The sequence below is a fragment of the Pedobacter deserti genome (assembly GCF_024436415.1).
Taxonomy (GTDB): Bacteria; Bacteroidota; Bacteroidia; order Sphingobacteriales; family Sphingobacteriaceae; genus Pedobacter; species Pedobacter faecalis.
The window spans coordinates 2,072,751-2,188,093 of sequence record NZ_JAFMZQ010000001.1 but is presented as its reverse complement, the minus strand read 5'-3'; the positions used below and the strand labels follow the sequence as shown (position 1 = coordinate 2,188,093).

111 protein-coding genes and 1 tRNA gene (2 of these 112 cut by a window edge) are annotated in these 115,343 nt (G+C 46.4%); 52 read left to right on the top strand and 60 right to left on the bottom strand.

Annotated elements, in window-relative coordinates; all coding sequences use genetic code 11:
* The 3 genes from J3P40_RS09930 to J3P40_RS09920 all read right to left on the bottom strand — a co-directional run.
* Window positions 1-1,720 carry the 5' end (the start) of a TonB-dependent receptor gene (locus tag J3P40_RS09930; protein WP_256005021.1) on the bottom strand. It extends 1,736 nt beyond the left edge of the window, so the window shows 1,720 of its 3,456 coding nt (coding positions 1-1,720); it begins with the start codon at window positions 1,718-1,720; the stop codon falls past the left edge of the window.
* Window positions 1,721-1,930: 210 nt separating this feature from the next.
* Window positions 1,931-3,061: a FecR family protein gene (locus tag J3P40_RS09925; protein ID WP_256005018.1), complete on the bottom strand. Its 1,131-nt coding sequence runs from the start codon at window positions 3,059-3,061 to the stop codon at window positions 1,931-1,933.
* A gap of 66 nt (window positions 3,062-3,127) precedes the next feature.
* Window positions 3,128-3,706, bottom strand: coding sequence for an RNA polymerase sigma factor (locus J3P40_RS09920; protein WP_256005016.1), 579 nt, complete (start codon window positions 3,704-3,706; stop codon window positions 3,128-3,130).
* A gap of 110 nt (window positions 3,707-3,816) precedes the next feature.
* Between J3P40_RS09920 and J3P40_RS09915 the strand changes: the two genes are divergently transcribed.
* Window positions 3,817-4,482, top strand: a complete 666-nt coding sequence (locus J3P40_RS09915) for a Rossmann-fold NAD(P)-binding domain-containing protein (protein WP_256005014.1) — start codon at window positions 3,817-3,819, stop codon at window positions 4,480-4,482.
* Window positions 4,483-4,491: 9 nt separating this feature from the next.
* Here the strand turns inward: J3P40_RS09915 and J3P40_RS09910 are convergent, their stop codons facing one another.
* From J3P40_RS09910 to J3P40_RS09900, 3 genes are all read right to left on the bottom strand, one after another.
* A complete protein-coding gene (locus J3P40_RS09910; protein ID WP_256005010.1) occupies window positions 4,492-5,568 on the bottom strand; it encodes a calcium:cation antiporter in 1,077 nt (358 codons plus the stop codon).
* 56 nt (window positions 5,569-5,624) lie between these two features.
* Window positions 5,625-7,268 carry an FAD-dependent oxidoreductase gene (locus tag J3P40_RS09905; protein WP_256005008.1) on the bottom strand — a complete coding sequence of 548 codons (1,644 nt, stop codon included), beginning with the start codon at window positions 7,266-7,268 and terminating at the stop codon, window positions 5,625-5,627.
* Between the two features lie 66 nt (window positions 7,269-7,334).
* A complete protein-coding gene (locus tag J3P40_RS09900) occupies window positions 7,335-9,053 on the bottom strand; it encodes a TlpA family protein disulfide reductase (protein WP_256005006.1) in 1,719 nt (572 codons plus the stop codon).
* Between the two features lie 93 nt (window positions 9,054-9,146).
* Here J3P40_RS09900 and J3P40_RS09895 point away from each other — a divergent pair, with 93 nt between their 5' ends.
* Window positions 9,147-9,599, top strand: coding sequence for a DUF1810 domain-containing protein (locus J3P40_RS09895; protein WP_256005004.1), 453 nt, complete (start codon window positions 9,147-9,149; stop codon window positions 9,597-9,599).
* On the opposite strand, the gene J3P40_RS09890 is transcribed toward J3P40_RS09895, so the two are convergent.
* Window positions 9,562-12,558, bottom strand: coding sequence for an ATP-binding protein (locus J3P40_RS09890; protein ID WP_256005001.1), 2,997 nt, complete (start codon window positions 12,556-12,558; stop codon window positions 9,562-9,564). The two genes, J3P40_RS09895 and J3P40_RS09890, sit on opposite strands and share 38 nt — an antisense overlap.
* A 135-nt stretch (window positions 12,559-12,693) precedes the next feature.
* Here J3P40_RS09890 and J3P40_RS09885 point away from each other — a divergent pair, with 135 nt between their 5' ends.
* The 3 genes from J3P40_RS09885 (at window position 12,694) to J3P40_RS09875 (ending at window position 15,598) form a co-directional block, all read left to right on the top strand.
* A complete protein-coding gene (locus J3P40_RS09885) occupies window positions 12,694-13,410 on the top strand; it encodes a YqjF family protein (RefSeq protein WP_256004999.1) in 717 nt (238 codons plus the stop codon).
* 30 nt (window positions 13,411-13,440) lie between these two features.
* A complete protein-coding gene (locus J3P40_RS09880; RefSeq protein WP_256004998.1) occupies window positions 13,441-14,511 on the top strand; it encodes a PAS domain-containing sensor histidine kinase in 1,071 nt (356 codons plus the stop codon).
* Window positions 14,512-14,590: 79 nt separating this feature from the next.
* Complete coding sequence (locus tag J3P40_RS09875; RefSeq protein WP_256004996.1) at window positions 14,591-15,598, top strand: SDR family oxidoreductase; 1,008 nt, start codon at window positions 14,591-14,593, stop codon at window positions 15,596-15,598.
* Between the two features lie 30 nt (window positions 15,599-15,628).
* On the opposite strand, the gene J3P40_RS09870 is transcribed toward J3P40_RS09875, so the two are convergent.
* Together J3P40_RS09870 and rnhA are read right to left on the bottom strand one after the other, a co-directional pair.
* Window positions 15,629-16,132: a YdeI/OmpD-associated family protein gene (locus tag J3P40_RS09870; RefSeq protein WP_256004994.1), complete on the bottom strand. Its 504-nt coding sequence runs from the start codon at window positions 16,130-16,132 to the stop codon at window positions 15,629-15,631.
* An 11-nt stretch (window positions 16,133-16,143) separates the two neighbouring features.
* Entirely contained in the window at window positions 16,144-16,602 is a 459-nt protein-coding gene (gene rnhA / locus J3P40_RS09865; RefSeq protein WP_256004993.1) for a ribonuclease HI, read from the bottom strand.
* 215 nt (window positions 16,603-16,817) lie between these two features.
* On the opposite strand from rnhA, the gene J3P40_RS09860 reads away from it, so the two are divergent.
* Window positions 16,818-17,168 carry a hypothetical protein gene (locus J3P40_RS09860; protein WP_256004991.1) on the top strand — a complete coding sequence of 117 codons (351 nt, stop codon included), beginning with the start codon at window positions 16,818-16,820 and terminating at the stop codon, window positions 17,166-17,168.
* Between the two features lie 2 nt (window positions 17,169-17,170).
* On the opposite strand, the gene J3P40_RS09855 is transcribed toward J3P40_RS09860, so the two are convergent.
* The 5 genes from J3P40_RS09855 to J3P40_RS09835 form a co-directional block, all read right to left on the bottom strand.
* Window positions 17,171-17,626 (bottom strand): RES family NAD+ phosphorylase, encoded by a 456-nt coding sequence (locus tag J3P40_RS09855; protein WP_256004989.1) that lies wholly within the window; start codon window positions 17,624-17,626, stop codon window positions 17,171-17,173.
* A gap of 2 nt (window positions 17,627-17,628) precedes the next feature.
* Entirely contained in the window at window positions 17,629-18,078 is a 450-nt protein-coding gene (locus J3P40_RS09850; protein WP_256004987.1) for an Xre family toxin-antitoxin system antitoxin, read from the bottom strand.
* Between the two features lie 232 nt (window positions 18,079-18,310).
* Window positions 18,311-18,982, bottom strand: a complete 672-nt coding sequence (locus J3P40_RS09845; protein ID WP_256004983.1) for an energy transducer TonB — start codon at window positions 18,980-18,982, stop codon at window positions 18,311-18,313.
* A gap of 34 nt (window positions 18,983-19,016) precedes the next feature.
* On the bottom strand, window positions 19,017-19,418 hold the full coding sequence (locus tag J3P40_RS09840) for a DUF1398 domain-containing protein (RefSeq protein ID WP_256004982.1): 402 nt from the start codon (window positions 19,416-19,418) through the stop codon (window positions 19,017-19,019).
* Between the two features lie 66 nt (window positions 19,419-19,484).
* Window positions 19,485-20,249 (bottom strand): helix-turn-helix domain-containing protein, encoded by a 765-nt coding sequence (locus J3P40_RS09835; RefSeq protein ID WP_256004979.1) that lies wholly within the window; start codon window positions 20,247-20,249, stop codon window positions 19,485-19,487.
* Between the two features lie 184 nt (window positions 20,250-20,433).
* On the opposite strand from J3P40_RS09835, the gene J3P40_RS09830 reads away from it, so the two are divergent.
* The 3 genes from J3P40_RS09830 to J3P40_RS09820 all read left to right on the top strand — a co-directional run bounded on the left by J3P40_RS09830 (window position 20,434) and on the right by J3P40_RS09820 (window position 23,555).
* The gene (locus J3P40_RS09830; protein WP_256004977.1) at window positions 20,434-20,703 is read left to right on the top strand and encodes a hypothetical protein; all 270 of its coding nucleotides are present in this window, start codon (window positions 20,434-20,436) and stop codon (window positions 20,701-20,703) included.
* Between the two features lie 82 nt (window positions 20,704-20,785).
* Window positions 20,786-23,344, top strand: a complete 2,559-nt coding sequence (locus tag J3P40_RS09825; RefSeq protein WP_256004974.1) for a TlpA family protein disulfide reductase — start codon at window positions 20,786-20,788, stop codon at window positions 23,342-23,344.
* A gap of 134 nt (window positions 23,345-23,478) precedes the next feature.
* Window positions 23,479-23,555 (top strand) — tRNA-His (locus tag J3P40_RS09820).
* Between the two features lie 102 nt (window positions 23,556-23,657).
* Here the strand turns inward: J3P40_RS09820 and J3P40_RS09815 are convergent.
* Window positions 23,658-24,158, bottom strand: coding sequence for a hypothetical protein (locus J3P40_RS09815; protein WP_256004971.1), 501 nt, complete (start codon window positions 24,156-24,158; stop codon window positions 23,658-23,660).
* Here J3P40_RS09815 and traM point away from each other — a divergent pair.
* The 4 genes from traM to J3P40_RS09795 are packed head-to-tail and all read left to right on the top strand — an operon-like array spanning window position 24,153 to window position 26,176.
* Window positions 24,153-24,659 carry a conjugative transposon protein TraM gene (traM, locus tag J3P40_RS09810; RefSeq protein ID WP_370687726.1) on the top strand — a complete coding sequence of 169 codons (507 nt, stop codon included), beginning with the start codon at window positions 24,153-24,155 and terminating at the stop codon, window positions 24,657-24,659. The two genes, J3P40_RS09815 and traM, sit on opposite strands and share 6 nt — an antisense overlap.
* Complete coding sequence (locus tag J3P40_RS09805; protein WP_256004968.1) at window positions 24,656-25,792, top strand: hypothetical protein; 1,137 nt, start codon at window positions 24,656-24,658, stop codon at window positions 25,790-25,792. Before traM ends, J3P40_RS09805 begins: the two co-directional genes overlap by 4 nt.
* Window positions 25,767-25,940: a hypothetical protein gene (locus J3P40_RS09800; protein ID WP_256004967.1), complete on the top strand. Its 174-nt coding sequence runs from the start codon at window positions 25,767-25,769 to the stop codon at window positions 25,938-25,940. The genes J3P40_RS09805 and J3P40_RS09800 overlap by 26 nt, the downstream gene beginning before the upstream one ends.
* A gap of 53 nt (window positions 25,941-25,993) precedes the next feature.
* Window positions 25,994-26,176, top strand: coding sequence for a BF3379 family histone-like protein (locus tag J3P40_RS09795; RefSeq protein WP_256004965.1), 183 nt, complete (start codon window positions 25,994-25,996; stop codon window positions 26,174-26,176).
* Window positions 26,177-26,245: 69 nt separating this feature from the next.
* Here the strand turns inward: J3P40_RS09795 and J3P40_RS09790 are convergent, their stop codons facing one another.
* From J3P40_RS09790 to J3P40_RS09745, 10 genes are all read right to left on the bottom strand, one after another.
* Window positions 26,246-26,650: a hypothetical protein gene (locus J3P40_RS09790; RefSeq protein ID WP_256004964.1), complete on the bottom strand. Its 405-nt coding sequence runs from the start codon at window positions 26,648-26,650 to the stop codon at window positions 26,246-26,248.
* Window positions 26,651-27,075: 425 nt separating this feature from the next.
* Window positions 27,076-28,791 (bottom strand): hypothetical protein, encoded by a 1,716-nt coding sequence (locus J3P40_RS09785; protein ID WP_256004963.1) that lies wholly within the window; start codon window positions 28,789-28,791, stop codon window positions 27,076-27,078.
* Between the two features lie 110 nt (window positions 28,792-28,901).
* Window positions 28,902-29,522, bottom strand: a complete 621-nt coding sequence (locus J3P40_RS09780; protein WP_256004962.1) for a hypothetical protein — start codon at window positions 29,520-29,522, stop codon at window positions 28,902-28,904.
* Between the two features lie 139 nt (window positions 29,523-29,661).
* Window positions 29,662-30,384, bottom strand: a complete 723-nt coding sequence (locus J3P40_RS09775) for a hypothetical protein (protein WP_256004961.1) — start codon at window positions 30,382-30,384, stop codon at window positions 29,662-29,664.
* A 177-nt stretch (window positions 30,385-30,561) separates the two neighbouring features.
* Window positions 30,562-31,869 carry a nucleotide-binding domain-containing protein gene (locus tag J3P40_RS09770; RefSeq protein WP_256004960.1) on the bottom strand — a complete coding sequence of 436 codons (1,308 nt, stop codon included), beginning with the start codon at window positions 31,867-31,869 and terminating at the stop codon, window positions 30,562-30,564.
* Window positions 31,866-32,384, bottom strand: coding sequence for a Pycsar system effector family protein (locus J3P40_RS09765; protein WP_256004959.1), 519 nt, complete (start codon window positions 32,382-32,384; stop codon window positions 31,866-31,868). The genes J3P40_RS09770 and J3P40_RS09765 overlap by 4 nt, the downstream gene beginning before the upstream one ends.
* A 5-nt stretch (window positions 32,385-32,389) precedes the next feature.
* Complete coding sequence (locus J3P40_RS09760; protein WP_256004958.1) at window positions 32,390-33,637, bottom strand: hypothetical protein; 1,248 nt, start codon at window positions 33,635-33,637, stop codon at window positions 32,390-32,392.
* 285 nt (window positions 33,638-33,922) lie between these two features.
* On the bottom strand, window positions 33,923-34,516 hold the full coding sequence (locus J3P40_RS09755) for an RloB family protein (protein WP_256004957.1): 594 nt from the start codon (window positions 34,514-34,516) through the stop codon (window positions 33,923-33,925).
* Complete coding sequence (locus tag J3P40_RS09750; RefSeq protein WP_256004956.1) at window positions 34,500-35,801, bottom strand: AAA family ATPase; 1,302 nt, start codon at window positions 35,799-35,801, stop codon at window positions 34,500-34,502. Before J3P40_RS09750 ends, J3P40_RS09755 begins: the two co-directional genes overlap by 17 nt.
* 133 nt (window positions 35,802-35,934) lie before the next feature.
* On the bottom strand, window positions 35,935-36,345 hold the full coding sequence (locus tag J3P40_RS09745; protein ID WP_256004955.1) for a hypothetical protein: 411 nt from the start codon (window positions 36,343-36,345) through the stop codon (window positions 35,935-35,937).
* A gap of 551 nt (window positions 36,346-36,896) precedes the next feature.
* On the opposite strand from J3P40_RS09745, the gene J3P40_RS09740 reads away from it, so the two are divergent.
* From J3P40_RS09740 to J3P40_RS09690, 11 genes are all read left to right on the top strand, one after another.
* A complete protein-coding gene (locus J3P40_RS09740) occupies window positions 36,897-37,430 on the top strand; it encodes a hypothetical protein (protein ID WP_256004954.1) in 534 nt (177 codons plus the stop codon).
* A gap of 61 nt (window positions 37,431-37,491) precedes the next feature.
* Window positions 37,492-37,638, top strand: a complete 147-nt coding sequence (locus J3P40_RS09735) for a hypothetical protein (RefSeq protein ID WP_256004953.1) — start codon at window positions 37,492-37,494, stop codon at window positions 37,636-37,638.
* Window positions 37,635-37,916 (top strand): hypothetical protein, encoded by a 282-nt coding sequence (locus J3P40_RS09730; RefSeq protein WP_256004952.1) that lies wholly within the window; start codon window positions 37,635-37,637, stop codon window positions 37,914-37,916. The genes J3P40_RS09735 and J3P40_RS09730 overlap by 4 nt, the downstream gene beginning before the upstream one ends.
* A gap of 17 nt (window positions 37,917-37,933) precedes the next feature.
* Window positions 37,934-38,116, top strand: coding sequence for a hypothetical protein (locus J3P40_RS09725; protein ID WP_256004951.1), 183 nt, complete (start codon window positions 37,934-37,936; stop codon window positions 38,114-38,116).
* Window positions 38,117-38,158: 42 nt separating this feature from the next.
* Window positions 38,159-38,596, top strand: coding sequence for a DUF6908 domain-containing protein (locus J3P40_RS09720; protein WP_256004950.1), 438 nt, complete (start codon window positions 38,159-38,161; stop codon window positions 38,594-38,596).
* Entirely contained in the window at window positions 38,593-38,742 is a 150-nt protein-coding gene (locus J3P40_RS09715; protein ID WP_256004949.1) for a hypothetical protein, read from the top strand. The genes J3P40_RS09720 and J3P40_RS09715 overlap by 4 nt, the downstream gene beginning before the upstream one ends.
* 255 nt (window positions 38,743-38,997) lie before the next feature.
* Window positions 38,998-41,019, top strand: a complete 2,022-nt coding sequence (locus J3P40_RS09710; protein ID WP_256004948.1) for an AAA family ATPase — start codon at window positions 38,998-39,000, stop codon at window positions 41,017-41,019.
* Entirely contained in the window at window positions 41,016-41,531 is a 516-nt protein-coding gene (locus J3P40_RS09705; protein WP_256004947.1) for a hypothetical protein, read from the top strand. Before J3P40_RS09710 ends, J3P40_RS09705 begins: the two co-directional genes overlap by 4 nt.
* Window positions 41,528-42,022, top strand: coding sequence for a hypothetical protein (locus J3P40_RS09700; protein ID WP_256004946.1), 495 nt, complete (start codon window positions 41,528-41,530; stop codon window positions 42,020-42,022). Before J3P40_RS09705 ends, J3P40_RS09700 begins: the two co-directional genes overlap by 4 nt.
* On the top strand, window positions 42,022-42,876 hold the full coding sequence (locus J3P40_RS09695; protein WP_256004945.1) for a restriction endonuclease: 855 nt from the start codon (window positions 42,022-42,024) through the stop codon (window positions 42,874-42,876). Before J3P40_RS09700 ends, J3P40_RS09695 begins: the two co-directional genes overlap by 1 nt.
* Before the next feature lie 68 nt (window positions 42,877-42,944).
* Entirely contained in the window at window positions 42,945-43,397 is a 453-nt protein-coding gene (locus J3P40_RS09690) for a hypothetical protein (RefSeq protein WP_256004944.1), read from the top strand.
* Window positions 43,398-43,423: 26 nt separating this feature from the next.
* Here the strand turns inward: J3P40_RS09690 and J3P40_RS09685 are convergent, their stop codons facing one another.
* Window positions 43,424-44,659: an IS256 family transposase gene (locus tag J3P40_RS09685; RefSeq protein ID WP_256004943.1), complete on the bottom strand. Its 1,236-nt coding sequence runs from the start codon at window positions 44,657-44,659 to the stop codon at window positions 43,424-43,426.
* Between the two features lie 464 nt (window positions 44,660-45,123).
* On the opposite strand from J3P40_RS09685, the gene J3P40_RS09680 reads away from it, so the two are divergent.
* The 5 genes from J3P40_RS09680 to J3P40_RS09660 all read left to right on the top strand — a co-directional run bounded on the left by J3P40_RS09680 (window position 45,124) and on the right by J3P40_RS09660 (window position 52,935).
* Window positions 45,124-45,720 carry an RNA polymerase sigma-70 factor gene (locus tag J3P40_RS09680; protein ID WP_256004942.1) on the top strand — a complete coding sequence of 199 codons (597 nt, stop codon included), beginning with the start codon at window positions 45,124-45,126 and terminating at the stop codon, window positions 45,718-45,720.
* A gap of 83 nt (window positions 45,721-45,803) precedes the next feature.
* Complete coding sequence (locus J3P40_RS09675) at window positions 45,804-46,922, top strand: FecR family protein (protein WP_256004941.1); 1,119 nt, start codon at window positions 45,804-45,806, stop codon at window positions 46,920-46,922.
* A gap of 193 nt (window positions 46,923-47,115) precedes the next feature.
* Window positions 47,116-50,391: a SusC/RagA family TonB-linked outer membrane protein gene (locus tag J3P40_RS09670; RefSeq protein WP_256004940.1), complete on the top strand. Its 3,276-nt coding sequence runs from the start codon at window positions 47,116-47,118 to the stop codon at window positions 50,389-50,391.
* A gap of 10 nt (window positions 50,392-50,401) precedes the next feature.
* A complete protein-coding gene (locus J3P40_RS09665) occupies window positions 50,402-51,790 on the top strand; it encodes a RagB/SusD family nutrient uptake outer membrane protein (protein ID WP_256004939.1) in 1,389 nt (462 codons plus the stop codon).
* Window positions 51,791-51,801: 11 nt separating this feature from the next.
* Window positions 51,802-52,935 carry a TlpA disulfide reductase family protein gene (locus tag J3P40_RS09660; protein ID WP_256004938.1) on the top strand — a complete coding sequence of 378 codons (1,134 nt, stop codon included), beginning with the start codon at window positions 51,802-51,804 and terminating at the stop codon, window positions 52,933-52,935.
* A 357-nt stretch (window positions 52,936-53,292) separates the two neighbouring features.
* Here the strand turns inward: J3P40_RS09660 and J3P40_RS09655 are convergent, their stop codons facing one another.
* The 5 genes from J3P40_RS09655 to gloA2 all read right to left on the bottom strand — a co-directional run bounded on the left by J3P40_RS09655 (window position 53,293) and on the right by gloA2 (window position 56,182).
* Entirely contained in the window at window positions 53,293-53,454 is a 162-nt protein-coding gene (locus J3P40_RS09655) for a hypothetical protein (protein WP_256004937.1), read from the bottom strand.
* 67 nt (window positions 53,455-53,521) lie between these two features.
* A complete protein-coding gene (gene fbp, locus J3P40_RS09650; protein ID WP_256004936.1) occupies window positions 53,522-54,532 on the bottom strand; it encodes a class 1 fructose-bisphosphatase in 1,011 nt (336 codons plus the stop codon).
* A 21-nt stretch (window positions 54,533-54,553) separates the two neighbouring features.
* Entirely contained in the window at window positions 54,554-55,045 is a 492-nt protein-coding gene (locus J3P40_RS09645; RefSeq protein WP_256004935.1) for a metallophosphoesterase family protein, read from the bottom strand.
* 37 nt (window positions 55,046-55,082) lie between these two features.
* A complete protein-coding gene (locus J3P40_RS09640; RefSeq protein ID WP_256004934.1) occupies window positions 55,083-55,787 on the bottom strand; it encodes a tRNA1(Val) (adenine(37)-N6)-methyltransferase in 705 nt (234 codons plus the stop codon).
* 11 nt (window positions 55,788-55,798) lie between these two features.
* Window positions 55,799-56,182, bottom strand: coding sequence for an SMU1112c/YaeR family gloxylase I-like metalloprotein (gloA2, locus tag J3P40_RS09635; RefSeq protein WP_256004933.1), 384 nt, complete (start codon window positions 56,180-56,182; stop codon window positions 55,799-55,801).
* Window positions 56,183-56,238: 56 nt separating this feature from the next.
* On the opposite strand from gloA2, the gene purL reads away from it, so the two are divergent.
* The gene (gene purL, locus J3P40_RS09630) at window positions 56,239-59,916 is read left to right on the top strand and encodes a phosphoribosylformylglycinamidine synthase (protein WP_256004932.1); all 3,678 of its coding nucleotides are present in this window, start codon (window positions 56,239-56,241) and stop codon (window positions 59,914-59,916) included.
* Between the two features lie 7 nt (window positions 59,917-59,923).
* Here the strand turns inward: purL and J3P40_RS09625 are convergent, their stop codons facing one another.
* From J3P40_RS09625 to J3P40_RS09605, 5 genes are all read right to left on the bottom strand, one after another.
* The gene (locus J3P40_RS09625) at window positions 59,924-61,282 is read right to left on the bottom strand and encodes a RagB/SusD family nutrient uptake outer membrane protein (RefSeq protein WP_256004931.1); all 1,359 of its coding nucleotides are present in this window, start codon (window positions 61,280-61,282) and stop codon (window positions 59,924-59,926) included.
* A gap of 1 nt (window position 61,283) precedes the next feature.
* A complete protein-coding gene (locus J3P40_RS09620; RefSeq protein WP_256004930.1) occupies window positions 61,284-64,544 on the bottom strand; it encodes a SusC/RagA family TonB-linked outer membrane protein in 3,261 nt (1,086 codons plus the stop codon).
* Between the two features lie 64 nt (window positions 64,545-64,608).
* Window positions 64,609-65,733, bottom strand: a complete 1,125-nt coding sequence (locus J3P40_RS09615) for a FecR family protein (RefSeq protein WP_256004929.1) — start codon at window positions 65,731-65,733, stop codon at window positions 64,609-64,611.
* 66 nt (window positions 65,734-65,799) lie between these two features.
* A complete protein-coding gene (locus tag J3P40_RS09610; RefSeq protein ID WP_256004928.1) occupies window positions 65,800-66,396 on the bottom strand; it encodes an RNA polymerase sigma factor in 597 nt (198 codons plus the stop codon).
* 125 nt (window positions 66,397-66,521) lie between these two features.
* Complete coding sequence (locus J3P40_RS09605; RefSeq protein ID WP_256004927.1) at window positions 66,522-68,738, bottom strand: GH92 family glycosyl hydrolase; 2,217 nt, start codon at window positions 68,736-68,738, stop codon at window positions 66,522-66,524.
* Between the two features lie 292 nt (window positions 68,739-69,030).
* Here J3P40_RS09605 and J3P40_RS09600 point away from each other — a divergent pair, with 292 nt between their 5' ends.
* Both J3P40_RS09600 and J3P40_RS09595 read left to right on the top strand, forming a co-directional pair.
* The gene (locus J3P40_RS09600) at window positions 69,031-71,214 is read left to right on the top strand and encodes a glutamine synthetase III family protein (protein WP_256004926.1); all 2,184 of its coding nucleotides are present in this window, start codon (window positions 69,031-69,033) and stop codon (window positions 71,212-71,214) included.
* Between the two features lie 75 nt (window positions 71,215-71,289).
* On the top strand, window positions 71,290-72,471 hold the full coding sequence (locus J3P40_RS09595; protein ID WP_256004925.1) for an AIR synthase related protein: 1,182 nt from the start codon (window positions 71,290-71,292) through the stop codon (window positions 72,469-72,471).
* Here J3P40_RS09595 and J3P40_RS09590 read toward each other — a convergent pair.
* From J3P40_RS09590 to J3P40_RS09565, 6 genes are all read right to left on the bottom strand, one after another.
* Window positions 72,468-74,921, bottom strand: a complete 2,454-nt coding sequence (locus J3P40_RS09590) for a glycoside hydrolase family 95 protein (protein WP_256004924.1) — start codon at window positions 74,919-74,921, stop codon at window positions 72,468-72,470. The two genes, J3P40_RS09595 and J3P40_RS09590, sit on opposite strands and share 4 nt — an antisense overlap.
* Window positions 74,922-74,926: 5 nt before the next feature.
* Window positions 74,927-76,252: a xylose isomerase gene (gene xylA / locus J3P40_RS09585; protein WP_256004923.1), complete on the bottom strand. Its 1,326-nt coding sequence runs from the start codon at window positions 76,250-76,252 to the stop codon at window positions 74,927-74,929.
* A 28-nt stretch (window positions 76,253-76,280) separates the two neighbouring features.
* A complete protein-coding gene (locus J3P40_RS09580; protein WP_256004922.1) occupies window positions 76,281-77,756 on the bottom strand; it encodes a xylulokinase in 1,476 nt (491 codons plus the stop codon).
* Window positions 77,757-77,767: 11 nt separating this feature from the next.
* Window positions 77,768-79,987 (bottom strand): GH92 family glycosyl hydrolase, encoded by a 2,220-nt coding sequence (locus tag J3P40_RS09575; protein WP_256004921.1) that lies wholly within the window; start codon window positions 79,985-79,987, stop codon window positions 77,768-77,770.
* A gap of 72 nt (window positions 79,988-80,059) precedes the next feature.
* Window positions 80,060-81,058 carry an NAD-dependent epimerase/dehydratase family protein gene (locus J3P40_RS09570; protein ID WP_256004920.1) on the bottom strand — a complete coding sequence of 333 codons (999 nt, stop codon included), beginning with the start codon at window positions 81,056-81,058 and terminating at the stop codon, window positions 80,060-80,062.
* Window positions 81,055-81,852 carry an SDR family NAD(P)-dependent oxidoreductase gene (locus J3P40_RS09565; RefSeq protein ID WP_256004919.1) on the bottom strand — a complete coding sequence of 266 codons (798 nt, stop codon included), beginning with the start codon at window positions 81,850-81,852 and terminating at the stop codon, window positions 81,055-81,057. The genes J3P40_RS09570 and J3P40_RS09565 overlap by 4 nt, the downstream gene beginning before the upstream one ends.
* Window positions 81,853-82,021: 169 nt before the next feature.
* On the opposite strand from J3P40_RS09565, the gene lpdA reads away from it, so the two are divergent.
* The 4 genes from lpdA to J3P40_RS09545 all read left to right on the top strand — a co-directional run bounded on the left by lpdA (window position 82,022) and on the right by J3P40_RS09545 (window position 86,297).
* Entirely contained in the window at window positions 82,022-83,410 is a 1,389-nt protein-coding gene (lpdA, locus tag J3P40_RS09560) for a dihydrolipoyl dehydrogenase (RefSeq protein WP_256004918.1), read from the top strand.
* Window position 83,411: 1 nt separating this feature from the next.
* Window positions 83,412-84,251 (top strand): MBL fold metallo-hydrolase, encoded by an 840-nt coding sequence (locus J3P40_RS09555; protein WP_256004917.1) that lies wholly within the window; start codon window positions 83,412-83,414, stop codon window positions 84,249-84,251.
* 179 nt (window positions 84,252-84,430) lie between these two features.
* Window positions 84,431-85,291, top strand: a complete 861-nt coding sequence (locus tag J3P40_RS09550; RefSeq protein WP_008242129.1) for a sigma-70 family RNA polymerase sigma factor — start codon at window positions 84,431-84,433, stop codon at window positions 85,289-85,291.
* A 79-nt stretch (window positions 85,292-85,370) separates the two neighbouring features.
* Window positions 85,371-86,297, top strand: coding sequence for a M28 family peptidase (locus J3P40_RS09545; protein WP_256004916.1), 927 nt, complete (start codon window positions 85,371-85,373; stop codon window positions 86,295-86,297).
* Window positions 86,298-86,307: 10 nt separating this feature from the next.
* Here J3P40_RS09545 and J3P40_RS09540 read toward each other — a convergent pair whose 3' ends face one another.
* From J3P40_RS09540 to J3P40_RS09525, 4 genes are read right to left on the bottom strand one after another with little or no spacing between them, the layout of a single operon-like run.
* Window positions 86,308-87,951 carry a S41 family peptidase gene (locus tag J3P40_RS09540; RefSeq protein ID WP_256004915.1) on the bottom strand — a complete coding sequence of 548 codons (1,644 nt, stop codon included), beginning with the start codon at window positions 87,949-87,951 and terminating at the stop codon, window positions 86,308-86,310.
* A 59-nt stretch (window positions 87,952-88,010) separates the two neighbouring features.
* Window positions 88,011-88,628 (bottom strand): HAD family hydrolase, encoded by a 618-nt coding sequence (locus J3P40_RS09535; protein ID WP_256004914.1) that lies wholly within the window; start codon window positions 88,626-88,628, stop codon window positions 88,011-88,013.
* A gap of 9 nt (window positions 88,629-88,637) precedes the next feature.
* Window positions 88,638-88,940 carry an ATP-grasp domain-containing protein gene (locus J3P40_RS09530; RefSeq protein ID WP_256004913.1) on the bottom strand — a complete coding sequence of 101 codons (303 nt, stop codon included), beginning with the start codon at window positions 88,938-88,940 and terminating at the stop codon, window positions 88,638-88,640.
* Window positions 88,937-89,587: an ABC transporter ATP-binding protein gene (locus J3P40_RS09525; protein WP_256004912.1), complete on the bottom strand. Its 651-nt coding sequence runs from the start codon at window positions 89,585-89,587 to the stop codon at window positions 88,937-88,939. Before J3P40_RS09525 ends, J3P40_RS09530 begins: the two co-directional genes overlap by 4 nt.
* 99 nt (window positions 89,588-89,686) lie before the next feature.
* On the opposite strand from J3P40_RS09525, the gene J3P40_RS09520 reads away from it, so the two are divergent.
* The 5 genes from J3P40_RS09520 (at window position 89,687) to sucC (ending at window position 93,869) form a co-directional block, all read left to right on the top strand.
* A complete protein-coding gene (locus J3P40_RS09520; RefSeq protein ID WP_256004911.1) occupies window positions 89,687-90,322 on the top strand; it encodes a hypothetical protein in 636 nt (211 codons plus the stop codon).
* A gap of 10 nt (window positions 90,323-90,332) precedes the next feature.
* On the top strand, window positions 90,333-90,629 hold the full coding sequence (locus tag J3P40_RS09515; RefSeq protein WP_256004910.1) for a winged helix-turn-helix domain-containing protein: 297 nt from the start codon (window positions 90,333-90,335) through the stop codon (window positions 90,627-90,629).
* 38 nt (window positions 90,630-90,667) lie between these two features.
* Entirely contained in the window at window positions 90,668-90,982 is a 315-nt protein-coding gene (locus tag J3P40_RS09510) for a hypothetical protein (protein WP_256004908.1), read from the top strand.
* Window positions 90,983-90,991: 9 nt separating this feature from the next.
* Window positions 90,992-92,608, top strand: coding sequence for a DUF4153 domain-containing protein (locus tag J3P40_RS09505; RefSeq protein ID WP_256004907.1), 1,617 nt, complete (start codon window positions 90,992-90,994; stop codon window positions 92,606-92,608).
* 70 nt (window positions 92,609-92,678) lie between these two features.
* Complete coding sequence (gene sucC, locus J3P40_RS09500; RefSeq protein WP_256004906.1) at window positions 92,679-93,869, top strand: ADP-forming succinate--CoA ligase subunit beta; 1,191 nt, start codon at window positions 92,679-92,681, stop codon at window positions 93,867-93,869.
* A 161-nt stretch (window positions 93,870-94,030) separates the two neighbouring features.
* Here the strand turns inward: sucC and J3P40_RS09495 are convergent, their stop codons facing one another.
* Genes J3P40_RS09495 through J3P40_RS09485 form a run of 3 tightly spaced genes read right to left on the bottom strand, consistent with a single transcriptional unit; the run spans window position 94,031 to window position 95,476 of the window.
* Window positions 94,031-94,990 (bottom strand): glycoside hydrolase family 43 protein, encoded by a 960-nt coding sequence (locus J3P40_RS09495; protein ID WP_256004905.1) that lies wholly within the window; start codon window positions 94,988-94,990, stop codon window positions 94,031-94,033.
* An 11-nt stretch (window positions 94,991-95,001) separates the two neighbouring features.
* Window positions 95,002-95,334, bottom strand: a complete 333-nt coding sequence (locus J3P40_RS09490; protein WP_256004904.1) for an iron chaperone — start codon at window positions 95,332-95,334, stop codon at window positions 95,002-95,004.
* 10 nt (window positions 95,335-95,344) lie between these two features.
* A complete protein-coding gene (locus J3P40_RS09485; protein WP_256004903.1) occupies window positions 95,345-95,476 on the bottom strand; it encodes a hypothetical protein in 132 nt (43 codons plus the stop codon).
* Between the two features lie 138 nt (window positions 95,477-95,614).
* On the opposite strand from J3P40_RS09485, the gene J3P40_RS09480 reads away from it, so the two are divergent.
* On the top strand, window positions 95,615-96,082 hold the full coding sequence (locus J3P40_RS09480) for a hypothetical protein (RefSeq protein ID WP_256004902.1): 468 nt from the start codon (window positions 95,615-95,617) through the stop codon (window positions 96,080-96,082).
* On the top strand, window positions 96,079-96,471 hold the full coding sequence (locus J3P40_RS09475; protein WP_256004901.1) for a hypothetical protein: 393 nt from the start codon (window positions 96,079-96,081) through the stop codon (window positions 96,469-96,471). Before J3P40_RS09480 ends, J3P40_RS09475 begins: the two co-directional genes overlap by 4 nt.
* 61 nt (window positions 96,472-96,532) lie before the next feature.
* Here the strand turns inward: J3P40_RS09475 and J3P40_RS09470 are convergent, their stop codons facing one another.
* Window positions 96,533-96,955: a hypothetical protein gene (locus tag J3P40_RS09470; protein ID WP_256004900.1), complete on the bottom strand. Its 423-nt coding sequence runs from the start codon at window positions 96,953-96,955 to the stop codon at window positions 96,533-96,535.
* A 149-nt stretch (window positions 96,956-97,104) separates the two neighbouring features.
* On the opposite strand from J3P40_RS09470, the gene J3P40_RS09465 reads away from it, so the two are divergent.
* From J3P40_RS09465 to J3P40_RS09450, 4 genes are all read left to right on the top strand, one after another.
* Window positions 97,105-98,784 carry a serine hydrolase domain-containing protein gene (locus J3P40_RS09465; protein ID WP_256004899.1) on the top strand — a complete coding sequence of 560 codons (1,680 nt, stop codon included), beginning with the start codon at window positions 97,105-97,107 and terminating at the stop codon, window positions 98,782-98,784.
* Window positions 98,785-99,146: 362 nt separating this feature from the next.
* Window positions 99,147-99,800, top strand: a complete 654-nt coding sequence (locus J3P40_RS09460) for a DUF6266 family protein (RefSeq protein WP_256004898.1) — start codon at window positions 99,147-99,149, stop codon at window positions 99,798-99,800.
* Window positions 99,801-99,841: 41 nt separating this feature from the next.
* Entirely contained in the window at window positions 99,842-100,528 is a 687-nt protein-coding gene (locus tag J3P40_RS09455; RefSeq protein WP_256004897.1) for a DUF6266 family protein, read from the top strand.
* A gap of 29 nt (window positions 100,529-100,557) precedes the next feature.
* Window positions 100,558-101,070 carry a thioredoxin family protein gene (locus J3P40_RS09450; RefSeq protein ID WP_256004896.1) on the top strand — a complete coding sequence of 171 codons (513 nt, stop codon included), beginning with the start codon at window positions 100,558-100,560 and terminating at the stop codon, window positions 101,068-101,070.
* Here J3P40_RS09450 and J3P40_RS09445 read toward each other — a convergent pair.
* Window positions 101,067-102,308 (bottom strand): DegT/DnrJ/EryC1/StrS family aminotransferase, encoded by a 1,242-nt coding sequence (locus tag J3P40_RS09445; RefSeq protein WP_256004895.1) that lies wholly within the window; start codon window positions 102,306-102,308, stop codon window positions 101,067-101,069. The genes J3P40_RS09450 and J3P40_RS09445 overlap by 4 nt on opposite strands.
* A 76-nt stretch (window positions 102,309-102,384) precedes the next feature.
* Here J3P40_RS09445 and J3P40_RS09440 point away from each other — a divergent pair, with 76 nt between their 5' ends.
* Together J3P40_RS09440 and J3P40_RS09435 are read left to right on the top strand one after the other, a co-directional pair.
* Entirely contained in the window at window positions 102,385-102,762 is a 378-nt protein-coding gene (locus J3P40_RS09440; RefSeq protein WP_256004894.1) for an iron chaperone, read from the top strand.
* Window positions 102,763-102,798: 36 nt separating this feature from the next.
* Entirely contained in the window at window positions 102,799-104,085 is a 1,287-nt protein-coding gene (locus tag J3P40_RS09435) for a hypothetical protein (protein ID WP_256004893.1), read from the top strand.
* Window positions 104,086-104,287: 202 nt separating this feature from the next.
* On the opposite strand, the gene J3P40_RS09430 is transcribed toward J3P40_RS09435, so the two are convergent.
* From J3P40_RS09430 to J3P40_RS09410, 5 genes are all read right to left on the bottom strand, one after another.
* On the bottom strand, window positions 104,288-104,830 hold the full coding sequence (locus J3P40_RS09430; RefSeq protein ID WP_256004892.1) for a hypothetical protein: 543 nt from the start codon (window positions 104,828-104,830) through the stop codon (window positions 104,288-104,290).
* Window positions 104,805-105,302, bottom strand: coding sequence for an RNA polymerase sigma factor (locus J3P40_RS09425; RefSeq protein ID WP_256004891.1), 498 nt, complete (start codon window positions 105,300-105,302; stop codon window positions 104,805-104,807). The genes J3P40_RS09430 and J3P40_RS09425 overlap by 26 nt, the downstream gene beginning before the upstream one ends.
* Window positions 105,303-105,399: 97 nt before the next feature.
* Window positions 105,400-106,236 (bottom strand): HAEPLYID family protein, encoded by an 837-nt coding sequence (locus tag J3P40_RS09420; RefSeq protein ID WP_256004890.1) that lies wholly within the window; start codon window positions 106,234-106,236, stop codon window positions 105,400-105,402.
* An 85-nt stretch (window positions 106,237-106,321) separates the two neighbouring features.
* A complete protein-coding gene (locus J3P40_RS09415; RefSeq protein WP_256004889.1) occupies window positions 106,322-106,702 on the bottom strand; it encodes a hypothetical protein in 381 nt (126 codons plus the stop codon).
* A gap of 55 nt (window positions 106,703-106,757) precedes the next feature.
* Window positions 106,758-106,979: a hypothetical protein gene (locus tag J3P40_RS09410; protein ID WP_256004888.1), complete on the bottom strand. Its 222-nt coding sequence runs from the start codon at window positions 106,977-106,979 to the stop codon at window positions 106,758-106,760.
* Window positions 106,980-107,114: 135 nt separating this feature from the next.
* Here J3P40_RS09410 and J3P40_RS09405 point away from each other — a divergent pair, with 135 nt between their 5' ends.
* The 3 genes from J3P40_RS09405 to J3P40_RS09395 all read left to right on the top strand — a co-directional run bounded on the left by J3P40_RS09405 (window position 107,115) and on the right by J3P40_RS09395 (window position 111,821).
* Window positions 107,115-109,235, top strand: a complete 2,121-nt coding sequence (locus J3P40_RS09405; RefSeq protein ID WP_256004887.1) for an ATP-binding protein — start codon at window positions 107,115-107,117, stop codon at window positions 109,233-109,235.
* 466 nt (window positions 109,236-109,701) lie between these two features.
* Complete coding sequence (asnS, locus tag J3P40_RS09400) at window positions 109,702-111,150, top strand: asparagine--tRNA ligase (protein WP_305120559.1); 1,449 nt, start codon at window positions 109,702-109,704, stop codon at window positions 111,148-111,150.
* Between the two features lie 50 nt (window positions 111,151-111,200).
* Window positions 111,201-111,821, top strand: a complete 621-nt coding sequence (locus J3P40_RS09395; protein ID WP_256004886.1) for an L-threonylcarbamoyladenylate synthase — start codon at window positions 111,201-111,203, stop codon at window positions 111,819-111,821.
* On the opposite strand, the gene trpA is transcribed toward J3P40_RS09395, so the two are convergent.
* The 4 genes in view from trpA to trpD are tightly spaced (at most 5 nt apart) and all read right to left on the bottom strand, a layout consistent with a single transcriptional unit that may run on beyond the window.
* Window positions 111,814-112,578 carry a tryptophan synthase subunit alpha gene (trpA, locus tag J3P40_RS09390; RefSeq protein WP_256004885.1) on the bottom strand — a complete coding sequence of 255 codons (765 nt, stop codon included), beginning with the start codon at window positions 112,576-112,578 and terminating at the stop codon, window positions 111,814-111,816. The genes J3P40_RS09395 and trpA overlap by 8 nt on opposite strands.
* Window positions 112,575-113,759, bottom strand: coding sequence for a tryptophan synthase subunit beta (gene trpB / locus J3P40_RS09385; protein ID WP_256004884.1), 1,185 nt, complete (start codon window positions 113,757-113,759; stop codon window positions 112,575-112,577). Before trpB ends, trpA begins: the two co-directional genes overlap by 4 nt.
* Window positions 113,756-114,379, bottom strand: a complete 624-nt coding sequence (locus J3P40_RS09380; RefSeq protein ID WP_256004883.1) for a phosphoribosylanthranilate isomerase — start codon at window positions 114,377-114,379, stop codon at window positions 113,756-113,758. Before J3P40_RS09380 ends, trpB begins: the two co-directional genes overlap by 4 nt.
* Before the next feature lie 5 nt (window positions 114,380-114,384).
* Window positions 114,385-115,343, bottom strand: partial view of an anthranilate phosphoribosyltransferase gene (gene trpD, locus J3P40_RS09375; protein ID WP_256004882.1) — the 3' portion only. It continues 31 nt past the right edge of the window; only the last 959 of its 990 coding nucleotides appear in the window; its start codon lies beyond the right edge, outside the window; it ends in the stop codon at window positions 114,385-114,387.

Genomic DNA, 115,343 nt, shown 5'->3' with positions numbered 1-115,343 from the left:
CGACAATTTCGTACTCGCCGGCTATCGAGCCGATAAGCATGCTCATATTGCCTTTGTTGACACCCTTTGTAAGCAGAAGCGGGTTTTGGAAACCGCGGAAACTATCAGCGCCATTGTCGGCCACATCAAAAATCTTAACCGTTCCGTCGGCATTGTAGGGGTCGACCGTTGGAGGAGCAAAAAGCGCCTGCATGTACAGTCCGTTCGTGATGTTGTTGGTAGTAAACCCATAATCGAGATTGGTGGTAAACCGCAGCTTGCGGTTGATCTCGTTATCGAGATTGATCTTTCCGCCAATCCTTGTGAAATCGGTACCGATTACGGTTCCGTTATTCTTATTATAAGCAATTGAAGTATAGTAGCGGGAGCCGGTTCCTCCCCCTCGTACCGAGATATCAGCGTTCTGGGTAACGCCCGTGCGTGAAACAAGGTCGAGCCAATCCGTATTAGCGGTTCCGAAGTAATTCGGGTTGCTGAGGATATTCGTGGCGTCGGCATTTGGCGGTAAGGCTGGTGTACGGGCCGCGCGGAGATCGTTCAGGTTCTTAGCGGCTTCTTTAAGTACCATGATGTACTGATCGCGGTTTAACACTTTTTCGTTGACCGCCGTACTGAGCCCGGTATAGTAGTTTGCCTCAAAAACAGGCTTCTGGTTGAGTTTGCCGGTCTTGGTGGTAATGATAACCACACCATTCGCTGCCCGCGATCCATAAATGGCCGTCGCAGATGCGTCTTTGAGGATATCGATGGTTTCGATGTCGTTGATGTTCAAACCGCCCAGGCTGTTTAAACCCCGGGCAAAAGCGCCCGATACGGTATTGTTCCGGCTGTCGGCCCCAAAGCTTTCAATCGGACTTAATATGTCGGCCGCGCTCTGCAGGTAACGGTTCTGGATCTGGACCGGGATCCCGTCGATGATGTATAAAGGGTCGTTACCTCCTGAGAGCGAGGTTCCGCCCCGGATGCGGATTTTAGCTACACCGCCCGGCGAGCCGTCGGCCTGTACCACCTGTACACCCGGCGCTTTGCCCGCCAGGGCCTGGTCGACCGTTGCAAAGGGCACATTCCGGATTTCCCCGAGGTCTACAGACGCCACAGATCCGGTCAGGTCTTTGCGTCTTGCAGTACCATAGCCTACTACGACGGTTTCGTTGAGCTGACTCATCGCAGATTCCATGGCGACGGTCATGCCCTGTACAGCCTTTTGCTCTTTGGTAATATAGCCGATGGACGAGAAGATCAATGTGCCGCCCCCGTTCGGAACAACAATTTCAAAAGCACCACCCGAATCGGATACCGTAGCACGGTTGCTTGCTTTGAGCCGCACATTCACATTGGCAAGCGGCTTACCAAGCTCGTCGGTAACTTTTCCTTTAACGGTTTCCTGCTGTACACCAGGGTGGCTGCTCACAATGATATGCTTGCCTTCTATCTCGAAAGTATAGTTTGTTCCTTCAAAAACCTGACCGAGTACGGCCGATAAAGGTGTCTTATTAAAGTGCGCCTCTATGCTCCGGTTTTTATCGATCCGTGAATCGGGATAGAAGACACTGAAACCAGTTTGCCTGGTGATTTCGCGGAAAAGCTGCTCCAGTGTAGCTTTCCGTTTGATGTAGGTAACCTCCTGTGAGTACCCGCCTGCACTAACCTGCAGCAGGGTAACAAGAAGTAGTATTGCGGTAATGTTTATTCGCATTATCCATCGAGTATAAAATTTCATACTTTTACGTTGTTTAGGTTGAATTGTATTAGAATTGAAGATTGTATGCGAGGGTAACCTGAACATAAACCGGGGGTGTGACCAGCACTCCTGGTTCTTTTACCGGCAGCGCTTTGCTGCCGTCTTCAGGCTGGCCAAACTTAAGGGCCTGCTGATGGTAAGTTTCTTTTCATGTGGTTTGGTTTAGTTATCTGGCATATGCCGGTTAAATTATTTCAGAAGGACGGTGATGGTATTTTCACGGACCTGAAATTGCAGGTCTGCGTTTTGCTCAAGCAGTTTAAGTACGCCCGACAGGTTTTCGTATTGAGAGATGGTACCACTGTACGTTACCGGGGCGGTTTGCCGCCCTTTATAAATAACATTTACATTGTACCAGCGTCCTATCCGCTTCATTACGGATTCAATAGGTTCATTACTAAAGGTGAACAAGCCATCTTTCCAGTCGGTATAAATGGTGCCGTCGACCTCGCTAACCCTGATATTCTGGTTGTTGCTTGTGGCTTGCTGACCGGGCTTAAGGATAACTTGCCTGCCATTGGAATTGGCCACCTGCAGTGATCCCTCTAGAAGGGTGGTGATGATCGCCTCCCGGTAATCGTAGGCATTTACATTGAAATGGGTACCCAGGACGCTAAACCGCTGGCCTTCACTTTCCACAACAAATGGGTGTTGCGCATCTTTGGCGATTTCAAAGTATGCTTCACCGGTTAGTTTAACATGCCTGCTGCCGCCGCTTACCAAGGGAACAGTATAGGCAAGCGACGAACCTGCATTGAGTGCAACCAGGGAACCATCGGGCAGGCGTACCTGGTAAGTCTCCCCGTTGGAGGTCGACAAAACGTTACGCTGACCCGCTGCTCCTGAGCTTTCTGTAATTTCGTAAACCAGCTGGCCTCCGGATGTTTTAGTGATGGAGATGCCTGCCTGCTCAGCAAGGTGCCCGTCGGTTGCTTCACTCAACTGAATTTTCCTGCCGTCTGATAAGGTAAGCGTGGCCCCCTTTTTTCCGGGAGGTACGTCTTGCTGCGCAACCTGCAGGGCATGATCCGCCGATGGCTGTACCCTGAACCAGATGCCGGCCGAAATGATTATGGCCGCAACTGCCGCAGCTATGCCAAGGCGAAGCCACAAGCGTACCGTTTTAGTGCGCCCGGAAAGACGAACCAGATTGGCACGTACTTCGTCGAGGTCTTCCTGCCGCTCAGATTCCCCGAACAGTTCCCCGCCCTCGGGAGTACTGCTCAGTTGCCAGCTCTCCAAAAGCGCCACTTCTTCGGGCGTTGCGGTTCCCTGATTATACTTTTTCAATAAGTCGGACGCCTCGTGTTGTGTCTTCATCTTGGGTTGTTTAATGATATAGAGACACAAATAGGACCTTGAGGGTACAAGGCTGCAATATTTTTTTTAATAACCCGTGAGCAGGTAGATATAGACCAAAATGCCCAGTCGCCCCCGCAGCACACGTAAGGCTCTTTTTACCTGGGTACGTACGGTGTGTTCGGATATGCCGAGCTCACGGGCTATTTCATCGTGCGACATCTGTCGGGTACGGCTCATTTCGAATATCTGCCGCATTTTTTCCGGAAGCGCGCTTATTTCTTTTTCTATGATGGCCCTTAGCTGGGCTTCCCTTATTTTATGATCGGTGATGTTCTGGCCGGAGTCAATAAAGTGCTGTAAGGATGCGCTGTACTCGTCGGCCCGCTTCTCTTCACTGATCTTGCGAAGGATAGCATTCCGCACCGCAACGTAGAGGTATCCTGAAAGGTTCTGACTTACTGCCAGCGTTTCGCGCTTTGTCCACAACACGGTAAACAACTCCTGAATCACATCCTTGATCGTTTCCCTGTCTTTCAACCAGCGGTTGGCATACCTGTACAGGATACCGCTATACCGGTCGTATATCTCCGTAAAAGCCGCCTGATCTCCCGTCCTGATGAGATCCAGCAGTTGCTGATCGGTATATGTTGTGTATGCTGCCACCCGGCGATTGCTTGACTATGATTATCCCTCTGCAATGTAACAATATTCGGCTTCCGCTCAAACAAGTTTATATGCCGGCTGTTGTCAGTATTTGACCTATTCATTTTTCTATGCAGCCAATCAGCGTTATCATCACGGGAACCACAGGTATGGTTGGAGAAGGTGTACTGCTCGAATGCCTGGACAACCCAAAAGTTGACAGGGTTTTGGGCGTAAGCCGAAAGCCCTGTGGCGTGGCGCACCCTAAATTTACAGAGTACCTTGTGCCGGACTTCCTGGATTTGAAGGCGGGCGACCCGCAGCTAAAAGGCTATGATGCCTGCTTCTTTTGTGCGGGCATCAGCAGTCTGGGTATGAATGAGGCCGACTTTAAAAAAACAACGTATGATACGACCATGCATTTCGCTGAGGTCGTTTCTTCCGTAAATCCGGGCATGACCTTCACGTACGTAAGCGGGGCAGGCACAGACAGTACCGAAAAGGGCTTTTTGATGTGGGCAAGGGTAAAAGGCAAAACGGAAAACGACCTGCAAAAGCTTCCGTTTAAGAAAGTCCACAACTTCAGACCCATGTTTATGAAGGCGATGCCCGGTCAACGGCATACGCTTTCTTTATATAAGTATTTCGCCTGGCTGTACCCGGTTTTAAGAGAGCTTTCTCCGAATTCAGTAAGCACGCTTCAGCAGGTAGCCCGCTGTATGATTCTGTGTGCCACGACCGACATTCAGAAACCGGTGTTTGAGGTGAGCGATATTAACGCCTTGGTAAAAGCCTAATAACGCTTTCTAGGGAAAAATAGTCAGGAACAAATACACAAAGAAAAGTACCAGCAATACAACGCCCTGCATGATGGTCGTTTTGCCCGACTGAAAAGAAATCATCACGGTGATAAAAGACAGGGTGAGCAGAACGATCGACTTTGCATCTATACCCAGCGTTACGTTGATACCGGTAATGAGCGATGCAATGGCTACGGCAGGGATCGTGAGACCAATACTCGCCAGTGCCGAACCCAGCGCCAGATTAAGGCTGGTTTGCAGTCTGTTTTTTGCCGCTGCACGTACCGCTGCAATGCCTTCGGGCAACAGGATCACCAAGGCCACAATAATTCCGACAACCGCTTTAGGCGCACCCAGACTTACCACACCTGTTTCAATAACCGGCGCGAGTTTTTTGGCCAGCATCACTACGGCAACGAGGCAACCCAATAGCAGAACCAGACTGACGATAGCCGTTTTGGCTGTAGGCGGCGCTGCATGCTGCTCCTCATCATCGGCCCCGCTAGCCGGAAGGAAATAGTCGCGATGCCTTACCGTTTGCACGAGCACAAACGTACCGTACAGCACCAGTGAAATAACGGATACAAAGATCAGCTGACTTTTGCTGTAGGATGGTCCTAAAATGCTGGTGGTATAATTAGGCAGTATAAGGGTTAGTGTACAGATGGCTACCAGTCCGACAAGCGCTGCACTAACTGCATGCATGCCAAACTTTTGTTCCTTATGGTATAAACCGCCAAGAAGCAGACACATGCCAATAATGCCCGTGAGAATGATCATGACCGCCGCAAAAACCGTGTCCCTTGCGAGCGTAACTGCCTCTTCCCCACCGGCAAACATCAGGGAGACAATCAGCGAAACTTCAATGATGGTGATGGCCAGGGCAAGAATGAGTGTACCAAAAGGCTCCCCAACTTTATGCGCGATAATTTCGGCATGATGTACGGCAGACATCACAGCTATGATGAGGCCCGCGGCTGCCAAAGCAGCAAACAAAGGTTTTTGTACGTAAAGAAACAGGAAGACCAGGGCAAGTATCGGGGCGATGACCGTCCAGGCCGGTAGCGACAGGATTTTTCTCATTCTACCAAATATAAAAAAATCTGGCTAACCGGGCGAACATTCTTGCCCCTACCGACCTAAAAAGTCAACCGCTGTTTCTGATTTAACAACATTTGCTGCAGCTTACTATAATCGACATCCTGCACTGCGGTACCATGATCTATAGCCAGCGAAGCGGCAGTCGCGGCCGATTCTCCGAGAATCATAAACACTGGCTCCATACGTACCGAACCATAGGCTATATGGGAAATGGACAAACAAACTGGCACAAGCAGGTTGCTGCATTCTTTGCGCTTGGGTACCAGCGCATCGTAAGAAATGCTGTATGGTTTAGGTGCTTTTACGCCGATATCGCCCTCATTCTGCACATAGCCTTCCGGGGTAACATAACGCTGGGTATGATGGGAATCCAAAGCATAAGAACCCATGCCTACCGACTTCTGTACGGGCCGCTTACCCAAGACCTCGTGCTCGGTCATCACAAAATCGCTTACCATTCTTCTCGCTTCGCGGACATAAATCTGGTGCGGCCAGCCGCCGTTGTCTTTAAATTCATCCTTAGCCAGACCCCAGTTGCTCATCTTACTTCTCACATCGGCCGGAACCTTAGGATCGTTGGCCAGATAATACATCAGGCCTTTCTGATAATCCTCATGCTGCTTGATGATTTCCCTGCGCTGCTCATAAGATGCTTCAGGATAGGCGTAGTTCATCCCAATAAAATCTGTACTGAACGGGCCGTGGTTGTTCGTATCCGTTTTACGGTTGGGCACGGGATCAAACTTATCAAACACCTCGCGCCAGCCACTGGCAAACACCCGCGCCAGCAATTCGTAATTGGCTGGATTATAGTTGTCCGGCTTCGGAAAAGTAATGCGGTTGTCGGGATGATTGCTCAGGCACATCCGGAAGCAGTAAGCCTGAAGCTTCTTATCGCCCGCCCCCTTCTCACCGGGCTGCTCCGGCGAAATACCCGGCAGCAAACCACTACGTTTATCTCCGGACACCACATAAGGATCAATCTGACTGGTAAAATGATGTCTGTGCTGAAACACGCCCGTCTGCACCCCGTTCCATTGTTCCCCATAAGTCGCGTTCGATTCACGGCCCACATGGTAGCTAACCGCCGAGGCTGCCATCAGGTCGCCCTCATAGGTAGCATCAATAAATACCTTGCCGGTAAACACCTTTCCGCTTAGCGTAGTGATGCTAAGGATCTTCCCTGACTTCTTCTTTACCCCTTTCTCACGGTTGAGCCATTCATTGCGATATACCTGTATGCCGTGTTCCTTTACAAAATCTTCCATGATCTTCTCGGCCACATGCGGTTCAAAGATCCACATCGTACGCTCGTTCCCATCGATAGCCGGTGTGCCCTGTCCTTTATTGCCATACTCCTGACGCGTTTGCCACTTCCAGGCCGTATCTGTTTGATAATGCAGGTATACCCGGTGATAAAACTCGCGGGCAAGGCCGCCGATAACCTCCTTATTTCCCGTATCGGTAAAACCCAGCCCTCCGGCCGATAGCCCGCCCAAATGCTTGTCGGGCGACACCACCACTACTTTTTTACCCAGTTTGGCCGACTGCACCGCAGCGGTGATGGCTGCCGAAGTGCCGCCATAAATGACGATATCAGCGTTGTAAGTTTTCGGCTTGTCCTGAGCATGAAGGTTAACGGCGGAAAGGACAAAGGATAAGAGGATAAGGAATCGTTTCATAATAGTCTGTTTTACAATACTACAAAAACGAGCCAACTAAACAAGGCAAAAGCGGAAGTCAAGCGCTCACAAGAGATTCCTAAGCGTCTTCTCAAGACCTTCGTCCCCGGGCCTGGCTGCGTTCACGTGCATAATTTCGCCCTTTTTGTCAATAACCATGTACCGTGGGATACCTTTGATCTCAAACTTCCTGATCAAGGCGGCTGACTGCACATTGTCCAGAAAGTAGTTTTGCCCGTCCATCTCGTGCATAGCGATCTTCTCCTTGCAAAGATCTTCTCTTGGGGAGCTAATGCAGAGGTAGACAAACACAACACCTTCATTTTTAAATTTACTGCGAAGAAGTTTGGAATTGGGCATTTCTGCCAAACAGGGCTTGCACCAGGTTGCCCAGACGTCGACATAAATAACTTTGCCAGGGTTTCTTTTAATGATCTCAGACATCATGTCCGCTCCGGCAACATCTTTTACATCTTGCAGTCTGGCTGCTGGCGACTGCCTGGCGGCCGAGCGGTTAAGTGCATCGTACCGTGCAATAAGCTCTGCCTTTAAGGGGGCCGACTTGACCAGCGTTTTATAGTCGGCCATAAGAGGCCGGACTGCGCGCAGATCACCTGCTTCCAGTTTTTCTGTAAGGAAACGTGTAAGCAAAAGATCACGAAAAAAGGGATTCGGAATTTTTTTCAGATGGTCATAGACGGCTTTAGCATCCGAAATGCTGATGTATTCCTCGAAAAAAGGCTTCATGAGCTTTTCTGAAAAATAGCGGGCCTCTTCTGTAGTCGCCTTTATGCTGGTATCAGCCATTTTAGTCAGCAGCAACCTGTCTGCTTCGGGCAGCTCCGGTCGTTCACGTCTGAGGTATTGAGCCACCTCCGGAAAACTGACAAGCTTGTCACCCTTATCGATAAAAGGCTGTCGCTTTAAATACATATATGTATTGTTGACAAAGATCTTGTAAATGTCGTTCAATAGAGCATCGGGTTCATCCCATTTGATGCTGTTCGCTGCCATAAATGCCGGCAGCGTAGAATCGTAAAGATTTAACTTACTTAAAATCAACGCAAGTTGCGCTGCAACGCTGTAACTCATGTCGAACTCTGCCTGCTTTTTGACGAACGAGTCATTTGTACCCTTTTTGAAATACCCTTCGTTGAAGGCCCGTCCCGCTTTCAGCCGGTGCGCCAGATACCTTACAAATTCAGGCAGCGTTTCCTTTGTTACCGGATCGGATCTACGGTAGTCGATCAGGGAACTCAAATCGGTTCGACCAAGACTGTCCTGATATGCCGTATACTGATTGTTAATATCACCGAGTTGACCACCAAACTTAAGTATTCTTGTTTTAAAATCCTCCGACACATAATAATTAAGGTTCATTTCGTCGCCCGGTTTTGCATAGAAGAAAAACTCGATAAAGCCACCGTGACGGATCCGGCCGTCGCTTGTTTTACTTGAGTGATTTAGCTGAACCTTCTCCGCTCGTGTTAGTGGGACCTCGGTACTGAAATTGCCTGCGCTGTCCTTTTCGATAGGTATTATGACACTGCTGCCAGTTAGTGCATCATAATACTGAAAAGTAAAAGTATCGACTTGCAAGGGTCGGCGATAAATATGCTTGATATTACCCGTGATCCTGACAGATTTAGGTGCTTTCATCCCAGGCTTCACGATAGCCTTGGTGGCTACGTCCTTTTTTTGCGCGAATGCGCAGTTTCCGGCAACTGAGAAAAACACAGCCATGCCTAAGATCAATTGGGAAATTGGAGAAGTAGAGCGTTTCATATTTCAGGGATTTGGTTATATCCAAATATAAAAGATTGCAGCTAACAACGAACAAAAATGCACTGCAAATGTTTACAAATCAAAACGACAAATATGTCTGACCCTAACAACTTATCCCGATTTATCAGCGCACAGCAGGGCAGCTATGACACCGCACTGCGGGAAGTGCAGGATGGCCGTAAGCGAACGCACTGGATGTGGTATATCTTTCCGCAGGTACTCGGACTTGGCAAAACGGACACCTCCATCCATTATGCCATTCGTGATCTGGGAGAGGCTAAAGATTACCTTGAGCACCCTGTGCTTGGCATGCGCCTGCTTCAAATAAGCAGGGCATTGCTGGAACTTGATGCCAACAATGCCCATTCTGTATTCGGTTCGCCCGACGACCTGAAACTGCGCTCATCCATGACGCTTTTCTCGCTTGTAGAAGGCGCAGATCCTGTATTTCAACAGGTACTCGATAAGTTTTTTAACGGGCAGAAGGACGAAAAAACGATTGCACTTCTCACAAACTTTCAAGCCATTTTATCGCCTCCTCTGTAGAGGTAAAAAATTGTACCGTAGCAGCGCCTTCTTTTACGGCGACCGCCTTTTCTGCGGATAAGCGGCTAAATACACTGGGTGAGTATACCCAGGCAAAATAGCGCAACCCTGCCTCTGCCATCATCGGGAACCACTCCTCCCCGGCCCAGTCGGCCGCTTCCGACCAGGAACCCAGCACATGGGAATTATCGTTGACCACCTTTGCTACCCCATTCGCTTTCAGCATCTCCAGCATGCGCATGCCCCCTGCCTTCACGGTATCTACCGTTTGAAAGCCTGTCCAGTCGACCTCCAGATAATCTGAACCTTCTGTCCGCAAAATGGTGATATGCGGATCTTTATAATATTGATCGGTTTGTATCACCGGCTGATAATCAAGCTCAAGGCTTTCGAGCGGTAGTCTGAAATAAAATACCGAACCCTTCCCGGGCTCGCTTTCAATCCAGAAGGTACCCATATGTCGTTTCAGGATTTCCGAAGAGATAAACAAGCCAAGACCCAGTCCGTCAAAACGCATTCTGGTATTGTCGACCCGGTAATAACGGTCGAACAAGCGTTGTATATGCTGCGCTTCAATGCCGATACCAAAGTCCTGCACCGACACGATAAGACCCTGTCCTGAGATTTCGCTTTTCACGACCACCTTATCGGAATCCGGCGAGTACTTGGTAGCATTGCTCAGGAAGTTGTTGATGACCTGTTCCAGCCGCATGCGGTCGCCATTCACGATCACCTGAGCCGGCTGTGTTAGCACAATTTCGTGGCTGGACGTGGTAAGCTGGAAAGTTTCCACCGCCTCACGCAGCATCTCCGAGAAATTGAAGTTCTGCAGGTCGTAACTTAGTTTACCGGCATTAATCTTCGTAACGTCCAGCAGATCATTGATCAGCTTTTCAAGCCTTTGGATATTTTCTGCTGCCTTTTCGACATAGGAAGCGGCGCGTTCAGGGTTCGCCGCCTTGCGCAGCAACTGGTTGAAGGCCTTGATACCGGTAAGCGGCGTTTTTAACTCGTGACTGGCGATGGACAAAAATTCGTCCTTACGTTGCTCGTTCTGCTTCTGTATCTCTATATTGGTGTTGGTGCCCAGCCATAGCACAATCTCGTCCTTTTCCTTCAGGGGCACCGCTCTTGAAAGATGCCAGTAGTATTCCGCATCTGCAAAACGCAGGCGAAATTCTGCGGTGTACTCCTCGCCGGTAGTTAAGGCGCTTTGCCAGGCGAGCAGACACCCCGGCAGATCGTCGGGGTGAATAAAAGTTTGCCATCCGTTGCCTACAACCACATCTGCGGGGTAACCGAAATCCTCGGTGACCACCTGGTTTACGTAATTAAGCTGACCATCCGGAGTGGTTGTCCACACCTGCTGGGGTATGGCATTGAGCATAAACTGAAACTTCCGTTCGGTAGCTTCGGCACGATGACGTACCTGCACCTGCTCGGTTACGTCCTGGCAAAGCACAATGATGCCTGTAATACCCTCGCCCGCTTCTATGTATGGCTGGCAGATGATGTTCAAAAAACGCTCAACAGGCTTGTCATCCATCACTAAAGGATAGTACTGTTCGTAAAGATGTACCGGCTCATTGGTTTGTAACACCGACTCGACGATGGTGCGGAGACCGGCGCTATTTTCGGAGAGCACCTCGAACAGCGGCTTTTTCAGGAGCTCACCTTCCTCCTTCCCAATTAATCCGGCAAAAGCTTCATTCACCACGTCGACAAGCAGTTCTGGCCCGGTTAGCAACACAATGCCTGTAGAAGCCTCGCTGATCAGGTTGCTGAAACGATACTCGCTTTCGCTGAGCTTGTCGAGCGTTTGATGCAGTTCGGCTTGCGTTTCATTAAGCTCTTCGTTCGTGGCTGCCAGCTCTTCGTTCAGGGCAACAAGTTCCTCATTGGTGCTCGCGAGCTCTTCGTTGGAAGCGGTGATCTCTTCGTTTAAAGCCTGCTGCTCTTCGTAAAGCTCCGCGTTAAGCATCAGTTCTTTCTGATAAGCCACTGCAAGTTCGGCTGTATACGCATTGTTCAAAATACTGCCTGTATTGGCCGCCGTTGCTGCAAAGAACTGACGGTAATCCTCGTCGACCCGCTTACGTGCGGAAGCGCCAAGCACCATATATCCTTTTACAGAAGCTTCAGCAGTGTGTACCGGAAGCACCACCGCTTCGGCTACAGGTTCCGGCCAGTGAGAGATTACCGGTGTGGAGAGCGTGGTATCAAGATTTTCGAGATGGATTTCATTTGAACCATCGTAGCCAGACAACAGGCGACTAACTTGTGCCAGCTGAAGATCATTCAGGCGACTGCTTCCCGAGAGTTCATACGCTTCATTTACAGTGTCAAAGCTATAATATGCATAAAACGAGATGTCGAGCACAGCGCTTTCCAGAAGCTGAAAAATCGTTTGACGCGCCATTGCCAGAGACGTAGAACCGGTCAGCTGCGCTAAAAATGCGTTGCGGATGCCCGCCCTCCGCTCGTTGATCACCCGGTAGGATGTTTCAATAACCGCGTTGAAAACACCGCCGACAGTACCATCGGGCGCCATGATAGGCGAAAGCGAATAATCAAAATAACACTCCTCGGTGTAACCGTACCGATGCATATAAAGCGGGGCATCTGGTCGGCGGTAAGACTGACCCTGATGCAAAACGCTTTCAAACTCCTCTTTCAAACCTTCCCATATTTCTGGCCACACTTCTGCACCTGGCCTGCCTAGCGACCACGGATGCTTCTGCCCAGGTATACTGCTCCAGGCATCATTGTACAGCAAAGTAAACGCTGTGCCCCAATAAATGGCAATTGGAAATCCAGAATTTAAGGCAATGGCCACCGCCGAACGAAGGCTCTCGGGCCAGGTTTCGGGCGAGTTTAAGTTTGTGGCAGACCAGTCTTTGTTGCGGATTAATTCACCGAGCTGTCCGCCTCCCTGAAAAAATGGTAGGTGTTCGCGCATAATTATCCTCGGAACCATCAAATTTTATACCGTAAACGCGGAAAAGAAGTTTAATAAGGCTTAGCGGGCCAGTGTAAAACAAAACAGCTAGAGATGGGCTTATCTATTTGTGAATAAACCTAGGCGATTATAGCAATGAGTACAATTGCAGACATTCTAAGCACAACTTCCCACCGGCAGTACGACTTGCCTGAGGAGGCATGGAAGCATTACCAGGAATGGCACCAAAACCTCTTTCTGCACTGGAAGCTTCCCTTGCCCGCGCTTCGTCCGTTTGTGCCCGAAGGATTGACGATTGACACGATACATGGAGATGCCTGGATTTCCTTTGTGGCCTTCAGCGTAAAAAATCTGCGTCCGAGATTCCTGCCGCCTTTTCCGCTGATCTCTGATTTTCATGAGCTGAACCTGCGCACCTACGTGATTAAGGACGGCATTCCCGGCATCTATTTTTTATCTATCGAGGCTGAGAAACTGGTTCCCGCCCTAATGGCGCGGCTACTCCTTGGGCTTCCCTATTTCAAGTCGGCTATAAAAAGGGACCACGAAAAATATAGTTCCAGAAACTTAAAACGGAACCTGTCGTTTCTGTGTTCGTACAAAGTTGGCCCTCCGATTACCTCGAAAACTGCCCTCGACTACTGGCTTACGGAACGTCATGCGCTATTTGAGCAGCGGGCCGGCAGCCTTTACCGGCTCGACATACATCATAAACCCTGGCCAATTCGAAACGTTTCGCTCCATGCGCAGATCACCGGGTATCCACTGGTGGGCACCGACAAAACTGATGGCCCGCACTTGGTGCATTATGCAGATCGGGTAACGGTATTACTATGGGGTGTAAAACCATAACCCCATGTACTTGTTATTAGAAATAAAACGATGATACAGTCTCCTCATTTCAAATCCCTTACTGACGAATCGGGCATTGCTACTTTCATATTCGACATTGGGAACAAGGAAATCATTTATAAAAACCGCGCTTTCAGCATATTATTCCCAGGTTGTGAGGAGGCAGAAATACCGGGGAAGCTCTGGGACTTTGTGCATGCTGATGACCATGAATATGCTCGGAAGTGCTTTGACGACCTCCTGCAGGGCACGTTGAAAAAAGAGATACATCTTCGGATAGCTCACGAAAATGAAAGGCTGCAATGGGTGCGGGCTATGCCCTCCATGTATACGGACAGCGAGGGTCGAACTTTCATTCACTGCCATATCATAGACGTTACAGCCGAACTTATCAATGAGCATACCTTTGCCAAATACGCGAATAAAAAGAACTCCATTCTGAACATTCTTGCGCATGAACTTGCAGGTTCGTTGAGCATAGCCAGAACACTGAGCAGCAAACTGAAGTCGGACGTGCTGGGCGAAACCCACAACAAGCTGGTAGATCATGTGATGCAGATAAACCGGGAGGCCGTAGAACTGATCCGCGACTTAACCAGTCGCGAATTTCTGGAAACTGCCAATGTGGTACTTACTAAAAAACGGGTTGACGTAGCCCGTAAGGTTGCCGAGTATATTGAAGAAGCGAAGAACGCGGAGAGGAAGATCAAACGTACGATCACGTTCAATGCCTCGCCCAAAAGGGTACATCTCAGCATTGACGAATCCAAATTTATGCAGGTGATCAATAACCTGATGAGTAATGCCCTTAAGTTTACCACCGAAAACGGGATCATTGCCTTTAAGGTAGAAGACAAAGGGGATTCCGTGCTGTTTACGGTATCTGACAATGGCATAGGTATCCCTAAAAAACACCATGCGGTCTTATTCGATCAGTATACTTCGGCAGGACGGCCGGGACTTCAGGGAGAAGCTTCTACCGGACTGGGCATGAGCGTGGTTAAAAATATTGTGGAATGGCACAAGGGAACGATATGGTTTGAAAGTGAAGAAGGTAATGGCACCACTTTTTATATCGAAATTCCGCGGGAAGCCCCTTAACCTGAACAAAAACTAAACTTTCCTTTGTCGACCGATGTTGAGAGAGATACTTATGTAACATTGATCTTAACAGTGCGTTATGGAAAACACAGAGAACAAGATGAGCCGGCGCCAGGCTATCGGCGGTTTGGGATTGGGTATTGTTGCGGCCGCCTCGAGTCCCGTGCTGGGATCGGCTGCAAGTCTGGGTGCTTACTCGCTGGCACCGGCGATAGAAGACCCCTTATCGAAGTACCCGCGACCTCCATTTAAGGAACAGAAACAAGCATGGCCAGGATTAGCCTCTCAAATGGATCCCAGGCCTGATCATGGCGAAACGAGTTACAAAGGCTCGGGGCGACTTACTGGCAGAAAAGCATTGATTACGGGGGGCGACTCAGGGATGGGCCGCGCAGCCGCGATTGCCTATGCCAGGGAAGGTGCTGATGTAGCGATTAACTACCTGCCTGCGGAAGAACAGGATGCCCGCGAAGTAATCGCACTGATTAAGAAAGAAGGTCGCCGTGCGGTGGCCATTCCGGGCGACCTTAGAGATGAATCGTTTTGCAAACGGCTGGTAGATCAGGCGGTAAAGGAACTTGGGGGCTTGGATATTCTTGTGAATAATGCAGCCCGGCAACAAACGCGTGAATCGATCCTGGACATTTCTTCCGAAGATTTTGATGCAACAATGAAAACGAACGTTTATGCACCGTTTTGGGTCACTAAAGCTGCACTTCCACACCTAAAGCCGGGCTCGGTTATTATTGCCACGACCTCCGTGCAGGCTTCTGATCCCTCTGCAGAACTGTTCGACTATGCGCAAACCAAAGCAGCAAATACAGCCTATGTGCGGTCGCTCGCCAAACAATTAGGCCCCAAAGGGATACGTGTAAACGGCGTTGCGCCCGGCCCTATATGGACACCCTTGCAGGTAAGCGGCGGTGCTACGATGGAAAAGCTAAAGAATTTTGGAGGGGATACCCCGATGGGCAGACCGGGACAGCCGGCAGAGCTGGCTTCGATTTACGTGCAACTGGCGGCCACGGATGCAAGTTATGCTACCGGCCAGGTATACGGTGCCGCTGGCGGAGGTGGGCAACCTTAAAGTTATAGTCGTTTTGATCGGCCGCGGTTTTTAGCTTTTCGGATCGCGGCCGATAAACCTGCCTTTGCCGAGAAGAAAGTCGACAGCCTTCCGCGTATTTTCCTGGACCTTTTGCTCCGTTTTTAAGCCAGCGATGTACCTGATAATTTCCTTTTGTAATGAGGGGCTGAGCTGATTAAACGCGGCCGTTGCCGCGGCGTTCTCACTGAGCGCCCTGGCCAACTCCGGATGCATTGGCAGCGTCCGGTCGGCAGCATCATATGCAACACTTACCGCTATCCGCTCTCCTATCCTTTTAGGTGAATCAGGAAGCATGATGGTGTTAATGTACAGTCGCCATGCACCCTGGTACTTCATCAAAGTTTGGGTATATGGTTTGCCATTTACCGCCCCTCGTATCGGAATGGGACTTTTATCCCTGCCTGCATCGGCAAAAAGACTGGCTAAAATTTCTTCCGGTACGCTCACGTACGGATTGATGCCAATGATTTCGATAGAGGCTTTAAAAGAATATTCGTTTTGTCTGCCTGCCATCGCTTTTCGGATTATATTGCCATTGCCTCGAAAGCCGCGTCGACCCCCAGCGCGGCCTTGTTTTTTGACGCCGCAACGGCCAGCTGGTCGCAACGCTCGTTTTCCGGGTGATTGTTGTGTCCCTTAACCCACACGAACTTAACATCGTGCAGTTTATATACCGACAAAAACTTAAGCCAGAGGTCCCTGTTCTTTTTGCCTTTAAAATCTGTCTTGAGCCAGCCGAACACCCATTTCTTTTCGACAGAGTCGATCACATATTTGGAATCTGAATAGACGATAACCTGCTGACCCGGCTGTTTGAGTGCGCTGAGCCCAACAATAACCGCCAGAAGCTCCATCCTGTTGTTGGTTGTTAACCTGAAGCCGGCACTAAGTTCTTTGTAATGCTTGCCGGAACGCAGTATTACGCCATAACCTCCCGGACCCGGATTTCCGCTTGCCGCACCATCGGTATACAATTCAATCATATCCCAGCAAATCTAACATTTTAAAAAAATGGCCGCACACAAAAGTTTTGTATATTTGGATTAACCCGTAGTAACGCTATCAGCAAGGACTCTCTTAGGACTTACGTAGAGGCTTAGGCCCTAGTGAAATCCGACCGAAATCCTGAGTGGCTCCGAAAAATCGAAAGTAAATATGCTGCGATGGGAAATTAACGACATAACCAATCATTCTGAATATGAACCTGCATAAAATCTTTTTCTTTTTCGTGCCTTTAATACTCATTGTTACCTTAAGTGCCTGCGAAAAGGGCGTAATAGCGGTAAAATCTGACAAGATTTACCGCGAACGCCTTGAGCCACTGCCTGGGGGCTGGGGTAGTCTCGCGATGAGCATCGAGCTGAAGCCAAATGGCAAAGCAACACTCATTGAGGAAGGAGACATGGCCTCGGAAGGCACTTACAAGATCAAAGGCGATAAGCTGATCATGAAAAACTACAGCTACACCGAGCCCTTGACCTTCAAGATCATCTCTGAAGAAGAGATTCATTCGCCATCAGGCAAAAAGCTGTATTTGGCTGAAAGGTGACTCTATAGTTTAATGCGACTGTCAAACTTGAATCTGGATATGCCCCTTACTTTTACTCCATTGATCTTCTTGGACTCCGGATTGATCAGGTAATTGAATTCCTCAGGAACAACCACCGATGGTACACGCAGACATAGCACGCGCTGATCGCTAAAATATTTACTACCTAGATCTTTAGTTGACTGAGCAGTGGGAATAGCAGCCCAATCTTCAGGAAGTTGACTAGCCTTTAACACTTCCAAAAGATCATCGGGCACTTCGTAGGTTGTTATACTCAAATCTTCAGGTACATATTCAAGTTCCACATTAGACGCAAATTCCAAAACAGACAAAGCTCTGCTGGAAGAAGTATAGATGCAGGCTGTTCCTTTGTTATTCCAGCGCCCGCCGTACAGCTTGGCGCCAATGCCTTCGAGATCACCCGCAAATTCAGTCTTAGATAGACGATAAACCAGCATAATCAGGAATAAACGCCATGTTGGATTCTACCTATAATATTTTTTACTTCGTCGATCCCGAAAACGGTATCCATTACTTCAAGCGGAATCCGATTGTCGAGCGACCGGTTGGGCGCCGTCACCCATTTGTTGAACTTCTCGCGGTTGCTAAAAACCTGGTAACCGAAACGATAAACATCCATAAGAGCAATGACTTTCTCGCTTATCGACGCACTGAACGTTTCATTGCCCTGCTTTTTATGTAAGGTAGTTTTAGTTGTTCCTAACACCTGCGACAGGTGATCATAGTCCACATCGATAACCTGCTTAAACAACACCAAACTATCTTTGGTGATTCCCTTTTTGACGAAGTCCATCTTTTCAAAATTTGTAAACGAACCCTGAAGCCATTCTGGCGCCTCTGCATTAAATTTGCCTACCTTGTTGTGCTTACCTGTTGCTATTGCCGTCATAGTAATATTTTTTACTAAAATAAGTAAAATATCTTACTTTTTGTTTGAACGGATCACTGATCCTTAAAAACTAAATACTTAAAAGAAGCGAGGCTGCCAAAGCTATCTGTTCAGACACTACTCAGCTGCAGGAGAACCACTGAACAGCATCTAGATAGCGCGGACTGGTGAATAGCTTGTTGACACTAATGTAACAGCAGTGGTGTAGAGCCTACCTAATTCGAGGCATTGATTACGACAAATTAAATGCTAACAGCATTTCAACTTCGGCATCCACAGGCTTACCGTCGATGAATACAGGCAGCCAATCCTGGGGCATAAGACGAAACACGCGAAGAGCTTCGCCTTCCAGTCCGCTGCCTAAATTGGTCAAGGGAACTTCATCCCTCATTTTTCCGTCGGCACCCAAAACGAAGCGAATCCTGACCTTTCCTGTGATCCTCTTTTCCGCTGCCTCGGCCGGATACCGTACGCAGTTAACCACTACTTTCAGCATTTTGGTATCACCTCCCAAATAAATGTTTTGAACTGGCAGGTCTTTAGATTGGCCGGTGCCGGGATCCTTTATACTTATCCTGGTCACTAACTTTGAGGGCAAGCCTTGAATTTCCTTATGCTGATCAAAGTCGTATTTCTGCAAAACGATGCCCGTTGTTGAACAGGTCCACACGCCGGAGCGCTGACCTTGAGTATACTGTCCCTCTTCATCATAGCTCGAAATGCTCGCAAAATAGTAGCCATGCCTGATTTCCGGGTTCGATTGCAGTGCAGTATACTTTTCCTTCAAGACATAGCAATTTCTGTCAATTTTCTGGTTGACCTTATTCAGGTTTTGAGCTGTTGCAGCCATGCTTGTCAGGCCAAGCAATGCAGTTGGGAGACAGGCGTTAATGGTCCAATTCATTCCTTATCAATATTGCCTCTAAGCTAATAAAAAATTACTCAGGAATCTGTTCTACCAAAATTTCGTTTCCAGCCTTGTCGTAGTACGTACAAGTCATTTTATCCATACAAACCGACCATTTCTCAATACCGAAAGCTGCACACATATTTATGAAAGTGAGATAATCTGTTTTACCCTGCTGGTGCGCTTTCAGATCATTTTTGAACTGCGCGGCGCTGACTGTATCTGCGATAGCCAGTGGGGGATATTTGGCATTGCTGGTTGTTTTGTAACCGTCTGCCCCGTAATAATCGGTGTGCCCGTCGGTCACGAAGGTTTCGTAATAAGTTACTCCCAAAGCCTTTATTTCCTGGATGTAAGCCGGGAAGTCGGCGCCGGATTTTACTTTAGTGTGGGCGGCACTAATTTGTGCGGTGGTAAAAGTTGCTTGCTTCATTGTCTTATAATTTACAAGCCAAAGATGCGATGTCTGAAACCCGCCCTATTGTAAAAAATCGTTTTTTTAAAAGAAGTGCCTGAAGTTTTCAGGGGTAACGCCCGTAAAGCGTTTAAAATCCTTAATGAAATGAGCCTGGTCGAAGAAATTATTTTCATAGCAGAGCTCGGCCAGCGTTTTTGAGCCATTTAAATTGTTGAGCACTGTATTGAAACGGACAATAGAGGCAAATTTCTTGGGTGTGGTACCGACCACTTTCCTAAACCGCTTTTGGAAGGGGCTTTGGCTGATGAACAACTTTTCGTTCAGTTCTTTGATGCGCATTGTCCCGTTACTTTGATAAATGAGTTTAACGGCTTCAACGATCAGCTTATCGGCCTGCATGCCGTTGAGCTGAGATAACAGGAATCGCTCCATAATTTTTATCCGAAGCTGGTCTGTACCGGCAGCAGCCAACTTTTCTTCAACTTCCAAGATGAGGGTCTTGTCGAAAATATCCTGAAGTGACAGGCTTAATCCAAAAAGTTCATTAGCCGGATGTGAGGCAAAATGGGTAAAGCCAATTTCTGTAAAGTAAACCAGTATCGTTCCTATCCCGGCAGAATTCCTGAAGATGGTGTAACTGTCTGCAATCCCCGTGATCCCGGCCGAAGACAGCTTGGCTTCTGCGTCATTTTTGATGGTTGAAAGCTTTCCTTTGTATTGAAATCCGATAACTAGTCCGGGAGACGGGAAAACTTTGTATTCAGTTTCCAGTTCATTTTCCGACACTACGAAGTACTTGATGTAGGGCTTAAGCCGGTCGGTCGGAAAATGTTTGTCAAATCGCATAAAGAAAAGTGATACAAAGCTATACAAACTTTACATCCTTTCCCTTAGAAACTGCGCAATTCTGCTTTCGGGGGGCACGGCCAACATTGTGCGGCCTGCCTTATGGAAAAACAACCTTGTGCGTAGCTTGTTTTAAATGAAGCTGTGGAAGCTAAGAACCTGGTAATTGGATTTAAAATAAAAGATGATGAGTGTACTGAAAGAACCTCTGTTAAAAATTCTTGGAAAGACCTATGCGGCAAACGAGATGCTGGAATTGACGTTTGGGCGTTACGATCTGGCCATAAAGACCGATAACAAAGGTCGCGCAATTCTGCTCTTCCTCGGGCATAAAGATCCGCAGACTGGCAAGATCAAAGGCGAACGGTTTGCCCGACGGCTTGTTGAAGATGCGGAGGGAAATATATTAAAAGACCATTGGGACAATAAAGGAAAGGCAAGCGCGCAATTTTAATTTTGAAATACGTTTTTTATCACGTACTTGCAGGTATTATGATCATGGCTTAATGTGATCAAACTAACCTAAATATCCTGTGATGATGAAACGCTCCGTTAAACTATCTATTCTATTTGTTCTTTTATTTTGCGTTTATGCAAAGTCGGCCGACAAACTACCAGCAAAGCTTCGAGGACTTTGGCTCATCGAGTCGACCGCAAAGGGCAACTGGGATGCCTTTACCATTGTAGACAATCATGTAGAATATTTTTACGACTTGTACAGGGTTGACAGCGTCTCTGGTTCAGCTCCAAAATACCAGGTCTGGCTTTCAAGCAAAGCTAAAGGCAAAGTCTCGCTGCGTGTGGAACTGAGTTCTGATAGTACCGGGGCTTTCCAGTTTGGTGCATGGGATAAGCCGAGAACCTGCAAGCTTGTAGCAAAACATCCTGACATGACTTACTTTCCTGTAGAGCAGGCTCAGAAAAAGATTGCGGGCGAGTGGATATTTGCGGATAAACCTGCAAACGCTTTTTTCATAAAGGGCAAACAAGTTGTAATGGACGGGCAGAAATGGGATATCCAATGGTTTGGCGACTACCTAAACAGGGAGTATCGTGCGCTGTTAAAGAACAAGAATAGTTACAGGTTGGCCTATTTGACCCTTAAGGGGAAAAACCTCCGTGTTGCTGCGGAAGGGACATCGAGAAACTATAGCCCTAAAGCTAAAAATCCCGCTGTGTATGAACTGCTCGGAAATTGGTATGAGCCCAAAGCTAACACGTGGACGTTTGGCTTCTTCGAGGATTTTGCGATCTATAACAACGAATTCTGGGATTACCAAGGTCTTACCTTTTCACGAAATAAAGGCAAGGTAACATTAACGAAAGGCACAAAAATGATTAACCTTTCGATTGAAAAGAAAAGCGATAGTATAATGCTTTTACGCGCCGGCAACCATTTGGCACAGGAATACAAGCGGGTTGGTCGCACGCTGCCCGCTTATGCAAGTAATGACGACACGCCATTTAAAGACACGCATTTTCAGCAGATAGATACCGCTTACATTACCGGATACCTTCGCAACGCCCCGAACCTCGAGCCTTTCAGGATCTCCCGGATCAATGTGATCAAGGGCAATGAAGAAGACGTATACGCCGATGTTGACTCGCTGGGCCGTTTCCTGATCAAAGTACCGCTACTAAATTCCCAGCAGGTATTTTTAGACTGGGGAAGGACAGGAAAAATTGACGTACTTGAGCCGGGAGAGCATTATTTTCTGTACCACGATTTCGGGTCAGGACAATACCTTATGATGGGTGACAACGCGCGTTTGCATAATGAGCTGGCAAATTATCAGCCATATGATGCTTTTGCCCGTTCAAGAGAAGAGGACAAGCGAAGAGCGGAAGTGGACAAAATGCAGGGAATGGATTACCTGGAAGCTAAAACCGCAGAGCTGAAAAAAGCGAACGCCTTCTTTGCAGATCATCTGAAGCGCACTCCCCTGCTCTCCACCAAGACAAAGTATTTTGTCAGAAATTTTAACAGATACTATATCGCTTCTGATTTGATGCGACGTTTTGATCTCAATATGCAGCCAAGGGAACGTTTCCCAGCTAAGTACATGGCTTATGTAAAGGATTCATTATTTGCGAATCCGGTTAAACCTTACACTTTGGTACGGGACTTTACACTTTTTAGCAGAGCCTATGTGCAGTATCTTAAGGAGGACCTCAGCGTTTCCCATCTTGAAACCCTTCTGCGCCTGATCAACAACGGCAGCATACTGGCAAGTGAGGAGGAAAAAAAAGCAGTACAGCTTTCCTGGCAAATAGACAGCATCGGTGAAACCGACTCCGTAAGGGCAAAAAAGCTGGCAAAATCTTTAACCCCTGCGCAGTCAAAACTAGAGGGAAATCTTCGCACGAAATATCAACCCATGATCACAGATGCAGCAACAGAGATACTTTGGTCTAACATGTTAGAAGCTGATTTCACAATTCACCGGGAACTTATTCCGGACGAGGATATCAGAAACTCGTACAATGTACAGGCTATTATGAACTATTTAGAGAGCACAAGAAGGCCATTTGAAGGCGGGAAACTCGAAGCAGTATTAAGCGAAGTCAAATCTCCCGCGTTCCAAACAAGCATACGGGACTATCAAAGTTTTCTGCTCAAAAAGGCAAGCACGGATTTCGCCTATGCGGCGAGTTTGAAAAATACGGACCATTTGAAGTCTTCGAAAGATGCCGACTCGCTCTTTAAAGCGCTCCTGGCCCCTTACAAAGGAAAAGTAGTTTATGTTGATTTCTGGGGCACCTGGTGCGGCCCTTGCAGGGACGAAATGAAATATGTGGCTAAAGCTAAGGAAGTATTGAAGGGCAAAGACGTGATATTCATGTATTTTGCAAACTCGTCGCCCGAAATTACCTGGAAGAACATGATTAAAGAAATGGATTTGACTGGTGAAAATGTGGTCCACTACCGATTGCCTGAGGCTCAGCAATCTATGTTAGAGCGCCGTTTGTCGGTCCACTCTTTCCCAACGTATATGCTGGTTGATAAGGCTGGTAACATAAGTACCACCAAAGCACCGCGACCAAGTAATCCGGATGAGCTGGCAAACAAGGTAGATGACTTGTTGAAGGAATAGTTTACGGAATCCGCCTTGATCTTATTAAACGCAAACTTCTGAGATTGAAGCTTCTAAAAGATTTTTCTTCTCAAAAGCGAAATTTGTTTGTTAGAAATATTATAAATCGTACTTTTGTCACACTTAAAAACACGGTGGTTTTAGCTCAGTTGGTTAGAGCGCCTGATTGTGGTTCAGGAGGTCGTGGGTTCGAGCCCCATATTCCACCCCAGATAGTTTTAAGCCCCTTTAATTTAGTTTAGAGGGGCTTTTTTATGTTTAAAACTCTCACCATTCAGGGGTATTTGGCAGACATTTGGCAGACTTTTTTTGTTTAAAAATCGCCTTTTTTGTTGTTTTTAGCCTGTTTTTTAATTAAATCTAGATTATCCCTGTCAATCTTTGCTTGAATATCAAGGTTTCGTTGCTCTTTTTTAGATAGTTTTTTACCTGTATTAGATGGTGTAAGCACCTCTTTTAGTACTTTTTGGGATAATTGCTTCACACTGTCATTTAATGTCGGAACAAGACTAGATATAATATCACGAACTTTAACATAGCTTGGAATGTGATTAAGGTTGTTCACTAGTTTGTATTGCTCCAATATGCTTTGTAGGTCATCTATCCATTGTTTTACATCATTTGCATTGAAGTCAAAACCAACATGCATATCACTTGATGAATTTGTTACACTAATTAATAATTCATTAAGTTTTTCTTGATGATGACTAACGGTGTTACCTGCAAATCTTACATTATATTTTTCTTTAGCTGTATCCACAAAAGAGGTGGTATTAGTTTTGCTAATATTTTCTAGCTTTTGCCTTAAATTCATAAAACAATTTTAATTCTCAAGCTGGACAGCCAGTTCCGCGCCATCCCGGCCATCATTGACGGTGACCAGAAAGCGGTGCAGGGATCGGTCATTAAACTGAAGCTGCTGGATAGCATCATCGTCGCCGGACAGGTGATCCCTAAAGGACATAATATTTACGGGCTCGGCAGTTTCAGTAACCAGCGGCTCAACCTGGAGATCAAGAATATCCGCATGGGGAACCTGATTGTACCGGTGAACCTGACGGTGTTTGACCAGCAGGATGCCATGATCGGGATCAATGCGCCGGAGGCGGTATTGACCGATGCGGTGAATAACGGGGTGGTCAATGCGGCTGGCAGCGTGAGCCTGCCGGGCTTTGATTTGACCACGCAACTGGCCGGTGCCGGTATTGATGCGGCTAGGTCGCTGCTCAGTAAGAAGCTGAAGCGCATCAAGCAGCCGCTCAAATCGGGCTACCCGCTGCTCTTGCGGGACAACACGAGAAAACCTATAAAATGAACCTGCAGACCAAGCACGTCCCGCAGCTCATCAGGCCACTGGAGCAGGCGCAACAGCACGGTGAAGCGTATGTAGTTTTCGAAATGCGTCCGATGGATTTCGACTTGCAGCCCCATCAGCTTGATTTTTATGATAACCGGGACGATGCTTTAGATGCCTGGGAAGATAAAATGGGCTACGGTTACTTGCCGGGCGACAATCCCAACCCGGTATATTACATGCCTGTCGAACAAATGCTTTCGGAAGTCCGGCAGGCAGATAATCTATTAAACGACAATAGTATGAACAAAAATAATTTGGAAAACTTGCAGGGTGAAATGCGTGCCCTGAAGTTCGATGGCAAACTCATCGAACAAATGGAAAAGGAAATGGCCAAAGGCCAGCCCGGTTTCCAATTGAAAACGCAGGTGCCCGCCGATAACGGGCAGATGGACGTGACGCTGAACTTTAAGCGTTCCGGCTCCAGCGAGTATTATTTCCTGAACCGCTATGACCTGGCGCTATCCAAAGCCAAGCCATTGGAAGAAGGCAAACACTACCTGGTGATCAGTCCCAACCCGGATAAGCAGAAAGAAAACCTGGTCAAGAAGTTTGACAGTGCCATCCAGGCCATCGACTATTTCAAGTCGCAGAAGAACGTCAGCGAACTGGCTATGGGTAAAAACGCCGCCGATAAGATGACGCTGGCGACCATGGAAAAAGGCAAGGTCGACTATGTGAATAAGGAATTCCGCACGGCTTATTACAGCCCGGTCATTACCAATTCGCAGTATGTGGATCGTGGTCGTGGTTTCAATGTGATCCAGGCGGCCAATATGCTGCAAGGCCGGGCTGCTTACCGGGACGACCTGGTCAGCCGGGCGACGGGTGAAATGTACAAAGCCTGGAACGTCCACCAGTTTGACGAACCCAAAGACAAGTACGGCAACTATAAGGTGAAGCAATACAGCGAAGGATACGGCTTTGATGTACAGAAAGAGCTGGATAAATATACTATCAAGGAAATGTCAGACCCTAAAAAACGGGCGCAGCTCATTGAATCGCTGAAAGACGGCAACAAGCCGGTGGTCACCGTAGTCAGCCAGGACGGACAGGAACACAAGCTGCGTGGAAGCCATTCCCCGGTTCAGTAACCTGAACTTCTACCAACTGAACGGCCGGATCGAAAAACGGGAGCAGTTCCTCAAAGACCCGACACAGGATTTATCCAAAGGCCAGCAGAACATCTTTGATAAAAAGCTGGATAAAATGCAGCAGCAGGGACAAGGCCTCTCTGTCTGATTTGTACGCATGTGAATTAACCCATATATTCAAATCTTTAAAATTTAAAAACTATGAATTCATTTGAAAAATTAAAAGAACTGATCGCTGCCACTGAAGCAGACGCCACCGCTTTCTATGCTAAGGGCAACAAAGCTGCCGGGACCCGTTTACGCAAAGCCTATATGGAGATCAAAAACCTTGCATCTGCTGGGCGTAACGAAGTGACGGAGTTGAAAAACAAGGACAGCAAATAAACAATACTTATAACTGTTTTGGGAGAAGCCTGTCGGGAAACCGGCGGGCTTTTTCTTGCTATATTGGTGCTAAATTCTTGAAAACAGGGTGTTTGCATCAGTTAAATTAACACTGGCTTCCATTGCCGCAGAGGAAGCGTAGGTTTTTGTGACGTAATCAGATGTAAATCCTGAAAAAGAATTAATAGCAACATGGGTGCCGCCAAAAGTTCGGCAGGCACAAATAATATCGTCGCATTTTGCAGTTACCAAAGTGGTTATTCTCTGATGTACCAAATCGTAAGTGTCCCCAGCGCTTGTGATACCAAGTCTATATGTGCCTTTTGCATAGATTTCTAAAAAATCTTTTCCGTGACTTTCTCTACTGCCAGGGACGGCTGTATAACCGTTTGCGATCAAAATTTTTGGAAGCAGGCCTATTGTTGTCGATTTTCCGGATTCCGCTCTTCCTTTCAAAGCAATAATTTTGCCCATAGTGTTTAGGTTTAGTTAATGTGATTAAATGGCGGGATGGGAGAGGTTTCCCTCTCCACTACACAACCTTGAAATGTGCCATTGCACGTGCTGCGGACACTCCTGCTTACAATCAGCGTATTAGACACCCCGCGTGTAGCCCAATAGTGATTATACTTATTAAAAAATGCATACTCAGCCAGTGTTTCAATGTTTCGGTTCTTTTTTTCATGTCCTTAAAATTTGATATAAATAATATGGTTAATGCACACAATTCCGGAAAGCTCGGAATCAGGTGAAGGCCGCCCAATAAAGCGCTGATTGAAAGGACGAATCCAGGCAACAGAGGTACAAAGCAAGACAAGAAGTTAAAGAACTATATAAACCATGTCAAGCATGGGGATTATGATCAATACACAAAGATAAGGAATACTAATGGTTGCCACTTACCAGAATAACCATTTGCCACTTTTTTTTTCAGCCCAGTATTTTTCATTAGGGAAGCCAATGCCTTTCCGGTATTGTTGATCAAAAATATCACCAAGGTCAGGCGAAGTCAAGATCATTTCCCGCTTGTCGATCAGTTCTTGATTAATTGCACCGGTTAAGAATGCGCCGCAAAGCTGTAATTCATCATTACATATCAATTTCCCCTGAAGGGTTTCGCGCATTATTAAAAACTTCAGGAGCTGACTGATGCCTTTACCCTGAGCGAGCAGGGTTAGGACAAAAGTCTCAAGGTCATCTAGTTTTACGGCCCATGGGTATGAGCTATCATCTGGTACCTCTAACAGTGAAGAGAGATCAGTTTGTACCTGTCCGAATGTTTTCAGATTGACAACAATCGAAAATGCGTTATTTTCAAATGGGATAGTATCAACAACATCCAAAACATTTCCGTTTTTATCGCAAATCTCAAGAGGCTGCCCGCTGAGAAATTTACTTTCCACCCGGTAGCATTGATCATAACCATAGCCAATACAACCTTTAAAATCGTCTTTGATCCGAACAAAGGCTTTATCTGGGTCGCGCAGCGGTTCACGAAGATTATAACCCTTCGCTTCTATAATGAAAGCATAGTTCTTCCATAAGATCAGCAAATCCTGTTCGCAGCCATCTACATAATATCCCCGGTAGATTTTGAAATCTTTTTTTAATAATTGTTTAAACAATCCCTCAACCCGGTCTTCTAAAAGGTTTCCCTTCCTGGCAACTAGCACCGAAATGTTCGCTTTGTTGCCTGTACAAATTTTTTCCAACAGGCTTTCGATAGCGTGAATGACTTGTTTCACTTCAAAAATCTGATACATACCGTTTCCTAAGTAGGCAATCGGCTTTTCATATAAAGGATTTCCGGGTTTCATCGACGTATAATACAGAAAATCTGAAGCGGACCGTTCTTCAGAAAGCAACTGTAAAATGATTTCAACCTTCTCTTGAGCTAAATTGGCCGAAACAATTTCATGTGCATAAAAACGGTCGATTATGCCATGATCAGCCATGTAATACATGGAAGGCTCCATGTCCCCCATTTTTTTAGCCATTATGGCTTTAAGCGGCTCCGGTGCGGTATTGATCATTTGAACCTTGGCATATTCACGCCAGTTGGCACGGGGCGTGCCTTTTGGACTGACGCCCTGGAAGTTTCTTTGATGCAACACATCAACGTTTTCATAGAACTGTAAAAAATCACTTGTTTGAAGCCCTGTTTCCTTTGAAATGATGGCATTCAAGGGCGTATAAAGATCACTTACCCAATTAATAATCTGTTCCTCAAAATTTAGTGGTCCCTGGTTAAAATAATCGAGAAAAGATGGCATCGCGACCTGCCGTATTTTTTGCCAATGCTCATCTACTAGTTCTTCCTCCTTTGGGAAAAACATGAAAGTATATGCCTGCTCAATCTGATTCAGGAGATTAACGATTTTTTCCCATTTGTCAGGATCATACATGTTATCAATGCCGTTTGCCGGATCGGAGGTTATTAATAAACCGGCCAGGTAATACAACTGGCGTTGTGGTGAAGATAAGTCTCCAAGCTGATCGTGCCCCGTATTATTTCCTCCAGCATGCATCAATCCGGAAAGGTCACCTAATAGCCAACCGGTATCATAGGTCGCTATTACTTCTTTCAATTGTTTTGATAGATCTTCTAATGACATAGGTTAACTTTCTTCTCTGAATATAAAAGGGTAATCCACAAGAATATTTGCCAGTTTACGCAAATCGACGACCTTTTTTATAAGTAATATATTCGTAATTAAATGGTTAGCTAAATGCCGTAATATTTTTTTAAACACTCCGTTAATAGACCTCCCGCGGTTGCCAATCCAATTTCCCAGGTGCCTTCCATTGACAGGTCAAGCATTTTTCTAATCCAATTTTTAGAAATGGGTCCAAGTTCGTGATTAGCTGGTTCTTCTTGTTGTACAATTTCAACAATTTCAGCGATATCCGGCGCTGCAACTTTGTTGTCACTTAATGCCTGCTTAAGTGATTGTATGTCTCCTTCAGCGACAGCATGGTTAATATGAAAGATATTGTGATTTCCAGTGTTGATGATGTTGCGGTTACCAGATGATTTGATTGTGATACTAGAACCGGAAACATTTTTCAGGCGTTGTTGCTCCCGTTCATGTTCGGCCACGAAACCGCCGCCCTCTAAAAAAAGGGAACCAGAAGGATTAATAAATACTATGTAAGGAACGTCGCTTTCTTCAGTATTTATGGCTTTCACGAAACCTCTCGCCTCCAAAATCTTAACAAGGCCACTAATTCTCTTTTCATTTGAATCTATTTTTAAAAGATGCTCATTGCTTAAGGTGTCAGATGAGCCAAATGCGGCTAATATTTGATCTAATAGAATTGCCTGGCTTTTACTGTAGTAAGTCATGGTTAAATGTTATTGAATAGAAGTGGTCATTTGAATTGGGGGATAACCAAGAAACCGATAACAAAATGCTAACTTCAGGCATTGTGATGCTATTGATTGTTAATGCAGAAGGATAAATAGTCATTGAGATATCACTCTTTTATATCAAGTCCCAATTGTCACGAATTTCGCGGCTCGACTGGTCAATTGCTGTTTCAACATCCTGGACATCGCCCAGGCGATATACGCGCCAGGCAGCGACATCGATCAGTAAGCAGTTTTTGGATTCGAATTCCATTCCTTTTTCGGAATAGAAACGGTGCAATACCCACAGTTTGACTGCCGCTTCTTCTTTTTTTAGTTTTTCAGTAGAAAAGTTGAATTTTAAAAAGCCTACCTGATCACCTGCGATGTCTGATAAAAGCATATCTGCCATTGCGCCGATCCTTACGCCATTTTTTATAATTTTATTCCGTCTCCGGCTTAAATTATTGTCCAGCACATAGGTTTGCAAAATGGGTTTCAGCAATTGCTCCATAGCAATAATGCCATCCAATCCCTTTGCGGAATAAATCCGGTTTTTGTGATCGTCTTTATTTTCAGGGAAGCCCTTCGCTTCCTTCCGCAATCTTTCAGCATGACGCTTAAAATCGTCAAAATAAATCTCTTGCTGATCAATAAAATTGAGTGCAAAGGCTTCGCAGACCAGCTTTCGGGCTATTTCGTAAAAGCGGGGAATATACGTTGGTGGGTATTTACAACCCTTCAGTATGCTCTGTCTTCGCCTCTGGGAGGCCACGACATAACGGGAAATCATCGTAAGGGATATCTGTGGCTCCAGAACGATCTTCTGCTCTCTTATCTCAATTGTTTCTTCTGCCATTTTATTTAGTATTTTATTGGTCGACTGATTAGCGATGCAAACCGTTGACACTGAATTATTTTAACTATAAAATTACACAAAATACCGTTGATAATATTCTAGTGGGTTTATGTAATTACTAACATTTTTCGCATATTCCACATGCTTCTTTTTTAGTGACACTCAATCTGTCCGTTACTACTGGACAAACACATGGAAAGTGGAGGTGATCGTCGGACTATTCGGCCTAATGATCTTGCATTTTATATGATGGTGGCCAAGATATGCGGCGTTAAGTTCGCAGGTCGTATGGTTTTTAAACCCATTTCCGTAATCAGGTTCCAAATTGTTCGCTGTTTTCGCTTCAGCTCCCTGGTTAGTTACTTTCCACTCGATCGTTTCGTAATCTCGTTTATGGTAAAGGGAATTGCGGAACTTCAGGGTAAACCGGATTTGTTTCCCTTTGGCAATAGAACAGGAATTTTGGAAATAGGGCTCTGGCCCTTGTGTCGCGTCATAGACCTCACAGTACAAGCGATAGTCCGGCTCTGTGATTTCCAGGCTGCCATCTCCGGCGCGATTAACGAAATCATATGTTGGCAGATACTTCCGCCATAAGAACTCATATTGCTGGTAGGCAATGTCCCGGATAATGTAGCGGTCTATTTCTCGCTGCCCATTATTCATCTTGTAAACGTAGTCGTAATACAACTCAGGAACATCCAGTTCTTTAATTACATTGCCGCCTACAATAATGCTGTTGGATGATGCTTTTTGCTGAAGCTTTGCAGCCAGATCGGTATGCAGGCTGGTTGTGGTCAGTTCTGCACATCCAGGTACGCCATAGTGTGACCATAAGACTTCCTGGTCGGGGCCATAATCTATACCAATTCTGATCTTGATCGGTTCAAGTCCGTGTTTTCTAAAAATTGCACTCAGATTCTTTTCGACGAACTGGCACAGCACCGCAGCGGCATTAAGGGCATTGATTACTGAATCGTTCTTATACTGTCCCCGACGTGCGAACTGGACAAAGACGGCATCTCCCTGAAGCCGGTGAATATGTCCGCCAAAAAAATTGGCGACATGGATACATAGGGTTAGCAAGGAGTCTTTAATGAGCCGCACCCTTTCCAGAGGATACTTCAGCCGTAACCGGGATGATCCTTTGATATCCACGAACATGGAGGTACAATGGTGGTATTCCATTTCGTTATGGCCGATATGCTCAAAATCCGGATGGCTGCCGATAACAATATGTTCAAAAGAACTTTTATTGGGGCCGAATAATTTTTGTAATCCGTTGCGATCGAAACCCAGTAATGCCTTGTCGCCAGTCAGTTGCAGGCTTTCATTCTGGGCAGCAAAAAGCTTAACAGACGCATTGCCTTTCAATATATCATTGCGGACAGACCGTATACTTTCGATACCACCGTTAAAGCTGCTGTAGCTATCACTTGTCAGTAGTTTATCAATGTCTTGGGTATAATTTTCAAATAATCTCATTTGCTAAAAAGAATTAAGGAAAGAATTGCAAGCACCAAGGCCAGCTGAATAAATATCATCACCGTAGCCCAAGACAAATAATTGTACTTCTTACGCAGGCCGGTAGCGAGTTGAAATGCTTGTTTTGAAGCATCATCAATAAAGGATTGTTCATCGGCAGCCTGAAGGGCATCCTGGTATTTGCTGGCATTGTCAAACATGCTCACTGAACCAAAATAAATCAGGGAATGGTAGCGGTCCGGCGAGGAATTCCCGGATTTCAGGAAAGGAAAAATTGCCAATAATACGACTACCAAACTGCCGACGCCCAAGATAAATACACCTAAAACGGAAATTTTATAAGCCGTGAGCCAGTTTGCTTCGACAAAAGTGATCAGTGTTTTGTAGTTTGATAAAAGCCCACCGCAAAGAAAACTATTAAATGCCAGCAGGAATGCCCCCTTGGTGTTTGCACCTCCTATATAAGTATCATAGCGCTGTATGATAAACTTAATTTGATCTGTCGTTAATGCCATAGAGTCTATTTTTTACTCAAAATGATGTCTGAAATGATGTACCGCAGTTTATCCTTCAGGTCGTAGTCGATGTCCAGTTGTTCTGCTTTGTCACACATGTCGAGCAACTTAGCGAAGGCTTTAATTTCATTGTCGATCCTGGCTTTGAAAATGTCCCGCAGGGCTTTGATGTCTTTGAAAGCGCTCCGGGGATTGGTGAGTTTGTACTCAATACGCGCCCGGAGTTCGTCAGGGGTTTTGATGGTTTTGATGGCTAACAGGTCTTTGATAAAATCGTCGGTATCATTCAGGATGGTATCCAGTTCGACCAGACTTTCCAATGTTTTTTTCGGCCCGGTGCGGTGAGAAATGATCAGTTTACTGTTGTTGGCTTCCTCATTGCTGTTAAACAGGTAAACCCCGCCGTGCAGCCGTCCGCCAACCCGGATGATTTTATTGAAATTGAGCGAGCCCTGACCCAGGTCGTTGGTGGTGACGATGATTGCGGAAGATGCTTTGCCGAAGGGGCCTGCGTCTTTCAGGTGCTTGTCGGTAACGATGATTTCTACTTTGGATTCCGAAGCGGCGGCGCTGGTAATAGCGTATTGGTTGCCTTCGTTTCGCTGCATGTCCCGATGCAAAGAGAGCATGGTCACCACGAAGGTGAAATCTACGCCGTATTCGTAATAACGATCTACCGAGGTGATGCCGCGCAGGAAAAGCTGGTCATTATTAGCAACGAGGCGGTAGCTCCGATATCGGTTGTATTTGCGGTCATCTGAGGCAAGGTCTTTAAAATAGTCAAGGTTGTATTGCGCAAGTTTGCCCAATCCGCTTTTGTAAAGACGGTTAGCATACTTGGCCATGTCATAGGTATCAAAGTAGGTGTTCTTGGCATCGTAGATGGCATAACAGTCAAGGTTGTTTTTGACTTCATCAACCTCTGCGTATTCCTCAAAATTAAAGATCAGCGGATGGGGATTGTTCAAGTCTTCTACCGGGTCTTTGCTTTCTCGGATGGTGATGTGCTTGCTCTGGGCGTTGACGGAAAATCGCCGAAAGTGCTGGTTGATGTATTGGATACGCTTAAAAAGGGTATCGATGTGGTCCACCTGAATGTATTGTCCGGCAATTTCATCGGTGTTGAACGTGGCGGCTACTTCTTTCTGATAGGGGTGGTCATTCAATAAGGTCATCAACAGGCTTACTTTTAACCTGCCGGTACTATGGTCATCGTCGAGGATGACCGGTTTTTGTATAAAACGGTCTGTCATTTTTTTAATTCCTTAATTACGTTGGATATTCCTATTTGCCTGTAATGAGCCGTACAGGGCAGGCCGGATGGAGAATGACAGGTAACGCTGTTTTTACTTGCTTAAAAGGTAACATTTTCTACCTTTGTGCGTTTAAAACAAAGAGGGCGTGAAAAAACCTCGTTCGTTCGCTGCGATTCACTTCGGGCGTATGAACTACAACTTAAAAGCTCGGGAGGCTGCAATTTCCTGGGCTTTTTTCTTGACTGTACATACCTCAGCTTCTGGTGTTATCAGGTACTTATGTCATCTTTGTTCCTCCTTTAATTGTTCAAAAAAATCTACCAGGCGCTGTACCGTAAAATACGGGTTGCGCACATGCATGGGTGTGGCTTCATCGTGCTGGCGGTTTACTACTTCTGCGCGCTCCATAGCCAACGCCAGCCGCTCCTTCAGATGCTTATAGTGGTTAAGCTTGGTCTTGTGGTATTCCGGCCAAAGGCGTGTCAGGTGCTTTAATGCTTCCTGTCCGCTTTGGAACGCCCGCCCGCAATGCTCAAAATGTAAAATAAACCAGTGCTCGATTGCGATGGCAGAATAAGCCAGTGCAAAGCGGTCGCGTTCGATCTGGCGGAATGTTCCTTTCAGATCAGGCCACTGGTCTTTGTCAAAGAAAAGCCAGACGGTGTCATAGGGATTTCGTTCTTTGACGGCGGCTTTCAGCCGCCGGTGCGCTTCGGCTACCAGTTGTTTCGGATCATTTTTGGTTGAATAAAAGATTTCCACGGAGATGGCCTGCTGCAACGCACGCGGCAGCTCCCCCTGGAGGTTTTTAGCGTAGTAGTATTCGGTGACTCCTTCGCACAAAATCAGTATCCTTTTATTAACCTTCAACTTCATCCGACTGCATTTCAATTAAAAAATCCGTATCCTGAATGATAGGCGTGGCGCCAAATCTTCCTGACGCGTACCATTTATCCAGCGGGGTTCCCATGCGCACGCCGTCAATATCCGAGCAACGGTACAGGGAAGTGGCCCCGTACTCATTCTTCTGGGTGAACCAGACCTGGTCACGCCGGAAGCGGTCGTTGGACAACTGGGTGATATCGTGGGTGGCAAAGATCAGTTGCGCATTGTTCTTGTTGATGACCGGGTTGTGAAACAACTGGATCAAAAATCCGGTGATATTGGGATGCAGGTTTTTTTCAAACTCATCAATGATCAATACCCGCCCGTGGGTCAGCGCATCCAGTATGATTCCGCCAATGGCAAACAGGCTTTGGGTCCCGGCCGATTCCTGGCGGATATCGAAGGAGGCAAAGCCGATCTTTTCGGTTTTATCAAAAACGAAATGCTGGGTTTTGATATCGTATTTATAGTCTTCCTGAACCTGCTTTTTGATCTCGTCCGGCATATTTCCCGGAAACTTATAGTTGTTCCAGTCCACTTCCTCTACGGATACTGAACTGATACCGGTATCCAGTGCGCAGATCATGGCATTGAAGCGCTTGGTAAAAGTATCCTCTTTATCCTCTGCGATGCGCTTAGCATAAAACACGGTCAGGTTGTGCTCATGATAAGCTTCCATCAGCGGATACGCCCTAAGCTTGGAGGTAAAGAAGCGGAAAGCCATTAACAGAATGTCTTCGGCATTGTTCTCAGCAGCTTTGGATAACAGCAGCTGGTTCGGGGACAATAGTTTTTCCAGAGTTTTCTTAGGCCCTTTAAAATAATCACCAAACTTGATCTCTTTACCCAGGTGACGGGAATAGAGCAGGCTTTTGGTAGTGCCCGGGTAATAATACAACTCTTCCTGGACGATCTGATCCTCGTTGATCACCACGGTATAGTCATATTGCCACTTGTTGATGAAACTGATCTCGAAAGTAGTGGGCATTTCCGCGTAACTCTTTTCCAGCCGGTGCGGCTCGTAAGGGGCGATACCCTCATCAGCCTTGAAACTGGCCGATTCATGCACCAGATATTTTAAGGCGTTAAAGGCCATTAAAAAACCGGATTTACCCGATGCATTGGGCCCGTAAATCACTGCTGAGCGGAGCAATTGCTTTTTTCCAGGGCTTTTAAAGTAGTTGGAGACTAAGCCTTTTGCCCCTGTTTTAAACGTATTAATTTCCACCCGCTCACGAATAGATCTGAAATTGGTTACTGCGAATGATATTAACATGATGCAATTTTTCTAAAATGTAATGCAAATATAATTAATTGAATGATAAAAACACAAAAAATGTATGTTTTGTTCATTTTTTGTGTTTTTATCGTATATATGAATAAGGAACGGCAATCCGGATGACACCGGTTCAATGAAGGGTATCCATTAGTGATGCGACAAGGGCAGTCATTTCCTGATGCGTATGCGCTGTTCCATTCTTTTCTAATAAGTATTTCAATTTCGTTAACTGGCTGGATATGAACTGCTGCTGCCGGAAACGATCATGTTTTTCTTTGCGATGAATACTTAGTAATTCCTGGGTCAGGCGTGGAAGCGTTACTTTTCCGAGATATTTTCCACTTTCAAAGACGGGTAGCTCCAAGCAATCTTTTGCTTTGGAAAATAGGTTTATGGCCTGATAAACGGAATCTTCAGGATGCAGGCCCGGCCGGTGAGTTAGCGATGGCAGATAGCCGGGCTCGATGAATGGACGGATTTTCATAAACATACCAATGGCGCGGGCTAAACCTGTTTGTAGTGGAGGTACTGGTATACCCATGCACAGAACAAGCCAGCCACACGCCATTGGCATGGGCTACTCATTCCCCGTGCACTAAAAATTACCAGTTTTCCACTACGAGGATTGCGTAACGCAATATTTTTCAATAAATCTTTTTGCCGTTTGCCTAAAGCAATGGCACGGGTTAAAGTTAAGGTTTTTATAGGATAGTTGAAGACAGGCCGGACAGCCGCCTGGTCTGTTCGCTCCGCTGCACAGCCTGCGGCCGCTGTTTTCCGGCTGATGCAGCACTGTCTCCGGCAAAGCTGCTTTATTGACCTTTATCAGGTATTTCATTGAGATGTACAAGGCGGTTTTTCCAAGCTTTTTGAGCACAAATTTCTGATGGGCAGGTCTTCCTGGTCAAGACCATGCCCTTCGGGTTTGCTCGAAAAAAATCTCCACACCTGCGCTACGCTCCGGGTTGTATTTTTTTCGGCAAAGTCTTGCCCGTCGTCCCTGCCGATCAGGTGAGGGTGACTATCAAAAAGCCAGGAAGGCTTCCGTCGGAAAGGTAGTACGGCGGTTTAAACACTTAATTTTTTTCAATCATGGAAACAAAAGTTAAAGACAACGGGCAAGCAAAAACAAATGCGAACACCGAGAAGAATCACAAAACCCCGCAATTCGTAGCAGGCAACCCGGTAAATGCGGAATCTCAAAAAAAAGCGGAAGCGGTCAAGGCGCAGGAGCAACCTAAAACTGAAACGGAGAAAACGGAACCGCAACCGCAGGCGGAACCGAGCAAAAAGGAAATCAAAACCCAACTGGAGCAGGAAAAACCCGCTTTGAATTTGGAGCAGACGCTCAAAAAGATCAAGGATTTGAGCAGGCTGTCCAACCAAAGGGAAAAGCTGATCACCACCATTGATGAACTGGATGCCTTCGAGGTGAAGCAGTTGGATGATGCAGAGGAAACCAACCTGAACCATTTCCAGCGTTGTGAGCTGACCATTACCGATGATAACGGTAATACGTTCAGCACGAAAAATCCTTTTATCATTGACCGGGTAGCCAAAGACATTGCCGCCCTGTGTCAGGGTAAACTGGCCGAGGTGGAGGCGCAAATCTCCCTGACCCTGTAAGCTGTTCCGGCCTCCCGGTGCCTATCGGGAGGCTATTTATTCACTCAAAAATTTATGAATCATGGAACAGGTATTTATTGAACACCTTGATCAGTTGTACTGGCCGGGTTACGGGTTGCAGTTCCGGGACGATAACCCCGATGCTTTTTATCGCCAGTTGGCGGAGTTCCTCGAACTCTACAGCCTCAAAAGGAGGATAGCCGTATGAAATGGTTCTACGACTGTACCACGCTGGACGAGGTCAAAGCGAAGTACAAGAAACTGGCCAAGCAGTACCACCCGGATTTAGGGGGTGATACGGCGACCATGCAGGAAATCAACAAGGAATTTGCGTTTGCTTCGGCTAAAGCCATCAAAGGGGCGAACCTTTCTGAGGAAGAGACCGAGCATGAAATCTTATCCTCCGAAGCCTACCGCAAGGCGATTGAAGCGATTATCCATTTAGAAGGCATCACCATTGAACTGGTGGGCTGGTGGATTTGGTAACCGGTAGCACTCGCCCGGTGAAGGATACACTAAAACGAGCGGGCTTTTTTTTCGCCTCTAAAAAACAGGCGTGGTATTTCCGCACGGCGGAATACAAGGTCAGCAAAGGCGGTAAAAAATCACTGGACGAGATACGGGCGAAATATGGCAGCGAGGTACTGAACGAGGACAGGCCACGCCGTCCCTATCTCCATTATTAACCTAAGCGGAGGCGCAACCGCACAAAGGGCGCATTTTTTAACATGAAAACTTTAAATCAGCATAGCACATTAATTTTCTGCCAGTTGTTGGATAAACTCGGCGGCAGGCAGCACCTGAAAATTGAAAATGAACCTTTTATGCCGTTGACCATCGAGAAGACCGGCGAAGCCTATGGCGGAGAGGCGGATTTATACAGTCTTTGCCACTACTACGAGCAAAACGGCGACCTGATGCAGGACCCGGAAATGGGTTTTGTGGTGGTGGACGGGCGCACAGCGGAGAACCGAAGCCCGGAACAGGTGCAGGTAACGCCGTATTTTTTCCAGCAGGCGGATATGGGCATCTATCAGCAGAGCATCACCTTTCACAATGATATGCTGCAAAGTTGTGATGGTACCCTGCAGCACGAACACGCTGAATTTGCAGACCTGTGGTTAAGCAACATTGAGGCGCAGGGATTTTTAGGGCATGAAGTATGAATTATATCGTGATAGAAAAACATGGTGGCGCGGAATACGCCGCCATTGTTACCGATACCGATGGCAACAACAAAGTGTTTGACGTTTACGAAGAAGCGAAAGAAGAAGCCGCAGACTGCCAGGACGGTATCGTTATAGAACTTTAATCAGATAATAACAGTAAATGCCCTGCAAGGGGTCGCTTAAAAATCCGGGCGGCCCCTTGCGGGGCATAGGTGTTTTAAAGGTGATTTAAAATTTATTGTATTTGTGTTAACACATTGATGCAAAATCTCCAAATTAAAATTGTAAACGGACTGTCAAAATTTCCGATTTGTCCAAGCTTAGCGCAGTTGGCATAAGGTTGGACGTCTATCTGTCTGATATGCAATTATTTTTTAACCAATATAAACCGAACAACAATGAGATTAGCGAAAGCTCGAATTCAGAATTATAGGTCGATTAAAGATACAGGTGAATTTACGCTGGAAAACCTAAAAACAATATTAGTTGGCCCAAATGAAGCAGGAAAAACAGTTATTCTTAAAGCACTACAACAACTTCATAGACCAGATGGTGTTGATGGTTTCGACGAAATACGTGACTACCCCAGATCGCTTTATAATGACATAACGACAGGTAAAATTAAAGCTAGTGATGTAGAAATCGTTAGAGGATGGTTTTCGTTAGATGACGAGGATAAAAAGGCCATTCCAGAGGCTTTTCACAATAGCACCTATGTGAATTACAGAAACCTTAATAATTCAGGTTATCATTTGTTAGAGGGCGCACCTACCAGAAATTACTATAAAAACATTAAGGATGATTTAATCCGAATGGCAGCCCATTTGGATAAACAACTTGATCCTTCTGTTCCTTTAGCGGCTGGAGCAAAACCATCTGAAAAGCTCGCTAAATATTCAAGCTCTTTCAGTGACTGGTCTATAGTATCTAAGGCTAATTTTCCTGAGTTTGCAAAATGGTTTGAAAGTGTATTTGTTGAAGTTGATGAAGATAATCAGAAAGAAGTAGAACGCTACAAGAAACTTGAAGGACAGATTCTATTTAATGATCAATATAATCAGGTGCTTAAAACTTTAGAAAATAGAAAGCCGGTTTTTGTGCTTTTTAATAACTATTTTAAAGTAAAACCGTTAATTCATTTAGAGCACTTGGCAGATCGTGTTGAAGGTAATTTATTGGATGATGACAAATTTTACGATTACGGAAACATGTGCCTTTTAAAGCTACTTGGCTTTACACCTCGTGCATTATCTGACATAGGCAAAACATCCAGTCCATCTCAAAATGATCAAGAAGGATTGAAGAACTATAGGGATACTCTTGATAAACGTTCATATCAATTAGACGCTGCAAGTATTCGATTGACAACTGAAATAAAGAATATTTGGAACCCAAATCCAAACAGACCAGAAGCTGAAAAATTGACAATATCAGCAGATGGGCAATATTTAAAAGTATCTGTAGAAGATGAATTAGGTGTCAAAATTGAGCTTGACCAGCGATCAGAAGGCTTCCAATGGTTAGTATCATTTTACGTGGTGTTTTTTGCCGAAGCAATGGACAAACATAAAAACGCAATATTGTTGCTGGACGAGCCAGGTATGAGCTTACACGGGTTGAAACAAAGGGAGTTTAGAATGACCTTATCCCGATTAGCTGAACAAAATCAAACGATTTTTACTACGCATTCACCCTTTTTGGTTGGACCGGATGAACTTGATCTGGTACGTGTTGTTGAATTAAAAACAAGGGAGAATGGCACAAAAGTGCATTCAACCATATCTTCGAGTGATCCTGCAGGCTTACTTCCTTTACAAGAAGCGTTAGGTTATGATTTAGCGCAGAGTTTATTTTCTCAGCAGAAGAACCTAGTTTTAGAAGGGTTAACTGATTATTGGTATATAGATGCGACTGCAAACATGTTCCGTGATTCGGGTACAGAAAAACTTGATGATAAAATAGCGTTGGTGTTTGCAAATTCCGCTGGAAAAGTTGTTTATTATGCCACAATTTTACATGCACATAATCTAAAAATAGCCGCATTACTTGATTCGGATGCGGCAGGTGATCAGGCAGCTCAACAAGAGCATTTGGTACATGCCCTAGGCAACAAGAATATTTTGCGGACAAAAGATTATTGCAGTGGTGTTGCTAAAGCTGAAATTGAAGATTTACTAAGGGACACGTTAATTTCTATTGCAACTGCTGAGTTTAGCAAAGATGTAAGCGCTACTGCGTCAGCACAACCTAATCGCTCAATTGTCGATATTTTTACTTCTGAAATCCCTAGATTTTCAAAATATAAGTTAGCGAAAGCTTTTGTTAACTGGACGAGAAGTAACACCGTTGCCTCATTGACACAAGCCGAAAAACAACAATGGCAAAAGCTATTTCAATCTATTAACAAGGCACTGAAATGAATTTAAACACAATTCTGTCACCGGCTATTATCACTGCCAGTGCCTCCTTAATTGTTTCATTGATTACACTGTATCAATTCTATCGGAATAAAAGATTTCAAGAAAAACAATTTGACAGGAGTAATAACCGTGCGTTTACCACTAAACTTTATGATCTGCGGCTTGAGCATTACCCTAAGGCGTTTGAGATTCTTGATGGTGTTTATAAGGAAAAAGGTGGCACGGTTAGCATTGATGTAATAAAACATGCTCACGATGAATTGATTATGTGGAAGAAAGGTATTGTAAGTTTAATAATATCTAATGAGGCTCGTGATAGTTATGTAATGTTGAGAAATCTACTATTAAAGAAGCCTGCCAATAATAACCAATACACACCTGAACAAACAGATAAATTTTTTATAGCTATAAAAGAGTTCAGACGCCAAATGCGTAGGGATATTGGTTTTATGTTTAGGGAAGAAAAAGAGCGAAGAGGGCAAAATGACGTAGTTTATAATAAGGCATTATGATAACTAATGATATTCTTAGTCTGATAATACGCAACTTTTACTCCGGGCCAGACCATGAGTATCTAATAATAGAAGAAGCCCAGAAAGAGGCTTTTTGGCAGTGGTTTCAGTATAACGCTGATCATTACCTTGTGGTAATACAACCGGAAAAGGCCATGAACAGGAAGTTTCTGCCGTCGCGTTGCATCGGAAATTCTCAGATTGCGGCTGATGATTTAAAAATTAAATATTTAGAAGGCTTTGCAAGCCGGGGTGAAAGGTTTATTTTCCACGGTTTTAATGCTGAAGATAATGGAGTTGTTGATGTAACGACACTAAACCATCCTCAAAATTTCTTAGATCATTTCGGCGGACTTCCAAATTTGTACATAGGTGTATCAATACCAAACGATTATATGCTACATATGAACGGTTTGGCAATCGCTGAAGAGAATGAACATTCAACCGCTGTTGTATGGGTACTTCTTGCAACAAATAAACATGTGAAATAATGTCCGGTAAAAATGAACTCAATTGGCAAGTATATGAAGCCATCACTCAATATATCTATGGCGCACTTGGCGATCGGTGTGGGGTCAAAGTCAAAGGCTATGGGCGCAACTGTAAAGTCAAAGGAAAATCCACGGTAGAGCATCAGGTTGATGTATTGACAGAACAGTTGGATGGTGAAAGGCAATTACTTACAGCGATTGAATGCAAATACTGGAATAAAAAGGTAGACAAGGATGCCGTCATGAAGCTTGCCCAGATTATGGCCGATGCAGATATAACTAGCGGTATCATCGTCTGTAAAAGCGGATTCACGCCTGATACACTAACCTATGCAAAGCACTTAGGGATAAAGCTTGTCCAACTTTGGGAAGCCAGCGAAAATGATGGGGGCTTCAAAAAAAATATTGAGATCGGAACATTAAATATAAATGCCAAAGTGATGGTCTCGCGGGGAAAAATCACAAGCATTGATTTTGGTAGCTGTAGGATTACTGGTGAAGACGAAATAATGGCCGTGTACTATGTGAAATTGCATGATGCTATTGGCAGAACGATTTCGTTTGGTGAGTTCCTTAATGCATTTTCTGAAGAAATAAAAAGACGAGGCGAGCTATTGAAAACCACTACAATAGATTATCTACTCAACCGCGAATTGTTTTGGAGGCAATCGAATAGTGAATTTAGGGCAGAAAAAATTTCGATCACGGGATTTTTTACTAAGATTGATATGAGTACCGAAAGATCTTTCCTATTGACCGATGAGGTATGGATGATCATGAACGAGCTATTTGATAAAAGGAGACTTACCTTGTCAAAGAGTGGATTGATTTGGAACCTTTCAACGGATGCCTAAAGTGATGTTCTAGCATCTACTACGAGCTTCCATCACAGCAAATTCGTAAACAATAAGTTATTCTATAAATGTTGATTTATTTAAGATATAGTGCCAAACCCAACGGAACCGACCATGTTCAACTCTCCGTTAATTCTGATAAATCTGTTTCTTTCCAATTGGGAGGTGCAAGCATTACATTAAATAAAGACGAGTATGTTTTTCAATTACAACAAACTGTTGAGTTAGAAGAAAACGAAGTCAGTGAGTTAAAAGAGGGAGAAGCGTTTTACGAGAAAGGGACCGTCAGTTACAAAATTGCTGAACCACTGTTTGATAAAATGAAACAGACCGTGGAATACCTAAAGTTTTTCTATGGCATTCCCGAACTCGATGAGAACTTTACGTCTAAAGGCATACCTGAATGGTCCGAGGATAATATCACTTGGAACAAAATACCAATGAAACATCGGACCGCATGGCGTCCCAGTGGACCAATTTATTTTCTGCCCGAATCGCTTTTGCCCGGGAGTGTAACGTGAATTGTGTCATTCAAAATTAACGCCTCTCAGAAGCCTCTGTTCTCCTGAAGTATTCTGTCACCAAATTTAATATAAAGTTGCGAGAATGCCAGTCCCCAGTTATGGATTGGCATTGTCCATTTCTTACTGATGTTTTTAATAACCAGGTACATAAGTTTCATCAGTGCCTGTTCAGAAGAGAAAGCTCCTTTGGTCTTGGTAATTTTGCGGATCTGGCGGTGCACACCCTCGATCGGATTGGTGGTGTAAATAACCTTGCGGATTACCTGATCGTATTCAAAGAATGCCGAGAGGTTGACCCAGTTGTCCAGCCATGACTTGCAGCTCAGGGGATATTTCTTACCCCATTTCTCTTCAAACTCCAGCAATCTTTCATATCCCTGCTGTTCGTTATTTGCCTGATAGATCGGCTTCATATCAGCCATTACAGCCTTTTTGTCTTTCTCAGGAACATAGCGCATGGAGGAACGGATCTGGTGAACAATGCAAAGCTGCACCCTGGTCCGGGGAAAGATCGCCTCCACAGCTTCGGGGAAGCCCTTGAGTCCATCAATGCAGGCGATCAGGATATCTTCCACACCTCGTGTTTTCAGATCAGTAAGCACCGACAGCCAGAACTTGGCACCTTCGTTTTCAGAGGTATAAAGGCCTAAGACATCTTTCTTACCCTCAATATCCACACCCAGAATATTGTAGATGGCGCGGGTTTCCACCGCTCCGTTTACCCTGACCTTGAAGAACATGCAGTCCAGAAACACAAAGGGATATACGGCCTCCAATGGCCTGTTACGCCATTCCTGTACCGCGGGCAGCACACTGTCTGTAATCCTTGAAATCTCGGCAGCAGAGATATCCATGGCGTACATTTCCTGTACATAATCCCGCATCGCACGTGTACTCATGCCCATGGCATAAATCGACAGGATATTGCCTTCCAGTTCCTCGGTAATGATCAGCTGGCGCTTGGGAACCACTTTTGGCTCAAAGGTACCCAGACGGTCACGCCCGGTTTCAAGTTCAAATTCTCCTGAACTCAGGCTACGAACGGTCTTCTTACTTTTGCCGTTTTTACGATTAGCCTGCCCGGCAAGCTTACTCTCGGAAATGTGATGCTCCAGCTCTCCGGTCATCATCGATTCAAGAAAATGTTTCATCATCGGGGCCAGTACACCATCAGTGCCGGTCATCTTTTTGCCGGCATATAAGCCTGCTATAGCTTCTTTCTTGAAGCTCTCGAAATCAAAGTCTTCTTGTGTTGCCATTGTTTATGTCGATAGTTTAAAGTTACACTATTGACACAGTTCAGGAAACACCCTCCCCTCTAGTAGCTAAAATCAATTAAGAAAAATCCCCACTAGAGATTTGAAACTTCTCTACTGGGGATAAATTTGATTGAAATTATTGCATGCAGAAAAAAGATGCTATTTCCCGTATTTCGTCAATTTTCCCCAGCCGTCTTTCTCTTTCATTTTCTCAGGTAGAGTGGCCAGGATGCCCAAATCGCGCAAAAATTCTGAAGACATAAGGGTATCCTTCCACCCCAGACACTGTTACACCCCTTTAATTAACTTTAAAGGGGTTTTTTTATGCTTAAAAAACCCTTGGCGGGTCTGCCGTCCGAATGTTCTTCCATAGCGTTATCTTTTTGCTTCTAAGCAGTTGGACGGCTAAAATACGTTTCCATGTATCCGCGGATCCCACGAAATACGCGAAATAATCTATATGTTTGTCGCAGACGATAAATAGCACCGAAATTATTATCAAGGCTTCCTACAGCAACCAAACCGATCAGGAACTCGTTGACTTAGTAAAACAGGCGAGTCTGCCTGCCTTCAATGAAATTTACCACAGGTATTCTGGGGCTCTTTATTCTTTTGCGTTCAGTATTCTTCAGGACGAAGCAGAATGCGATGACGTGCTGCAAAATGTGTTCACCTGGTTGTGGGAACACCGCGAAAACTTGCAGATCAGCTCTTTAAAAGCATACCTCTTTGCTGCCGTAAAATTTAACCTTGCAAAGTACATCAGGCTAAGTAAGCGCCGCACAGAGATCCTGGCAACTAAACCGGCCTTCACTCAGGCTGTTGAAGCTGACAGTCTGGAACTCAAAGAACTGATTGGGATGGTGAGGCACTTCACAGACAGTCTGCCCGAGAGGGCCAGGGAAATTTTCGAATTGTCCCGCTACCATTACCTGACCAACAAAGAGATCGCATTGCGGCTGGGAATTTCGGAAAAGACGGTTGAGAACCAGATGAACATTACCTTAAAAAAGCTGAGGGCACATTTGGGGCGTATGTCTTTCTGGTCTGTGCTTTTTTAAAAATATTCTCATCTCGCTTGGGTGCTGGGTGTGGTTGAGGGCTCTTATCTATAAACAGGCATAAAAGCCGGCATCAACTAAACATGACAGTCAACGACGAATTGCTCCGGATTATGGAGCGGATAGCTGATTCTACTGCAACTGAAGCTGAGACTGCTAAGTTCAATGCATGGTGCGACACCTTCAAGCAAGCGCAGCCGGAAATTCAGAACCTGGAAGAAATCAAAGCCAGGGTGCTTGTCCGTATCCATAACAATATTGCAGCAAAGCGAAAAATTCTGCCTCTTTACCGCAAAACAATTGGGGTAGCCGCAGCGGTAGCCGTAATTGTTGGCGTCTGGCTGCTGGTGTTGACAGGGGTTCCGACCGTCGACCGTGATCCGCAGTATGCCAACGATGTATCGCCGGGCAAGAGGGGCGCTACATTAACCTTGGCCAACGGTAAGAAAATCGACCTCTCTGACGCGAAGACCGGAAATCTCGCTACCGAATCTGGTGTCCGGATAACGAGAGATGAAAAAGGGATGATCGTTTACACCATAACAGAGCCTTCCAGCGGTGCATCCAATGCCTTTAACACATTAGAAACTTCGCGGGGCGAGCAGACAAAGGTGCGACTGCCTGATGGAAGCATCGCCTACCTCAACGCGGCCTCCTCGTTAAGATACCCTGCTTTTTTTGCGAAAGGCAAGCAGCGGAAAGTATCGCTTGCAGGTGAAGGCTACTTTGAGATCGCCAAAGACGAAACACGTCCGTTTATCGTTGAAAGCCGCGGGCAGCAAGTGAAGGTACTTGGTACGCATTTCAATATCAATGCCTACAGCAATGAACCGGCTGTCAAAACGACACTGCTTGAAGGAAGTATCCTGATAAGCAGCGAAAAAATCACAAAACAGCTTGTACCCGGCGATCAGGCGACCATTACCAGCAACAGCATATCTGTGAAACAAATAGATCCCCAGCTTTCCGTCGCCTGGAAAAATGACCTGTTCCTTTTTGAGAACGAACAACTAGGAACGATCATGCGGCAGATTGAACGCTGGTACGATGTAGAGGTCGAGTACCGCGACCCCGTTGCGGGCGAATTGTTTGGTGGCGGCGTTTCCAGGTTCGATAATGTATCAAAATTATTAAAGTCGCTCGAGGCTACCGGAAAGGTGCATTTCGAAATTGAAGGAAGAAAAATCTATGTATCAAAATAATCAACCAGTAAACCAACCTTAATTATGATGAAATTCTACAAAAACGACCCTTAATTCAGCTTGCTTATAAACGAACCAGAAGTGCTGTTAACACTTCCGGTTGCCGTTTGGAAAAATCAATTAAATCAATTTTTAACCGCAGTGCGCCAAGGTTTTCGAGGCTCAGGGCACACTGCTAAACCAAACCGAACAAATGTATATAAATTATACCAGGAAACGCTGTGCACCTGCGCGGCTGTACCAAAAATTGTTGCTGGTCATGCGACTTACCACCGTAATACTAATCGTATCATTAATGCAGGTCAGTGCAGCTGGCCTCGCACAGAAAATCAGTCTGTCACGTTCAAACGCAGCCTTAAAAACTGTTCTGCGCGACATCAGGATCCAGAGCGGTTACGTTTTTTTATATAACGAAGCCCAGATCCGAAACGCAAAACCGGTAAGCATTAAAGTCGACAATGCAGATTTCAAAGATGTGCTTCGCCAGATCTTCAGCGAGCAGCCTTTAACGTACAGTATCAACGAGAAAACAATCACCGTTAAGGAGCGTCCATCGTCCCTGCTCGACCGGGTAATCAGCGCCTTCGCCCGGGTTGATGTTAGGGGCCGGATTGTCGACAAAGATGGAAACGGCATACCCGGAGTAACCATTCTCGTTAAAGGGACTAGCCGCTCCACCAATACCAGTAATACAGGAGGATTTAGCTTGAACGACCTTCCCGAGGGGTCCGTACTGATCATCAGGTCTGTAGGCTATAATACCAAAGAGGTAGAAGCCAGGCCAGAACTTGGTGAAATCGTGCTGGAGATGAGCGACTCTAAACTCGACGAGGTAATGGTGATCGGTTACGGTGCCACTACCCGCAGGCTCAGCACGGGCTCGACCGGACAGGTAACTGGCGAAGAGATTACCAGGCAACCGGTTTCCAACCCGATTTTGGCATTACAAGGCAGGGTACCTGGTTTGTTTATCACGCAGAATGCAGGTTTCTCCGGGGCAAACGTATCGGTCGTTATCCGTGGCCAGAATAGCCTGACCTTCAATTCAGCCGCGCCGCTGTACGTGATCGATGGGGTGCCGTTTACCAGTAGCCCTGTAGAAAGAAGCGCAGGCGGATTTTTCGGTGTGGGTGTTGGCTTCAGTCCGCTCAACACGATCAATCCATCCGAGATTGAAAGTATCGATGTGCTAAAAGACGCCGACGCCACGGCGATTTACGGATCCAGGGGGGCTAATGGCGTCATCCTGATCACTACAAAAAAAGGCAAAAAACAAGATACCAGATTTGATCTGGAATTGAGTAGTGGCTTCGGCTCCATTACCAATAGCATTCCTATGCTGAGCACCCAGCAGTATCTGGATATCCGGCGCCAGGCTTTCCTCAACGACGGCATCACACCTACGCCGGAAAACGCTCCCGATCTGACGCTTTGGGACCAGAATGGCTATACCGATTTCCCTGACTTGCTGATCGGGAAAACATCCCACCAGACTAATGCAGCGCTTTCAATATCCGGCGGCGATGACTACACCCAGTTCGTGCTCGGCGGAAACTACCGGAAAGAGTCCGTCGTTTTTTATTCTAAGTCGGCAGACAAGGCCGTACAGTCGCGGCTCAGCGTACAGCACAAAAGCCGCAACAATAAATTCAGCAGCACGGCATCTGTTAGTTACAATATAGACAACAATACCATTCCGAGCTTTAATATGACGCTGGCTAATTACGCGCTGCCGCCAAATTATCCGGTATATAATACGGATGGAACCTTGTACTTCGGTCCGGGCTATGACAGCCCGCTAGCACCGTTTAACGCAACAACCAACCTCAAAAGCGCAAACCTCAATGCCAGCGCGGGACTCTCCTACAAATTGCTGCCTGGCCTTGATCTAAAAGCAACCGGAGGTTACAACCTGATCGATGTAGAAGGCTCTAACATTACGCCTGCTTCGGCAAGTAATCCGGCAAATAACTTCTTCCAACTGGCAGTGCTGAACCACAACTACGTCAAGACCTATATTGTGGAGCCTCAGATCAACTATGAGCACAAGATCGGCAAGGGTACGCTCAATGCCTTATTGGGCGGAACCTGGCAGCAGACTCAGACAGTGCAGCCCTATTTCCTGCTGGCCACATTTACAAACCTGCAACTCGTCAACAGCCTCTCGGCGCTCAACATTCTGGCTAAGTCTTCCGGCTATAAAGACTACCGTTATGCCTCGGGCTTTGCGCGACTGGAATACAACTGGGACAATAAGTACCTGCTGAGTGCCAACATCCGCAGGGACGGTTCTTCAAGGTTCGGAGAAAGCAACCGCTATGGAAACTTTGGAAGTGCTGCAGCCGCCTGGATTTTCAGCAAAGAATCGTTCATCGCAGACAATCTGCCCTGGTTAAGTTTCGGAAAGCTGAGGGCCAGCTATGGCACAATCGGTAATGACAAAATTCCCGACTACGAATACCAGTCGGGATATGACACGGGAACAGAATACGGAATCGAAACCACATTGATACCGGGACGTATCGCCAACCCCTACCTGAAGTGGGAGCAGACAAAAAAGCTTGACCTGGCGCTTGAGACCGGGTTTCTGAAAGACCGCATCTTATTTTCTGCAAACTTTTACCGCAACCGTTCCAGCAACTTGCTGGGCACTACACCGCTTCCGGTCCAGACGGGATTTGAAGCTTATACAACTAATTTACCCGCAACAGTTCAAAACCACGGATTGGAACTAGAGTTGAGTACCGTCAACTACAGAAACAGTAACTTCAGTTGGAACACTTCGTTCAACTTTACCGCACCGCGAAACAAGCTGCTGGCCTTCGACGATTTGCAGAACTCCTCGTATGCAAACATGTATGTCGTAGGCGAATCGCTTAACCTGCGTACCATTTTCCGCTCTGGAGGCATCATAGATGGAATTGCCACAGCTGTAGATGTAAATGGTGACGGCGTCATTTCGGAGGGCATCAACGCCAATGGAAACGGCGATTATATTGTTTTCGGCAGTGCCGACCCCGATTTTTATGGTGGAATCAACAATACCCTTACATACAAAGGGTTACAGCTCGACTTTCTGTTCCAGCTTATAAAAAGGGACGACACCCGGGGCGATCTTAACTTTGCCACAGCCCCCGGACAAGGCTTCAATATACCTGAATCGCTGCTGGATGTCGGCCTTAAGTACACCTCGACCTACGGTACACCGGCAGCCGACTCGTTCTATTACTTTACCAATTCAGATGCGGCGGTCGAAGATGCCTCGTTTGTCAGGCTCAAAAATATCTCCCTTGCTTACAGCGTGCCCCAAAGCTGGACAAAACGTGTACGGATATCTGGTCTGCAGCTTTTTGCGCGGGGACAAAATTTGCTGACGTTTACAAAGTATAAAGGACTCGACCCTGAGACGCTCACCACGCAGGTGCCGCCGTTAAAAATGTTCATTGCAGGTTTTAAAGCCACATTTTAATTCGAATTTTATGAAGACCCATATCAATCAACATACTAATTTATCCGTACTCGCCCTGGCGGTGTTTATCGGATTGCTTGCGCTAAGCAGCTGCAAGAAACTGGTCGACAATGATCCGTCCAGGACACAACTGCTCGACGAGGAAGTGTATAAAGACTCTGCTACCGTGAAATCGGCAGTTGCCGGACTGTACAGCACGCTTTCCTACACCAGCCCCTATAAGTACAGTTTGTCTACGCTACCCGGGTTCAGTGCAGACGAACTGAGGTTCATCGGCAGTTCGCAGGACGCCTTTATTAACAATGCGCTGAGGTCAGACAACGCCGACGTAGCCCGGTTGTGGTCGGCCCCCTATCAAACAATATACGGCTGTAACAGTATTATCGAAGGCCTTCAGTCGGGCACGAACATGACCGACCAGTTTAAAAACCAGGCCATGGGCGAAGCGCGCTTTATCAGAGCACTGGGATACTTTTACCTGGTCAACCTTTTTGGCGATGTCCCGCTCGTGATCACGACAGACGTTATGGTAAACACCTCCAAAGGGAGAGATCCGGTGGCGACCATCTACAACCAGATCCTGAACGATCTTAAGTTTGCCCAGGCGAACCTGAGGGAAGATTATTCTGTCTCGGGCGGCGAGCGCACCCGGGCAAATAAATGGGCCGCAACGGCCTTGCTTGCAAGAACTCAGCTTTATCTGGGCAACTGGACCGAAGCAGAATCTGAAGCAACAAGCCTGATCGAAAATACGGCGCTGTTTGGTTTGCCGGGCGACCTGTCGGACGTTTTTGAAGCAAATAGCCGGGAGGCAATCCTGCAGTTCCATAACGACTTGAACGGAATTACCGGCTACGCCACCGAGGTGCTGCCAAACCCGGTGGAAGGAACCGCAAGATACATCTACTCGCCGCAGCTGGAAACCGCCTTTGAAAGCGGCGACTTAAGGAAAGCTACCTGGTCGGCCCCGATCGATTACAACGGGACATCGTACCGGTATCCGGCCAAATACAAAGATCTGGAGTCGGGATCCAATTCCGAGTACTATACCATCTTCAGACTGGCTGAGCAATACCTCATCAGAGCGGAAGCCCGCGTCAGGCGAGACAACATTTCTGGTGCACAGGCCGACCTCCTTGCCATCCGCGAGCGTGCAGATCTTGGTCCCACACCTGCAAACGACCAGCCCTCCCTCCTGCTGGCCGTCGAACAGGAACGGCGGATCGAGCTGAATGCAGAGTGGGGGCACCGCTGGTTTGATCTGAAGCGCACCAACCGGGCAACTGCCGTGTTAGGCCCAATCAAAACGACCTGGAATTCGAATGCCTTACTTTATCCAATTCCTTCAGGACAGCGCCTACTAAACAGAAGCTTAACACAAAATCAGGGCTATAACTAAAAACAAGCATAATGAAAATTACCACCTATATATTCACTTTTTTAATCGGTGCGGCCAGTCTGGCAAACGCACAGGAAGCATTCAAGATCCAGGGTAAACTTACAGGCTTAACAAGCCCCATGAAGGTTATGCTCCGGTACAACATTGGAGACAACCACCACGTCGATTCCAGCATCACGAAGGATGGGAAGTTCAACTTTAAGGGGAAGATCAGTGGTCCGGCAAGGGCAGAACTGCAGCTAAACCCTGTACAGAACGTTCCGGCCAAAAAATTGGAGATTGGGGATGTTCTACCAATGAACGATGCAGTTTCTTTAATGCTCCAGCCGGGCACAACGGAAATCAATGGCGCCAGCCTGAGCACAGCAACTATAAAGGGCGGACAAGCGCAGGCTGACTATGCGCAGTTTGAGCACATGATCGATTCTATAGGCGAATTTGTTTATCAGACCTGGAAGGCACAGACAGCAGTTTTGCCAGAAGATTCCGCAGCCTCGTTTAGAAGACTAATCTATGCACGCAGTGAACTTTTATGGCTCGCTACGAAAGACTTTGTTATGAGCCATCCCAATTCGGCTGTCTCCTATGATATTTTGACCCGATACTCAATTATCATTGAAAAGCCGGAAGATTTTGCAGCCATGTATAACAGCGTGAGCCAGCAATACAAAAATTCAGCTGATGGAAAAGTTGTTGGCGAAAGGGTTGAAATGGCCACGAAGTTCGCTGTCGGTCAAAAGGCAATTGATTTCAGTCAGACCAGCGACAAAGGACAGACCGTATCACTTTCGAGCGTAAACAAAGGGAAGTATGTCCTGATCGACTTTTGGGCAAGCTGGTGCGGCCCTTGCCGCATGGAGTATCCATTCTTGAAAAAAGCCTACGCACGGTTCAAGGACAAAAACTTTGAAATTATCGGCATCTCGCTCGACGATGACAAATCACTTTGGCTAAATGCGATCAAATCCAACGGTTTTGAGTGGATACAGCTCTGCGACCTGAAAGGACGTCAGAATGAAATTGCCAAAAAATATGGCGTAGCTGCTATTCCCCAAAGCTTCCTATTGGATCCTGAGGGCAAGATCGTCGCCAAGAACCTGCGCGGAGATGATCTCCTTGAGAAACTGGGCGAAATTATAAAGTAATCAAGTTAAAAAAGTAACCCCCTGCCGGCGTAACGCGGGCAGGGGTTTATTCACAACAAGTTACAAGGGCTGGTCCTCATCTGGTATAAGTACATAATTTTTACATATTAACTTGATAATAAGTCGATAATTAAAAGAACTTTAAAATATCCTTGACATATCGTTGGCATATTTAATAGATATATCAACGATACACCAAGGATATATCAACGATATATCAAGGATATACCAAGCCTCCATTTATTATGTAATTATTACCTATAAATTATCTATTTAATAGCATCTTGGTGTACACCGTTTAAGATGAATTTATCTCTTAAATCATAATTGCTGTTGCAGCGGGTACAGCTTGGTTGACTAAGGAATAAACTTAGTGATCGAAATGATGTTAATTCCTCTGAAACAATCATCCTGACAGCCTTCTTCTACATAACCTGCAGCAGAGATCAGTCCGGAATTTTTGGCTTCAAATGTGGTGTTTACGTTGGCTCTTTTGATCAGCAGATCGGTTTTTGCCATATGGTAGACTTCATCTAATGTCAATAACTGTCCGGCGTTTGTGTGTGCCGAGCAACGTGGGACCTGCCTACTTGATCGCCGACTCCCTCATCAACTCCTCTGCATCTCTCACCATTTGCGCTGAACCTATAAAAATGGCCGACCGCTGGTGCAATTCTGTAGGTTCAATTTCCAAAATCCGGTTGAAACCATCACTAGCCACTCCTCCTGCCTGTTCTACAATGAAAGCCATGGGGTTACATTCATAAAGCAACCTGAGTTTACCTTTTGGTGAGGCTGCTGTGGTCGGATATATGTAGATTCCGCCTTTGATGAGGTTTCGGTGGATGTCGGCCACCATGGAGCCTATATAGCGTGATGTGTATGGCCTGTTGGTTTGTTTATCTTCCGTTTGGGCATACTTAAGATATTTCTTTACGCCCTCCGGAAAGTGAACATAGTTACCTTCGTTTAAGGAATAGATATTTCCGGACTCCGGGGTTTTCATGTTGGGGTGCGACAGGCAGAATTCACCGATGGAGGGATCCAGGGTGAAGCCATTGACGCCTTTGCCCGTGGTGTATACCAGCATGGTTGATGAGCCATAAATCACATATCCGGCAGCTACCTGCTCGGTTCCTTTTTGCAGCACGTCTTCTATGGTTGCGGCACCTCCAAATGATTTCCTGCGGTAAATGGAAAATATGGTGCCCACAGCCACGTTACAGTCGATATTTGAGGAGCCGTCGAGCGGATCAATACAGACGATATACTTCGCGTTCTTGGACACGGGCGAGTCGATAGGAACAAGATCATCCTCTTCTTCGGTGGCTACCACACAGCATTCGCCACCGCTGGTTAGTGCGCTGATAAACTGAGTGTTGGCAAAGACGTCGAGTTTTTGCTGCCCCTCCCCTTGTATATTCATGGTGCCAGCGGAGCCCAGAATATCTGCCAGGCCAGCTTTATTGACCTCCCGGTTTACGATTTTTGCGGCAATGCCAATATCCCTGAGTAGTCTTGATAACTCGCCTTTTGCGTATGGAAAATCTGCCTGTTTTTCGATGATAAACTGACCCAGTGTTTTGATGCCCGACATATACTTAGTGTACTTAATACGTTATCTTTTGCCTATTTCTATGGCGGCTAAGTTATGTATTTTTCCATCTGTGATACAGAATTTGATCAGTGTTTTTACTTTATGCCACCCTGAATTCCCAGCAGCACCGGGGTTTATATGCAAGCAATCTATTTTTTTGTCGTAGATAACCTTTAAGATGTGTGAGTGACCGGATATGAACAATCTCGGAGGCTTAGTGTATATTATACGCTTTACATCAGGTGCATATTTATCGGGATACCCACCGATATGTGTCATCCATACATCGAGCCCCTCTATTTGAAAACGCAGGTGTTCGGGGTACACAGCCCTGATGTCTTTGCCATCTATATTTCCATATACTCCGCGCAGTGGTTTGAAGTTGGCAAGTGGCCCGGCTACCTCTGCCCCGAAATCTCCGGCGTGCCATATTTCATCGCAGTCGGCAAAGTGTTTATAAACGGCATCATCTAGATGACCGTGTGTATCGGAAAGCAGACCTATGGTTACCATATTGCAAATCTATGGTTTTGGCTGGCATACGCTTAACTTAAAATGCCAGGAAGAAATCTTTGAGCAGGCGGCGATACGCTTCGGTGTGAAAACCTTCCCTTTCATAGATATAGAAATGTTCGGTCTTTACTTCTTCCTGCCTATGTCCTAAAACAATAATTTGTCGGATAACGGGCTTGTTCTCATCAGAACTGATGTCGATACGCCTTTGAAGATGCAAGCCGTAAACTGGTGCCTGGTCTTTAATAAAACCAGCCTGCTTTAACGGCAAAATGAGCCACATGCTGCCGCCTGGGGCAAGTAACGCAGAGGCTTTCTGAAGGAGTGCAATGAAAAAACTATGATCCGTATGCCGGGCCACGCGTTTACGCGCTTCGGGGTTCTTAAGATCATCCACGAAATAAGGCGGGTTAGACACGATCAGATCGTAACGTGTCTGGGTTTCATAGCTGGCTATGTCGTTGTGGTATGCTTCTAGGCGGGTGGAAAACGGAGATGAGGCAAAATTTAAGCCGGCTGTCTGCGTAGCTTGCGCGTCTATTTCTACAGCGTCTACGCTGGCGTCGGGAAAGCGCTGGGCAAGCATCATGGCGATTACGCCGGTTCCGGTGCCGATATCGAGAATCGCACCTGCATTTTCCTGCATGGCAGTGGCGCCGAGCAATACACCATCGGTGTTGATCTTCATGGCGCAGCCGTATTGGTCGACCGCAAATTGTTTGAACCTGAATACCCCCTTCATTTCAAGTGTGGTCAGGATTCGTAAAGTTCGAGCGGAAGGCCGTCGGGATCACTAAAAAAGGTGAAGCGCTTGCCTGTAAATTCATCGATACGCACCGGTTCGGTCTCGATACCCAGGGCATTCAGCCTTGCTGCTTCGGCCTGTAAATCATCTACTTTGAACGCGAGATGCCTTAAACCAGCAGCTTTGGGCCGGGAAGGTCTGTGGGGCGGATTTTCGAAGGAAAAAAGCTCTATAACGTATTCGCCGTTCAGCGAAAGATCAAGTTTGTAAGACTTCCGTTCCACCCGGTATGCTTCTGCCTGTATGTCGAAGCCGAGCTTATTTACATAGAAGTCTTTAGACCGTTCGTAATTTGAACAAATAATGGCAATATGATGGATACCTTTGAGCATATCGGGTTTTTTGTTTGGCAAATTTAACCGTAGATTTGCACTTTCATAAATAGAGCATGATTTATTTCTTTCTGAGTCAGTCCGACACCGTTTACGCTTTACAAACAGAACGGGAACTTACCTCCATTGATATCAACAAACTTGAATGGCTTTTTGGCGGAGCCAGTGTACAAAAGGAAAGCCAACTGGAGGGCTATTTTGTTGGCCCGAGAGCAGCAATGATCACCCCATGGAGCACGAATGCTGTGGAGATCACTCAGAACATGGATATCAGCGGAATTATCCGGATTGAGGAATTTAAGAAGGTAGGCCAGGGCTTTGCGGATTTCGACCCTATGCTTTCACAGAAATATGAGGGACTGGATCAGGAGATCTATACCATTAATATACAACCCGAGCCCGTGATTGACATCACCGATATCGCGGCTTACAACAAGCAGGAAGGCCTCTCGCTGAGCGATGAGGAAGTGGAATACCTGAATGACCTCTCTGCACGTCTTGGCCGACCGCTGACTGACTCTGAGGTGTTCGGATTTTCTCAGGTGAACTCTGAACACTGCCGCCATAAGATATTCAACGGCAGGTTTATCATCGACGGTGAAGAGAAGCCTGTTTCACTTTTCAAGCTCATCCGTAAAACTTCAGAGGAGAACCCGAACGATATCGTATCGGCTTATAAAGACAATGTGGCTTTTATTAAAGGTCCGGTAGTGCAGCAGTTTGCACCCAAAAGGGCTGATATGCCCGATTATTACGCGACAAGCGAATTTGAGTCGGTTATATCCATAAAGGCGGAAACGCACAACTTCCCAACTACGGTTGAGCCTTTTAACGGCGCGGCTACCGGATCGGGTGGTGAGATACGGGACAGGCTGGCCGGCGGGCAGGGTGCTTTACCTTTGGCCGGTACTGCGGTGTATATGACGGCGCTATCGAGGCTTAGCAACGATCGCCCTTGGGAGCGTGGCGTTGAAGAAAGACAGTGGCTGTATCAAACGCCAATGGATATTCTGATCAAGGCTTCAAATGGTGCTACCGACTTTGGAAATAAGTTTGGTCAGCCCCTGATTACGGGCTCGGTGCTGACTTTCGAACATGAGGAAGCTGGCCGTAAACTTGGCTATGATAAAGTAATTATGCTGGCTGGCGGCGTTGGATACGGCAAAGCAAGTCAGGCTAAAAAACATACGCCGGCACCGGGCGACAAGATTGTTGTGCTGGGTGGCGAAAACTACCGTATTGGTATGGGCGGCGCGGCGGTATCCTCTGCAGATACTGGCGAGCATGGAACCGGCATTGAGCTGAACGCTATACAGCGTTCGAACCCGGAAATGCAGAAACGTGCGGCAAATGCAGTTAGGGGCATGGTAGAAAGTAACAACAACACGATCGTTTCTATTCATGACCATGGTGCGGGGGGACACTTAAACTGTCTTTCTGAACTAGTGGAAGAGACTGGTGGAAAGATTGATCTGGACAAGCTGCCGGTGGGCGACCCTACCCTTTCGGCTAAAGAGATCATCGGCAACGAATCTCAGGAGCGTATGGGACTGGTGATCAGCCAGGAGCATATAGACACGCTGCAAAAAATCGCCGACCGTGAGCGTGCCCCGATGTATACTGTGGGAACGGTTACGGGAGATCATCGTTTCACGTTTGAATCGGAAACCACTGGCGCGAAGCCAATGGATCTCGAATTAAAAGATATGTTTGGCAGCTCGCCTAAGTTTATCATGGACGACCGGAGAGTGGCTAGAACTTACGAGGGCCTGTCGTACGACGCAGAAAGATTCAACGAATACCTGGAGCAGGTGCTGCAACTTGAAGCTGTGGCATGTAAGGATTGGCTGACCAACAAGGTTGACCGTTGTGTGGGCGGCCGGGTAGCAAAACAGCAGTGCGCTGGTCCGTTGCAACTGCCGTTAAACAACTGCGGTGTAATGGCCCTGGATTTTAAAGGTAAAGAGGGTATTGCGACTTCAGTTGGCCATGCGCCTCTTTCAGCGCTGATCGATGCCGCGGCGGGAAGCCGCAATGCGGTGGCTGAGTCTTTGTCTAACATTGTTTGGGCACCATTAAAAGATGGCCTGAAAAGCGTATCGCTTTCGGCAAACTGGATGTGGGCTTGTAAAAACGAGGGCGAGGACGCCCGTTTATATGATGCGGTGCAGGCTTGCTCTGACTTTGCGATTAGCCTGGGAATCAACATCCCTACCGGGAAGGATTCACTCTCAATGAAGCAGAAATACAAGAATGACGAGGTTATTGCACCAGGAACCGTAATCATTTCTGCCGGGGGAAATTGTAATGACATCACCAAGGTAGTGGAGCCGGTGTTCCAGAAAGAGGAAGGGTCGGTTTATTATATCAACCTTTCATCTGACGATTACAAACTAGGCGGTTCTTCTTTTGCTCAGATTTTGAACAGGATTGGCAATGAAACGCCTGACGTGAAGGACGCGGCACAATTTAAACTGGCCTTCAATGCGGTACAACAACTTATTAAAGGCGACTTCATACAGGCTGGTCACGATGTAGGCAGTGGTGGTCTGATCACTACCCTGTTGGAACTTTGTTTTGCCGACCGCGACCTGGGTGCTGAACTGGACCTTTCTGCTATTGGTGAGAAAGACCTTATCAAATTGTTGTTTGCTGAGAACATCGGTATTGTTTTCCAGGCTGCATCGGGCAGGGAGACAGAAATTGAAAACACGTTAAATAATGAAGGGGTAAGCTTTTATAAAATAGGCAGGGTAAGCGGCGAGCCGGTACTGAAGATCACTGCAGGTGCACATACGCTGAATTTGGATGTGGATCATCTGCGGGATGTCTGGTTTAAAACTTCATACCTGCTTGATCAAAAACAGAGCGGCCCAGTAAAAGCGAAAGAGCGTTTCGACAATTATAAACATCAGCCGCTTAAATATAGCTTCCCGGCACAGTTTGACGGTAAAAAACCAGTTATTGCTCAGGATGCTGTGCGACCTAAGGCGGCAATCATCCGCGAGAAAGGCAGCAACTCTGAGAGGGAGCTTGCTAACGCGATGTACCTGGCTGGCTTTGATGTAAAAGATGTGCATATGACCGACCTGATTTCAGGCAGGGAAACACTTGAAGATATTCAGTTTATTGGTGCTGTTGGAGGTTTCTCCAACTCTGATGTACTTGGATCTGCGAAGGGCTGGGCTGGTGCGTTCCTGTATAATGAGAAGGCACGGATTGCACTGGAAAACTTCTTCAATCGCCCGGATACACTATCGGTTGGTATTTGTAATGGCTGTCAGTTGTTCATAGAACTTGGGCTGATCAACAAAAACCACTCGGAAAAACCAAAGATGCTGCACAATAAGAGTGGCAAACACGAAAGTATCTTTACTTCGCTTACAATTCAGGAAAACAGCTCTGTGATGCTGTCGACACTCGCCGGCAGTACATTAGGTGTTTGGGTGTCGCACGGAGAGGGAAGATTTGAGATGCCTTACCAGGAAGATCAGTATTCCATTGTGGCCAAGTACGCTTACCAGAACTATCCGGCAAGTCCGAACGACTCTGACTTCAATACAGCGATGCTGTGTGATGAGACTGGCCGCCATCTGGTGATGATGCCGCATATTGAGCGTTCTATATTCCAGTGGCACTGGGCCAACTACCCTAAAGGCCGTAAAGATGAGGTATCGCCGTGGATGGAAGCTTTTGTTAATGCACGCAAATGGATTGAAGCCCGGCAGAAATAGCCGGCGCTTATCTGTCGTTCTGAGCTATTCCGCTTAAGCGGATCTCCTCTTCGTCTATGGGAAAGACATACCGCTTATCGTTTGGTAATAAACGATAAGTGGTGTTATTCATGGTCCTGACCAGGGTTGTGGCAAAGCGCTCGTCGCGGTTCAGTCTTCTTAGATCGCTCCAGCGCAGGCATCTGAAAACCAGCTCCTTTCTTCTCTCCTTAAGAATCAATGGCAAAACCGCATCATCATCTACCCGTATCTCCCTATGGGCACTGCGCCAGCGTGACTTTAACAGAAGGTTCAGGTCGGCAATGGCGTCTTTATATCTGCCTGCCCGAGCGTAACACTCGGAACGTATGAGATACATTTCGTCCGTAGCCAGGCCGCAGAACAGATTTTTATCTCCTGAGTAACTTCCCCTGAAGGTGAAGCCGTTTCTGGCCGACACAAAGAAGAGTGTACGTCGCAGGTCAGCCTCATCATATTGGCCAAGTAGGTCAGGGTCTACCAACAGCCTCGAGGCATTGAACGCTCCGTAAGTGGTGCTTGCGTGAAAGATCACTTCCTCGTTGAAGCGCGGCAAGGGATATGAACCGGCTTTTAAGGTAGCATAGTTAAGTAGGCCGTGCTGTATTTGCAAGGCAGAATCTGCATATGCGCCAGCCTGCTCGTAGTCTTCCAAGCTCAGATACACCCTGGCCAGCAAGGCGTAAGCCGCCTGCTTTGATGGCCTGGTTTTAACCTTTTGGCTTGTGCCAAGATACGGAATGGCTTGTTTAAGATCACCGGTGATTTGATGGTAGGTTTGGCGGAGTGTCGACCGCCCGATATGTGCATCAACATCAGCGCTGAGCCGCAAGGGCAGCCCCGGCTCGCGATCCGCTGTTTCATCGTTGTATCCCTTACAAAAAAGCTGTGAAAGGTTATACAGACTGAACGAGCGAAAGAACAAGGCGCTCCCGAATACATTCTTCCATTCCGGATCCGCAGCATGTCTGGCTTTTAGCTTCTGCAGTCCGTCGAGCACAATGTTGTGCGTGAGGATCTGCTTGTACGACGCAGCCCAGTCGGTATTTTGCTCACCGCCGTAGAACCGATCGGTGGACTCCCAGATATAGGCCGACCGCTCCTGGCGTGAAAACAAAGATTGCCAGGAATCGTATGACATGTGGAAATCGCCCGAAGCCACTTCCCCTAAACCCGGCTGCGCGTTGTTCAGCAGCGTCACGTTGTCAAGCAAAGCCTGATAATCGGCCACGGTACCAGGGACGGTAAGGAATTCATCTGGCTTCTCATTGAGCCAGTTGTTGCTGCACGACAGCAAGTAGGGAATAACCAGAATAAAAAACCATAACTGTGTGCTGCGTGTAAACATATTATTTGATATTGGCCTTCAAACCGATTGCAAAGGTTCGGGGTATACGAAAAGTCCATTGATCACCTCTGGACGGGACCACATCCGGATCAAGGCCAAAGTTGTTCGCTTTCCATAGCAAGCCCAGATTATTTGCATGGACATATACGTGAAACCTGGAAAAATAACTGGAAAAGAAAGCATTTTTGATATCTACCCCTGCGATGATATCTTGCAGCCGAAGGTGGTCGGCCCGCGCAACAGTAGCCGAAGAGCCGTTATAAAAGACGTCCCTGTACGCATCCCCATTGTACGTCCCCATAGACGGAACGTTTGTTATGCTTTCATCACCCGGCTCTTGCCAGCGTCTTACAAAATCCTTAGTCATGTTATAATTCATATCAAAATTATAGATATCAGAATAATGCACAGATGGCTTCCTGAAAAAATACCCTAGCTTATAGGTTAAATTTACGCTTAAGCTGAAGTTCCGATATGCAAAGCTATTGGTAAGGCCACCGTACATAGCTGGCCTCGATGGTCCGTTGTATTCCAGGTCTTTCATCTCCGCATCGCTTACGATGCTGGCATAATCTTTACTCATAACACCGTTCAGGAAACCTTGCGGATCGCCGTTGACCGGGTCTAAACCTGCCCATTTATAACTGAAAAGAGAGAACACAGGCCGGCCTGGTATGGGACTTGGATCGGGGCTGGACCCCGACGTACCGGCATAGTACCGCCCTCTGGGATCGGCAACATAATTTCTAACCACCCTATCTTTCACCACAGAGAGGAGCATATTGGTGTTCCATTTCACCGCTCCGTTGGTGTTCTTGGTATACAATGTCAGGTCAACACCCCTCGACTTTATATCTGCATAGTTCCCGCGGAAAGCAGCTACACCTGCACTTGCTGGAAAAGCCTTATCACCAAGGATATCGGAGCCGTTTTTCAGATACATTTCTAATGAACCAGTCAGGCGCTGATTTCTTAGACTGAAATCAATCCCAAGGTTGGTAATCGCGATCTTTTCCCAACCCAGTGATGGGTTTCCGATGTTTAAGATCGTTGCATAATCCAGATTGGTAAGTGCCGCCCGGATCGGAGAATATCTTATGGTGGTGACGCCAGTAAAATCATTGTCGTAATTGCCATTCACTCCATGCGAGAGCCTGAGTTTCAAAGTTCCCAGCCATTTCAAAGCTGCAAACGCTTCCCGGTCTACATGCCACAATAGTCCGGCCGACCACAAGGGCACATTCTTTCGGTTAAACCGGACGCCAAAATAATTTGAGCCGTCTACCCTTGCACTGGCAGATGCCGTATATTTAGCATTGTAGGTGTAAGACCCATTTATATACACAGAACGGATACGGTCGAGGATTGAAAAAAGCCGACCTCCGGTGGATAACCTGCCCCCGCCCGAAGGATAGAGCGGAAAGATCGTAGTCGTATCTACATCTGCAGATGTTCTGCGTTGCGGGTCGTAACCGTACCTTGTAGCGTTTGTGCCCTCGGATTTAAATTCTGAAAACTCATATCCTGCGAGCGCTGTTAGTTCCCCCCGTCCTATCTTCCTGTTCAAATCAATTTGAAACCTTGCATTATTCCCCGAGGCTTCTACGTCCTTTTGATACAAGATTCCGCCCAAAGGGACGTTATAGCCGGTTGGTACGCCATCAGCATCCACCACGGTGTAGGTGTTAATCAAATCACGCGTTGCGATCGAGTTCAGACCCCTGTAGAGCCTGGAGTCCCTGTGGATGCGCTGATGCCTGTATCTGACGCTCAAGCTGAGACCGGTAAGAATTTGGTAACTAGCTGCCCCATCGAGCCTGAGGTCGTGCTGTCTGGTTCGGTCAACATCCGAACCCAGCTCACGGAGTGGTGTGTACGACCAATCCAGCATTCCTCTGGAAACTGCATCCCTCGCGAAAGTATTGTTATACCGGTAATCAAATTCCGCCGGGCTCCCGTCTGGTCTTTTGAGTGACATATATGGCTGTACTATACGGTTCAGCATGGATAAGGTCGTGCTGTCGGCCTCGTAACTGTTATTAACGTAATTCAATCCTGCTTCTATCGCTAATCCTTTAAGGGGTTGAAAGCTGTTTTGGAAATTGATGGTTGCGCGATCACTGCTATGGTATTTCAGTGCGGCCTGTTCGCGATCCAAACCGGCAGAGAGGTAATGCGATCGCCATGACGCCCCGCCGCTAACCGACAAATGATACTGTTGCTGCACAGGACTGCGATAAATATTTTTCTGATATTCGCGCCGAATGTCCTGCTGCCGAAAATTATCGAGTTGCTGTTTTAGGTATTCATCAGAAAGCGCTCCTGATTTATTTTGCTGCAGCAACTGAACTACGGGCGACAGCACCGGATGATTTATGTTATCATTGATCAGGTTATTATATCCGCCGTTTTGAAACTTAAACACCTCCAGATCGACATAGTCGGAACCGGTAAAATAGTTAGGATTATAAGATAGATCCGGCGAATTTCCTACGCTGACGGAAGATGTGAATGAAATTTGCGGAGATTGCCCAAAAGCTCCATTCCGGGTATTCAGTACAATAACGCCGTTTCCGGAACGGACGCCCCAAATTGATGCCGCAGCAGCATCCTTTAGCAGAGTAATGCTTTCGATATCATTAGGATTTATCGATCTCAGATCGCCATTGAAGGGAAAATTATTCAGGATGATCAGCGGCTGATCATTCGCGAAAATGGTGCTTCGGGACCGGATAGACATATCAGACATGTGCATATTGTCCCTCAACGTATTCTTGTTGAAAAGCAATCCACCTGTAATTCCTTCCAAACGCAGAAACATGTCTGATGATGTTCTACTGCTGAATTGGGTCATGTCAGTCTTTATAAAGCTACCTGTGGCACGTTCGCGCGGGACGTGCTGATAACCGGTACTAACAATTTCGACCTCGCGCAACGTATCACTTCGTACCGAAATTACCTCCGGTTCCTCGATGACATCCCTTTTTGCCGGCGCCGCAACCCTGCGTTCCTTCTCTTGAATGACCACCATTTTACCGGATATGACGTAAGTGACCGGGAACTGCTTCAGAACAGCCTTAAACACCTGATCCAGAGAAGCCTCGTGGAAATCCGCCCGAACTGAAGCGTTCGCGTCCAGACGCTTTTCATTCCAGATTACCCGGTAACCGGTCTGTCGCTTGATTTCATTGAAAAGTTGATGCAGTTTGACCTGATCTTTGGAATAGCTAAACTTCTGTGCAACTGCCGGAGCAGTTGACATCAGAATGAACAGTAATCCAAAAAATATAAGGCGCATTTATATGCAAAAATATGCATACAGAAGCTTATTTAGAGATTTTTATTTTTTTTCCTTCTACAGAAAAATGCACATCTCCAGTCATTTCCAGCAATTCCAGCACCTCCGCAAGACTGGCCGACCGAGATATTGATCCGCCGAACCTTTCCTTGCCCACGGCTTTATCCTGATAAACAACCTCCATGTCATACCATCGCGCCACTTTTAGCATAATATTCTGCAAAGGTTCATTTCTGAACATAAACTCACCGTTTTTCCAGGAAATGGCTATCTCCGGATCGGCAGACTGTACGCTGAAACCTGTTCCGTCGTTTATTGCTTCCTGATTAGGCTTCAACCTAACCTTGGGCGCATTGCCTGAACCACGGGAGCTTAACTCCACGGCGCCCTCAAGCAAGGAGGTTTTCGTAAAGGCATCAGCGTTGTAAGCCGAAACATTAAATCGCGTTCCTAATACCTTGATATCCTCAAAAGCCGTCTGAACGATAAAAGGACGGGCTTCATCCTTAAAAACTTCAAAGTAGGCTTCGCCGCTGAGGGTTACTCTACGCGCCTTTGATTTTGCAAATGCGATAGGGACTTTAAGGGAAGTCGCGGCATTTAGCCATACTTTGCTGTCGTCCGACAGTGAGATTTCGTACTGCCCCCCATTAGGGACAGAGATCGTGCTGTATCCTACAGCGGTTACGTTAATTTGAGGGTCAGTTATTTTGTAGGCTAGCCGTCCGTCACTCACTTTTATGATCTCCAATCCATCCTGGCTCGCCAGTACACCAGTTTCCGAACTGTCTAACATAATTTCTTTACCATCAGCGAGGGTCAACACTGCTTGATTGGCAACCGGAGTTGTGCTGGTGGTGTGATTAACTTTCGGGGCTTCGCCCGGACTAAAATACAGTAACGTCCCGCCCACAATAGCAATTATTGCAGCTGCCGCGGCCATCTTCCCTACCCATAGTTTAACTGATGATCGTCCCTTGCTTCCTGGCAGCTGTGTGTAGATCTCTTTGCCAAGTTCCCGCAGGTGCTTGTCGGACAATCCCATTCCATCTTCATTAAAGCGCAGGTACCAACCTTCAACTAAGGCTTTTTCAGCCTCGCTGCATGCTCCTTCACGGTATTTCCGGAGTAGATCTCTCTCTTCTGCTTGCATTTGCGATTGTTGGTTACTGATTTATAACAACTAAACGGTTTAGCGACCCGAAACAGGAAGATTTATTTACCATATTTTATAAAAAGCTTTTAAAACACTGATTGCTAGCAGGATAAAAATCCATAAGTTCAGTTTTGACTTAAGAATGCGCCGCGCATTACCCAATTGTTTAGACACGTTGTGTTCCGAGGTGTCCAGTTTTTGCGCAATTTCCTTCGTGGTATATCGATCTTTAATACTCAGTTCAAATATCGCCCGCATTTTCCTTGGCAGCGCCTGTATCTCCTTTTCAATATAATCCCGAAACTGCCGCTCCCGGATACGGTGGTCGGTGTCATCCGGCCCCATAACATCGGCTGCCTCAGTCAATGAAATGGAAACGCTTTTGCCAGTGGAATGAATAAAGATATCTATGATCCTATTTCTGAGCGAGGTGTACAGATACCCCCCCAAATTTATCGCTTTGATATCTTTGTCCCGGCGTTGCCATACCATCGTGAACAATTCCTGCACTACATCTTTTGCCTGCTCTTCATCTCTCAATTTCTTATAAGCGTGAGAGATCATCAGGTAATAATACCGGTTGTAAATCTCAGTATAAGCGGTGTAATCTGATTTCTTCAGCAGATCTAATAAAGCGGCATCTGTGAGTTTCTTATACATACCTTCGGGATGCTCAATATTACAACTTTAGCGGAAAAAAATAAAGTGCAAACCGCTATTCATGTTAATTCAAGGAGCCATTCAGTCTTGTAAACCTAACCTGAATTCCATAAGCCCTTGGTGAACTAAAAAGAGCTTGGATCTACATCTAGTGCCGATGGAGGCGCACTAAGGGCCTGAGCACCCCAGGTTTTATTCGGTTTATCGCCCATAGTTAAGACAAGCGTACCACCATTAATAAGATCAGAATGGGTAAACCATGGACGGTCCAGCACCTTGCCGTTCAGCTTTGCCGTTTGGATGTAGACGTTTGTGGTTGAATTGTTAACAGCCTTTACTGTAAACTTCTTTCCTGAGGGTAACCGGATGCTGGCTTCCGGAAACACCGGACTACCAATAGTATAAACCGGGATTCCGGGCGTGACAGGAAAAAACCCAAGCATAGAAAAAACAACGAATGAGGTCATTCCGCCCCCGTCTTCGTCGCCGGGTATACCAAAATAATTGTCGGTAAACCAGGTATCGATCAACATTCTGATCCGCTTTTGGGTTTTCCAGGGAGAGCCGGTGTAATTATATAAGTAAGGTATATGAAAACTCGGTTCATTTCCCATAACGAACTGGCCTACCAATCCGGAGGCATCTGGCTGTGTTCTCCAGAAAACGAATTTAGAAGCGCCCAGATCTTCACGGAACAACTGATCGAGCTTAGCTTCAGCCTGTTGCCTTCCGCCCATCAGGGCAAACAGACCTTCGAAGTCGTGCTTTACCGACCAGTTGTAGGTATACGCGTTGTTTTCGGTAAAGAACTCCCGACCGGCAGATTTAGGGTTCATGTCTTCTATCCACTTCCCGTTTTTGTCTTTGGCCCACATAAAACCCTTTTCTGGACGAAACACGTTGCGATAAAATGTAGCTCTGCGAAGAAATAGTTCACCGTCGCCATCCTTTCCCAACACCTTAGCAAGATTTGCGATGTTCCAATCGCTGAAACTATTCTCGAGGGTCACCGACACCGCCTGCCGCTTTTCCCAAACATCCTCTACCTGCGGGACCGTTTCTTTCTCGCCGTAAGGCAAACCGGGCATGTAACCGTTTTTGTTGTAAAACGAATCAAGCACTGTAGCAGGCCCGTTATTCCAGGGAAGCAGTGTACCCTCCAGGGAATTCTTCCTGAGCCCCTCATAAGCGGCTTTCAGATCAAATCCTCTCAATCCTTTATAATAGGCATCAGCGAACCAGGTCGCCGCATGATTGCCCGTCATGGCAGGCCAGTCGCCAAATACTACTGCAAATGACGGCATCCATCCGCCCTGCCGGTACATATCGATATAAGAGTTGATCTTTTGAACTTCCTTTTCTGGATTGAGAATGGTATGCAGGGGCTCCAGTGCGATATAATTATCCCATATCCAATTGTCCACGAAAAACGGTTCGTCGCTGTTGTGGACCTTATGATCGAAACCGCTATAATATCGCCCGTATTCGTTAATATCAACCATGCGCTCGTAGCATCGGTACAGGGACGTGTAGAAGACGCGCTTTTGAGCGTTAGTGCCACCTTTAATATTTATTTGAGACAATACTTCGTTCCATTTATCTGAAGCACTTCTCTTTACCTCCTCAAAACTGTTGGCGATATTGTCTTTCTGAAAATTAAGTTCAGCTTGTTCGGCAGAAATATAGGAGATTGAATATCGGAAAGTCACTTCATCTGGCACCTGGATCAAAAGATCACGTTTACTCGCGGAGTCCCTATAATTTTCGCTGATGATATCGGCGTCTACCTCTGCATACAGATAAGCTTTCATACCCTGAAAGCTTTCTAAACCAATTATTTTGCGTTTACCTGCTATCGTATACTGTCCAGCACCATTTATCAGGCCAAGCCGGATAAAATGCTTGTCCCTACCTTTAAAGCCTATCCGGAAAATGCCGCTTTTCTTGGAGGGTGAAAACTCTGTTACCGTCCCTTCATCGCCTAGCTCTGACCGGTAGTAGTACGGACTGAGGACCTCTTTATGGTAGACCTCTTTTCTGTCCCATAGTGACGATGGATTGCCGCTGAGGGGCATGAAACTGAAAACAAAAGCGACGCGGTGCGACGCTACTGTTAAAGGAAAATAGGCTATCTGGTCGTCAAGTGCATCTTTCCGCATGGGGAAAACGCGTATCATTTCGTTTGGCAACTGGACCGTTGGACGGGTTGGCTCAAGGATGTGGCCCACCCCGCCTATAGAAGGATCAACGTACGATAAATTGGACTTTTGGGCTAAAACAGGAGATAGACAAGTTGCGGCAGTAGCAAACAAAAGCCCGGCAAGCGATACTCTTAAATTCATACGGTTATAAATGGTCTGATTCGCGCGAAACGATCTTATCAAAGATAACACATTCAACTTGTATATACAAGATGCATGAGCCGGCATTTATAAGCGGCTCGTAGCGGAAGCAGGCCGCTATCAGATCAGCGAACGTTGACCTCCCGATCGACGTTTTTATATAAAAATCAAAAAACACGCTAGAAATTCTCAAAAATTCTTTGATTATCTATCAACATTTGTATTTTTACAAACGATTTACACAAAATAACCAAACAAATATTCTATTTTTGATGAAATTTTAAACAAATAAATGAAAAGCTTAAGAACAATCGCATTAAAAGAAGCTCAAACCAGAGTTTCACCAGAGGTAAAGTCTCCGTCGACCAGGATTTCTGAGTTTTTTGGGGTGAACGTTTTTGATAAGAAAAAAATGAAAGATTTCTTATCAAAGGATGTTTATGAAAAACTTGTTTCTGCTATCGATCAGGGAGAGTTGATCAACTTCGATGATGCCAATCAGATTGCCGCCGCAATGAAGAGCTGGGCAATGAGCAAAGGTGCTACCCATTACACGCACTGGTTTCAGCCGCTAACTGGCACTACCGCGGAAAAGCATGATTCGTTCTTTGAGCCAAGCAGCGAAGGTGCCATCGAGAAATTTGCAGGAAGCGCACTTGTACAGCAGGAGCCAGATGCCTCAAGTTTCCCTAACGGAGGTATCCGTAACACATTTGAGGCCCGTGGTTATACCGCATGGGATCCTTCTTCGCCTGCGTTCATTATGGAAAGCAAAGCAGGTAAAACGCTTTGCATCCCTACCGTATTTGTTTCTTATACAGGCGAGGCACTGGATTACAAAGCGCCGTTGCTTAAAGCGTTAGCGGCTATGGATAAGGCGGCGGTTGATGTTTGCCAGTATTTCGATAAGAGCATCGCTAAAGTAAATGCTTCACTAGGTATCGAGCAGGAATATTTCCTTGTCGACCTTGCCTTATATAATGCTCGTCCGGATCTTGCTTTAACCGGCCGTACTTTGTTCGGACACATGTCTGCCAAAGGTCAGCAGCTTGAAGATCATTACTTCGGATCTATTCCTGAGCGTGTATTTACATTTATGGTCGACTTCGAGAATGAAGCGCTGAAACTGGGAATTCCTTTGAAGACCCGCCACAACGAGGTGGCTCCTTCCCAATTCGAGTGTGCACCTATTTATGAGGAAATCAACCTGGCCATCGACCACAACCAGTTGTTAATGGACCTGATGGAGAAGGTTGCTTTGAGACACAAGTTTAAAGTATTGCTTCACGAGAAGCCTTATGCAGGAATAAATGGTTCCGGTAAGCACAACAACTGGTCGCTGATCACAGATACAGGTAAAAACCTGCTTGCTCCAGGTAAAACACCTAAGAATAACCTGATGTTCCTGACCTTCTTTGTGAACACCATCAAGGCGGTTCACGAGCATGCTGATCTGTTGAGAGCATCTATCGCTTCAGTTAGCAACGATCACCGTCTGGGCGCAAACGAGGCTCCTCCTGCGATTATTTCCATTTTCCTTGGTCAGCAGTTGAACGAAGTGTTAGACGAGATTGAACATTCACGTATCAGCAAAAAGATCAAAGAAGATAACGCATTATGGTTAGGTATTCCTAAAATCCCTCAGATCCTATTGGACAATACTGACCGTAACCGTACCTCTCCTTTTGCTTTCACTGGTAACAAGTTCGAACTTAGAGCAGTAGGTTCGTCTGCTAACTCAGCAGCACCTATGACTGTTTTAAATGCTATCGTTGCAGATCAGCTGACTAAATTCAAAGTTGAAGTTGACAAACTGATCAAAAAAGGCGAGAAAAAAGATATTGCGCTGTTAACTGTAATCAAAAAATACATCAAAGAGTCGAAAGACATCCGCTTTGAAGGAAACGGGTATAGCGATGAGTGGGCTGCAGAAGCTGAAAAACGTGGTCTTTCAAACATCAAAACCACTCCACGTGCGCTGGATGCTTATGTAAGTGAGAAATCTACTGAGCTGTTTACCAAACTAAACATTTACGGTAAGCGTGAACTTCATGCCCGCCATGAGATCCTTCTTGAGAACTATTACAAGAAACTTCAGATTGAAGCAAGAGTGATGGGTGAAGTTGCGAACAGCATGATCATTCCTGCTACCATAGCTTATCAGAATTCACTGATCGAAAACGCTAAAGGACTGAAAGATCTTGGTCTAGGAGAGGCTGCTTTAGCTACTCCTGTGGCGATCATCAATAAATTGTCTGACCATCTCAATGTCGTTAAAACCAGCATCGACAACATGCTTGAGCAACGCAAACAAGTAAATACCATCGAGGATAGCCGCGACAAAGCCATTGCTTACGACGAGAAGGTTAAATCTTACTTCGATGAAATCCGTTATCATACGGACAAACTTGAGCAAATTGTGGACGACAGCGTATGGCCTTTGCCTAAATTCAGAGAGCTGTTGTTCCTGAAATAACTTAGACCTTAATTTTTAGTTTTATAACCTCTGCTTTAATTAGCAGGGGTTATTTTTTATTATCTTTGCCCCAACATGAGCGATAACAGGTACAACCAGCGCGGCGTTTCTGCCTCAAAAGAAGATGTGCACCAGGCCATCAAGAACATCGACAAAGGCATTTTCCCTCAGGCATTCTGCAAGATCATTCCGGATATCCTTGGAAACGACGAGGCTTTCTGCAACATTATGCATGCAGACGGTGCGGGTACGAAATCTTCCCTGGCCTATGCATACTGGAAGGAAACAGGCGACATGTCTGTCTGGAGAGGAATCGCACAGGACGCTATCATCATGAACATCGACGATCTGATCTGTGTTGGTGCCACCGAAAATATCTTATTGTCATCTACAATAGGACGTAATAAAAATCTCATTCCTGGTGAGGTGATTGCGGCCATCATTAACGGCACAGAAGAAATTCTAGCCGAACTACGGGAGCAGGGCATTTCGATCTACTCTACCGGTGGCGAAACTGCCGATGTGGGTGACCTGGTACGCACCATTATCGTTGACTCTACCGTGACCTGCAGAATGGAACGCAGTAAAGTGATCAGCAACGATAAAATTGCCGCAGGAAATGTCATTGTGGGATTGGCGTCTTATGGTCAGGCTTCCTATGAAAGCACCTATAACGGCGGAATGGGCTCGAACGGCTTGACTTCAGCACGGCACGACGTTTTTGATAAATCTGTTGCAAACGCATTTCCTGAAACCTATGACCCTGCTGTACCTTACGATCTGGTATTTTCCGGAGGAAAGAAACTGACGGATCAGGTTGAGATCTCTGAGGGACTGAGTGTTACAGCTGGTAAGCTAGTGCTGTCGCCAACAAGAACTTATGCACCGGTGATCCAAAAGGTACTGGAGCGCTTCAGGTCACAGATCAACGGAATTGTACACTGCAGCGGAGGAGCGCAGACCAAAGTACTTCATTTCATTAACAACAATATTCATGTCATAAAAGACAACCTTTTCCCGGTTCCACCACTGTTTAAACTGATCCATGAGCAGTCGGGCACCGACTGGAAAGAAATGTACAAGGTTTTCAACATGGGTCACCGCATGGAGCTTTACGTACCCGAAGCCATTGCTGCCGAGATCATTGATATTGCCAAGTCTTTCCAGATTGATGCGCAGATCATCGGCCGTGTGGAGCGCTCAGAACAGAAACAGGTTACCATCCGTTCAGCATACGGCGAGTTTGTCTACAACTAACTTTTTCTAAGCACTAAGGTATACACCTTTCCAGGCTTTGTAGGTAAGTCGTACAGCCAGGTCTTCTTTAACGCTAAGGATTTAAGCTTCGCTTTGTCTGAGATTCGTGGATTTGGCACTTCATCCACCCGGAAAAACGGATTATGATTCTGCCCCTTCGCGGCTTCCAGTACGCCGGAAGTTATTTGCATTTCATTTGGAATCCGAATCCGGCAGTTGCCCCCATTTAGAGACCTGATAACAACCTTTTCAACTTCACCACGTTTCCATTCCAAACGGACGATTTCAAATCCGCCCCTTGCGCGCAAGCCGCTCACTTCGCCTTCCTGCCATACGTCGGGCAGTGCCGGAAGCAGATGAATATATCCATCATAGCTTTGCATGAGCATCTCGGCAATACCAGCGGTACATCCAAAATTCCCATCAATCTGGAATGGCGGATGAGCATCAAACAGATTCGGATAGGTACCACCCGATTCGGACCGGTTGGTCGCCGGGCTAAGTTGATCAGTCAGCAGTTTATAAGCATGGTTGCCGTCCAGGAAACGCGTCCAAAGGTTAACCTTCCAGCCCATCGACCATCCGGTTGATACATCACCTCTGAAGATCAGTGAGGTCCGTGCCGCATCGAACAGCTCAGGGGTTCGATATGGCGATATCAATCCGGCCGGGTAAACACCAAACAAATGCGACACATGCCTGTGCTTATCGCGCGGGTCGTCCCAATCCTGAAGCCACTCCTGCAACTGGCCATGCCTGCCAATTTGCATCGGTGGCAGGCGATCTCTCAGCTTTTTCAACTGCGCGGTAAATGCTTTGTCTTTTCCCAGTACTTCAGCTGCTCTTATCATATTGGAAAAAAGCTCGAAGACGATCTGGTTGTCCATGGTTGTCCCCGCAGCAATAGATTTCCCCTGGGCTGATCCAGACGCGTTTTCAGGTGAAATGGATGGAGAAACAACCAACCACTTGTTTACGGGCTCTTCTATCAGAACATCTGCAAAAAACGCTGCCGAGCCCCGCATCGTCTCGTAAACAGAGGCCAGATACCGTTTGTCTCCGCTATAAAGATATTTATCCCAAAGATGCCGGCTTAGCCAGGCACCACCCATGGGCCAGAGCCCCCAGAATGTGCCGTCGACCATGCCCGTAATGCGCCAAAGATCTGTGTTATGATGGGTAACCCAGCCGCCTGCGCCGTACATTTCCCTGGCGGTTTGCCGGCCGGTGACAGCGAGTTCCTTGACCATCTCTATCAGTGGCTCGTGCATCTCCGTAAGATTGGTCGGCTCAGCAGGCCAGTAATTCATTTCCGTGTTAATATTTATCGTATACTTGCTGCCCCATGGCGGGTTCACCTTGTCGTTCCATATGCCTTGCAGATTAGCGGGCTGACCGCCCGGGCGGGAACAGGAAATCAGCAGGTACCTCCCAAACTGGAAATAGAGCGCCGCCAGATCAGGATCATTTCCATTGGCAAAATGCTTTATGCGCAGGTCGGTAGGCATCTTTGCCGCATCGGTTACCCCCAGATGGAGCGATACCCGGTCGAAATATTTTTGGTAAGCTTGCAGATGCGCGCTCAACAGGGCGTTATAACTTTTTCCTGAGGAGAGCCCCAGATAATCTGCCGCTCTTTTGTCCTGATCGCCACTCAGGTCTTTATAACTGTTAAAGTTGGTACCGATGGAGATGAAGAGCAAAACGCTGTTGGCATTATCAACGCGTACAGCGCCGTCCGACACCGACACCCTACCCCCCTCGGCTTTCACCTGGGTTATCGCCGAAAACTTAACCGATCCCTTGACACCGTCCTTATCGCGGGAAATGCCCGACAGCACCAGTTCATTTGAACCGCGAACGGCAACAGAAGATTTATGGGGACTTCTCATGGAGGCCGTAAAAGTGAGTTTACCTACTTGGCTCGCTGTGAGTCGTACAACGATCAGTTCACCCGGTATTGAAGCAAAAAACGTTCTGGTATAAGTCACCCCACCCACGGTGTACCTAACGGTGCTGACTGCCTGCTTCAAATCCAATTCACGGTAATAATCGGTAAAGACATCATGCCCCGGAAAACGAAGCAGAAGATCACCTACAGGCTGGTAATTCATACCGTTTACCGGCGAGGAAAAGTTGGCCGAAGCAAGCTTATCGGCCTCCGCATATTTACCCTCAAAAATCAACCGCCTCACATCAGGCAGCACAGACAGGGCATTCGCGTTGTCGTTGCGGTTAGGGCCGCCCGACCATACCGTCGCTTCGTTTAGCTTGATGATTTCCATTTCAGGATTACCATAAACCATCCCTGCAATACGCCCGTTTCCTATGGGCAAGGCAGCTTCCCACACATTCCCTGACGGTTTATCATACCAAAGCTTCATTTCTGCGGTCTGACCAAAGGCCGGGACGGACAAGACCCACATAAAGAATAAAACCAGGCGTTGCATGGCAGCTAGATATACCTGTTGATTAAATTTTCCAGATATTCCTGTCTGCCGCTTATCACGGCTGGCTCACCATGCTCAATGGCGTAATCGCGTAACTGTTCTAAGGTTAACGACCCCTCCTCGAAAGCCTTACCTGCTCCTGTGTCGAATGATGCATACCGATCCGCCCTTATCTTCCTGTATTCGGAGGTTTCAAGGATATTATCCGCAATCAGCAGCGCCCTTGCGAAAATATCCATGCCGCCAATATGCGCATAGAAAAGGTCAGCAGGATCCGTCGAATTCCTCCTGATCTTCGCATCGAAGTTTATGCCCCCTCCTTTTAACCCCCCATTATCCAGAATGATCAGCATCGCCTCCACCAGCTCATTAATATTGTTCGGAAACTGATCCGTATCCCATCCGTTCTGGTAGTCGCCACGATTGGCATCGATAGAGCCCAGCAATCCCGCATCGGCAGCTGCCTGAAGCTCATGCTGAAAGGTATGCCCGGCTAAGGTGGCGTGGTTAACCTCAATATTAAGCTTGAAGTCGTCCAAAAGGTCGAACTTCTGCAGAAAACCCAACACAGTAGCTACATCGTAATCATATTGGTGCTTGGTCGGCTCGCAAGGCTTAGGTTCAATAAAAAAATTGCCTTTGAAACCATTTTTGCGTGCGTAGTCTTTGGCTGCATGCAGGAACCTGGCCAAATGCTCCTGCTCACGTTTCATATCCGTATTCAGCAAGGTCATATAACCCTCGCGGCCACCCCAAAACACATAATTCTCGCCGCCAAGCGCGATGGTTGCATCCAGCGCTGCCTTCACCTGTGCGGCAGCATGTGTAAGTACATGAAAATCGGGATTCGTCGACGCCCCGTTCATATACCTGATGTGTGAGAAAAGATTGGCCGTTCCCCAAAGCAGCTTAACGCCCGTCTCCTTTTGTTTCTCCTTAGCGTGGTCTACCAGGATTTGCAGTCTCCTGTCGTTTTCCCTGATATCGTTTCCGTAATCTACCAGGTCAACATCGTGAAAACAGTAATACGGCAGGTTCATCTTGCTTAAAAACTCGAAAGCCGCATCCATTTTTTCGCGGGCCCGGTCCACAGGGTCCGATTTCTTGTCCCATGCATGTAAATGTGTAGGCGCACCAAAAGGATCTGCCCCATTGCCGCAGAACGAATGCCAGTACGCCCCGGCAAAACGCAAATGCTCTTTTAACGTTTTGCCGGCCACCAACTGATCTGGATTATAGTATCTGAAAGCAAGCGGATTTTTGCTGTCGGGTCCTTCGTATTTAATCTGGCCGATGCCCTGGAAATATTCGTTTGAATGGGTTGCTGACATATTTTGCGATTTAATAGGTTGAATAAATTCAGGATGTTATACAACTGGTAAGTAATTCCTTCCAGTCCTGGTAGTGGTCTTCTAAGTTTTCTGTAGGTGCTATGGTGGCAATCTTTGCTCTTCGAGTGAACAGATCGTTTGCAGAGCTGTAGGTTCCGATGCCAATCCCAGCACCTACTGCTGCTCCGTAGCTGCCATCGCCGCTGTGAAGTTCTACCGGTACGCCCGTCGCGTTCACAAACGATTGTGCGAAAACCCTGCTTAAAAACAGGTTGCTGTATCCTGCGCGTATCACCACAGGCTGCACACCGTTTTCTTTCAAAATATCTAAACCATAACGGAATGAAAAAGCTATGCCTTCCTGTACCGCGCGGAAAATATGCGCCCGGGAGTGAATATTTAAGTCAATATTCCTGAGCTGCGCACCAGGAAGCCGGTTGTTCAGCATGCGTTCCGCGCCATTTCCAAAGGGCAGCACCCGAACGCCATCGCTGCCCGCGCATACTGCCGATGCCGCTTCATTTATCGCTTCATAACTTAAGGCATGCCCCGTAAGGTCCCTAACCCACCTGTTCATACTGCCGGCACCGTTTATGCAAAGCAGCACGCCCAGCCTGGGCTTGTCGGAGTTATGATTCACGTGCGCGAAGGTGTTTACGCGCGACTGCTGATCGGCCATCATACGATCGGTAACGCCGTAGATAACTCCAGACGTACCGGCCGTTGCGGCCACGTCGCCAGGTTCGGTTACATTGAGCGACAATGCATTATTAAGCTGATCTCCGGCTTTATAAGCTACAGGAATCCCTGCCTTCAAACCAAGCTTTTCAGCGATGGACTTGCTTAGTCCGCCATGCGGCCCGAACAGCGGTCGTATTTCCGGAATGAGCTCCTCCTCAAAACCAAAATACTTAAATACGTCGGCCGACAACCGGTGCTCTTTAAAATCCCAGAATACGCCCTCCGACAGTGCCGACACGGTAGTGGTCGCCTCTCCGGTAAACTTGTAGGCGATATAATCGCCCGGCAGCATGATCTTCCACACCTGCCTGTAAATATCTGGCTCCTTGTCCCGAACCCAGGCAAGCTTGGAAGCCGTAAAGTTTCCCGGCGAATTAAGCAGGCTTGACAGCACATTTTCCTTACCTATGGCCTGCATAGCCTTCTCCCCAATCTCCACGGCACGACTATCGCACCATATAATGCTGTTCCGCAAACTCCTGCCTTGCTTGTCTACCGCCACCAAACCATGCATCTGGTAGGCAATCCCGATCGCAGAAATATCCTGCGGATCATATTTTCCTTCCTGGTTACAACGTAAAATGGCATGCTGTAGGTGCGACCACCACATATCCGGATCCTGCTCAGCCCAGCCTTTCTGCGGTGTAAGAATGGGCGATTCGCTTTCCGGATACTGTGTCGACGCCAAAACATCCCCCGTTCCGGAGTCGACCACCGAAACTTTTATAGATGACGTACCTACATCAACACCGAGTAGCAGCATGTGTTCAGTATTTATTTAACGCCCCATTTTTTATTCGGCAGCGGACCCATTTCGAGTTCAATTGTGCCACCGTTAACCAGTTGCTCATGTGTAAACCATGGTGTATCCAAGGTCTTTCCGTTCAGCTTTGCACTTTGAATGTATTTGTTACGATCTGAAGATTTATTGGCGATCAGCTGAAACTTCTTACCGTTCGGCAAATTAATCGCAACCTTTTCAAATATGGGGCTTCCAATGGTGTAAACCGGTGTTCCCGGGGTAACCGGATAGAACCCCATGGCAGAGAACACTACGAATGCCGACATCCCTCCGCCATCTTCATCGCCCGGAATCCCGAAAACATTGTCTTTAAACCAGGTATCCAGCAGGAACCTGATACGCTTCTGCGTTTTCCAGGGTGATGAAGTATAATTGTACAAGTACGGGATATGGAAACTTGGCTCGTTACCCATTGAAAATTGACCTACGATACCCGTAAAATCCGGAAATTTAGCCCACAGCTCGTACTTACTTCTTCCGAGCGATTCGCGGAACAACTGATCAAGTTTATTCTCGAAACTGTTCACACTGCCAAAGAGATCGACTAAACCCTTCACATCGTGCTGCACCTGCCACAAGTAAGTCCAGCCGTTATTTTCATCATAGTATTCTCGACCACCCATGCCGCCATCAAACTTCGGATCGATGGGAATCCAGTTTCCGTTTTTATCCTTCGGCAAAAACATCTGTGTTTTGCTGTCCCACAGGTTCTTATAAAAGTTAGACCTGGCGGTAAACTTCGCGTAGTCAGACGTTTTACCCAGCTCCTGCGCCATTTGCGCCAGGGCCCAGTCGTCATAACTATGACCCAGCGTTATCGCCACAGCCTGACGTTTCTCAAATCCATGAACACGTGGATTGGTTTCCTTTTCGCCTTCCTTTAGCGCAGGGAAGAAACCATTGTCATAATAGAAATCCTCAAGCTCCGTTTTCGGTCCGTTTTTCCAGGGAAGCATGGTGGCTTGTGTGGCATTCTTATGCATGCCTTCATAGGCAGTCTGTACATCATAATTCCGAATACCTTTTCTGTAGCCATCTAAAAACGATATGGTGGAGTGGAAACCATTCATACAAGGGTTGTCGCCCCAAAGCAAAGGAAATGTGGGTACCCATCCGCTCTGCTGATACATCAGGACGTAAGAGTTTAACATATCGCCCTCCTGCTCCGGATCAAGGATCGTGCGTAAGGGGTGATGCGCCAGGTAACTGTCCCACACCCAGTCATCCACAAAAAACGGACGATTGGTTTGATGTACCTGCTTATCATAACCGCTGTAATACTGGCCATCCTCGGTAATGTCTACCATGCGCTCATAGCAACGGTAAAGAGCTGTATAAAAAGAACGCTTCTGCGCGTCGGTACCGCCGGTTACGGGAATCTGGTTGATCACCTTTGCCCAGGCAGCTTCGGCTTTTTTGGCCTGCTGGTCGAAGCTGACCGAACTAAGCTCATTCGCATAATTCTTTTTAGCCTGCTCCGGACTTATAAAAGAAAGGGCATACCTGAATTCAATGGCTTTTGGTGCAGAACCATTAAAGCTGAGCAACATCTTGTTGCCCTCCTTCTTACCATCCGCGGCGGCGTTAAATACACCGTACATATATACTTTAACGCCCGACCAGGTTTCCATCCCGGTAAGTTCCTTATCGGAAACAAGTGTGTAGCTGCTTTCGCCGCTATTATACCGGTCAAAAATTACCGCTTTTGTAGCTGTCGACGGAAACTCAAACTTAAATATCCCTGCCTTCTTGCCCGGTGCAAACTCAACTTTAATATCGTCTTCAACGAGGTAGGCGGCATAATACCACGGCCGGTTCACCTCCAGGTCGTGATCGTAAGTCATACGCTTCAATCCTGTAGCTCCCAGCGCTGGTCTGATCGCGAAAACCTGACCGTTTCGGTGCGACACCGCCGTAAGCGGAAAGCTGCTGATCTGATCGTCCATATAATCCGCCCGCTGAGGTGTCATACGTATCACCTGGTTGGGCAACTGGACCGTAGGCCGTGTGGGTTCCAGTATTGCACCAACATTCCCGATTCTCGGGTCTACATATTTAAGATTACCTTCGCCCGGGTAAGGATTGGTTTGTGCAGAAGCGGTGATGGCAACCGAACTGATCTGCGCAATAAACAACGCTGAACAAGCCAGCCTTGCCCATTTTGAGGCTTTAGCATTAAAAGAATTAATCATAAAAAATATCTGTCAATTTTGGTTTCCTAGCTAAGATATGAAACTTCGGCTACAAAACCCTATAAAATCAGATCAGCAGTATTTGTTGGCCCGAAACCAGTCGAGCGCCCGCTTAACTGCATCCTCCACAGGCGTATAGCTAAGATTAAGCACACGTTCCGACTTCTTACCAGAATAGTAATTGTATAAACACAACATATAAGCTGCCGAATAATCCAGCTTCAGTCGCCTGCCCGTGAGTTTACCGATCAATGAACCTGCAACACCTAAAGACATCAGTATAAATTTTGGAATCGCTATCAAAACCGGACGCTGACCAGACGTGGCATTAAGCAGCCTGAAGAATTCGCGGTATGTTAAATTGTGACCAGCCATAAGATAGCACTCACCAACCTTGCCGGTTTCAATGGCATTCGCTATGCCTCTGGCTACATCCTGAATATAGACGAAGTTCTTCCCCCCCGGCGGATGCATCACGATGCGCTTGTTGATACCGTGCAACAGTAACTGACCAGAGCTGGGTTTAGTATCATATTCACCTATCATGAAAGTTGGATTGATCACTACCGCCGGCAATTGCCTGCGTTCCACCTGTTCCAGCACGTACTGCTGCGATATGTATTTGGTGCTGACGTAGCCCGACCGGATATGGGTCAATCTGAATGAATACAGTTCGTTGGCTGGCTTATTGCGTGTGCCGGGGCCGATGGTATTGGCTGTACTGATATGGATAAGTTTTTGAACCCGATGCCTAAGGCATGCCTCTACCACGTTCACCGTGCCTTGGATATTCGCCTGCTCATACACGGCATAACTCACCCCCCATTGCTGGGTCACCGAAGCGGTATGGACGACAAAGTCGCAACCTTCCACGGCAGCGATCACCTCTTCCTCATTCGCGATATCACCGTAAAAGATCTCTGCAGAGAGGTCAGATAAAGCACGCATGTCGGCCGAGCGGCGAACCATAAGCCTTACGGTGTAACCGCGACCCTGCAGTTCCCGGGCAGCATTTGCCCCTAAAAAACCGTTAGCCCCAGTAACCAGAACCCGTCCCCTGTCAGCCGTCATTTATTAACCACCATTTCTTTTTTGACCGCTTTCGAGACAATTTTCAGCTTGGTACCGGTTGGCAATACGCGCATCAACCCGTAATTAAACCTGTTCCATACTCCAGGAATAATCACGGCACGGCCTGCGAGCGTCTTTTTGAGTGCGATCTGAACAATCCGGGCCGTGGGCATCAAACCAAGCCTGCCTTGCGTACTCTGACTCACGATCCGCGCAGATACAGACGAGTTGGTCATGATAGGCCCCGGGTATACCACACTTACCGAAACGCCGGTGCCTGCGAGTTCTTCCCTCAACCCCAGCGAAAAGGAAGAAATAAAGGCCTTGCTGGCCGGGTAAACCGTCTTATAAGCGATTGGCGTAAAAGCCGCCATGCTCGAAATATTTAACACATAGCTCCTTTCCTGCTTTAACAGTACCGGAAGCAGGCCTTGGGTAATTAACACCATGCTCCGGATATTCACCTGCATAATGCGGTCAATCGTTTCGCTGGAGCTCTGCGTAATTGCCGCAGTACCGCCAATACCCGCGTTATTAATAATGAAATTAACCTCATAAAGATCCCGGATCAGGTTAATGTGTTCCTGCAGCAGGATGCTGTCTGTGAGATCAAACTCATAAACCTGGATGTCGACACCATACTCAAGCCTAAGTTCGTGCGCAAGGGAATCGGTATTACTGTTGGGCAGCGCAATCATGATCAGGTTCATTTTCCGCTCAGCACACTGCATACAAAATTCCCGACCGAGTCCGGAACTGGCGCCTGTGATCAGGGTGTATTTAACGGCCTTCATCGTTTGTCTGGTTTTGGTTCACCGCTAATATAAATATTTATCAGTTGCGAAGCACAGTTCTTTTTCAGCTTGTGGCCTACTATTGTAAAAGAAAAGGCTAACCTGGGTTAAATCAACATTTTTATTAATTTTGAACCGTATTAAACTTGAAATTCCATTATTTAAAGATATGAACTACGATGTAATTGTAATAGGTAGCGGTCCCGGCGGATATGTGGCTGCCATAAGAGCCTCCCAGCTTGGTTTAAAAACAGCCATAATAGAGCGCGAGTCGCTGGGCGGAATATGTCTTAACTGGGGATGTATACCAACCAAGGCGCTCCTTAAGAGTGCACAGGTTTTTGAATATATCAATCATGCTTCTGAATATGGGATCAAAACTGCCGGGGCGGAAGCAGATTTCGCTGCAGTAGTTAAGCGCAGCCGCGGCGTCGCCGAAGGCATGAGCAAAGGTGTTCAGTTTCTGATGAAAAAGAACAAGATCGAAGTGATCATGGGCAGCGCTAAGGTAAAGCCGGGCAACAAGGTGGATGTGAAAGCAGCCGATGGAAGCCAAAAGGAATACAGCGCAAGCCATATCATACTTGCCACAGGTGGCAGATCCAGAGAATTGCCTAACCTTAAGCAGGATGGTAAAAAAGTAATTGGATACCGCCAGGCTATGGTGCTTCCGGAGCAACCGAAATCTATGGTTGTGGTAGGATCTGGGGCTATCGGTGTTGAGTTTGCGTATTTCTATGCCACCATGGGCACCAAGGTTACCATCGTAGAATTTATGGACAATGTTGTTCCTGTTGAAGATGAAGATGTATCAAAGCAATTGCTCCGCAGCTTCAAGAAAGCAGGCATCGAGATCATGACTTCGTCAAGCGTTGAGTCTGTTGACACGAGCGGACAAGGATGTAAGGTTCAGGTCAAAACCGCTTCTGGAATGCAGACCATCGAGTGCGACATCGTGCTTTCGGCAGCTGGCGTAGTCGCCAACATTGAAAACATCGGCCTGGAAGAGACGGGTATCAAAACCGAGAAAGGCAAAGTGGTGGTAGACGAGTACTACAATACTTCGGTAAAAGGTTATTACGCCATTGGCGATATTGTAGGCGGACAGGCACTTGCCCACGTTGCATCAGCAGAAGGCATTATCTGTGTGGAGAAGATTGCAGGCCACAAACCGGAACCGCTGGATTACAACAATATACCCGGATGTACTTACTGCAGCCCGGAAATAGCTTCTGTAGGTTATACAGAAAAAGCAGCTAAAGCGGCAGGATATGAGCTTAAGATCGGTAAGTTTCCTTTCTCTGCATCCGGAAAAGCAAGCGCAGCTGGCGCCAAAGATGGCTTTGTGAAGCTTATTTTCGACGCTAAATACGGCGAATTGCTTGGCGCGCACATGATCGGTGCTAACGTTACCGAGATGATCGCTGAAATCGTTGTTGCCCGCAAGCTGGAAACAACCGGCCATGAAATGATCAAAGCAGTGCATCCGCATCCAACCATGAGCGAAGCGATTATGGAGGCCGCGGCCGATGCATATGGTGAGGTGATCCATTTGTAGGATGAACCTGCATACGATAGAGACAGGATTTTTTAAATTGGATGGCGGTGCAATGTTTGGCGTTGTACCGAAATCCATCTGGCAGCGCACTAACCCGGCAGATGATAACAACATGTGCACCTGGGCAATGCGCTGCCTGCTTATTGAAGATGGCGAGAGACTGATCCTGATCGACACCGGCATTGGCAACAAGCAAGACAGCAAATTTCTGGGGCATTACTATCTGCATGGAAACGACACGTTAGACAAATCACTTGCTGCAAAAGGCTTTCATAGAGACGATATCACAGATGTGTTCCTCACGCATCTCCATTTTGATCACTGCGGCGGCGCTATAGTCCGCAATGGCGACCAACTCCTCCCCGCTTTCAAAAACGCCACATACTGGAGTAACGGAAAACACTGGAACTGGGCAGTTCATCCAAATGCCAGAGAAAAAGCCTCATTCCTCACAGAGAACATCCTTCCAATACAGGAGAGCGGACAACTGCAGTTTGTTGACGAGCGTGATGGGCTTGCCTTCCATGAAGGTATAAGCCTGCGGTTCGCCTACGGCCACACAGAAGCTATGATGCTGCCCCAAATACAATACAAGAACAAAACAATTGTATACATGGCAGATCTTTTGCCATCTGTAGGACATATTCCCCTTCCCTATGTCATGTCTTATGATATGTTCCCTCTTCGAACGCTTACAGAAAAAAAATCATTTTTGGAAGAAGCCGCGAGCCAGGAATATATCCTGTATCTTGAACATGACCCTGTGAATGAATGCTGTACGGTGATGCAGACAGAAAAAGGCATCAGACTACAGCATGCATTTCCGCTCAGTAGTCTTTAAACAACTTTTCAGAGACATGTCATAACTGCCTCAAAGCGCTTTCTTGGAATAATTTTTGCTGTCTAAAGATAGTATAAATAACAGACGTAAAGTGTAACGTTTTCAGTAATTTATGTATTAGTGACATAAATTCCTTACTTTTGCACGTTTCCGACAATATAACGAGTACCAAAACATAAATGAGACAACTCAAGATCACGCAATCGATTACCAATCGCGAAAGTCAGTCGCTCGACAAATACCTTCATGAGATTGGTAAGGTAGATTTAATTACAGCAGAAGAAGAAGTCATACTAGCAAGAAAGATACGGGAGGGCGACCAGGCCGCTTTAGAACGCTTAACAAAAACAAACTTACGCTTCGTAGTTTCGGTAGCGAAACAATATCAGAACCAGGGACTTACCCTTGGCGACTTAATAAATGAAGGAAACCTGGGATTAATTAAAGCAGCAAAGCGCTTCGATGAGACAAAGGGTTTTAAGTTCATTTCTTACGCCGTATGGTGGATACGTCAATCCATCCTTCAGGCCATCGCAGAACAAAGCCGTATCGTTCGTTTACCGCTAAACCAGGTGGGTTCGTTAAGCAAGATCAGCAAAGCCTTTTCAAAGCTGGAGCAGGAGTATGAGCGCGAGCCATCCCCGGAAGAATTGGCAGACATTCTTGAGACAACGGTAGACAAGATATCTGACACCCTAAGTAACTCAGGCCGGCACGTATCCATGGATGCGCCTTTTGTGCAGGGTGAAGAGAATACCCTACTCGACGTGTTGGAAAACCACGAACCAAACACAGACAGCAGCCTGATCAATGAATCGCTTTCGGAAGAAATAAAGCGTTCATTGTCTACACTTACAGAGCGCGAAAGAGAGATCATTGTGTTGTTCTTTGGTTTAAGCACCAACCATCCGCTTTCCCTTGAAGAGATTGGTGAGAAGTTTAACCTGACCAGGGAACGCGTTCGTCAAATTAAAGACAAAGCATTACAGCGTCTGCGTCACACTTCACGCAGTAAAATATTGAAATCTTACTTAGGTTAAGTATTTATCATACCTTTTTAGATAGAAAAAGATTGAGGGAAGCTCAATCTTTTTCTATTTTGTACTAAATTCTAAAAATATGAAGTCCTTTTTGCTCCTTCCCCTTTCCGTAATCCTAAGCTGCAGCACGGTAAAAAAGCCCGATACCCAATCGACCAGCCAGTTGTTAAAAGACGTAGAAGTACTTTCATCAGATCGTTATGAAGGGCGAAAGACAGGAACAAAGGGAGCCGAAATGGCGAGGACATACATTACCGACCGCTTTAAGGAGCTCGGCGTTAAATCCTACGCGCAAAATTATGCACATCCATTTACCTTCCAGAACCAGGGTCAGGCAACGCAGAACGGCATTAACGTCCTTGGCTACATTCCTGGAAAAACCGACAATGCCATCGTGATATCTGCACATTACGACCATATAGGCGTTATCAATGGTGAGATATATAATGGTGCCGACGACAATGCTTCAGGGGTTGCTGCGCTACTGGAATTCGCAGCATATTACACAAAAAATCAGCCTATTCACACGCTCATTTTCGCAGCCTTTGATGCGGAAGAGGTCGGCCTGCAAGGCGCAAAGGCCTTCGTAGCCAAACCGCCGGTAAGTCTTGATAAAATTGTATTGAACGTCAACATGGATATGATCAGTCACAATGACAAGGCTGAACTCTATGTATGCGGCACCTTCAAGTATCCTGAGCTAAAGAAGTATATTATAACCAGCAGCCCTGACATTAAAGTCATCCCGGGCCATGACGATCCTAAACTTGGACATGACGACTGGACCAATCAGAGCGACCATGGTGCTTTCAACGCTAAAAACATCCCTTTCCTTTATTTCGGTGTAGAAGATCATAAGGACTACCATAAAGAAAGTGATGAATTCAGAAACATCAACCAGAGTTTCTTTACAAACGCAGTCAATGCCATCCGTGAGATAATCAGCAATATCGAGCAGGACCGTGATGCCCAGAAGCGATTTAAAGAAAAGCTAAAGATGAAATGATAGCGTCAAACTATTTTTTTCTCCTCACGCGGTCCTCAATCATACCTACAAATTCGCTGTGACCTTTTACAGGTTTAATCTCATTATCACTGTTAAACGACACGCGCTTTCCGTTTACCGACATCACAGAAGCAGATGATCTCGAACTGCTGGCAGCGGATGACCCAAACACGCTTAAGGCAGTAGCCAGATAAGGTTCGTTTTTGTCGCCAAAGTCGTACCGCGGATCATCAAAAAGCGCAGAGGTCGCCGTTTCTTCAAAGTCCGGAACCATCCCCTCAAAATAACCGCCCTGATCAAGTGCATTTTTAGTTTCAAACAGGGAATAATAAACGTCATACTTGTTCTCCAGTCGGATCGGGAAGAAACCTATTGGTTTGCCATAGGTGCGTTCGCCAACCAGCTTAACGTTCATCTTCGGCTTCAGACTGTTAATCACCAGTTCACTCGCTGAGGCCGTATTACCAGTCACTAGAAACACAACATTGGTAACGTTCTTGACCTCTCCGGCCTTCCTGAAGTAGTTCGTATTTTCTGCTACAGAATAGTCTACATCATCGAAATAGTTAATGATCCGTCCGTTGCTGCTGTACTGCACCTTCTCATTATCATCCAGGATAGGCTGATTTTTCATGATGGTTGCCTTACCGTTACGAAGCGTCTCGTTAAAATACTCCTTATACATCACACCCGAGGCTGTCGATGGCGCAATCAGGTTGACCAAATGCTCGGCTGTGCTTACATATCCGCCACCATTATAACGCAAGTCGATCACCAGTCCCGATATCCCTGCAGAAGCGAACTCACTAAAAGCCTCATTGAGGGCGGCTACAGAGTTTGCGGTATTAGAAAAACGCGCGTAGGCCAGATAGCCGATTTTTTTACCGCCAAAGTCGATCACGCTGCTCGTCAGAACCGGGCTGCTTTTATATACTGTCTTACTGATGGTCACGTCAAAAGTACCCACCTGCGCGCTACCCAAATACTTTATGCCTTCCAGTCGCACGGTACTGGCATTCATACCGTTTTCAACAATGGATGCCTCAGTCTGGTAATTTGCACCGATCGCTTGTCCGTTGATCTTTTTTATAGCCCAGCCCCGTTCCATGCCTTTTTTATCGGCGTCCGAGCCCGGGTAAACCGCGGTGATGAAAAGCAGGTACTCATTATTTGTATTACTGGTGGTATAAATGATTGGTCTGATGCCCAGATCATTACCATTTCCTTCCAGGTCTACCGACGCACTGCTGTTTGGCTTGGCTACCAAAGCGTTAGGGTTCCTGGTGGCGATATCTTCTATATAGGAATATTTAAGATACGGGCCGGCGGCCACATATTCAGGTGCCTCGGCAGCTCTGGCTATATTGAGCAGATTGTCATCATAATTTGCCAGATCATTGCCCTTCGAGGTATACTTTCTGGGCTCATACGCATCATAACCTGGCAAAGTCGTGTTCCAGTAATAGATCTGTTTGGCATACAGGAACAGCGAGTCGTTGGTCAACGCCCTTCGGTCGGTAGTAGGCGTTTGCTTTACATTCGTTTCATCGTCGACTGGATCTTCCGGACGGTTTTTGTCCTTCTTACAGGCAGTAAAAATGGTTGTCAGCACAAAGCCAAGTAACATGACATGGCGCAGGGTATATTTTCTCATGTAATTGTTGGGTTATATAGTGGCCCGGGAGCACAGTTAAGCTGTTGGTATTAACGTTATTAAGTTAACAATAGTTTCTCAACATTCAAAAAATCAACACCAGCTTGTTCCGCACAGATCCGGTCTGCCTCATTACGGCCTACCAGCAATACATCCGCACGATCGAGCTGATGCTCGTCCAGGATCTGAAGAAGTCCGGCGGGCGACGGCTTTAGCTCCGACTCCGCAGCAAAATACACTTTAAGATATTGCTCAAGGCCATGCCATTCCACTTGCCTGATCTTATTGAGCTGCGTAGAAGCATCGCCATTGGTAAACAGAAAAATGTGTTTCCGCTCCACCACAACGGTCTGCAGGAATTGCAATATTTCCTGAAAAAGAAGAAGCTTGAGCGGTAGCTTGGCACTATGCATCAGTAGCTCGAAATTTAACCGGTATTTTTCCGGGAGACCAAACCGTGCAGCAGTCTTACCGAAAACCTCATCCGCGCCCTCCGTCTGATAAACCTGCTGCATGAACGGGACCATTTCCGAGGCGCTGACCTGCTCGCCGTATTCCATAAACTGCGCAAAGAGATAGTATACCTGCAACAAATAGTCCTTTTCAGGATACAGCACATCGTCGAGTTCAAATACGAAAGCAGATTTGCTATTCAGGTAGTCGCTCCAGGTACTCATCTATCGATATTAATCTTCGGCCTCAAGTATCACTACGCCAAACTCTTCAAAAAGAACCGTCGATTTTGAAAGCGCAGAGCGTTCAAAATCATTCATCGGCAAAATGGCGTTCACCTGGTGATCCAGGCAACAGGTGAGCAAAACATGCGCCGTGATCTCCTTATTCAGTTCCCCAAGGGATACAAAACTATACGCTTTTGAGGGGAATGCAGGAACCTCACCATAGTCGGCCAGCACAATTTCAGCCACATCGAACCGCTTCAACATCTTAAGCGCAGCTGACGTTTTGCCGCCGGTAATCATCACTTTCATATAATCAGACCATCTTTCATTGTCACCACCCTATCGCTGATCTTGGCCAAATCCTCATTATGCGTCACAATCACAAACGTCTGCCGGAAACTATCGCGTAGCGTCACAAAAAAGCGATGTAAAGACGCAGCATTTTCCGAATCGAGGTTACCCGAAGGCTCATCCGCCATGACGATAGCCGGGTTGTTGATCAGTGCACGCGCTACCGCTACCCGCTGCTGCTCCCCGCCAGAGAGCTGATTGGGTTTATGATGTGCACGGTCAGTTAAACCGAGCAACTCCAGCAATTCAAAAGCCCGTGCTTCGGCCTGTTTGCGAGGCGTTTTAGCAATAAAGGCCGGTATGCAGATATTTTCAAGTGCGGTAAACTCCGGAAGCAAATGATGGAACTGAAATATAAAACCGATATTCCGGTTGCGGAAAACACTGAGCAGCTCACCCGAAAGCTTGTTCACCTCCGTGCCATTCAGCAATACCGTACCCTCATCAGGCTTATCGAGCGTTCCAAGTATATGCAGCAAAGTACTTTTTCCGGCGCCGGAAGCACCGATGATGCTCACGATTTCTCCCCGGCCTACCTCCAGGTCTACCCCCTTGAGTATATTAAGATTCCCGTACGCTTTTCTGATCCCTGTAGCCTTTAGCATAAGTGCAAACTTACTATAACGGCGGCATAAAAAATAATCTTAAAATTATTTGGTATAAACATGCAATTGACTAACTTTGAAACACAAAGTACTTTAACCATGAACAAGCAGGAAGAGCAACTTAATGCGCTAAACGACATCCGGAAGATAATGGATCGTTCATCCCGTTTCATTTCCTTAAGCGGCTTATCGGGTGTTTTTGCCGGCGTCACTGCCCTGGCAGGTGCCTATATGGCTTACCGGGAACTTCAGCACTATGCCGCGGGCAATTATGGATACGGTACGGATTCCGACATCGACATTGAATATAATCTTCTTAGAATAGCGGTTCTTGTTTTATTTACCGCTATTGTTGGCGGATTGATGCTTTCCTTCCGTCAAAGCAGGAAGAAAGGCCTCCCCTTTTGGGACAAAACAGCGAAGAATCTGCTGCTCAATCTGGCCATTCCGCTTGCCGCCGGAGGCATCTTCATTCTGGCGATGCTTATTGCGCATCCCAACACATTCGGACTTGTAGCGCCCTCCTGCCTCATTTTCTACGGACTCGCCCTCATCAACGCAAGCAAGTATACCTACTCAGACATTCGTTTTCTCGGCTTCTGTGAAATCATGCTGGGCCTTATCTCTATGTTTTATATCGGTTATGGTCTTTATTTCTGGGCAGTGGGTTTTGGCGTGCTTCATATCCTCTACGGCGGAATCATGTACTTTAAGTACGACCGGAGCAACGCATAACATTAATCTTATGAAAAACCCGATAGTAGACTTAAACAAAGTATTCGACAGCCGGATCCGACTCGGCGTGATGTCTGTCCTGATGGTCAACGACAGGGTGAGTTTTAATGATTTGAAACAGCTGCTGGAGCTTACCGATGGAAACCTGGCCTCCCATCTCAATACGCTTGAACAGGCTGAATACATCAAAATATATAAAACCTTTGTAGGCAAGAAAACAAATACCACATACGAGGTGAGCGATTTGGGGCGACAGGCGTTCAAGGCGCATCTGGATGCGCTCGAGAAAATGATTAAAGGCGTTTAATTTTTTTTAACTATATACTTTGAAATACAAAGCACTTTATGAATAAAGAAGACAGAACTATTAAACAGCTAACCCGGCTTTCGGCTATACTGGCTGCCTTTTCCTTTATCGTTGGAACGGCCATCTTCCTAAGCCTTGTCCTTACCAGACACGCTCTCCTCATGGTGGCCGGAGGCATCTTTACCCTGATCGCAGTCGCCGCCAACGGCATTTTACTGCTCACCCTATTGATCGCGATGATCACCTACCCGCATCGGTACTGGCAGATTCTCCAGCTTGCCGGCGTACTACTCTGCAACATCCCGGTCGCCATCGCATACCTGTTATTCGTCGTTCACATCATCAAAATCTAATTAAACTATATGGAAAAGAAAATCGATACCCGGCTCTTAGCCACGCTTGGCGGCGGCATCCTGTTCAGTTACCTGTTTTGGATGGAATATCAGGCGTTAAACCTGTTGGTCTACAGTGTGTTCCTGTTAACCTTCATAGCTTTAGACCGCAGCATGGAGAAAACCAAAAAAATGCTGCTAGCCGGTGCTGCGCACCTTATATCGGCCATCCTGGCCGTCACGCTGCATACCGATCTTACCATCGTTACGTGGTATATCAGTCTGGCGGTATTTACCGGATACACACATTTCCAGGCGATCAGAAGTATATTCACTGCCGTAGGCGGCGCCTTACTCCAGTTTTTCAGCACACCGGTCAATATCATCCGCGGGCTGATCAGCGCGCATTTCGGTTCAGTATCCTTTCAGCCCGTCTTACGCCCCTTAGCCATTGTCACCATACCGCTTTTCCTGCTCCTGCTATTCACCCTGCTGTATGGCAATGCCAGCGCGACTTTCGCGCGGTACCTCGACCAGATTGGCAACGCATTCAGCATCGTTTTCGCTGGTGTATTCGACTTCCTGTTTGCCGATTTAAGCTTCCTGAGGTTCCTGCATCTGATGCTGGGCATCATGTTTACCGGCGCCGTTTTCATCGGCTTTCGCGACAAGGCGCTCGAACGGGCAGAGCTGGCCTGCACAGACCAACTGCAACGCAAAAAGCGTAACCGGGAATCGACCAATATAGGTCAGGAAATGCTTGAGATCCTCGCCGGAACTTTCATCAACAAAAAGATGGCGCTCAAGACGGAAAGCACGATCGCCATCGCATGCTTTATTATGCTCAACCTCCTGTTGCTGAGCTTTAATGTGGTCGACCTCAACACTGTATGGCGCAACGCCTTTGCAAACCCGGCCGGGGCCAACCTCTCGGCTGAATTGCACGATGGTACCAACGCCCTCATCGCAAGCATTATCCTGGCCATGCTGGTCATCATCTACTTCTTCAATGGCAACCTGAACTTCTACAGCCGCAACCGGACCATCCGTATTTTAGCCTATATATGGATGGCACAAAACGCCTTTCTCGTGCTTTCCGTGCTCGTCAGGGATCTCAACTACATTGCCGCAATGGGCCTCACCTATAAGAGGATCGGCGTCATCGTATTCCTGCTCTTATGCAGCGCCGGACTAGTCACGGTCTACATCAAGGTCGCGGCCAGGAAAACCATCTTTTACCTGCTCAGGGTCAACACGCTGATCTGGTATTGCCTGTTACTCACCTTCAGCTTTGTAAACTGGGATGTGCTCATTGTGCAATACAACATTGCCAACAGAAACAGCATCCAACTAGACCTCGATCACCTGCAGTCTATGTCCGACAAAACCCTGCCCCTGCTTTGGGCGCACAAAGAAATACTCAGGAAATACGAACCCGTGTATGACGAGATAGTTATTGAACCTCCATACGGCGGCGGTCACAGCCGGGCGATTACAAAAAGGGTACCCCGGTTAAAGTCTGCATTAGAGGAAAACCTTCGCAACAGAATAACAGCGTTTCAGAAACGCTATGCCAAACAAAGCTGGCAATCCTACAATTATGCAGATCAAAAAACCTGGGAATATTTCAAAACAGCCAAAAAATAGTCGTAACAATACAATGCGGTTTCTTGGTATAAAGACTGGGAAATTGTAGATTTGGACAAATTTTTTCAGAATGAATATTCACGAATATCAAGGTAAAGAAATACTTAAGAGTTTTGGAGTAGCCGTGCAGGAAGGCATCGTTGCCGACACGGTAGAACAAGCTGTAGAAGCTGCTAAAAAAATGAAAACCGACTTTAATTCCGACTGGGTTGTGGTAAAAGCACAGATCCATGCAGGCGGACGTGGTAAAGGCGGTGGCGTTAAATTAGCCAAAAACCTTGACGAGGTGAAGGAGAGAGCAGGTGCTATTATCGGCATGCAGCTCGTAACCCCGCAAACTGGTCCGGAAGGCAAGAAAGTTAATAAAGTACTTATTGCGCAGGATGTTTATTACCCAGGTCCTTCAGAAACAAAGGAGTTTTACATGAGCGTACTGCTAGACCGTGCAAACGGGCACAACATCATCATGTACTCTACCGAAGGTGGTATGGACATTGAAGAGGTTGCTGAAAAAACCCCTCACCTGATATTTAAAGAAGCGGTTGACCCGAAAGTGGGCCTGCAAGGTTTCCAGGCACGTAAAATTGCCTTCAACCTTGGGCTAAGCGGTGCAGCCTTCAAAGAAATGGTAAAGTTTGTAAGTGCTTTGTATAAGGCGTACGACAATACCGATTCGGCGATGTTCGAGATCAACCCTGTATTGAAAACATCCGATGACAAGATCATCGCCGTAGATGCTAAGGTAAATCTTGACGAAAACGCCCTGTTCCGCCATGCTGATTATGCAGCAATGCGCGACAAAACGGAAGAAGATCCTACCGAAGTTGAAGCAAGCGAGTCTAACCTGAACTATGTGAAACTTGACGGAAACGTAGGTTGTATGGTAAACGGTGCTGGTTTGGCTATGGCGACGATGGATATCATCAAGATCGCTGGTGGTGAGCCTGCAAACTTCCTTGACGTGGGCGGTACCGCAAATGCACAAACGGTAAAAGCAGCTTTCAACATCATTTTGAAAGACCCTAACGTAAAAGCTATCCTGATCAACATCTTCGGTGGTATTGTTCGTTGCGACCGTGTAGCACAAGGTGTTATTGATGCCTATAAAGAGATCGGTAACGTTCCTGTTCCAATCATCTGCCGCCTGCAAGGTACAAACGCAGAAGAGGCTAAAAAACTGATCGACGAGTCAGGATTAAAGGTTTACTCAGCTATCGCACTGAAAGATGCGGCAGACCTGGTAACTAAAGTGCTGGCTTAGTAAGAAAAACGGACTGATCGAGCATCAGATTCAATAAAAAAAGGGATATCCAGAACGGTATCCCTTTTTTTGTCTGCTAACATATGCGTTTTATTTGAACTTATGGCTACTTGATTATGGTGCAACTGCAGCCATAATTATTGCTGGAGCTGCAGCCAGAATTATCGCTGAACCTGCAACCATTTAAAGGTTGCCGGATCCGCTTCGAGTACATCTACCCCACCTTGTCCGGGCTTAAAGGCAATATCGATAACCGCCGTTGCCCGTGGCGAAACCCGGGTGTCCGACCGGTGGGTATGCAACACATATCGCAGTTTACCTTCTTTGTCCGCAAATACATCACCGTGCCCTGAGCCATTATATCCGACAGTCTTCCTGCTGATAATCGGATTGCCCTCATACTTCTTCCATGGTCCGGTTGGAGAAGTTGCCGTAGCATAGCCTACCGCATAATCCTTGTTACGGAAATCATTCGAAGAATAGATCAGATAGTACAGTCCCTTATGCTTGAACACAGTCGGCCCCTCCGCCACAGGCCAGTCAGAACCCGCAGTATTCTCCCACTCAGCAGTGCTGGCTATACATTCTTTTTCCGTGCCGGGAATAATGTCCGATAAATCCTTCTTCATTTCCACCACAAAAATCCGGTTGCCCTCTTGTAATTTAACATGATACAAGTACACCTTACCGCCGTCGAAGAACACGAACGGATCAATTTGCTTGCCCGATCCGCTCAGGGCGACCGGGTGGGTCTGCTTAAACGGTCCGGCGGGACTAGCAGCTTTGGCGATGGCAATTTGCTCATCGGCCGTGTAGGCCATATAATAATTACCTTTATGCTTAAATATCTGCGGCGCCCAGAAACCGCCATCGCCGAAGGCATCGCCTTTTTTAAGCGCCAGGCCGTCAGGCCGCTCAATGGCTTTCCATGAAATCAAATCGGCCGACTCATAAGCGCGAAAGCCCATGGGGCTGCTTGTTCCATACAAAAAATACTTGCCTTTATCGGCAAAAACTGTAGGATCGGCCAGGAATACAGAAGGTTGCTGGGCAACACTCTCCAGCGATGTAAAACTGAGCGCGCCGACTAAAAAGCCAGCCAGAACTTTAGAACATTTCATATCAGCTAAAGCTAAGAAAATTTGCGCTCAACGAGCCCTAAAATCAATGCTAAGGGCAAAGGTTTATGGTGTGGAAAGTGCAATGCATCCTTGGTATTCTTTCCACGGTATGCCATAGCTTCAGCATCCAGCTCCTTATCATAGAAAGGATACATACCGATATGCTTTTTGTAACCAGCAACATATACATGCGCTCCCTGAAGCCCGAACGCAGGCATATTGTACCGGATACTTTCTTCAACCTCAGGAAAGGCATCTAAAATAGCCTCCCGAAGCTCACGGAGCCTCAACTGCACCGGTTCGTCCAGACCAATCAGATACGTCTCAAAATCTTTTGGTTTCATATACTTACTTCTACTCTTTAGCCCAAACGGTCGCCCCGATAATGACGAGCCCCGCAAGCCCACTGGTTACCGCCGCGAAAGGGAAAAAGTAAATATACTCCATTACGCCAAAATACAAATAAGCCAGGCCAAGCGGAAACATCAGTTTAGTCACTGCTGGCCTGTAGGCCGCGACTAGTCCTTTGTATTTAACACAATATAATTTTCGTTTGAACTATAGTATAAACATTTGTTTATATTTGTCGTTAAATGTACTACAAAAACATTGGTTAATAAATCTATGGCAGATGTTGCTGATATTGTAAAGGTTTCTGAGGATTGGAACATTGATAAGAGTTCTCATAACGTTTTCTCAAGCGACGAAGTTATCACAGCTTATTTTAAAGGAAAAAAAGAGGGTTTGAAAGCCTATCAACAGTCGTTATTGGACTCATTGAATAAAAATGTCGATGAGTGCGCAAAACAAACATACCAAATTTTAGATTACCTGAATGCAAAGAAGTTCTCCAGGTCATCCGCCTACCTTAAAATCCTGCAATGGAACGTCTTGAAAGTGCTTATTCCTGTCAAAGAAGAGGATTTTCTAAGCAGTGATTTCCTTAGTACTTACGATTTCGTAAGCGACATAGAAGAAAAATCTTGCAGTAGCACCTATGCCGTAACATTTTCCTTCCTGGACTATTCAGAAAATGTAAACGAGAAGAATCTTCACTCGGACGGTTTTATTTTAAAGCTGAAAACCAGATGAGGCTGGAACATGGCGAACACAACGAATCTTTAAGTGACTTTTTGCTTTCCCATGAAAACGGAAGGTACAATGATTGGGTAGTGACCACAGCGTTTTATGCCTGCATACATTTTGTTGAGCATAAGATATTTCCTTGTAAAGTTGATGGAATTGATCACGGGACCTTTGAGGAATATTGTGATTATGAACACAATGAACAGAACAACCATAACAGCAAACATGGCTTAAAAGCTAACTTGGTGAAATCAAGAATACCGGGAATAAACAGGCAGTATAGATTCCTTATGGATGCCTGCATGAATTCAAGATACAATGACTATCATGTTTCGAACGCTAAAGCCAAGACATGTAATGACACAATGAAAGTCATTAAAAAATCTTGCATCTAGAATTATATGTTAATCCCATAAAAACTCGGTCGAAATCTGTATTCTGACTTAGAAAGAGGCTCTATTTATACGCAATCTTGTACATCGTTCCGTTCATTTCAAGCAACTCCGGCCGCTGCTTCTTGGGATAACTGAACATCAGCACCCTTTTTGTCTGCTCACCTGGACTTAGCTTTAAGTTAGCCCCCGCGCCAATAACCACCAATGTAGCCTGATAAATCTTTGCAACAGGGTACTTCATTTTCGTATCGGCGTTCAGCAAGTAAATTTTGGTTAGATCTACTACCTCTTCGGAATTCGTATTATTGGTAAGCAGTAACCACATGTTCACAAAAGTATGCCCCTTTGGCGGAACCAGCATACGGTTTCCCCAGGCAGACTGGCCGTCGCTCGATTGGACTTTCAAGATGTCGACCTGGATATCCTTCTGGTAAGTGAGTTTGTTTTCCGCGACTTCATAATGGACTGAGCATGCAGTGAGCATGCAGATTAGGCAGAGTAGACCTGTGTGGCTAATAAATCTAGAGCTGAGCATGTTTGATATTTAGATACACGAATATAGAAAATTTTCCGGCAGCTGAAACAAATCGTTAAATTATCGGTCTCATAGCTAACCACTTACAAACCATAAAAATGATCCTAAAACGCTACATTTTTTTATCAATCCTTTTCGTGCCTCAGCTCTTGCTGGCACAAAACACCAACACGCTTTCTGGCGAACTAAGCACGAAAATAGACGGCATCTTTTCCAGATGGGACAAGCCCAACAGCCCGGGCTGCGTAGTTGGCATTGTCAGGAACGATTCGCTCATCTTTGCGAAGGGCTACGGCATGGCAAATCTGGAATATAACATCCCCAACTCACCGGAAACCATCTACCACATGGCCTCGGTATCTAAACAGTTTACAGCTTACGCTATGATTCTGCTCGCGAGGCAGGGCAAGCTGCAACTGGATGATGATATCCGCAAATACCTCCCCTGGTTTCCAGATCTGGGGCACAAGATCAGCATCCGCCACCTGCTGCACCATACCAGTGGCATCCGCGATCAGTGGCAGCTCCTGGCCATCTCCGGCACCAGGATAGACGATGTGATCACTCAAGAGCACATTGTGAAAATATTGAGCAAGCAACAAGCACTCAACTTTAAGCCAGGCGAACGCTTTAGCTACTCCAACAGCGGATACACCATGATGGCTGAAATCGTAAAGGCAGTCACCGGACAGACGTTGCGGCAATTCACCGACTCAGCCATCTTTAAGCCGCTAGGCATGCGGCAGACACACTTTCACGACGACTATACCGAAATCGTAAAGAACCGGTCTTATTCCTATTACCCAAAAGACCAGCATGGCTATGGGAATAGCATCCTGTCTTATTCCAACGCCGGTGCCACCAGCCTTTTCACCAATGTAAATGACATGGCCAAATGGGTGAGCAACTTCTACCAACCCAAGTCGGGAACATTGCAAGACATTGAAACTATGGTTACAAAAGGCAAATTAAACGACGGCAGGGAAGACCACTACGCGCTAGGCATTGTAAATACTTTATACAGAGGGCAAAAGCTTTATAACCACAACGGCGGAGACGCAGGTTACCGGACTGTAGTCAATGTATTTCCCGACAAGAAAATGGGTTTTATTGTATTCAGTAACTTGGGCAACTTTGACATGAGCACAGTCAACCAAATGGCCGATCTCTTTATTAAAGAGCCGCCCGCTGCAGCCAACGCGGTTTCCAAGACTATAGACTCCAGCAAAGCTGTGTTGCAAAACCTAAGCAGCCTTAAGCCGTTTCTGGGCGATTACCTGTCGGACGACGGCGCCCAGTATAAATTCAACATCAGTAACCAAAAACTTTTCGGCCAGCGGCAAAATAGAAAAGAGTTGCTGATCCAAACCAGCCAAGACACATTCATTGTAGCCTCAAATCCTCAATTGAAATTTGTTTTCAGCACGACCAAAACAGGCGACACGCTGCTTCGGGAAATATGGCCAGGCGGTATGGTATTCAAAAAATATACCTTGAAAGCCCCGGATGCTAAGCAACTAAAAACCTACACCGGCACCTATCATTGCCCGGAACTTGATTGTAAATACAATATCGTACAAAAAGGAGATGGATTAGTGCTCAGCCACAGCAAATATGACGACATCCCTCTTAATTTTACCGGACGCGATCACCTTCGCAGCAGTGCGTGGTGGTTTGGTCACATAAAAATCCTGCGCAATGCAAAAGATCAGGTTATAGGGTTTGAAGTCAATGATGGCCGCATTATGCATCTCAGGTTCAACAAAGTTTTGCAGTAACTATCAGGCCAACTGCACAGCTTTATCAGAACACTAAATCGACTATTTGCAGATCACTCATGGCTGGAACATGTATACTACCAAGTAGCATATAACTTGATAATACTTAGATAATAATTGGATAATAAATAGGGGGTTGGTATATCGTTGGTATATCCTTGACATATCCTTGATATATCGTTGGTATATCCAATAGATATGGTAACGATATGTCAAGGATATCGAAACATATTCTTAATTATCCACTTATTATCTGCTTATATTGTAAAAATTATGTAATTATACACTTCTATAACCAGACGATTCTAAATGTTATAGTAAATTAGAATCAAACTACGTCACCATCAATCAAAATGTAAACTATGGCTACAGCACCAAACGGCCCACTCGGCCATCATCAGGGTAAGGTCGGCAACATCGTATACTATATGTTAAACGGCCAGCCTGTCGCGCGCAACATTGGACGGAGTACCAAGCCTCCTACCGAAGATCAGAAACAGCATAGGCGTAAATTAAAGGTAGTCAATACTTTTTTAAAGACCTTCAAAGATTTTATCAATATTGGCTTTCAGGGATTGACCCGCGGAACAAAGCAAAACGCTTTTAATCTTGCCAGTAAAGCAAATTTTCACCATATCCTGAAAGGCGAGTATCCCGACTATCAGATCGATTACTCCAGGTTGATGCTCAGCCAGGGACCGTTGAAGCCTGCGGCGAATGCCTCTGTGAAGGTTGAGGGGGATGGACTGCTGTTCAACTGGGAAACCGACCCGATGATGCCTTATTCGGAGGCTACGGAACAAGCCATGTTGCTGGCTTATTTCCCGGAAGAAGAACAGCAGATCAATATGCCTTTTGGTGCACTACGCCAGTCTGGAACCGCTGTGCTTCCCTTACCGGAGAACCTTAGGGAGGCTTATATGGAGGTTTATATCTCATTTATCTCGGCCGACCGGTCGCAGGTAGCAGACAGCGCATACCTGGGCAGTTTGAATGGGCATGAACAGGAAGGCTGATAATGCAACAATAAGATTATTAATATGTTAAGCATATCGTTATGGGTATTATAGATTCAGGGATCCTCGGCGGCTTCCGAAACAAAACAGGCCCGGTGAGCGGCCGCAAGCATATGGGGCAGGATGTAATCACTTCTGCATATCGAAAGAGTAAAAAACCCTTGACACCGGCACAGCTTTACGAGCAGGAAAAGCTTGGTATGCTGAGCAGCTTTTTGAACAGTATTAGCATGCTTACTGATCCTGGCTTTAAAAAGTTTGCAAAAAAAATGAGCGCCGTTAATGCTGCTGTATCTTACAATTATCCTAAGGCTTTTCTTTATTCGGAAGATTATCAGCCTGATATGAAGGAGCACCTGCCTGGACTGATCGAGCTGAATTACCCGGCATTGGTGTACAGCCGTGGCGACATTGCAAGTCCGGATGGCCTGCGCATCAGGCGCGATGGCGATATAGTAACCTTTAGCTGGGCCGCAAGACAGCAATCGCAGTACTGTCAGCATACCGATCTGGCTTCTGTATTGGTGTACTTTCCGCAGGCAAAGCGCGTACTTATAAAGCACAATGCCGCTCAAAGGCACCAGCTGGGACTAGAGGTTAAGGTACCGCATTCGTTTAACGGATTGCTTCACTGCTATATTAGTTTTACTTCGGCTGATGAAAAAATTACCGGCAACAGCAAGTATGCGGGTTGGCTGGAGCCTGTAGCTGAAGGTAATCAGGAATAATTTCTTAAATTGCGTAAAACTAAAGTGTTATGAAAAGAAACCTTCTGCTCCTGCTTGCCTTTATCACGCTAACGGGGATAGTCCGCGCGCAGGAAACCAAAGATGCTAAAGCAAGTGCGGTAAACTTATATAATCCGAAGGCAAACGCACGGGCAGATATAGATGCGGCAGTGGCCCGGGCGAACAAGGGCGACAAGCATGTTTTTATACAGGTAGGCGGCAACTGGTGTGTGTGGTGCATCGCTTTTCATAACATGGTGGAGCAAACGCCGGAGGTCAAAAACTACCTGACCGCCAACTATGAAACGGTTCTGGTCAACTATAGCCAGGAAAATAAAAATGCTGAAGTGCTTAAAAGTCTGGGTTATCCCGGCAGGTTTGGATTTCCTGTATTTGTGATACTTGATGGCGAAGGCAAATTGCTTCACATACAAAACTCTGCTTACCTGGAAGAAGGCAAGGGCCACAGTGTGAAAAAGGTAATGGATTTTCTGAAGGGATGGACCTCTGCGGCGATTAAGCCTGAAAATAATAGTTACTAAGAAATTTCAAAGCGACCGCCCCTAAGTCCTACAGCGTAAAAGCTACGCAACAGCTGGTTAAGTTCAACGCGTTTTTTCTTGCTCATGGCTGGGTACGCGGGAAGATATACAAGGTTTTCGAGAATAAGCGACTTATCCCCTTCGGTGATATCCTGCTGTGAAGCTATCCGTATATCCGGCGATAAAGTCATGCGTATTTCCGGCTGCCAAGTAATCAGACTTGAAGCCTTTTGCGTTGCGTCGAAACCGTGTTGTCGCAAAAGTTTTATTAATGTGACTGGTTTATCGGTTGCTACGGGCATCACCCAGTGGGTGTGCCGCCCGTTCATCCCCCCTACTTTGTACCTTTCCGGCAGGTCGGCTAATAGATCTTTGGCCAAATCTACGCGAAGAGTAATCTCACGGTCGTTAAACCGGTTCATCCTATACCACAGCAACTTCAAATTTGGCAAGCAAGGCTGATAGCGGATCTGGCTAAGGAAGTTTTTTCCCGGAAACCCTCTGGTAAGGCCACCTAATACCTGATCGATATCGCGCCCGGTGGCCGTGACTAGCTTGTACAGGATGGTAAACAAAAATCTGCTGACTAGTATCTTCATAAAGAAAGCCTTAATAAGCCTCACTGCATATTCCCGTTGACTTGCTACGGGATATTGTGCATGCAGGCGGACCAATTGTTGTAATAAAGCAGGTCGCCTGACTTTTATAACAGCTCCTTTTACTGCGGTGTGGGTTTTGATCAGTCCGAAACTGAACATGACAACGTCTGAATAATCATGACCGGCGTAAAAGTTGCCAGCGTAAGCCTGGGCGCAGTCTTCTATAACGAGTAGCTCCTTTGCCCGGGCCACTGAAACGATCTCGTCTATATCCATAATAGCGCCAAACAGATGGGTAATCAGTATTGCTCTGGTTTCGGTGGTGATGGCCTCCCGGATCTGAGCTGCTGACAGACCTAATGTTGCACGGTCGACAGCCAAACCCACCGGCTTCAGCTTGTGCGCAGAAATGATATCGAACATTCCGGGTATATTGACATTTGTGACCAGGATTTCGGCGCCAGCGGGAAGGTTAAGTGCAGAAAGGACCAAGTCGAAGCCAGTGCGGACAGAGAGGCATAGAAAGTCAGACCCCTCAGTTAAGGGCGCATTGACCCTCGCAGGCTGGCTGCTCCAGTAATACCAAAGGCCTCTGATTAAATCTTTGTAACCGATATCTAACTTACCTCTTGGGATCATGATTGGCTAAAATACTCATTGCTATCACATTAAATTGGTATATTGGATATAATTTCCGAGCGCTAAAACCAAAGTAATGGCAAAGACAAACTATAAAACCATCGACGAGTACCAGATTACCTTTCCTGCAGAGATCCAGGACAGAATGCAGCAGATCCGGGAAATCATACATGAGGTATGTCCGGAAGCGGAGGAAGTCATCAGCTATCAGATTCCCTGTTTTAAGTATAAAGGTTACCTGATTTACTATTCTGCGTATGCGAAGCACATCTCTTTGTCCTACCCTTTCAGTGCTGAATTGCTAAGTCATTTTAAAGCGGATTTACGGCCCTACAAAGTGAGTAAATCCGCTATACAATTGCCGAATACGGAACCGCTGCCTTTAGATTTTATCGAGAGGCTCGTCGCGTTTAGAAAGATGGAGAATGAAGGAATTGTATTGCGGGATAAATAACTAATCCGAGTTTTAGCAGTCATTAAATATGTATTTATGAGCACTTTATCAGTAATACCGCGCAAACCGCTGGAAAAATTATCATTGATATGGCTTCAAACATTCTGCATCTTTTCCTTATTACTATTTTTCTCCTTAACGGCTAACGGACAGTCTTACTTCAAGGACTTCCTAAGAGAAGAGGGGCTTATTTTCACCAAACCCAAGGACTTCAAGCTTGTCATTATTGATGATGACAAAGAAGATATTGAGTTAAAATGCTTAAATGCGGCGGGTAAAAAAATTACAGAGTCTGGTGACTACTACCTTATCAATCAAGACAAATCCGTCATTATTCTGATACAGGAAATGGGCTATAAGGAAATGAAGGGAATCTTACACCCCTACTGGTTGGATGATAACCGTAGCTTCCAACTGGACGCGCAGAAATATGCAAATGAGAAAGATAACCGGATAAAATATTATAGTTCCAACAAGCTCCGAGAGATCAATGCGGATGGCGCAGCTGAATTTGAGTGCGCCTGCGAAGGCGTATCAGACGCATCCAAATACAAAGATTTCAAAAGAATCAATATTTCAAAAGCGTTCCGAAGTAATTATAATTTCATATATATGTTTACAGACACCAGTAGCAAACATCAAAAGGATGTGATGGAAAAGACCTGGACAATGCTGAAGTTTTCCCCGGATCGTCAAATGAAACTAAATAGAAACAGGCTTGCTGCTGATCATTATGGAAACATAGAATTATCACAAAACATGGATTCGCTGACAAATATTTGGAATAGAGGGTCTGTGTATGGCAATCTATTTTATTTTAACAGGGAAGCCTATGCTGTGAGACAAGGGGATTTGATTATAAGCATCCAATATCCGACAAACGACAAATGGCCTTACTTTAACAAGAAGAGCAAGCAACGTAATCCCGTACAAGGGGACGGGAAAGCTGAGTACAGTGAACTTGCCAATGATGCAGATAGCCGAAAAAAATGGGCCTTGGCTAATGAAGACTTCAAGAAATATCTCGCGCTTTCGGCAGGTACGCCTAGAAAACTGTCTAAGGCTTTGTTGCAAGAAGTCTCCGCAGACGATGGCTATATATTCAACTTCAAGCATGCCGAAGATGACTTATATAGAACTGAGTACCAAGACTGTATCGCCGTGCTGCTGCATAAATTAGATGTAGGTTCTATAATAATTAAGTATTATTTCAAAGGTAATGAAGAATCTGCGCGTGCAGCAGTCGAGACACAATGGGGCTTTGTTCGCTTTCAGGACAACGACTATTTCGAGTCACACAAAGCAAACATTTTCGCTTTCTAGTACTCCTCGTGGATTTATGATAAAACGTCATCACTTTTTCCAATGTGTCAAAAGAGGAAATAGAAATGCGCTCTGCTGCCTGGAAGAAATTCGTGAAATCGGATTGCTTGTCCAAGAAATATGGATAATTCCTTGAAGGCGGATTTACAGTCTTACAAAGTGAGTAAATCCGCTAGACAATTCAGGTTCAAACGGTTAAGCCTTAGCTCAAGTCACCGATGCTCTTTTTAACAGAGCTGATCTGCTTCGACCAGGTCCGTATATGAAAGAGAAGCTGTACGGCGATCAGAAGGATTAAAATCCCAAGCAGGTAATATTTTGTTGTGTCGAACTCGATGTTGTATGAAAAGAACAGCAGTAACCCTGAAGTGAAAATAACCCGCAGTACTACGGAATTGATGGCGTATCTCTGAAGTTTGCGCAGATAGTTTTGCAGGGATTCAGAGATGGTTGTTCCCTTCATGAGATTTTTCGACAGATCATAGCCAACGATATTATGCATCAGTGAGGCCAAAACCGCTATGATCAGAGTGATATTGACGCCGATGGGCTTCTGTTCACCGTCGAACATGGTGTAGTAACAGCTCACGAAGGCTGTCCAGCCCACAACTTCGATGGTAAGTTGCTTGCGTATTTGTTTCAATACCGGATGTTTGTTTTCTAAAAGCATGCCCTGCAGATCGGCGAGGCCTTTTTCAACATTATTGGTGGCTTTCCATTCAGATTTTAGTTGTTCCAGTTCCATGTTGCTGTAGTTTTTGAAGTTTATTTTTGATTCTGTTTAATTTTACTGCGATGTTATTTTCTGTAGTACCGATGACTTCAGCGATTTCCTTGTGACTCATCTCGTCCAGATACAGGGCCACGATAGCGCGCTCGCCTTCGCTGAGTTGTTTAAGAAGTATGAACAGCCGCTCTTGCCGGTAAAGTTGTTCCTCGCTGCGTTCAGCAGCAGGTAAGTCGGGAAGATCTGTTTCGTATCGAATGTCCGGGCGCCTTTTCCTAAAAGAGGCTAGCGCTGTATTGAGTGCCACCCGGTACATCCATGTGCTTACTTTTGATTCAGACCTATAGCCAGGACAGGCCTTCCATAGTTGATACGTGATCTCCTGAAACAGATCTTCCCGATCTTCCGCGCTTTCTTTGTACAAACGGCAGACCTTGTGTATAATGCCTTGATGCTCGTGCAGCATCTTTAGAAATGATTGTTCATCCATTACCGTTATTGAATATATACCATTTTATTAGTTTATTCAATAAGTTGCAATGCTTGTGCATTTCTTACATTGGTCGACCGGTTTTTATGGCTATACGCTAATGCCCGGGCTCGTAAATGATCCTCAGAAATGAGCTAAACCGTTCATTTTCGCGGTTTACGGGTATCCCGGTCACGATTCCGATCATGAGATTTTCAGCTATGGCAACCCTGAGCTGTGGTCTGATCGTCATGTCAAAATCGGAGTCACGGAATTCCTTATTCATTTCCAGGCCAATGAAATTTCTGCTGCCGCGGATCATGTAATGGACGCTGGTATTGTGCTGCCAGCTCATCTCCCGACGGTGTCCGCGGTGATGCGAAATGTTCGGGCCCGTGTATATGAGCGAATGGAAGCTGCTCCCCCATCGCTTTGCAACAATGAAGAACGGACTGTATAGATGGCCTAGAAATGCACCGTGCCGGTAGTCACGAAAGGGCGACAATTCGAATTCATGCATATAGCCCACAGCCATCGAGGTTTGCCATGCAGGCGATACAAAGAAGGAATACTGGGTAGCGAGTTTGAGGCTGTTTAAACGGTTTCCGGGGATTGAATCAGGGTTTGTATTCCGCTGGTTCCTGTAATAAAAGGTAAAGGGCAATTCTACCTCGAAGCCCAGGCGGTTGACGGGCGCAAACTCATATTCTACAAGCGCAGTGTAGGCGTCAAACTTGTTGTTGTCGGTTAGCCCCATGCCTATGTTCCATTCCCGTTCTCCCTTGCGGGCGCCCAGATCGCGGATCAGGTCGACATACAAAGGCTCGGCGTGCTCTACTTTGGCGGGCAGACTGTCGGTGGTTTTACCTGGGGCATTTGAGTTTTGAGCGTGTATATAAAAAGAATTCGCTGTCACCATGGCAACAGCCATGAGAAAGCCAGATATAATTTTCATTAATCAGGTTTTAAAGTGTTAAAATACGTTTGTTGAAAAGCAGTAGCAGCTATGGAGTGCTACAGCTGTTGATTGTGAGATCGTATTAACACTCTGGCGGAGGAGAGATTTCGCCCGGCAGGCAATCAGTCATCACCTCCAGATAATGAAAGTCGGGATCTGCGATTTCCTGCCAGGCTATTTTTTGAGCCGTTTGCAGTTCCAGGCTCGGTGCTATCCACATGAATTTCAGGATACCATCATCGCCCTGGTCCTGGGTTTCCGGAACTGATTTTTGGAATAAGAACTCGGAAACCAATTCATAGATACTCTCAATCCGGTTTACGCTAAGATCTTCCATGTAGGTGGGCTGACCATTAACAACGGCCAGATGGCGGGCCGGGCTAATGGACAAATTGATCATTTGCAGCAGCAACATATAGCTGATGAAACGAACGAAATGGAAGCTTGCCAGATACCTAAACATTGGCAGCAAAGATAGTAAATCTATATGCTGTCTTGCGAATTCCTATATGCCCGCCTTACGAATCGGGAGCACGAAGGTCGTCGCTAGCCAGTGAATTTTTCCAGGGGTCGTCGGGAGCTGTGAGCGGGGCGTTTCCGGTTAAAGAAACGTTCGGATCGGCGGCTACCCCTAAGTCGTCAAACGAGGTTCCGCTACGGAACATATGTTCATTCCTTATACAGTATTTTACGGCTTCGTAAATGGCTATGCCGATAAGCGCATGTTTGATGAATCCCATAACTTTCAGGTTTGCTTTTACAACAAGTACGTCCTTAAAAAGGTTTGCCGGGACTAGTCCCGGCCATATAGCCCATTAGGCTTAAATGGAATATTTGTTTATATTGTAACGGAAACATGGATTAACTCTAATGGTATGCCTCATGAAAAGTCCCGTCGTACGCGTACGCTTACTTTATGTTACTTTTTAGTAAGCCTGGGGCTGATGTGCCTGGCTTCTTGCCAGAGTAACAGCGAGAACCAGCGTATAAATGACCCTAAGCGGGCAGACAGCCTTATACAGCGGGCCGATGACCTGATAAATGCAGGAGAAATAGATCGTTCCCTCAGGTATTTAGATTCAAGTTATGCCAAATTTAACAATGCCGGGCGTATCGACAACTGGAAACGTTATCGACATCTTTGCTATTTTTACATAAACTATAAGTTCAGTGCCCAGAAAGCCAATTTATACGTCGACAGTATGTTTCGGGTCCTGAAAGGACTGGAAGATGACCACAAAAATGAGTATGCCCACAGCATGTTTAGCAGAGGCGATGTTTTGCGTGCGCAAAATCACTATAATGAAGCTTTTTATAAGTACTATGAGGGCAGGCAATACGCCCTTCAGAACCTGGATACTTGTGACCTTGGCAGTTTCACAAACAGACTGGGTTTAATCAGATACGCCCAGCAGGATTTCCTTAAGGCGGTGAGCTATTTTAAACAGGCGCAGGCAGAACTGAGCCACTGCCAGGATTCCTCATCTACTTTCGAAACCTCTTTCATGCTTCCACAGTCGATATATAATAATATCGCTTTTAGCTACGAACAGGCCGGAAAGGCAGATAGCGCCCTCATATATTACCGTATCGGTCTTGAGTACATAGAGCGTGAGCAGCCTAAATATCCCGACAGAAAGGCCTATATCGAATCGGCAGTTGGGGTGTTTTGCGGAAATCTTGGCGGTCAGTATGCCCTGATAGGAAAAACAGCAGAAGCCGAAAAATATCTGAAAAGAAGCATAGCATTGAACGATCGCGAGGGCTATGCAAGAGAGGATGCGACCACGGCCAAGACCAAACTCGCTGTTTTATACATCAAACAATCGAAACTCGACGCTGCACGACAATGGATTGAGAGTATCGAAGGCGACCTGGCCAGAGAGCAAGGCAGCAATCATCAACAGCAGGTGAGGTACCGAAATGTGGTGAAGCTCAAAGCGGAATATTACCAAAAAGCGGGTAATCTGCAGAAGGCACTAGCTTACATGACTGAGTCGGCCGCCCTGAGGGATTCGGCTTGGAACGCCGAGAAAAAAATGCGTAGCATAGATATGGATGCGACTTTCAGGGAGGCTGAACAGGCTCATCAGCTTGAACTGGCGGAAAAGAACAGTCAGATCAAAACCTCTTATCTGGCGGCCGCTATAGTCTTTTCTATCATAACTATCGCCTTCCTGCTTGTAATGTGGTTTAACCTAAGGCGTACCCGCAATCACTTGAAAGAACTAAGAATACTAAATAAAAAGGTCACCCAGCAAAACGGTCAGCTCAGCAATACTTTGAGACTCTTAAGACAGAGTCAGGAGGAAAACACACGGCTGACCCGCGTCGTTGCGCACGATTTACGAAGTCCGATCGGAGCTATATTTATGGGCTGCTCATTGATCATGCACAAAGATTGTCCAAATGCGGAAGACATCGAGCTTATCGAAATGATGAAAAAGTCGGCCTCCGATTGTCTCGCGCTTGTTGACGACATACTGCAGCCTAAAAACGAGAATGGCAAGCTGCAAAAGCAAGCTGAAAATCTGCACGAGATATTACGTTTCTGTACAGATCAGCTCAGAAGCAAAGCAGCTCAGAAACAGCAAACCTTAACTTTTGAGGGGATAGATATTCGGGCACAGGTGAATGCGGAGAAGCTATGGAGGGTAATGACAAACCTGATTGGCAATGCCATCAAATTTAGTCCGGAGAACTCTGAAATTAGGGTAAATCTAACGAAGTCAGGGGAACAAGCGCTTATTACGGTTGCTGACAACGGCATCGGTATCCCGGAAGAACTGAGGGATAAAATATTCAGCGCTCCAGCCGAGGCCAGCCGAAGAGGCACCGCTGGAGAAGAAACATTCGGACTGGGCTTGGCTATATCGAGACAAATTGTACTTGCTCACAACGGTAAGATATGGTTCGACACAATTCCTGGAAAAGGCACTACCTTTTATATAGAGCTACCCACAGGCATCGACGACTTTACGGCTGATTCTATTTAATGATCGTTTAAAAAAAAGAAGAGGCCTACAACTATCCAATTGTAGGCCTCTCTAACCAAATATAAATTAAACGAGCATTACAAATATAGGGACTTTTCGACATTAACAAACAAATTGCACTAAATTTTTTAAAAAAATAAGTGATTTAGCGAAAAACATCAAAAATAAGATCACTATGCATGTAAAAAACCAGCAAAAACAACATAAACAGATTAAAATTTTAGATTTACGTTACATAAAATCACAATTATTGGCATATTTTTCGGATTATAACCAACATAATGAGTAGCATATGCTGGAATTGCTACTTAAACAGTAACGTTATACGATATTTATTACCAACAATCTCTAAAAATTTGGGTAAATCCGGAATATTACTCCAAAATAACCTGCAATCGCCACAGTCAAATTTCCTCTGTTATTTAACAAGTAATTCATTAATTTTGACGCTCTCCAAAATAAAATCATGATCAAAAGAGAAAAGATTAAGGTTCTGCTTGAAACAAGCGAGTTTAACCGCGATGTAACAGTTATGGGTTGGGTGCGTACTTTTCGCAACAATCAGTTTATTGCTTTAAATGATGGCTCCTGCATGGGAAACATCCAGATCGTTGTTGATTTTAATAATACACCAGAAAATATATTGAAGCGCATAACGACCGGTGCGGCCATTGCAGTAACCGGAACATTGGTTGAGTCGCTCGGCAAGGGTCAAAAAGTGGAGATCAAGGCAAAGACGCTGGAAATTTTGGGTGATAGTGACCCGGAAAAGTTTCCACTCCAGCCGAAAAAACACAGCCTGGAGTTTTTACGTGAGATTGCGCACCTCCGCTTCCGCACCAATACGTTCAATGCGGTTTTTAAAGTAAGGCACGCGCTGGCTTTTGCCATTCATCAGTTTTATCATGAGCGTGGCTTTGTTTACATGCATACACCGATCATCACTGCTTCAGATGCGGAGGGTGCGGGTGAAATGTTTAGGGTAACTACGCTTGATCTGGACAATTTACCTAAGACCGCCGAAGGGAAAATCGATTATTCGGAAGATTTCTTCGCCAGATCGGCCAACCTGACCGTATCAGGACAGCTGGAAGGTGAACTTGCGGCCATGGCATTTGGCCAGATATATACGTTTGGTCCTACCTTCAGGGCGGAGAATTCCAATACTACCCGACACCTTGCTGAATTCTGGATGGTAGAGCCTGAAGTGGCTTTTGCTGATCTGGAAGACAATATGCAGTTGGCCGAGGACATGCTTAAGTATGTGATCGACTATGCGGTTAAAAACTGCAAGGAAGAACTGGAGTTTTTGAACAACCGTTTGCTTGAAGAGGAAAAATCGAAACCTCAAAATGAACGGAACGAACTGTCTTTACTCGAAAAGCTGAATTTCTGTTTGAGCAATGATTTCGAGCGTCTGACTTACACGGAAGCTATCCGTATCCTTAAAGCGTCAAAACCGAATCAAAAGAAGCAGTTTAAATATCTTATTGATGAATGGGGAGCCGACCTGCAGTCGGAGCACGAGCGTTACCTGGTTGAAAAGCATTTTAAAAAACCCGTTATTCTTACAGACTACCCGGCCGACATCAAATCGTTCTACATGCGCCAGAATGAACCGGATGAGCAGGGCAGACAAACGGTAGCGGCTATGGATATCCTTTTCCCGGGTATCGGCGAAATAGTAGGTGGTTCGCAGCGTGAGGAACGTCTCGATAAGCTTACAAAACGTATGGAAGACATGAACATCCCTCAGGAAGAAATGTGGTGGTTCCTGGATACACGCCGGTTTGGCAGCGCACCGCACTCGGGCTTCGGATTAGGCTTTGAGCGTTTGGTGCTGTTTGTGACTGGTATGACAAACATCCGTGATGTAATCGCCTTCCCAAGGTTCCCGAAGAATGCGGAGTTTTAAACGCGGTGTAGAAAGCGGGTTTTGGGAACGGGATTTGCACTGAACTTACTATGCTGATTAAGATATATCCCGAAAATCCGAATCCTAAGGCTATAGCACAGGTGGTGGAGGTACTCCGCAAGGGCGGTATCATTATCTATCCTACCGACACAGTGTACGGACTGGGCTGCGACATTACGAATCAAAGGGCTATAGAAAAGATTTGCCGGATCAGGGGAATCAAACCTGAGAAGGCAAACTTCTCGTTTATCTGCTCCGACCTGAGCCATATCTCTGATTATATCAAACCGATCGATACGACGGTATTCCGGCTGCTGAAGAAAGCGCTTCCGGGGCCTTTTACGTTCATTTTGAACGCCAACAACAACGTTCCTAAACTACTGAGTTCTAACAAAAAAACAGTTGGTATCCGTGTGCCCGACAATGAGATCGCCCGGGAAATCGTGCGTCAGCTGGGAAACCCGATCCTCTCCACCTCCATTCACGATGAAGACGAGGTGATCGAGTATTCGACCGACCCCGAACTGATTCATGAAAAATATGAAGAGCGCGTTGATATGGTCATAGACGGCGGCTATGGCGGCAATCAGGCTTCTACGGTGGTTGATTGCACAGAGGGCGACTTCGAGATCATCCGTGAAGGTAAAGGGGATCTAGAAGCCTTTATTTGAACGCTTTCATAAATTCCCTTACGCTTCCTCGTACATTGTTGTGATCAAGCGCCTTTACAAATGCACTGCCAATGATTGCGCCGCTGGCATAACTACAGGCCTTTGCGAAAGTATGTTTATTGCTGATCCCGAAACCGATCATGAGCGGATTTTGCAGGTTCATGGCCTTTATTCTGGAAAAATAAGCTTCCGTTGCCTCTGAAACTTCCAGGTTTTGTCCGGTAGTGGCAGACGACGACAGCAGGTAAATAAATCCTTTACTCAATCCGTCAATTTTACGAATCCGCTCTTCAGAAGTCTGCGGCGTAATCAGGAAGATATTACATAGGTCGTTCTTCTCAAACACCGGCGCATATAGTTCTTCATACTCGGCCATAGGCAGATCGGGCACGATACAGCCATCTACACCGACTTCTTTACATGAGGCACAAAAGTTTTCGACGCCATACTGCAGCATCGGGTTTACGTAGCCCATGAGTAGCACGGGAATGGATACACGCTGACGCAGATCTTTCAGCTGTTCGAACAGTCTGCGTAAGTCCATACCATTATCAAGCGCCACCTTGCTGCTTGCCTGTATGGTAGGACCATCGGCTACAGGATCTGAATAAGGAAAACCTATTTCAAGCAGATCTGCGCCCGATTTTTCGAGTTCTTCGGCAATGGTAAGCGTATCGCCTAGACCGGGGTAACCAGCTGTATAATATATAGAAAGGATGTCTTTTTTGGTTTCAAAAAGCGCTTTTATTCTGTTCATATCAAGTTAAAATATTTCATATAAGTGTCCATGTCTTTATCGCCGCGGCCCGACAGACATATCACAACATTCTCTTTTCCTGTAAATTCCATCTTTTCGAGGTATGCCAAAGCGTGTGAGCTCTCGATTGCTGGAATGATGCCTTCCATCTTGGTAAGCAGCAGGCCTGCCTGAAGCGCCTCATCGTCGGTAATAGACACATACTTGCCCCGGCCTGTCTTGAATAGATGCGCGTGCTGTGGACCAATTCCCGGATAGTCAAGCCCCGCAGAAACGGAATGCGGCTCTACCACCTGTCCGTCGTGCGTCTGCATCAAAATACTGCGGCTTCCATGCAGTACCCCTTCTTTACCCAACGTAGTGGTAGCTGCAGAAAAGCCGCTGTCGACCCCCTTGCCTGCTGCCTCTACCGCGATGAGCTTTACATTTTCGTCGTTTATAAAGTGGTAGAACATACCCAGCGCATTGCTGCCGCCGCCAACGCAAGCCAATACATAATCAGGCTGATCGCTGCCTGTGTGCTCCAGAAGCTGTTTTTTTGTCTCTTCAGATATAATAGATTGAAACAAGGCTACCATATCCGGATAAGGGTGCGGTCCGACTACGGATCCGATAATATAATGCGTATCTACCGGATTATTGATCCAGTCGCGCATGGCCTCGTTTGTCGCATCTTTTAGCGTTTTGCTACCCGATGTTGCGGGAACAACCTTCGCTCCCAGCATTTTCATGCGCGCAACATTGGGCGCCTGGCGCTTAATGTCGACTTCGCCCATATACACCACACATTCCAGGCCCCGCAGCGCACAGACCGTAGCGGTTGCCACTCCGTGCTGACCAGCGCCTGTCTCTGCAATGATGCGTTTCTTGCCCAGTCGCTCAGCCAACAGGATCTGCCCTATGGTGTTGTTGATTTTATGCGCACCCGTGTGGTTTAAGTCCTCCCGTTTAAGAAAGATATTCGCATTGTACTTCTCCGACAAGCGTTTGGCCAGGTACAGCGGCGAAGGCCTGCCTACATAGTCTCTCAGCAGTTGCTGAAACTCCCGCTGGAAATCTGCATCATTGATGATATTCAGATAATTCTGGCGAAGCTCCTCCACATTCGGATAAAGCATTTCAGGGATGTAGGCACCACCAAAATCTCCGTAATACCCTTTTTCGTTCACAAAATAGCTCATAATCGTATTTTAAATGCTTTAAGTTGTTCTATATCTTTTAACCCGGGACTAAGCTCAAAGCGGCTGTTTACATCGATGGCATAACAGCGCGGATCGCTTACCTGTTGGAGCTCCTCCAGACTCTCGGGGCCGATACCCCCGCTCAGGAAAAAAGGTTTATCAAGTTTATAACCCTCAAGCAGCTTCCAGTCAAAACGTTTGCCAGATCCGCCGTGACCGGCCGTCTGCGTGTCAAACAGGAAATAATCGACCGCATCTGCATAATCATCCAGCACACTGAAATCAAAATGCTCGTCTATTCCGAAAGCCTTGATGAGTTCGGTGCGGGCCGGGATGATTGTCCTGAGCGCCTTGCAGTACTCCGGTGTTTCAGACCCATGTAACTGGATGGCGTCGAGTTCATATTCATCTTCAATTTCCGACACACGGATACCTTTTTCGTCGACAAACACGCCCGTCTTTTTTATAGCTGGAGGTAGCGACCTGACAATCTCAGCAGAGATTTCTCCGGCATAGCGCTTCGAACCGGTATAAAATATGAAACCCATATACTCGGGCTGAAGTTCTGCCAGCTTGCCGATATTTTCCGGCTCGCGCATGCCGCATACTTTTAGTTTCATTTTGCTCAATTTGCAATAAGTGCTTTAAAACTGTTCAACGCGCGTTTACTTAAAAGGGACTCTTCGGCCTCGTAAAAGCAGTCGGCAAATGACTTATTACCGTGGATCGTTTGCAAGGCCAGCGCGGCATTACATAAAACGACATTTTGCTGTGCATCGGTACCTTCACCGTTTAAGACATCCATGAATATCCTGGCTGAAGATTCTACCGTATCCCCGCCTTTGATCTGCCCTTCGCTGATTTCCTCAAAACCCAGGTCAGCGATCCGCACCAGGGCCTCGCCTGCTTTGCTGAAAACCTTCACATCGCAGGTCATAGACACCTCGTCAAAACCATCAACCGCATGCAGGATGGTATAATTCTTATCTGTTTCCTGATACAGGTAGGCGTACAGTCGTGCCAGCTCCAGGCTGAATACACCCACGATCTGGTTTTTTGGCTGGGCGGGGTTGACCATTGGTCCCAGCATATTAAAGAAGGTCTTTACCCCCAATTCGCGTCTGATCGGCGCAACGATCTTCATGGCCGGATTAAAAAGCGGTGCATGCAGAAAACAAATACCTGCTTTGTCCAGACTCCTCCTAAGGCTATCCTGATCTTCGGTAAAGGTATAGCCCAGGTATTCCATAACGTTAGAGGAGCCACATCCGGATGATACGCCATAGTTACCATGCTTGGCCACTTTATTTCCTGTGCCGGCAACCACAAAAGATGCGAGGGTAGAAATATTAAAAGTATCTTTTCCATCGCCTCCGGTACCGCAGAGGTCGACCAGCTCAAAATCAGATAAATCTACTTTAACGCACAGATCGAGCATCGCATCGCGGAAACCCTGAAGTTCGGCCACCGTGATATTTCGCATACCGTAGGCTGTGATGAAGGCCGCGATCTGCGAGTTGTTAAACTCCCCTAAGGCTATCGAAGTCAGTATTTTCTGGGCTTCCGGGCGACTGAAAGTCTTGT

Excerpts from the sequence above, each read along its gene's own strand:
- J3P40_RS09925 (WP_256005018.1), bottom strand. The coding sequence starts at position 3,061 with ATGAAGACACAACACGAGGCGTCCGACTTATTGAAAAAGTATAATCAG.
- J3P40_RS09915 (WP_256005014.1), top strand. The coding sequence starts at position 3,817 with ATGCAGCCAATCAGCGTTATCATCACGGGAACCACAGGTATGGTTGGA.
- J3P40_RS09910 (WP_256005010.1), bottom strand. The coding sequence starts at position 5,568 with ATGAGAAAAATCCTGTCGCTACCGGCCTGGACGGTCATCGCCCCGATA.
- J3P40_RS09905 (WP_256005008.1), bottom strand. The coding sequence starts at position 7,268 with ATGAAACGATTCCTTATCCTCTTATCCTTTGTCCTTTCCGCCGTTAAC.
- J3P40_RS09900 (WP_256005006.1), bottom strand. The coding sequence starts at position 9,053 with ATGAAACGCTCTACTTCTCCAATTTCCCAATTGATCTTAGGCATGGCT.
- J3P40_RS09895 (WP_256005004.1), top strand. The coding sequence starts at position 9,147 with ATGTCTGACCCTAACAACTTATCCCGATTTATCAGCGCACAGCAGGGC.
- J3P40_RS09890 (WP_256005001.1), bottom strand. The coding sequence starts at position 12,558 with ATGCGCGAACACCTACCATTTTTTCAGGGAGGCGGACAGCTCGGTGAA.
- J3P40_RS09885 (WP_256004999.1), top strand. The coding sequence starts at position 12,694 with ATGAGTACAATTGCAGACATTCTAAGCACAACTTCCCACCGGCAGTAC.
- J3P40_RS09880 (WP_256004998.1), top strand. The coding sequence starts at position 13,441 with ATGATACAGTCTCCTCATTTCAAATCCCTTACTGACGAATCGGGCATT.
- J3P40_RS09875 (WP_256004996.1), top strand. The coding sequence starts at position 14,591 with ATGGAAAACACAGAGAACAAGATGAGCCGGCGCCAGGCTATCGGCGGT.
- J3P40_RS09870 (WP_256004994.1), bottom strand. The coding sequence starts at position 16,132 with ATGGCAGGCAGACAAAACGAATATTCTTTTAAAGCCTCTATCGAAATC.
- rnhA (WP_256004993.1), bottom strand. The coding sequence starts at position 16,602 with ATGATTGAATTGTATACCGATGGTGCGGCAAGCGGAAATCCGGGTCCG.
- J3P40_RS09860 (WP_256004991.1), top strand. The coding sequence starts at position 16,818 with ATGAACCTGCATAAAATCTTTTTCTTTTTCGTGCCTTTAATACTCATT.
- J3P40_RS09855 (WP_256004989.1), bottom strand. The coding sequence starts at position 17,626 with ATGCTGGTTTATCGTCTATCTAAGACTGAATTTGCGGGTGATCTCGAA.
- J3P40_RS09850 (WP_256004987.1), bottom strand. The coding sequence starts at position 18,078 with ATGACGGCAATAGCAACAGGTAAGCACAACAAGGTAGGCAAATTTAAT.
- J3P40_RS09845 (WP_256004983.1), bottom strand. The coding sequence starts at position 18,982 with ATGAATTGGACCATTAACGCCTGTCTCCCAACTGCATTGCTTGGCCTG.
- J3P40_RS09840 (WP_256004982.1), bottom strand. The coding sequence starts at position 19,418 with ATGAAGCAAGCAACTTTTACCACCGCACAAATTAGTGCCGCCCACACT.
- J3P40_RS09835 (WP_256004979.1), bottom strand. The coding sequence starts at position 20,249 with ATGCGATTTGACAAACATTTTCCGACCGACCGGCTTAAGCCCTACATC.
- J3P40_RS09830 (WP_256004977.1), top strand. The coding sequence starts at position 20,434 with ATGATGAGTGTACTGAAAGAACCTCTGTTAAAAATTCTTGGAAAGACC.
- J3P40_RS09825 (WP_256004974.1), top strand. The coding sequence starts at position 20,786 with ATGATGAAACGCTCCGTTAAACTATCTATTCTATTTGTTCTTTTATTT.
- J3P40_RS09815 (WP_256004971.1), bottom strand. The coding sequence starts at position 24,158 with ATGAATTTAAGGCAAAAGCTAGAAAATATTAGCAAAACTAATACCACC.
- J3P40_RS09805 (WP_256004968.1), top strand. The coding sequence starts at position 24,656 with ATGAACCTGCAGACCAAGCACGTCCCGCAGCTCATCAGGCCACTGGAG.
- J3P40_RS09795 (WP_256004965.1), top strand. The coding sequence starts at position 25,994 with ATGAATTCATTTGAAAAATTAAAAGAACTGATCGCTGCCACTGAAGCA.
- J3P40_RS09790 (WP_256004964.1), bottom strand. The coding sequence starts at position 26,650 with ATGGGCAAAATTATTGCTTTGAAAGGAAGAGCGGAATCCGGAAAATCG.
- J3P40_RS09785 (WP_256004963.1), bottom strand. The coding sequence starts at position 28,791 with ATGTCATTAGAAGATCTATCAAAACAATTGAAAGAAGTAATAGCGACC.
- J3P40_RS09780 (WP_256004962.1), bottom strand. The coding sequence starts at position 29,522 with ATGACTTACTACAGTAAAAGCCAGGCAATTCTATTAGATCAAATATTA.
- J3P40_RS09775 (WP_256004961.1), bottom strand. The coding sequence starts at position 30,384 with ATGGCAGAAGAAACAATTGAGATAAGAGAGCAGAAGATCGTTCTGGAG.
- J3P40_RS09770 (WP_256004960.1), bottom strand. The coding sequence starts at position 31,869 with ATGAGATTATTTGAAAATTATACCCAAGACATTGATAAACTACTGACA.
- J3P40_RS09765 (WP_256004959.1), bottom strand. The coding sequence starts at position 32,384 with ATGGCATTAACGACAGATCAAATTAAGTTTATCATACAGCGCTATGAT.
- J3P40_RS09760 (WP_256004958.1), bottom strand. The coding sequence starts at position 33,637 with ATGACAGACCGTTTTATACAAAAACCGGTCATCCTCGACGATGACCAT.
- J3P40_RS09755 (WP_256004957.1), bottom strand. The coding sequence starts at position 34,516 with ATGAAGTTGAAGGTTAATAAAAGGATACTGATTTTGTGCGAAGGAGTC.
- J3P40_RS09750 (WP_256004956.1), bottom strand. The coding sequence starts at position 35,801 with ATGTTAATATCATTCGCAGTAACCAATTTCAGATCTATTCGTGAGCGG.
- J3P40_RS09745 (WP_256004955.1), bottom strand. The coding sequence starts at position 36,345 with ATGGGTATACCAGTACCTCCACTACAAACAGGTTTAGCCCGCGCCATT.
- J3P40_RS09740 (WP_256004954.1), top strand. The coding sequence starts at position 36,897 with ATGGAAACAAAAGTTAAAGACAACGGGCAAGCAAAAACAAATGCGAAC.
- J3P40_RS09735 (WP_256004953.1), top strand. The coding sequence starts at position 37,492 with ATGGAACAGGTATTTATTGAACACCTTGATCAGTTGTACTGGCCGGGT.
- J3P40_RS09730 (WP_256004952.1), top strand. The coding sequence starts at position 37,635 with ATGAAATGGTTCTACGACTGTACCACGCTGGACGAGGTCAAAGCGAAG.
- J3P40_RS09720 (WP_256004950.1), top strand. The coding sequence starts at position 38,159 with ATGAAAACTTTAAATCAGCATAGCACATTAATTTTCTGCCAGTTGTTG.
- J3P40_RS09715 (WP_256004949.1), top strand. The coding sequence starts at position 38,593 with ATGAATTATATCGTGATAGAAAAACATGGTGGCGCGGAATACGCCGCC.
- J3P40_RS09710 (WP_256004948.1), top strand. The coding sequence starts at position 38,998 with ATGAGATTAGCGAAAGCTCGAATTCAGAATTATAGGTCGATTAAAGAT.
- J3P40_RS09705 (WP_256004947.1), top strand. The coding sequence starts at position 41,016 with ATGAATTTAAACACAATTCTGTCACCGGCTATTATCACTGCCAGTGCC.
- J3P40_RS09700 (WP_256004946.1), top strand. The coding sequence starts at position 41,528 with ATGATAACTAATGATATTCTTAGTCTGATAATACGCAACTTTTACTCC.
- J3P40_RS09695 (WP_256004945.1), top strand. The coding sequence starts at position 42,022 with ATGTCCGGTAAAAATGAACTCAATTGGCAAGTATATGAAGCCATCACT.
- J3P40_RS09690 (WP_256004944.1), top strand. The coding sequence starts at position 42,945 with ATGTTGATTTATTTAAGATATAGTGCCAAACCCAACGGAACCGACCAT.
- J3P40_RS09685 (WP_256004943.1), bottom strand. The coding sequence starts at position 44,659 with ATGGCAACACAAGAAGACTTTGATTTCGAGAGCTTCAAGAAAGAAGCT.
- J3P40_RS09675 (WP_256004941.1), top strand. The coding sequence starts at position 45,804 with ATGACAGTCAACGACGAATTGCTCCGGATTATGGAGCGGATAGCTGAT.
- J3P40_RS09670 (WP_256004940.1), top strand. The coding sequence starts at position 47,116 with ATGTATATAAATTATACCAGGAAACGCTGTGCACCTGCGCGGCTGTAC.
- J3P40_RS09665 (WP_256004939.1), top strand. The coding sequence starts at position 50,402 with ATGAAGACCCATATCAATCAACATACTAATTTATCCGTACTCGCCCTG.
- J3P40_RS09660 (WP_256004938.1), top strand. The coding sequence starts at position 51,802 with ATGAAAATTACCACCTATATATTCACTTTTTTAATCGGTGCGGCCAGT.
- J3P40_RS09655 (WP_256004937.1), bottom strand. The coding sequence starts at position 53,454 with ATGGCAAAAACCGATCTGCTGATCAAAAGAGCCAACGTAAACACCACA.
- fbp (WP_256004936.1), bottom strand. The coding sequence starts at position 54,532 with ATGTCGGGCATCAAAACACTGGGTCAGTTTATCATCGAAAAACAGGCA.
- J3P40_RS09645 (WP_256004935.1), bottom strand. The coding sequence starts at position 55,045 with ATGGTAACCATAGGTCTGCTTTCCGATACACACGGTCATCTAGATGAT.
- J3P40_RS09640 (WP_256004934.1), bottom strand. The coding sequence starts at position 55,787 with ATGAAGGGGGTATTCAGGTTCAAACAATTTGCGGTCGACCAATACGGC.
- gloA2 (WP_256004933.1), bottom strand. The coding sequence starts at position 56,182 with ATGCTCAAAGGTATCCATCATATTGCCATTATTTGTTCAAATTACGAA.
- purL (WP_256004932.1), top strand. The coding sequence starts at position 56,239 with ATGATTTATTTCTTTCTGAGTCAGTCCGACACCGTTTACGCTTTACAA.
- J3P40_RS09625 (WP_256004931.1), bottom strand. The coding sequence starts at position 61,282 with ATGTTTACACGCAGCACACAGTTATGGTTTTTTATTCTGGTTATTCCC.
- J3P40_RS09620 (WP_256004930.1), bottom strand. The coding sequence starts at position 64,544 with ATGTCAACTGCTCCGGCAGTTGCACAGAAGTTTAGCTATTCCAAAGAT.
- J3P40_RS09615 (WP_256004929.1), bottom strand. The coding sequence starts at position 65,733 with ATGCAAGCAGAAGAGAGAGATCTACTCCGGAAATACCGTGAAGGAGCA.
- J3P40_RS09610 (WP_256004928.1), bottom strand. The coding sequence starts at position 66,396 with ATGTATAAGAAACTCACAGATGCCGCTTTATTAGATCTGCTGAAGAAA.
- J3P40_RS09605 (WP_256004927.1), bottom strand. The coding sequence starts at position 68,738 with ATGAATTTAAGAGTATCGCTTGCCGGGCTTTTGTTTGCTACTGCCGCA.
- J3P40_RS09600 (WP_256004926.1), top strand. The coding sequence starts at position 69,031 with ATGAAAAGCTTAAGAACAATCGCATTAAAAGAAGCTCAAACCAGAGTT.
- J3P40_RS09595 (WP_256004925.1), top strand. The coding sequence starts at position 71,290 with ATGAGCGATAACAGGTACAACCAGCGCGGCGTTTCTGCCTCAAAAGAA.
- J3P40_RS09590 (WP_256004924.1), bottom strand. The coding sequence starts at position 74,921 with ATGCAACGCCTGGTTTTATTCTTTATGTGGGTCTTGTCCGTCCCGGCC.
- xylA (WP_256004923.1), bottom strand. The coding sequence starts at position 76,252 with ATGTCAGCAACCCATTCAAACGAATATTTCCAGGGCATCGGCCAGATT.
- J3P40_RS09580 (WP_256004922.1), bottom strand. The coding sequence starts at position 77,756 with ATGCTGCTACTCGGTGTTGATGTAGGTACGTCATCTATAAAAGTTTCG.
- J3P40_RS09575 (WP_256004921.1), bottom strand. The coding sequence starts at position 79,987 with ATGATTAATTCTTTTAATGCTAAAGCCTCAAAATGGGCAAGGCTGGCT.
- J3P40_RS09570 (WP_256004920.1), bottom strand. The coding sequence starts at position 81,058 with ATGACGGCTGACAGGGGACGGGTTCTGGTTACTGGGGCTAACGGTTTT.
- J3P40_RS09565 (WP_256004919.1), bottom strand. The coding sequence starts at position 81,852 with ATGAAGGCCGTTAAATACACCCTGATCACAGGCGCCAGTTCCGGACTC.
- lpdA (WP_256004918.1), top strand. The coding sequence starts at position 82,022 with ATGAACTACGATGTAATTGTAATAGGTAGCGGTCCCGGCGGATATGTG.
- J3P40_RS09555 (WP_256004917.1), top strand. The coding sequence starts at position 83,412 with ATGAACCTGCATACGATAGAGACAGGATTTTTTAAATTGGATGGCGGT.
- J3P40_RS09550 (WP_008242129.1), top strand. The coding sequence starts at position 84,431 with ATGAGACAACTCAAGATCACGCAATCGATTACCAATCGCGAAAGTCAG.
- J3P40_RS09545 (WP_256004916.1), top strand. The coding sequence starts at position 85,371 with ATGAAGTCCTTTTTGCTCCTTCCCCTTTCCGTAATCCTAAGCTGCAGC.
- J3P40_RS09540 (WP_256004915.1), bottom strand. The coding sequence starts at position 87,951 with ATGAGAAAATATACCCTGCGCCATGTCATGTTACTTGGCTTTGTGCTG.
- J3P40_RS09535 (WP_256004914.1), bottom strand. The coding sequence starts at position 88,628 with ATGAGTACCTGGAGCGACTACCTGAATAGCAAATCTGCTTTCGTATTT.
- J3P40_RS09530 (WP_256004913.1), bottom strand. The coding sequence starts at position 88,940 with ATGAAAGTGATGATTACCGGCGGCAAAACGTCAGCTGCGCTTAAGATG.
- J3P40_RS09525 (WP_256004912.1), bottom strand. The coding sequence starts at position 89,587 with ATGCTAAAGGCTACAGGGATCAGAAAAGCGTACGGGAATCTTAATATA.
- J3P40_RS09520 (WP_256004911.1), top strand. The coding sequence starts at position 89,687 with ATGAACAAGCAGGAAGAGCAACTTAATGCGCTAAACGACATCCGGAAG.
- J3P40_RS09515 (WP_256004910.1), top strand. The coding sequence starts at position 90,333 with ATGAAAAACCCGATAGTAGACTTAAACAAAGTATTCGACAGCCGGATC.
- J3P40_RS09510 (WP_256004908.1), top strand. The coding sequence starts at position 90,668 with ATGAATAAAGAAGACAGAACTATTAAACAGCTAACCCGGCTTTCGGCT.
- J3P40_RS09505 (WP_256004907.1), top strand. The coding sequence starts at position 90,992 with ATGGAAAAGAAAATCGATACCCGGCTCTTAGCCACGCTTGGCGGCGGC.
- sucC (WP_256004906.1), top strand. The coding sequence starts at position 92,679 with ATGAATATTCACGAATATCAAGGTAAAGAAATACTTAAGAGTTTTGGA.
- J3P40_RS09495 (WP_256004905.1), bottom strand. The coding sequence starts at position 94,990 with ATGAAATGTTCTAAAGTTCTGGCTGGCTTTTTAGTCGGCGCGCTCAGT.
- J3P40_RS09490 (WP_256004904.1), bottom strand. The coding sequence starts at position 95,334 with ATGAAACCAAAAGATTTTGAGACGTATCTGATTGGTCTGGACGAACCG.
- J3P40_RS09485 (WP_256004903.1), bottom strand. The coding sequence starts at position 95,476 with ATGTTTCCGCTTGGCCTGGCTTATTTGTATTTTGGCGTAATGGAGTAT.
- J3P40_RS09480 (WP_256004902.1), top strand. The coding sequence starts at position 95,615 with ATGGCAGATGTTGCTGATATTGTAAAGGTTTCTGAGGATTGGAACATT.
- J3P40_RS09475 (WP_256004901.1), top strand. The coding sequence starts at position 96,079 with ATGAGGCTGGAACATGGCGAACACAACGAATCTTTAAGTGACTTTTTG.
- J3P40_RS09470 (WP_256004900.1), bottom strand. The coding sequence starts at position 96,955 with ATGCTCACTGCATGCTCAGTCCATTATGAAGTCGCGGAAAACAAACTC.
- J3P40_RS09465 (WP_256004899.1), top strand. The coding sequence starts at position 97,105 with ATGATCCTAAAACGCTACATTTTTTTATCAATCCTTTTCGTGCCTCAG.
- J3P40_RS09460 (WP_256004898.1), top strand. The coding sequence starts at position 99,147 with ATGGCTACAGCACCAAACGGCCCACTCGGCCATCATCAGGGTAAGGTC.
- J3P40_RS09455 (WP_256004897.1), top strand. The coding sequence starts at position 99,842 with ATGGGTATTATAGATTCAGGGATCCTCGGCGGCTTCCGAAACAAAACA.
- J3P40_RS09450 (WP_256004896.1), top strand. The coding sequence starts at position 100,558 with ATGAAAAGAAACCTTCTGCTCCTGCTTGCCTTTATCACGCTAACGGGG.
- J3P40_RS09445 (WP_256004895.1), bottom strand. The coding sequence starts at position 102,308 with ATGATCCCAAGAGGTAAGTTAGATATCGGTTACAAAGATTTAATCAGA.
- J3P40_RS09440 (WP_256004894.1), top strand. The coding sequence starts at position 102,385 with ATGGCAAAGACAAACTATAAAACCATCGACGAGTACCAGATTACCTTT.
- J3P40_RS09435 (WP_256004893.1), top strand. The coding sequence starts at position 102,799 with ATGAGCACTTTATCAGTAATACCGCGCAAACCGCTGGAAAAATTATCA.
- J3P40_RS09430 (WP_256004892.1), bottom strand. The coding sequence starts at position 104,830 with ATGGAACTGGAACAACTAAAATCTGAATGGAAAGCCACCAATAATGTT.
- J3P40_RS09425 (WP_256004891.1), bottom strand. The coding sequence starts at position 105,302 with ATGGATGAACAATCATTTCTAAAGATGCTGCACGAGCATCAAGGCATT.
- J3P40_RS09420 (WP_256004890.1), bottom strand. The coding sequence starts at position 106,236 with ATGAAAATTATATCTGGCTTTCTCATGGCTGTTGCCATGGTGACAGCG.
- J3P40_RS09415 (WP_256004889.1), bottom strand. The coding sequence starts at position 106,702 with ATGTTTAGGTATCTGGCAAGCTTCCATTTCGTTCGTTTCATCAGCTAT.
- J3P40_RS09410 (WP_256004888.1), bottom strand. The coding sequence starts at position 106,979 with ATGGGATTCATCAAACATGCGCTTATCGGCATAGCCATTTACGAAGCC.
- J3P40_RS09405 (WP_256004887.1), top strand. The coding sequence starts at position 107,115 with ATGCCTCATGAAAAGTCCCGTCGTACGCGTACGCTTACTTTATGTTAC.
- asnS (WP_305120559.1), top strand. The coding sequence starts at position 109,702 with ATGATCAAAAGAGAAAAGATTAAGGTTCTGCTTGAAACAAGCGAGTTT.
- J3P40_RS09395 (WP_256004886.1), top strand. The coding sequence starts at position 111,201 with ATGCTGATTAAGATATATCCCGAAAATCCGAATCCTAAGGCTATAGCA.
- trpA (WP_256004885.1), bottom strand. The coding sequence starts at position 112,578 with ATGAACAGAATAAAAGCGCTTTTTGAAACCAAAAAAGACATCCTTTCT.
- trpB (WP_256004884.1), bottom strand. The coding sequence starts at position 113,759 with ATGAGCTATTTTGTGAACGAAAAAGGGTATTACGGAGATTTTGGTGGT.
- J3P40_RS09380 (WP_256004883.1), bottom strand. The coding sequence starts at position 114,379 with ATGAAACTAAAAGTATGCGGCATGCGCGAGCCGGAAAATATCGGCAAG.